The organism is Peribacillus sp. FSL P2-0133, assembly GCF_037975445.1.
Taxonomy (GTDB): domain Bacteria; phylum Bacillota; class Bacilli; order Bacillales; family DSM-1321; genus Peribacillus; species Peribacillus simplex_E.
In genome coordinates this window covers 4608200-4723542 of sequence record NZ_CP150254.1, presented here as the reverse complement: position 1 = coordinate 4723542, position 115343 = coordinate 4608200, and the positions used below count along the sequence as shown (strand labels likewise).

At 37.5% G+C, this 115343-nt stretch carries 113 protein-coding genes, 1 pseudogene and 2 riboswitches; of the genes and pseudogenes, 83 read left to right on the top strand and 31 right to left on the bottom strand.

From position 1 onward, the window contains the following. Positions 1–433: 433 nt before the first annotated feature. Positions 434–1042 (bottom strand): TetR/AcrR family transcriptional regulator, encoded by a 609-nt coding sequence (locus MKY17_RS22700; protein WP_339200795.1) that lies wholly within the window; start codon positions 1040–1042, stop codon positions 434–436. A 200-nt stretch (positions 1043–1242) separates the two neighbouring features. On the opposite strand from MKY17_RS22700, the gene MKY17_RS22695 reads away from it, so the two are divergent. Beyond that, positions 1243–1818, top strand: coding sequence for an isochorismatase family cysteine hydrolase (locus MKY17_RS22695; RefSeq protein ID WP_339200794.1), 576 nt, complete (start codon positions 1243–1245; stop codon positions 1816–1818). A gap of 688 nt (positions 1819–2506) precedes the next feature. Here the strand turns inward: MKY17_RS22695 and MKY17_RS22690 are convergent. After that, the gene (locus tag MKY17_RS22690) at positions 2507–2722 is read right to left on the bottom strand and encodes a hypothetical protein (RefSeq protein WP_098370174.1); all 216 of its coding nucleotides are present in this window, start codon (positions 2720–2722) and stop codon (positions 2507–2509) included. Between the two features lie 374 nt (positions 2723–3096). On the opposite strand from MKY17_RS22690, the gene MKY17_RS22685 reads away from it, so the two are divergent. Genes MKY17_RS22685 through MKY17_RS22675 form a run of 3 tightly spaced genes read left to right on the top strand, consistent with a single transcriptional unit; the run spans position 3097 to position 5306 of the window. Continuing rightward, positions 3097–3540 carry a MarR family transcriptional regulator gene (locus MKY17_RS22685; protein WP_098370173.1) on the top strand — a complete coding sequence of 148 codons (444 nt, stop codon included), beginning with the start codon at positions 3097–3099 and terminating at the stop codon, positions 3538–3540. A gap of 1 nt (position 3541) precedes the next feature. Further along, on the top strand, positions 3542–4618 hold the full coding sequence (locus MKY17_RS22680; RefSeq protein WP_339200793.1) for an aminotransferase class V-fold PLP-dependent enzyme: 1077 nt from the start codon (positions 3542–3544) through the stop codon (positions 4616–4618). Beyond that, the gene (locus MKY17_RS22675) at positions 4587–5306 is read left to right on the top strand and encodes an alanyl-tRNA editing protein (RefSeq protein WP_339200792.1); all 720 of its coding nucleotides are present in this window, start codon (positions 4587–4589) and stop codon (positions 5304–5306) included. Before MKY17_RS22680 ends, MKY17_RS22675 begins: the two co-directional genes overlap by 32 nt. Here MKY17_RS22675 and MKY17_RS22670 read toward each other — a convergent pair. Continuing rightward, positions 5284–5478, bottom strand: a complete 195-nt coding sequence (locus MKY17_RS22670) for a hypothetical protein (protein WP_098370170.1) — start codon at positions 5476–5478, stop codon at positions 5284–5286. The genes MKY17_RS22675 and MKY17_RS22670 overlap by 23 nt on opposite strands. Before the next feature lie 85 nt (positions 5479–5563). Between MKY17_RS22670 and MKY17_RS22665 the strand changes: the two genes are divergently transcribed. Next, on the top strand, positions 5564–5851 hold the full coding sequence (locus MKY17_RS22665) for a hypothetical protein (protein WP_098370169.1): 288 nt from the start codon (positions 5564–5566) through the stop codon (positions 5849–5851). A gap of 177 nt (positions 5852–6028) precedes the next feature. Here MKY17_RS22665 and MKY17_RS22660 read toward each other — a convergent pair whose 3' ends face one another. Next, the gene (locus MKY17_RS22660; protein ID WP_339200791.1) at positions 6029–6433 is read right to left on the bottom strand and encodes a VOC family protein; all 405 of its coding nucleotides are present in this window, start codon (positions 6431–6433) and stop codon (positions 6029–6031) included. A 216-nt stretch (positions 6434–6649) separates the two neighbouring features. On the opposite strand from MKY17_RS22660, the gene MKY17_RS22655 reads away from it, so the two are divergent. The 8 genes from MKY17_RS22655 (at position 6650) to sulP (ending at position 16295) form a co-directional block, all read left to right on the top strand. Beyond that, on the top strand, positions 6650–6814 hold the full coding sequence (locus tag MKY17_RS22655; protein ID WP_339200790.1) for a hypothetical protein: 165 nt from the start codon (positions 6650–6652) through the stop codon (positions 6812–6814). A gap of 13 nt (positions 6815–6827) precedes the next feature. Further along, positions 6828–7325 (top strand): SRPBCC domain-containing protein, encoded by a 498-nt coding sequence (locus MKY17_RS22650; RefSeq protein ID WP_098370167.1) that lies wholly within the window; start codon positions 6828–6830, stop codon positions 7323–7325. Between the two features lie 468 nt (positions 7326–7793). Then, positions 7794–10409 carry a phosphoenolpyruvate synthase gene (gene ppsA, locus MKY17_RS22645; protein WP_339200789.1) on the top strand — a complete coding sequence of 872 codons (2616 nt, stop codon included), beginning with the start codon at positions 7794–7796 and terminating at the stop codon, positions 10407–10409. A gap of 356 nt (positions 10410–10765) precedes the next feature. Further along, a complete protein-coding gene (locus tag MKY17_RS22640) occupies positions 10766–11467 on the top strand; it encodes a response regulator transcription factor (protein ID WP_098370164.1) in 702 nt (233 codons plus the stop codon). Beyond that, positions 11464–12807, top strand: a complete 1344-nt coding sequence (locus MKY17_RS22635; RefSeq protein WP_098370163.1) for an ATP-binding protein — start codon at positions 11464–11466, stop codon at positions 12805–12807. The genes MKY17_RS22640 and MKY17_RS22635 overlap by 4 nt, the downstream gene beginning before the upstream one ends. Before the next feature lie 80 nt (positions 12808–12887). Further along, positions 12888–13625, top strand: a complete 738-nt coding sequence (locus tag MKY17_RS22630) for a PepSY domain-containing protein (protein WP_179890994.1) — start codon at positions 12888–12890, stop codon at positions 13623–13625. 302 nt (positions 13626–13927) lie between these two features. Then, on the top strand, positions 13928–14521 hold the full coding sequence (locus tag MKY17_RS22625) for a carbonic anhydrase (protein WP_098370161.1): 594 nt from the start codon (positions 13928–13930) through the stop codon (positions 14519–14521). A gap of 16 nt (positions 14522–14537) precedes the next feature. Beyond that, a complete protein-coding gene (sulP, locus tag MKY17_RS22620; protein ID WP_339200787.1) occupies positions 14538–16295 on the top strand; it encodes a sulfate permease in 1758 nt (585 codons plus the stop codon). A 142-nt stretch (positions 16296–16437) separates the two neighbouring features. Here the strand turns inward: sulP and blaOXA are convergent, their stop codons facing one another. Beyond that, positions 16438–17229 (bottom strand): class D beta-lactamase, encoded by a 792-nt coding sequence (gene blaOXA / locus MKY17_RS22615; protein ID WP_339200786.1) that lies wholly within the window; start codon positions 17227–17229, stop codon positions 16438–16440. A gap of 143 nt (positions 17230–17372) precedes the next feature. On the opposite strand from blaOXA, the gene MKY17_RS22610 reads away from it, so the two are divergent. The 3 genes from MKY17_RS22610 to MKY17_RS22600 all read left to right on the top strand — a co-directional run bounded on the left by MKY17_RS22610 (position 17373) and on the right by MKY17_RS22600 (position 19116). After that, positions 17373–18074: an alpha/beta hydrolase gene (locus tag MKY17_RS22610; RefSeq protein WP_339200785.1), complete on the top strand. Its 702-nt coding sequence runs from the start codon at positions 17373–17375 to the stop codon at positions 18072–18074. 81 nt (positions 18075–18155) lie between these two features. After that, positions 18156–18545: a DUF1801 domain-containing protein gene (locus MKY17_RS22605; protein WP_339200783.1), complete on the top strand. Its 390-nt coding sequence runs from the start codon at positions 18156–18158 to the stop codon at positions 18543–18545. A gap of 79 nt (positions 18546–18624) precedes the next feature. Then, entirely contained in the window at positions 18625–19116 is a 492-nt protein-coding gene (locus tag MKY17_RS22600; RefSeq protein WP_098370158.1) for a PTS glucose transporter subunit IIA, read from the top strand. Between the two features lie 119 nt (positions 19117–19235). Here the strand turns inward: MKY17_RS22600 and MKY17_RS22595 are convergent, their stop codons facing one another. Next, positions 19236–19814: a hypothetical protein gene (locus MKY17_RS22595; RefSeq protein WP_339200781.1), complete on the bottom strand. Its 579-nt coding sequence runs from the start codon at positions 19812–19814 to the stop codon at positions 19236–19238. A 589-nt stretch (positions 19815–20403) separates the two neighbouring features. On the opposite strand from MKY17_RS22595, the gene MKY17_RS22590 reads away from it, so the two are divergent. Continuing rightward, positions 20404–20820 carry a VOC family protein gene (locus MKY17_RS22590; RefSeq protein WP_339200780.1) on the top strand — a complete coding sequence of 139 codons (417 nt, stop codon included), beginning with the start codon at positions 20404–20406 and terminating at the stop codon, positions 20818–20820. A gap of 66 nt (positions 20821–20886) precedes the next feature. Here the strand turns inward: MKY17_RS22590 and MKY17_RS22585 are convergent, their stop codons facing one another. Beyond that, a complete protein-coding gene (locus MKY17_RS22585; protein WP_339200779.1) occupies positions 20887–21417 on the bottom strand; it encodes a GNAT family N-acetyltransferase in 531 nt (176 codons plus the stop codon). Between the two features lie 128 nt (positions 21418–21545). Here MKY17_RS22585 and MKY17_RS22580 point away from each other — a divergent pair, with 128 nt between their 5' ends. After that, complete coding sequence (locus MKY17_RS22580) at positions 21546–21989, top strand: ATP-dependent metallopeptidase FtsH/Yme1/Tma family protein (RefSeq protein WP_098370154.1); 444 nt, start codon at positions 21546–21548, stop codon at positions 21987–21989. 582 nt (positions 21990–22571) lie between these two features. After that, positions 22572–22650, top strand: a riboswitch (ZMP/ZTP riboswitch). Between the two features lie 137 nt (positions 22651–22787). Next, the gene (locus tag MKY17_RS22575; RefSeq protein ID WP_339200778.1) at positions 22788–23987 is read left to right on the top strand and encodes a phosphoglycerate dehydrogenase; all 1200 of its coding nucleotides are present in this window, start codon (positions 22788–22790) and stop codon (positions 23985–23987) included. Between the two features lie 199 nt (positions 23988–24186). On the opposite strand, the gene MKY17_RS22570 is transcribed toward MKY17_RS22575, so the two are convergent. From MKY17_RS22570 to MKY17_RS22550, 5 genes are all read right to left on the bottom strand, one after another. Further along, the gene (locus tag MKY17_RS22570) at positions 24187–24354 is read right to left on the bottom strand and encodes a hypothetical protein (RefSeq protein WP_339200777.1); all 168 of its coding nucleotides are present in this window, start codon (positions 24352–24354) and stop codon (positions 24187–24189) included. After that, on the bottom strand, positions 24351–24512 hold the full coding sequence (locus MKY17_RS22565; RefSeq protein WP_339200776.1) for a hypothetical protein: 162 nt from the start codon (positions 24510–24512) through the stop codon (positions 24351–24353). Before MKY17_RS22565 ends, MKY17_RS22570 begins: the two co-directional genes overlap by 4 nt. Before the next feature lie 599 nt (positions 24513–25111). Beyond that, positions 25112–25594 carry a hypothetical protein gene (locus tag MKY17_RS22560; RefSeq protein WP_098370152.1) on the bottom strand — a complete coding sequence of 161 codons (483 nt, stop codon included), beginning with the start codon at positions 25592–25594 and terminating at the stop codon, positions 25112–25114. 195 nt (positions 25595–25789) lie between these two features. Then, on the bottom strand, positions 25790–26260 hold the full coding sequence (locus MKY17_RS22555) for a FixH family protein (protein WP_339200775.1): 471 nt from the start codon (positions 26258–26260) through the stop codon (positions 25790–25792). A 27-nt stretch (positions 26261–26287) separates the two neighbouring features. Next, complete coding sequence (locus tag MKY17_RS22550; RefSeq protein WP_098370150.1) at positions 26288–27631, bottom strand: PepSY domain-containing protein; 1344 nt, start codon at positions 27629–27631, stop codon at positions 26288–26290. A gap of 306 nt (positions 27632–27937) precedes the next feature. Between MKY17_RS22550 and MKY17_RS22545 the strand changes: the two genes are divergently transcribed. From MKY17_RS22545 to MKY17_RS22530, 4 genes are all read left to right on the top strand, one after another. Further along, on the top strand, positions 27938–28996 hold the full coding sequence (locus MKY17_RS22545; protein ID WP_098370149.1) for a M4 family metallopeptidase: 1059 nt from the start codon (positions 27938–27940) through the stop codon (positions 28994–28996). 32 nt (positions 28997–29028) lie between these two features. Further along, a complete protein-coding gene (locus MKY17_RS22540) occupies positions 29029–29340 on the top strand; it encodes a protealysin inhibitor emfourin (RefSeq protein ID WP_098370148.1) in 312 nt (103 codons plus the stop codon). 463 nt (positions 29341–29803) lie between these two features. Next, positions 29804–30358: a competence protein ComK gene (locus MKY17_RS22535; protein WP_339200772.1), complete on the top strand. Its 555-nt coding sequence runs from the start codon at positions 29804–29806 to the stop codon at positions 30356–30358. 173 nt (positions 30359–30531) lie between these two features. Continuing rightward, entirely contained in the window at positions 30532–30801 is a 270-nt protein-coding gene (locus tag MKY17_RS22530; protein ID WP_098370146.1) for an excalibur calcium-binding domain-containing protein, read from the top strand. A 303-nt stretch (positions 30802–31104) separates the two neighbouring features. Here the strand turns inward: MKY17_RS22530 and MKY17_RS22525 are convergent, their stop codons facing one another. After that, complete coding sequence (locus MKY17_RS22525) at positions 31105–31416, bottom strand: hypothetical protein (protein WP_339200769.1); 312 nt, start codon at positions 31414–31416, stop codon at positions 31105–31107. A gap of 460 nt (positions 31417–31876) precedes the next feature. Between MKY17_RS22525 and MKY17_RS22520 the strand changes: the two genes are divergently transcribed. Both MKY17_RS22520 and MKY17_RS22515 read left to right on the top strand, forming a co-directional pair. Beyond that, the gene (locus MKY17_RS22520; RefSeq protein WP_339200768.1) at positions 31877–33190 is read left to right on the top strand and encodes an Nramp family divalent metal transporter; all 1314 of its coding nucleotides are present in this window, start codon (positions 31877–31879) and stop codon (positions 33188–33190) included. A gap of 95 nt (positions 33191–33285) precedes the next feature. Then, positions 33286–34263, top strand: coding sequence for a D-glycerate dehydrogenase (locus MKY17_RS22515; RefSeq protein WP_339202440.1), 978 nt, complete (start codon positions 33286–33288; stop codon positions 34261–34263). Positions 34264–34738: 475 nt separating this feature from the next. Here the strand turns inward: MKY17_RS22515 and MKY17_RS22510 are convergent, their stop codons facing one another. Beyond that, positions 34739–36010: a cation:dicarboxylase symporter family transporter gene (locus MKY17_RS22510; RefSeq protein WP_339200766.1), complete on the bottom strand. Its 1272-nt coding sequence runs from the start codon at positions 36008–36010 to the stop codon at positions 34739–34741. 196 nt (positions 36011–36206) lie between these two features. Between MKY17_RS22510 and MKY17_RS22505 the strand changes: the two genes are divergently transcribed. Both MKY17_RS22505 and MKY17_RS22500 read left to right on the top strand, forming a co-directional pair. Then, complete coding sequence (locus tag MKY17_RS22505; protein ID WP_144528304.1) at positions 36207–37478, top strand: sensor histidine kinase; 1272 nt, start codon at positions 36207–36209, stop codon at positions 37476–37478. After that, a complete protein-coding gene (locus tag MKY17_RS22500; protein WP_339200764.1) occupies positions 37475–38395 on the top strand; it encodes a response regulator in 921 nt (306 codons plus the stop codon). The genes MKY17_RS22505 and MKY17_RS22500 overlap by 4 nt, the downstream gene beginning before the upstream one ends. A 131-nt stretch (positions 38396–38526) precedes the next feature. Here MKY17_RS22500 and MKY17_RS22495 read toward each other — a convergent pair whose 3' ends face one another. Further along, on the bottom strand, positions 38527–38784 hold the full coding sequence (locus MKY17_RS22495) for a zinc ribbon domain-containing protein (protein WP_098370139.1): 258 nt from the start codon (positions 38782–38784) through the stop codon (positions 38527–38529). Between the two features lie 404 nt (positions 38785–39188). Here MKY17_RS22495 and helD point away from each other — a divergent pair, with 404 nt between their 5' ends. The 4 genes from helD to MKY17_RS22475 all read left to right on the top strand — a co-directional run bounded on the left by helD (position 39189) and on the right by MKY17_RS22475 (position 45543). Next, positions 39189–41525, top strand: a complete 2337-nt coding sequence (gene helD / locus MKY17_RS22490; protein WP_339200763.1) for an RNA polymerase recycling motor HelD — start codon at positions 39189–39191, stop codon at positions 41523–41525. A 78-nt stretch (positions 41526–41603) separates the two neighbouring features. Further along, on the top strand, positions 41604–41840 hold the full coding sequence (locus MKY17_RS22485; protein WP_144528300.1) for a hypothetical protein: 237 nt from the start codon (positions 41604–41606) through the stop codon (positions 41838–41840). Positions 41841–41965: 125 nt separating this feature from the next. Then, positions 41966–42100: a small, acid-soluble spore protein L gene (sspL, locus tag MKY17_RS22480; protein WP_098370136.1), complete on the top strand. Its 135-nt coding sequence runs from the start codon at positions 41966–41968 to the stop codon at positions 42098–42100. A gap of 272 nt (positions 42101–42372) precedes the next feature. Next, on the top strand, positions 42373–45543 hold the full coding sequence (locus tag MKY17_RS22475) for an ATP-binding cassette domain-containing protein (RefSeq protein WP_339200761.1): 3171 nt from the start codon (positions 42373–42375) through the stop codon (positions 45541–45543). A gap of 53 nt (positions 45544–45596) precedes the next feature. Here the strand turns inward: MKY17_RS22475 and MKY17_RS22470 are convergent, their stop codons facing one another. Then, positions 45597–46865 (bottom strand): ATP-binding protein, encoded by a 1269-nt coding sequence (locus MKY17_RS22470; protein WP_339200760.1) that lies wholly within the window; start codon positions 46863–46865, stop codon positions 45597–45599. A gap of 210 nt (positions 46866–47075) precedes the next feature. Between MKY17_RS22470 and MKY17_RS22465 the strand changes: the two genes are divergently transcribed. The 4 genes from MKY17_RS22465 to MKY17_RS22450 all read left to right on the top strand — a co-directional run bounded on the left by MKY17_RS22465 (position 47076) and on the right by MKY17_RS22450 (position 49669). Next, the gene (locus MKY17_RS22465) at positions 47076–47534 is read left to right on the top strand and encodes an SRPBCC family protein (protein ID WP_144528297.1); all 459 of its coding nucleotides are present in this window, start codon (positions 47076–47078) and stop codon (positions 47532–47534) included. A gap of 524 nt (positions 47535–48058) precedes the next feature. Beyond that, positions 48059–48754 carry a cell surface protein gene (locus MKY17_RS22460; RefSeq protein ID WP_339200758.1) on the top strand — a complete coding sequence of 232 codons (696 nt, stop codon included), beginning with the start codon at positions 48059–48061 and terminating at the stop codon, positions 48752–48754. Then, a complete protein-coding gene (locus MKY17_RS22455) occupies positions 48738–49100 on the top strand; it encodes a hypothetical protein (protein WP_260399741.1) in 363 nt (120 codons plus the stop codon). The genes MKY17_RS22460 and MKY17_RS22455 overlap by 17 nt, the downstream gene beginning before the upstream one ends. A 32-nt stretch (positions 49101–49132) precedes the next feature. After that, entirely contained in the window at positions 49133–49669 is a 537-nt protein-coding gene (locus MKY17_RS22450; RefSeq protein ID WP_339200757.1) for a hypothetical protein, read from the top strand. Between the two features lie 529 nt (positions 49670–50198). Here the strand turns inward: MKY17_RS22450 and MKY17_RS22445 are convergent. Together MKY17_RS22445 and MKY17_RS22440 are read right to left on the bottom strand one after the other, a co-directional pair. Next, positions 50199–51182: an ornithine cyclodeaminase family protein gene (locus tag MKY17_RS22445; RefSeq protein WP_339200756.1), complete on the bottom strand. Its 984-nt coding sequence runs from the start codon at positions 51180–51182 to the stop codon at positions 50199–50201. A 35-nt stretch (positions 51183–51217) separates the two neighbouring features. Further along, on the bottom strand, positions 51218–52516 hold the full coding sequence (locus MKY17_RS22440; RefSeq protein ID WP_339200755.1) for an MFS transporter: 1299 nt from the start codon (positions 52514–52516) through the stop codon (positions 51218–51220). Positions 52517–52680: 164 nt separating this feature from the next. On the opposite strand from MKY17_RS22440, the gene MKY17_RS22435 reads away from it, so the two are divergent. From MKY17_RS22435 to MKY17_RS22420, 4 genes are all read left to right on the top strand, one after another. Then, entirely contained in the window at positions 52681–53193 is a 513-nt protein-coding gene (locus MKY17_RS22435; RefSeq protein ID WP_133350274.1) for an XRE family transcriptional regulator, read from the top strand. A 227-nt stretch (positions 53194–53420) separates the two neighbouring features. After that, on the top strand, positions 53421–53585 hold the full coding sequence (locus MKY17_RS22430; protein WP_164855093.1) for a hypothetical protein: 165 nt from the start codon (positions 53421–53423) through the stop codon (positions 53583–53585). A gap of 412 nt (positions 53586–53997) precedes the next feature. Then, entirely contained in the window at positions 53998–54240 is a 243-nt protein-coding gene (locus MKY17_RS22425) for a hypothetical protein (protein WP_098370122.1), read from the top strand. A gap of 543 nt (positions 54241–54783) precedes the next feature. Beyond that, complete coding sequence (locus MKY17_RS22420; protein ID WP_098370121.1) at positions 54784–55110, top strand: hypothetical protein; 327 nt, start codon at positions 54784–54786, stop codon at positions 55108–55110. 159 nt (positions 55111–55269) lie between these two features. On the opposite strand, the gene MKY17_RS22415 is transcribed toward MKY17_RS22420, so the two are convergent. Continuing rightward, positions 55270–56061, bottom strand: coding sequence for an alpha/beta hydrolase-fold protein (locus tag MKY17_RS22415; protein WP_339200753.1), 792 nt, complete (start codon positions 56059–56061; stop codon positions 55270–55272). Positions 56062–56410: 349 nt separating this feature from the next. Between MKY17_RS22415 and MKY17_RS22410 the strand changes: the two genes are divergently transcribed. From MKY17_RS22410 to MKY17_RS22330, 17 genes and pseudogenes are all read left to right on the top strand, one after another. Beyond that, on the top strand, positions 56411–57160 hold the full coding sequence (locus MKY17_RS22410) for an ATP-binding cassette domain-containing protein (RefSeq protein WP_339200751.1): 750 nt from the start codon (positions 56411–56413) through the stop codon (positions 57158–57160). Next, on the top strand, positions 57153–57815 hold the full coding sequence (locus MKY17_RS22405; RefSeq protein ID WP_133350266.1) for a methionine ABC transporter permease: 663 nt from the start codon (positions 57153–57155) through the stop codon (positions 57813–57815). Before MKY17_RS22410 ends, MKY17_RS22405 begins: the two co-directional genes overlap by 8 nt. An 18-nt stretch (positions 57816–57833) precedes the next feature. After that, positions 57834–58661: a MetQ/NlpA family ABC transporter substrate-binding protein gene (locus tag MKY17_RS22400; protein WP_339200749.1), complete on the top strand. Its 828-nt coding sequence runs from the start codon at positions 57834–57836 to the stop codon at positions 58659–58661. Between the two features lie 330 nt (positions 58662–58991). Then, positions 58992–60845, top strand: a complete 1854-nt coding sequence (locus MKY17_RS22395; RefSeq protein WP_339200747.1) for a T7SS effector LXG polymorphic toxin — start codon at positions 58992–58994, stop codon at positions 60843–60845. Between the two features lie 18 nt (positions 60846–60863). Next, positions 60864–61409, top strand: a complete 546-nt coding sequence (locus MKY17_RS22390) for a SecY-interacting protein Syd (RefSeq protein WP_230160392.1) — start codon at positions 60864–60866, stop codon at positions 61407–61409. A 570-nt stretch (positions 61410–61979) separates the two neighbouring features. After that, positions 61980–62249, top strand: coding sequence for a contact-dependent growth inhibition system immunity protein (locus MKY17_RS22385; RefSeq protein ID WP_339200746.1), 270 nt, complete (start codon positions 61980–61982; stop codon positions 62247–62249). A gap of 69 nt (positions 62250–62318) precedes the next feature. Next, entirely contained in the window at positions 62319–62663 is a 345-nt protein-coding gene (locus tag MKY17_RS22380; RefSeq protein ID WP_339200744.1) for a tRNA-Val4, read from the top strand. Between the two features lie 186 nt (positions 62664–62849). Continuing rightward, positions 62850–63296 (top strand): SMI1/KNR4 family protein, encoded by a 447-nt coding sequence (locus MKY17_RS22375; protein ID WP_339200743.1) that lies wholly within the window; start codon positions 62850–62852, stop codon positions 63294–63296. Next, complete coding sequence (locus tag MKY17_RS22370; protein ID WP_339200742.1) at positions 63283–63489, top strand: hypothetical protein; 207 nt, start codon at positions 63283–63285, stop codon at positions 63487–63489. The genes MKY17_RS22375 and MKY17_RS22370 overlap by 14 nt, the downstream gene beginning before the upstream one ends. Before the next feature lie 26 nt (positions 63490–63515). Beyond that, positions 63516–63872, top strand: a complete 357-nt coding sequence (locus tag MKY17_RS22365) for a hypothetical protein (protein ID WP_339200739.1) — start codon at positions 63516–63518, stop codon at positions 63870–63872. Between the two features lie 200 nt (positions 63873–64072). After that, positions 64073–64408, top strand: a complete 336-nt coding sequence (locus MKY17_RS22360; RefSeq protein WP_339200737.1) for a tRNA-Val4 — start codon at positions 64073–64075, stop codon at positions 64406–64408. Between the two features lie 177 nt (positions 64409–64585). Then, a pseudogene (locus MKY17_RS22355) lies at positions 64586–65040 on the top strand (SMI1/KNR4 family protein). A gap of 409 nt (positions 65041–65449) precedes the next feature. Continuing rightward, complete coding sequence (locus MKY17_RS22350) at positions 65450–66955, top strand: hypothetical protein (RefSeq protein WP_339200735.1); 1506 nt, start codon at positions 65450–65452, stop codon at positions 66953–66955. After that, positions 66952–68901 (top strand): hypothetical protein, encoded by a 1950-nt coding sequence (locus MKY17_RS22345; RefSeq protein ID WP_339200734.1) that lies wholly within the window; start codon positions 66952–66954, stop codon positions 68899–68901. The genes MKY17_RS22350 and MKY17_RS22345 overlap by 4 nt, the downstream gene beginning before the upstream one ends. Continuing rightward, complete coding sequence (locus MKY17_RS22340) at positions 68901–69836, top strand: hypothetical protein (RefSeq protein WP_339200732.1); 936 nt, start codon at positions 68901–68903, stop codon at positions 69834–69836. The genes MKY17_RS22345 and MKY17_RS22340 overlap by 1 nt, the downstream gene beginning before the upstream one ends. Then, the gene (locus MKY17_RS22335) at positions 69820–75108 is read left to right on the top strand and encodes a DEAD/DEAH box helicase (RefSeq protein ID WP_339200730.1); all 5289 of its coding nucleotides are present in this window, start codon (positions 69820–69822) and stop codon (positions 75106–75108) included. Before MKY17_RS22340 ends, MKY17_RS22335 begins: the two co-directional genes overlap by 17 nt. A 950-nt stretch (positions 75109–76058) precedes the next feature. Then, complete coding sequence (locus MKY17_RS22330) at positions 76059–77477, top strand: DNA cytosine methyltransferase (RefSeq protein ID WP_339200729.1); 1419 nt, start codon at positions 76059–76061, stop codon at positions 77475–77477. 12 nt (positions 77478–77489) lie between these two features. Here the strand turns inward: MKY17_RS22330 and MKY17_RS22325 are convergent, their stop codons facing one another. Next, positions 77490–78692 carry an MvaI/BcnI family restriction endonuclease gene (locus tag MKY17_RS22325; protein ID WP_339200728.1) on the bottom strand — a complete coding sequence of 401 codons (1203 nt, stop codon included), beginning with the start codon at positions 78690–78692 and terminating at the stop codon, positions 77490–77492. Positions 78693–78710: 18 nt separating this feature from the next. Next, positions 78711–78923 (bottom strand): helix-turn-helix transcriptional regulator, encoded by a 213-nt coding sequence (locus tag MKY17_RS22320; RefSeq protein ID WP_339200727.1) that lies wholly within the window; start codon positions 78921–78923, stop codon positions 78711–78713. Between the two features lie 209 nt (positions 78924–79132). On the opposite strand from MKY17_RS22320, the gene MKY17_RS22315 reads away from it, so the two are divergent. The 7 genes from MKY17_RS22315 to MKY17_RS22285 all read left to right on the top strand — a co-directional run bounded on the left by MKY17_RS22315 (position 79133) and on the right by MKY17_RS22285 (position 89209). After that, the gene (locus MKY17_RS22315) at positions 79133–81529 is read left to right on the top strand and encodes an ATP-binding protein (RefSeq protein WP_339200726.1); all 2397 of its coding nucleotides are present in this window, start codon (positions 79133–79135) and stop codon (positions 81527–81529) included. Next, positions 81522–83180, top strand: a complete 1659-nt coding sequence (locus tag MKY17_RS22310) for a DEAD/DEAH box helicase family protein (RefSeq protein WP_339200725.1) — start codon at positions 81522–81524, stop codon at positions 83178–83180. Before MKY17_RS22315 ends, MKY17_RS22310 begins: the two co-directional genes overlap by 8 nt. A gap of 11 nt (positions 83181–83191) precedes the next feature. Continuing rightward, positions 83192–84124 (top strand): hypothetical protein, encoded by a 933-nt coding sequence (locus MKY17_RS22305; protein ID WP_339200724.1) that lies wholly within the window; start codon positions 83192–83194, stop codon positions 84122–84124. Between the two features lie 335 nt (positions 84125–84459). Then, positions 84460–85212 (top strand): hypothetical protein, encoded by a 753-nt coding sequence (locus tag MKY17_RS22300; protein ID WP_339200723.1) that lies wholly within the window; start codon positions 84460–84462, stop codon positions 85210–85212. A gap of 11 nt (positions 85213–85223) precedes the next feature. Beyond that, positions 85224–86390 carry a DGQHR domain-containing protein gene (locus MKY17_RS22295; RefSeq protein WP_339200722.1) on the top strand — a complete coding sequence of 389 codons (1167 nt, stop codon included), beginning with the start codon at positions 85224–85226 and terminating at the stop codon, positions 86388–86390. A 497-nt stretch (positions 86391–86887) separates the two neighbouring features. After that, on the top strand, positions 86888–87862 hold the full coding sequence (locus MKY17_RS22290) for a hypothetical protein (RefSeq protein WP_339200720.1): 975 nt from the start codon (positions 86888–86890) through the stop codon (positions 87860–87862). Between the two features lie 18 nt (positions 87863–87880). Then, positions 87881–89209, top strand: a complete 1329-nt coding sequence (locus tag MKY17_RS22285; protein WP_339200718.1) for a hypothetical protein — start codon at positions 87881–87883, stop codon at positions 89207–89209. Between the two features lie 117 nt (positions 89210–89326). On the opposite strand, the gene MKY17_RS22280 is transcribed toward MKY17_RS22285, so the two are convergent. Beyond that, a complete protein-coding gene (locus MKY17_RS22280; RefSeq protein WP_339200717.1) occupies positions 89327–89638 on the bottom strand; it encodes a hypothetical protein in 312 nt (103 codons plus the stop codon). Between the two features lie 300 nt (positions 89639–89938). Then, a complete protein-coding gene (locus MKY17_RS22275; RefSeq protein ID WP_339200716.1) occupies positions 89939–90172 on the bottom strand; it encodes a helix-turn-helix transcriptional regulator in 234 nt (77 codons plus the stop codon). A 161-nt stretch (positions 90173–90333) separates the two neighbouring features. On the opposite strand from MKY17_RS22275, the gene MKY17_RS22270 reads away from it, so the two are divergent. Further along, positions 90334–91533 carry an AIPR family protein gene (locus MKY17_RS22270; RefSeq protein WP_339200715.1) on the top strand — a complete coding sequence of 400 codons (1200 nt, stop codon included), beginning with the start codon at positions 90334–90336 and terminating at the stop codon, positions 91531–91533. A 416-nt stretch (positions 91534–91949) separates the two neighbouring features. Here the strand turns inward: MKY17_RS22270 and MKY17_RS22265 are convergent, their stop codons facing one another. Then, the gene (locus tag MKY17_RS22265) at positions 91950–93908 is read right to left on the bottom strand and encodes an FAD-dependent oxidoreductase (RefSeq protein WP_339200714.1); all 1959 of its coding nucleotides are present in this window, start codon (positions 93906–93908) and stop codon (positions 91950–91952) included. A gap of 338 nt (positions 93909–94246) precedes the next feature. Here MKY17_RS22265 and MKY17_RS22260 point away from each other — a divergent pair, with 338 nt between their 5' ends. The 5 genes from MKY17_RS22260 to abc-f all read left to right on the top strand — a co-directional run bounded on the left by MKY17_RS22260 (position 94247) and on the right by abc-f (position 100138). Further along, positions 94247–96004, top strand: a complete 1758-nt coding sequence (locus tag MKY17_RS22260; RefSeq protein ID WP_339200712.1) for a sigma 54-interacting transcriptional regulator — start codon at positions 94247–94249, stop codon at positions 96002–96004. Between the two features lie 100 nt (positions 96005–96104). Beyond that, entirely contained in the window at positions 96105–96245 is a 141-nt protein-coding gene (locus tag MKY17_RS22255) for a hypothetical protein (RefSeq protein WP_181762236.1), read from the top strand. Then, positions 96246–97847, top strand: a complete 1602-nt coding sequence (locus MKY17_RS22250) for a sodium:solute symporter family protein (protein ID WP_339200709.1) — start codon at positions 96246–96248, stop codon at positions 97845–97847. A gap of 484 nt (positions 97848–98331) precedes the next feature. Continuing rightward, a complete protein-coding gene (locus MKY17_RS22245; RefSeq protein ID WP_339200708.1) occupies positions 98332–98754 on the top strand; it encodes an ATP-binding cassette domain-containing protein in 423 nt (140 codons plus the stop codon). Further along, complete coding sequence (gene abc-f, locus MKY17_RS22240) at positions 98699–100138, top strand: ABC-F type ribosomal protection protein (RefSeq protein WP_339200706.1); 1440 nt, start codon at positions 98699–98701, stop codon at positions 100136–100138. The genes MKY17_RS22245 and abc-f overlap by 56 nt, the downstream gene beginning before the upstream one ends. A 63-nt stretch (positions 100139–100201) precedes the next feature. On the opposite strand, the gene MKY17_RS22235 is transcribed toward abc-f, so the two are convergent. Next, positions 100202–100696, bottom strand: a complete 495-nt coding sequence (locus MKY17_RS22235) for a L,D-transpeptidase family protein (RefSeq protein WP_098370182.1) — start codon at positions 100694–100696, stop codon at positions 100202–100204. A 198-nt stretch (positions 100697–100894) separates the two neighbouring features. Between MKY17_RS22235 and MKY17_RS22230 the strand changes: the two genes are divergently transcribed. From MKY17_RS22230 to MKY17_RS22220, 3 genes are all read left to right on the top strand, one after another. Next, a complete protein-coding gene (locus MKY17_RS22230; RefSeq protein WP_057276953.1) occupies positions 100895–101233 on the top strand; it encodes a hypothetical protein in 339 nt (112 codons plus the stop codon). Positions 101234–101400: 167 nt separating this feature from the next. Then, the gene (locus MKY17_RS22225; protein ID WP_144528268.1) at positions 101401–102126 is read left to right on the top strand and encodes a ZIP family metal transporter; all 726 of its coding nucleotides are present in this window, start codon (positions 101401–101403) and stop codon (positions 102124–102126) included. A 188-nt stretch (positions 102127–102314) separates the two neighbouring features. Beyond that, positions 102315–102695: a hypothetical protein gene (locus MKY17_RS22220; protein WP_339200705.1), complete on the top strand. Its 381-nt coding sequence runs from the start codon at positions 102315–102317 to the stop codon at positions 102693–102695. Positions 102696–102773: 78 nt separating this feature from the next. Here the strand turns inward: MKY17_RS22220 and MKY17_RS22215 are convergent, their stop codons facing one another. The 3 genes from MKY17_RS22215 to MKY17_RS22205 all read right to left on the bottom strand — a co-directional run bounded on the left by MKY17_RS22215 (position 102774) and on the right by MKY17_RS22205 (position 106228). Beyond that, positions 102774–103655, bottom strand: coding sequence for a 5'-methylthioadenosine/S-adenosylhomocysteine nucleosidase (locus tag MKY17_RS22215; protein ID WP_339200703.1), 882 nt, complete (start codon positions 103653–103655; stop codon positions 102774–102776). Positions 103656–103831: 176 nt separating this feature from the next. Continuing rightward, positions 103832–103935: riboswitch (purine riboswitch) on the bottom strand. An 850-nt stretch (positions 103936–104785) separates the two neighbouring features. Continuing rightward, positions 104786–105139 carry a hypothetical protein gene (locus MKY17_RS22210; RefSeq protein ID WP_339200701.1) on the bottom strand — a complete coding sequence of 118 codons (354 nt, stop codon included), beginning with the start codon at positions 105137–105139 and terminating at the stop codon, positions 104786–104788. Between the two features lie 162 nt (positions 105140–105301). Beyond that, positions 105302–106228: an NAD(P)-dependent alcohol dehydrogenase gene (locus tag MKY17_RS22205; protein WP_339200700.1), complete on the bottom strand. Its 927-nt coding sequence runs from the start codon at positions 106226–106228 to the stop codon at positions 105302–105304. A 215-nt stretch (positions 106229–106443) separates the two neighbouring features. Here MKY17_RS22205 and MKY17_RS22200 point away from each other — a divergent pair, with 215 nt between their 5' ends. From MKY17_RS22200 to MKY17_RS22185, 4 genes are all read left to right on the top strand, one after another. Next, the gene (locus MKY17_RS22200) at positions 106444–107013 is read left to right on the top strand and encodes a dihydrofolate reductase family protein (RefSeq protein WP_098372502.1); all 570 of its coding nucleotides are present in this window, start codon (positions 106444–106446) and stop codon (positions 107011–107013) included. A 371-nt stretch (positions 107014–107384) separates the two neighbouring features. Then, a complete protein-coding gene (locus MKY17_RS22195; RefSeq protein WP_339200699.1) occupies positions 107385–107897 on the top strand; it encodes a DUF6773 family protein in 513 nt (170 codons plus the stop codon). A gap of 10 nt (positions 107898–107907) precedes the next feature. Further along, the gene (locus MKY17_RS22190; RefSeq protein ID WP_098372500.1) at positions 107908–108105 is read left to right on the top strand and encodes a helix-turn-helix transcriptional regulator; all 198 of its coding nucleotides are present in this window, start codon (positions 107908–107910) and stop codon (positions 108103–108105) included. Positions 108106–108214: 109 nt separating this feature from the next. Beyond that, positions 108215–108469 carry a sigma-G-dependent sporulation-specific acid-soluble spore protein CsgA gene (locus tag MKY17_RS22185; protein ID WP_098372499.1) on the top strand — a complete coding sequence of 85 codons (255 nt, stop codon included), beginning with the start codon at positions 108215–108217 and terminating at the stop codon, positions 108467–108469. 46 nt (positions 108470–108515) lie between these two features. Here the strand turns inward: MKY17_RS22185 and MKY17_RS22180 are convergent, their stop codons facing one another. Beyond that, complete coding sequence (locus tag MKY17_RS22180) at positions 108516–109163, bottom strand: hypothetical protein (RefSeq protein WP_339200698.1); 648 nt, start codon at positions 109161–109163, stop codon at positions 108516–108518. 217 nt (positions 109164–109380) lie between these two features. Next, a complete protein-coding gene (locus tag MKY17_RS22175; RefSeq protein WP_339200697.1) occupies positions 109381–110244 on the bottom strand; it encodes a LysR family transcriptional regulator in 864 nt (287 codons plus the stop codon). A 121-nt stretch (positions 110245–110365) separates the two neighbouring features. Between MKY17_RS22175 and MKY17_RS22170 the strand changes: the two genes are divergently transcribed. The 6 genes from MKY17_RS22170 to MKY17_RS22145 all read left to right on the top strand — a co-directional run bounded on the left by MKY17_RS22170 (position 110366) and on the right by MKY17_RS22145 (position 113425). After that, positions 110366–110647 (top strand): DUF2798 domain-containing protein, encoded by a 282-nt coding sequence (locus MKY17_RS22170; protein ID WP_141993240.1) that lies wholly within the window; start codon positions 110366–110368, stop codon positions 110645–110647. Positions 110648–110831: 184 nt separating this feature from the next. Further along, on the top strand, positions 110832–111050 hold the full coding sequence (locus MKY17_RS22165; protein ID WP_339200696.1) for a DUF1659 domain-containing protein: 219 nt from the start codon (positions 110832–110834) through the stop codon (positions 111048–111050). Positions 111051–111087: 37 nt separating this feature from the next. Then, positions 111088–111306, top strand: coding sequence for a DUF2922 domain-containing protein (locus MKY17_RS22160; RefSeq protein ID WP_053536155.1), 219 nt, complete (start codon positions 111088–111090; stop codon positions 111304–111306). A 50-nt stretch (positions 111307–111356) separates the two neighbouring features. Further along, positions 111357–111506 (top strand): YvrJ family protein, encoded by a 150-nt coding sequence (locus MKY17_RS22155; protein ID WP_144528260.1) that lies wholly within the window; start codon positions 111357–111359, stop codon positions 111504–111506. A 150-nt stretch (positions 111507–111656) separates the two neighbouring features. Beyond that, a complete protein-coding gene (locus MKY17_RS22150; protein ID WP_339200694.1) occupies positions 111657–111923 on the top strand; it encodes a general stress protein in 267 nt (88 codons plus the stop codon). A 155-nt stretch (positions 111924–112078) separates the two neighbouring features. Continuing rightward, positions 112079–113425 (top strand): DUF3238 domain-containing protein, encoded by a 1347-nt coding sequence (locus tag MKY17_RS22145; RefSeq protein ID WP_339200692.1) that lies wholly within the window; start codon positions 112079–112081, stop codon positions 113423–113425. Positions 113426–113536: 111 nt separating this feature from the next. Here the strand turns inward: MKY17_RS22145 and MKY17_RS22140 are convergent, their stop codons facing one another. Then, positions 113537–113929 carry a thiol-disulfide oxidoreductase DCC family protein gene (locus tag MKY17_RS22140; protein ID WP_339200690.1) on the bottom strand — a complete coding sequence of 131 codons (393 nt, stop codon included), beginning with the start codon at positions 113927–113929 and terminating at the stop codon, positions 113537–113539. A 376-nt stretch (positions 113930–114305) separates the two neighbouring features. Between MKY17_RS22140 and MKY17_RS22135 the strand changes: the two genes are divergently transcribed. Continuing rightward, the gene (locus MKY17_RS22135) at positions 114306–115277 is read left to right on the top strand and encodes an acyltransferase family protein (RefSeq protein WP_339200689.1); all 972 of its coding nucleotides are present in this window, start codon (positions 114306–114308) and stop codon (positions 115275–115277) included. Positions 115278–115343 lie beyond the last annotated feature (66 nt).

The following is a 115343-nucleotide window of genomic DNA, read 5'->3' as shown; positions in this document are numbered from 1 at the left end:
AATCAGCAGGAGCCCAGTTGAGGGAGTTTAAAGAGCTGAGAGGGTGCCATTCAAGTTATACTAATAAGCAGTTTACAACGAAGGTTGATTATGAAACTGTTGAATGACGAATAGAATTGTTCCGTTAAAGGGCGCTTTAATGGAGTAACGAAAAAAGCCCAATTTCTCAATTTTAATGCTGAGAAATTGGGCTTTTTAATATCGAAATTTCTTTAACGTTATAAATACGCATTTTCCTGACGCTACCTCTTATAGAACTAACGGGTGCGTTAGCTGAAGATCGGATCGGAGCTGTCTTTAAGGCAGCTTTTTCTTTATGCAACTAACGGGGCAGGTGAGTTCAAAATCAATTGTGGGGAACCGTATCACAAGTAGGGCGAAATTTGGGCCTTAAACGCTTGCGGTCTCGGGAGTCGCAAGCGTTTATTTTTGATTACCCGCGAAGACCGTCGCATAGGATCGAAACGATGCGGTCCGGAAAAGTCCCGTCGTCCCCGGTTGCCTGCAAGATGCCGATAAGAAGGACTTTGATATCCTCAATGCGAGCATCAGCCCGAACAGAGCCGCTTTGTTGGGCACGGGCGAGAAGATTGTCAATCCCTCGCCAAAAATCCCTCGCAACCTCCGAACGTCCAGCGTCTATATTCAGACTGCTAACAAGGGCATCGGTGATCGCCTTGTTTGCAATCCCCTCGCGTATGATTCTTGCAAAATAATGAAAGAATGCTTCGCCCGGGTCGTCGTGGTAAAGCAATTGATTTGCTTCTTCGATAAGACGCGTCTTGTGGCTGACAATAACGGCCCCAAACAAATCTTCCTTGGTCGGGAAATGCCGATAGACGGTACCCACGCCCACACCGGCACGTCGGGCGATTTCATCCATCGAGACGGAGATGCCTTCGGTCATAAAAACCCTATGGGCGACATTGAGCAGCTTATCCCGATTTCTTTTGGCATCTGCACGCAATGCCTTCTCGGGAGTCGTGGCGACGACGGAATCGGTGGTGTCACCGTCTCCAGCTGAAATTTTATTTTTAGACATCTTGGGATAACACCTCTTTATAAATATTACATCACTTGCGATTTATTGACAAACGGAGAGCGTTCTCCGTATAATCATAAACGGAGAGTGTTCTCCGTTTATGACGGTGAGGTGATTCGCGATCGATTCAAGTGTGTCCCCCGAAATGTTTCAACTCGAACGCCGTAAATACAACTCGTTGAAAAGGAGTATAAAAACACATGCAAAATTCATCAAGCAAAAGCGCGCTGTTGGTCATGGATATGCAAAACAGCGTCGTGTCGCGGTTCGTAGACAGCGAAAAGACACTGCTTCCGTTCCAAAAGGCAATTGAAGCCGCACGCAGTCACGCTATTCCCGTTATTTTCGTACGTGTCGCATTTCGCGCAGGTTATCCCGAGATTAGTTCTAGAAACAAAATGTTCGCGGGTATTGCCGGTAGGGCCGGAACAGCGGCGGCTCCGGAAGTGACGATGCAAATTCATGAATCCGTGCAGCCTCGGCCGGACGAGCCGATCGTGACCAAGCTTCGAGTGAGCGCGTTCGCCGGAAGTGACCTTGAGGTGATCCTTCGGTCCCGCCAGATCGACACGCTGATTCTCAGCGGTATCGCCACAAGCGGGGTCGTTCTATCGACTTTACGGGAAGCAGCAGATAAAGACTTTGCCCTTACGGTTCTTTCCGACGCCTGTATCGATGCCGATCCCGAGGTTCATCGTGTTCTAACCGAGAAGGTGTTCCCCCATCAGGCCGAGGTGATACCTGTCGATGCGTGGGTGGCTTCTTTATCCAACTAACTCACAATCGTGTTGCGCCCCAACTCACCAACGGCTCCTAGCATCTGAAGGGCGAATTTACCTATGGACTGAAATTTGGGACCAGTATTCAGAAGTGTGAGAACGAGTTATTATTTAGGACGCACTTCTTGCAATAGAACTTGTGGATTGCGTTCTCAGAACCCAGCCGAACTGCAAAAGGCACCCAAATATAGTAAGTTTGTTTAATTAAGCTATATAGGAAGCGGAATCGTCCTGCATTCGTCTTATCAAGAAGCTTGACGGCGAGAAGAAGTGATGGGTCCGAGAGATTGAACTAACGGAGTACGATAGTTAACGAATATGGTATATGAAAGCTGGCTTTCCTTAGTGTACAGGAATCCGGCTTTTTAGCTTTCGACATTATGCTTAACGTACAATTTTACCGAAATGGTACGGTGAGCCCTTATGGGCTATAATAAGCAGTTTTGCATTTCTATCTAATAAGCCATGTTTTCATTAGTCGATTCTTATATTTTCGATCTTCAACAATCGGGAGCTATTCTTTAAGACTCACTAAAAATAATCAAAATATTTTATAAAAACTGTATACTCAATCACAAGAAAATCCATTTTGATCAATCATTTTTCAAAATGGATTTTTTTATTTACGCTAATATGTGGGTTAAAGAGGACATATTGATTAATCTTTATTTCAAAGCTACAGCAGTTAAAACATTTCATTAACTTCCCATGATTCAACTATTTGATGCGCCATCCTTGGATCATATCCTTTACCCATCAGATAGGCAATAGCTGCAATTTCCATCATCGCATGAGGGATGGATGTTTTTTGAGCTTCGTTTAAACCATACTGTACCCATGGTCCAACCTGTGACAGTGTTTCTTGTTTGAGATGGTGTGGGTTAGTGTAAGAAGGATACACAATATTACTTCCTTTCAAAATATAGTTAAATATCACTATCCTATATTATGCACCTTAACTCATCCCGTGTTCGATAATCTCTAATTTTATAGATTAAAGTTATGAATCAAAGGATTCCCTTTTTCAACAATAGAGGGAGGTTAGTTTAAGTGAGGAATTTTACAATTATTCCTAATTGAAGTATTGTAACTTCCTTGAGGAGAAAAAATCACCCTAAAAAAACTAAATCAGTTTCAAGCTAAAAGTGAATTTTTTGAAATTGGTTAAACTAGTGTATCGATTGATTCTTCAAAGATTTACGAAAAAAGTTGACAAAGTCCACTAATTACAATATTGTATTAGTGGATTAAGTCCACTAAAAAAGGAAGTAAAGAATGAATATAAGTAAAAATACCATGGCTGATATACGGCAATTCAATAGATTTTATACGAATATACTTGGTGTATTGGATAAGCATATTTTGGATACCGGGTATTCTTTCACTGAGGCACGGGTAATTTTAGAAATCGGTTTGATGGAGCAGTGTATAGCAAACAATTTAGTTGATAAGCTGGAAATCGACCGCAGCTATATGAGCAGAATAATTAACAAGCTGAGTAAAGATGGACTGGTCATGAAGGAAAACTCGACCTTGGATAACAGAACTAGTCTGATTCGGTTGACCCCTGAAGGGATGACTCTTTTTAACCAGCTTAATGAAAGATCTGATGAACAAATAGTGAGGTTATTCCAAGGATTATCACAAAATGAAATAAAAGAAATCCATGCTTCTATGATGTTCATTCAGAAAAAATTAGATAGTTTGGGGAGAATATAGGATGATACGTTTTGAAAATGATTATACAGAAGGTGCTCATGAGCGAATTCTGAAACGATTAATAGAAACCAATGAAGAACAAACACCCGGATATGGAGTGGATGAACACTGTGAAAAGGCGAGAGCTTACATTCGAAAAGAGTGTGATGCGGCGAATGCAGATATACACTTTTTAGTAGGGGGAACACAAACGAATACAACTATCATCGCTTCAATTTTACGGCCACACCAAGGTGCAGTTGCTGCAATTACCGGGCATATCGCGGTACATGAAACAGGAGCAATTGAAGCCACTGGTCATAAAATACTTACTTTGCCGAGTGATGATGGAAAAATTCAAGCTGAACAGGTGAAAGAATTATATGATGCTCACTGGAATGATGTTACTTATGAGCATATGGTACAGCCAGGCTTGGTTTACATTTCTAACCCTACGGAAAATGGAACGACTTATAGTAAAGCCGAATTGGAAGCATTAAGTAAAGTTTGCCGGGAATGTGGTTTGCCATTGGTATTGGATGGAGCTAGATTAGGGTATGGTTTGGCTTCAAAAGACAGCGATTTAACCTTGGCAGATGTTGCAAGGCTATGTGATGTGTTCTATATAGGGGGAACGAAAGTTGGTGCAATGTTTGGTGAAGCGGCAGTCATCATGAATGATGCCCTGAAAAAGGATTTCCGGTATTTTATCAAGCAAAAGGGAGGATTACTGGCTAAAGGGAGACTATTGGGGATCCAGTTTGAAACCTTATTTGAAGATGGCTTATACTATGAAATTTCTAATCATGCCGTGGAAATGTCAATGATGATTCGAGAAGCATTTGTTGAAAATGGATTTTCATTACGATATGATTCCACATCAAATCAGCAGTTTCCCATTTTGCCTGAAGATGTAATTTTGGAATTAGGCAAAAAGTATTCATTCTCCTTCTGGGAAAAGGTCGATGCTACACACAGTGCTGTGAGATTTTGTACCAGTTGGGCTACGAAAAAAGAACATGTTGAAATGCTGGTAGAGGATATCAAGGCAACAAAAGGAGAAAAAAATGGCCACGATAGAGTTATATTCAGACAATAGTTATCTAAAAGAATGTTCGGCAAATATTGTTTCGATACAAGACCGGTTTGTCGTGTTCGAGCAAACCATTTTTTATCCAGGTGGCGGTGGGCAGCCTTGTGACCGAGGGGTTATTAAACAAGGTGATGAAACTTATAATATATTAACAGTAAAAAAAATAGATGGTGAAATCATTCATGAACTAGAACGCCCATTACAGGATATTAATCAAACGGTAGAAATGGAGATTGACTGGTCTTGGCGGTTTCAGAATATGCAGTATCACACATTATTGCATGTCATTTCAGGTTATTTATATCAACATTACAATGCTTTAGCTACAAGCAGTCAAATTGAAAAAGAACATGCGAGATTAGAGCTGTCTTTTTCTCCTGAAATAATGGGAGAAATACCATTTGAACAATTAGAACAATCGATAAAGAAGGTACTGGCACACCCCCATAATGTTTACACGAAAACAATTAGCAGGACTGAGGCAGAGCAAAAGGAAGGGGTTATTAAAACGGTCATTAATTTACTTCCAGCTTCTCTTAACGAAATTCGAATCGTTCAAATAAATGATATTGATGAGCAAGCATGTGGCGGAACTCACGTCAACAACACAAATGAAATTAAAGACTTTTCCATTATGAAAATTCAACAAAAAGGTCCCACGAAAAAAAGGATTAAAATTCAACTATTGGATTAAGTTCTGCTATCCCTTCTTTTATCAATGAGGAATATACGGGAATAGTTCCATAAACGGCAGCATCAAATAGATCAATATTTTTATCCCAAGCTGCAGCTGCCAATTGTAATCCAATTAACGGGTGCTTTACTTCATTACCAGGAGCTGATCTGCAGCTCTTTTTCTTATGCACCAAAAGGTCAGCTATGTTGAAGAAGACCAGTTTGCTTATGGTATAGTTTATTAAATTTTGATTGTAGTTTTATGGGGGAAATTTAATGTCAAATAAGTTGAAAGATGTAATGGGATTGTTTTTTGAAAAAAGTGAGAGTACAAGACCATTTACTCTGATTAGATATTTAATGATAATATTAATGGGCTTGAATTTAATATTAGGGTTAATAAATGAGTTTAATTTTAATTTCATAAAATATTTATTAATCTTATTAGGAATTGGTTCAATAATAGACGCATTCGAAAGACTCTTAAAAAAGGAAAATAAGAGTTGGCTGTTATTAGATTTTGGTGTTGCGTTTGTATGGTTCACACTATTTTTTTTGTATTGAGAGAATTAACAGGCCTTACTTCAATAAAGGAGTTGCATCGGCAGCTCTTTTTTTATGGGGCTAAAGACAGATTGTTCAACAATTGGGCCAGATTGTTGAGGAACTTTTTAAATCGAATAATAAAAAACAACCAGTCAAATAACCGGTCGTCTTTTGGCCTTGGATTCAAGTATCGTTTTAATTGACAGTAAACATCCATGAAATACCGAATTTATCCTTCAACGAACCGTGAAGTTTCGCAAAGAATGTTTCATGAAGATCCATATGTATAGATCCATCTTCTTTTAAAATGTTCCATGCCTTTCTGGCTTTTTCCTCCGAGTTAAGCTCCACACTTACAACCACTTTGTCACTATCATTCAATTCGCGTTTTGAATCAGAACCCATAATAAATCCATCTTCTGTTATTCTTATTTGTGAGTGTAGAACAAGTTCTTTATCACTCTCTTCAACAGGAAAGTCTGGACTTGAAGGGAGCTCACTATATTTTTGCATCGCAATAAGTTCCCCGCCAAAAGCCTCAATATAAAGTTTGAAAGCCTCTTCGCATTCTCTATTAAACATTAAATAAGGTTTAATCATTTTCATTCTCCTTTGAATTAAGATTGGATTCCTTAGTGATAACTGCTACCAAGATTGTCTTATCAGTATATACGAACATAAGTTCTGTTTTCGAGTAAAAACTTCTAAATCATTCTTTTTTTATTAAAAACTTAAACATGTATCATTATGTACAAAAATATCATTTTTTTATTCTCCACGTGAAGGAATATAATTCTAATAAAACGTGGTGTAAAGATGAATACTACATTATTAAGTGCTCTTGGTCGTCGAATTTATAAGCTTCGTTTAGAACCCTTTAAGGCATTAAACATTTGGTTGGAACAGTATCGTGAAATATGGGAAGAAAAACTCGACAGCTTGGAACTTTATCTGAAGGAGCTACAAAATAAAACACAATAATCGGAGGAATAAAATGTTTACAAAAACTGAAATTACCCGAAGTTTCAACGCTACTCGTGAGCTTGTATTTAAGGCATTTACCGAATCAGAACATCTGCAGAACTGGTGGGGCCCAAAAGGATGGGCTTTTAATATTTCCAAGTTTGAGCTTCGTGAGGATGGTGTCTTACATTACAGCCAGACATCTCCTGACGGTAATGTAATGTGGGTCAAATTCGTTTATCAAGAAGTAAATGCTCCAGAGAAACTTGTTTACACCTCTTTCTTTTCTGATGAAAAGGGTAACATCGTACGTGCTCCTTTTAACGACAGCTGGCCATTGGAAATTCTCAATACTTTTACATTCACCGAGCATGAAGGTAAAGCAGTACTTACGATGATTGGGACACCTGTATCACCGACTGAGGAGGAAATGAAAACTTACGAGGAGTCGCAGGAAATGGTACAGGCGGGCTTTTCAGGAACCTTCGTTCAACTCGCTGATTACCTCTCGAATATTTCTGAAAACTGATATAGATCGATGAAGAACAAAAAAACAATGAGAACACTGTTAATAGCAGTGTTCTCATTGTTCTTATTAAAGGGCACTTTAATGGGGTAACGAAAAAAGCCCGATTTCTTAATATAGAAATTGGGCTTTTTAATATTGGAATTCATTATCATTTTAAATTGCATTTTTTGCAGTCAATTGTCTTGTGGAATTTTTCTTCCTTTAATCATTGATAAAAAAGAAAAACTGTGGTAAATTTATATAGTTATACATTGTAAAAGGATTTTTATATAAATCATCCCTATTTTAATTATACTTCATAAAATCCTTTTCAGTCAACCCCTAATTTTATTTTTTTAAAGGAGTGTTTGATGAACATGGAACTTCGCCAGGAGCAAGAACGAGCGAACCGCGCAATTGGTTGATCAGATGAACAATTTTTGTCATAGAATTCGTCTTGGTATTGAGCGATAAATGGGAGGGAAAGAAATGAAACCATATGTACTAGAGTTTCGGGAGATCGATAAAACGCAACTTTTGCTCGCCGGAGGAAAAGGGTCGAATTTAGGGGAACTATCGAAGATTCATGGAATACAAGTGCCAGAAGGATTTTGTGTTACGACAGAAGGTTATCAAAAAGCCCTCGAACAAAACGAAGCCTTCTACGCATTGGTGGATCAACTATCTCTGCTAAAAGTAGAGGATCGAGATCAAATTGGTGAAATCAGCAGGAAGATTCGACAAATCATTATGGAAGTAGAAATTCCTTCCGATGTTGTGAAAGCAGTTGCTCACTATCTCTCCCGGTTTGGCGATGAACATGCTTATGCAGTGCGTTCCAGTGCGACAGCTGAGGATTTACCACATGCCTCTTTTGCCGGTCAACAAGACACCTATTTAAATATCATCGGCAAAGAAGCGATCATGCAGCACATCAGCAAATGCTGGGCTTCCCTATTTACGGATCGCGCGGTAATCTACCGTATGCAAAATGGATTTGACCACAGACAAGTTTATTTATCCGTTATCGTTCAAAGGATGGTTTTCCCACAGGCTTCAGGGATTTTATTTACAGCTGATCCGATTACTTCTAACCGAAAGCTGCTATCGATCGATGCCAGTTTTGGACTTGGAGAAGCACTGGTCTCTGGCTTGGTATCTCCCGATTGTTATAAAGTAAAGGAAGAGGAAATCGTTGATAAGATGATAGCAACCAAAAAATTGGCTATCTATGGACTAAAAGAAGGCGGAACAGAGACCCAGCGGATCGATCCCGATCAGCAAAAGACTCAAACACTTACTGAACAACAAATTTTACAACTAGCACGTACAGGAAGACAGATCGAAGCTTATTTTGGTTGCCCACAAGATATCGAATGGTGTTTGGCTGATGATACATTTTATATTGTCCAGAGTCGGCCGATCACTACTTTATACCCCATCCCAGAAGCAAATGATAAAGAAAATCACGTTTATGTATCTGTTGGTCATCAACAAATGATGACTGACCCCATAAAACCATTGGGAATGTCGATATTCCAGTTAACATCATTTGGACCTAGATTTAAAGCTGGTGGAAGGTTGTTTGTTGATGTTACACATAGGCTGGCTTCACCTGACAGCAGAAAAATGTTATTAGATGCCATGGGACAACACGATCCGCTCATGAAAGACGCACTCATTACCATAATAGAGCGAGGAGATTTCATAAAATCTTTACCAAATGATAAGCAAGAACAGAGTTCCGGTAAAAGCAATAAAAGTGTGTCTTCTGCGGATTCTAGGGCACAAATCGAAAACGACCCGACCATCGTTTCTGATTTGATTAAGAGTAGTCAAACATCGATAGAAGAGTTAAAACAAAACATCCAAACGAAATTAGGATCGGATTTATTTGATTTTATTCTGGAAGATATCCAGATATTAAAGAAGATTTTATTTGACCCACAAAGTTCAGCTGTGTTTATGGCTGCTATAGATGCCTCATCATGGATCAATGAAAATATGAACGAGTGGTTAGGTGAAAAAAACGCAGCCGACACCCTTTCTCAATCTGTACCAAACAATATTACTTCGGAAATGGGTCTGGCGCTATTGGAGCTCGCAGATGTGATTCGGCCTTATCCAGAAGTAATTGATTATTTACAACATGTAAATGATGATAACTTTTTGGATGAACTGGTTAAGTTTGATGGTGGACAGGAAACCCAAGACGCTATCTATGATTATCTCCGCAAATACGGAATGCGATGTACCGGAGAAATCGATATTACTAAAACTCGTTGGAGCGAAAAACCAACTACCCTCATCCCTATGATTCTCAGTAATATCAAAAACTTTGAGCCTAATGCCAGCGATCGGAAATTTGAGCAAGGGCGACAGGAAGCTTTGAAAAAAGAACAAGAGTTATTAGATCGATTGAAGCAATTACCGGATGGTGAACAAAAAGCCAAAGAAACAAAACGAATGATCAGCCTAATCCGGAATTTCATCGGTTATCGGGAATATCCAAAATACGGCATGGTTAATCGTTACTTCGTTTATAAGCAGGCTTTGATGAAAGAAGCCGAACAGCTCGTGCAAGCCAAAGTCATTCGTGAAAAAGAAGATATATACTATCTCACTTTTGAAGAACTTCACGAAGTCGTCCGCACAAATAAATTGGATTATCAGATCATCAGCAAACGAAAAGACGAGTACAAATTATATGAAAAACTAACTCCTCCACGTGTTATCACGTCTGATGGTGAAATCATTGTAGGTGAGTATAAACGAGAAAATCTCCCAGCCGAAGCTATTGTAGGTCTACCTGTTTCTTCCGGAGTTATTGAGGGACGTGCGCGTGTCATCTTAAACATGGAAGATGCTGATCTAGAAGAGGGAGATATATTGGTCACCCCCTTTACCGACCCTAGCTGGACACCATTGTTTGTTTCCATAAAAGGTTTAGTTGCCGAGGTTGGTGGACTGATGACCCATGGAGCAGTTATCGCACGTGAATATGGCTTACCGGCGGTTGTCGGGGTGGAAAATGCCACCAAGATAATAAGAGACGGGCAACGAATTCGCGTGCATGGAACAGAAGGGTATATCGAAATAATATAATTCATTACATTTAAATCATAAATAAAGACCATTCGCTTTCACGTAGTAACCAAAGCCCAATTTCCCGCCTGTAACACCGGGAAATTGGGCTTTTTTATATTTGGATTTTAATAACGTCGTAAATTCGCAGTTTTCTATTCAAGTGATGCTATTTCAGCATGTTCGTATCTATTGGATGGGAACCATTCCGAAAAAAAATCGTTTCCATGTACTCACGATAGCCTCTAGTATTAGGCCCTATTAACCCGTTATAATACCCTATTTTATTAGTATTCTAACTGTAGTATCTTTGTTTGACAGAATACATAAATAGGGACAGTCCCACACAAACAACCCCCGCAGAGGAGGCCTTACAAATGAGTGAAGAATCAATACTAATCGTGGAAGACGAAGAAAAAATCTTAAGACTGCTTGAATTGGAGCTTGAAATCGAAGGCTACCAAATCGGAAAGGCAATGGACGGAAATGAAGCCCTTAAAGCGTATCGATCAGGAAAATGGGATTTGATCTTATTGGATGTGATGCTTCCAGGCATAAGCGGGATCGAGCTGCTTCGGAAAATTCGTATGAAAAACAATTCCACTCCAGTCATCCTGTTAACTGCAAAAGGCTCGGTTGAAGATAAAGTTTCCGGTCTTGATCTCGGTGCGAATGACTACATTACTAAACCTTTCCAAATTGAGGAATTGCTAGCCCGAATTCGTGCGGTTTTAAGAATGCGGACTGCTGTACCTTCAATAGAAGATGAGGACGATGGATGGCTCAATACCGCTGATTTAAAGGTGAATGTCAAAACACGCGAAGTCATTAGAGGTGAAAGTCAAATTGCCCTAACGCCGAAAGAGTATGATTTACTTCTTTATTTACTGAAGAATAAGCGTCAAGTGCTAAACCGGGATCAAATTCTGGAAGCGGTTTGGGGGTATGATTTCTATGGAGAAACAAACGTTGTGGATGTGTATATCCGATATGTTCGCAAAAAGCTCGAATTTGGCTTTGATACGCCGCTTATCCATACTGTAAGAGGCGTTGGTTACGTCATGAAGGATGCAAAATGAGACTTCGGAAGAAAATAAATTTATATACAGCGGTGTTATTCATTTTCCTGCTCCTTTTAATGAATGTTTCCATTTATTTTGTATTCAGTAATCTGATGATGGTGAATGAACTTAATCGTGCGAAAGCGGAGACAAAGAAAATTTCCTTTGATGTTAGTAAAAATGTTAATGATATTTCACCAAATGATTTACTTCGGGCCTATCTGCCTATAGATGGCATGATCGGTATTGTAAACGAAGGTCAACGAAAAGGAACAGTCGTTACATCCAATTCTGAAAAACAATTAAGCAATCGGGATAGTAGCTTTTATCCGGGTGAGAAGAGCGCGATCATCACTTATCATCAGAAAAAGTATGTATTCGTTTCAAACCCGATCGTTTGGGGCGATGGAAGTGTAGTTAATCTACAAATCACCAAAAGCATTACAGCTACTGAGGAAATGCTCGCTGTTCTGCGCATCGTATTAATCGCTGTAACGGTCATTGCCATGATACCTGTTCTGATATCAAGCACCATTCTTAGTAACTTCATCGCCCGTCCGATTCGATCGATGATTGATACGATGAAGGAGATTCAAACAAGCGGCCAATTTAAGCGACTTAGCCTAGAGGAAAAATCAAAAGATGAACTTGTGGAAATGGGGAAAACCTTTAATCACATGATCGATTTGCTGCAAGCTAACTTCGAAAAACAGGAGCAATTCGTATCGAATGCTTCACATGAATTAAAAACACCGCTAACAGTCATCGAAAGCTATGCAAGTCTTTTGAAGAGAAAAGGGTTGGAGCGTCCTGATTTGTTTGCTGAATCAATAGAGGCCATCCATTCTGAAGCCATAAGAATGAGAGAGATGACAGAGGAAATGCTCCTGCTAGCAAAGCATCAGGAAAAATGGAATATAGAGAAGGAAACCATCATTCTGAACGACATCATTGCAGAGTTAGCGAAAGTGTATAAAAATGCGTACAATCGAACAGTGGAGATTTATAGTGGCGATGCAATTGAAGCAGTAACGGACATTCAAAAGTTAAAACAGCTTTTGTTCATTTTTTTAGACAATGCAAGAAAGTATAGTGACGAGCATATCGCAGTCTACATAGGACAAACAAGTGATGAAGCATATATCCGCATCGAAGACAGAGGGGATGGAATTCCAAAGGCTGAATTGCCAAAAGTGTTCGATCGCTTTTATCGTGTAGATAAAGCGAGAAGCCGAAAGCAAGGCGGATCAGGATTGGGGCTTTCCATGGCAAAGGAAATTGCTGATGCAATTGATGTACGGATTGAAATGGATAGTCTCGAAGGCAGGGGAACGATCGTCACTCTTTTATTTAATTAAGTCTCTTAAATAGTGAATTCTTATATAGTCTCATTTTATCAAGATTAATAAAGTTAGAATGACGTTGGATGGGGGTTACGATGAAGAGTAGAAAAATGCTGATAACAGCTGGTTCAACTCTCGTTTTCGGTCTGCTATTATTCGTCGGATTTCAATGGTGGGCTCCATCATTATCCGCGGAAAGCTTGACGAAAGAAGAAGTGAACCAGACGGCAAAGGATAAATATCCTGGAACCATTATAAAGACAACGAAAAGTGAAGGTGAAGAATATCAGATTGAAATGCAGCTTGAAACCGGAGTGTATCAAATTAGGATGGATGCGAAAAGCGGTGAAGTTCGTTCACTAAAAAAAGAAACCATAGTTCATTCAGCTGAAGAAACGACGGAAAGCATACCCCAAAAGCAACTTACCCAAAAAGAAATAAAGGCCCGTATTTCCTCGCAAGGTGATCTGGAACAAATTGATTTTGTGCAGGAGAAAGACAATTCCTTTTATAAAGCAGTGGTAAATAAGAATGACGAAAAAATCACATTAATACTCGACCCATATACTGGAGCTATTATTGACTCGACAATGGTGGCAGATAGTATCATTACAGAAAAGGAAGCAATTGCAATTGCGGAAAAACATGTAAAAGGAACAGGTGACGATACAGAATTTTATCAGCCCCCAGATCAGACACCTTATTATTTGATCGAAGTTGAATTAGAGGATGATCGAGACGCGGTCGTCCAAGTGGACGGCTACACAAAAGAAGTAAAAACAATCACATGGGAAGATGATGAAGAGAATGATAATGATGGCCCTGAAAACTAATTAAAGGGTTTATTAATCAAGACGCAATGGAACAAATCATAAAGAAAGGGTGATGCCTATTAATGGGCATCACCCTTTTTGGCTAAGGTGAGTAAGAAAAATGCAAAAGAAAAGAGAAGAAAATGTAATAATTCTCACTAATTTCTAATCCTTCTATCATTTAACTCTAATTTAATATCTCTAACATGAAATAAAGCACCAAATGATAAAACAGAACCAAATAAATTGGTTGGATGAAAGGCATCTGGATTATTGTACATAGAACATTTCCAACATATTTCAACGAGAAAGGAGAATAAGTAATGTCAGTTATTTCTAGCATTCTGGATTACAACAAAACGTTTGTCGACCAAAACAAATATAAAGAGTTTCAAACGACAAAGTATCCAGATAAAAAGATCGTCATCATAACATGCATGGATACCCGTCTGTTGGAATTGCTTCCAAAGGCGATGGGTTTAAGGAATGGAGATGCGAAAATCATTAAGAACGCTGGAGCAATTGTTTCCCATCCTTTTGGCAGCATTATGCGCAGTATCCTTGTCGCTATTTATGAGCTGAAAGTGGAGGAAGTATGTGTGATCGGACATCACGGATGCGGTATGGTGGGGCTTCGATCTTCTTCACTTCTTGATGCCGCAAAGCAGAAGAAAGTCAGTCAGGAGCATATTGATGTCCTTACAAACTCTGGTATTGATTTATCAAAGTGGCTGTCAGGTTTTCAATGCGTAGAGGAGAGTGTAACGAATAGTGTCCGCTTGATCGAAAATCATCCATTATTACCGGAATCCATTGCCGTTCACGGTATGGTCATCCATCCCGAAACGGGTAAATTGGATCGAATCATAGATGGATATAGCAACGTTATCAGCAAGGACAAAATACATATTCAATAAAAGAAGGAGCGATAAAATGATGGGATCTAGCAGGCTTGAAGGATACAACTTAGGCCATTTTCAGAAAGACCTGGTTGCCGGGGTGGTAGTTGGGATTGTGGCGATTCCTTTAGCGATGGCTTTTGCCATTGCTTCTGGAGTAAGACCGGAATATGGACTGTACACATCCATTATTGCCGGAATCATGGTCTCCCTTTTTGGAGGATCCAAATATCAAATTGCAGGCCCGACTGGAGCCTTTGTCCCGGTCTTGTTCGGTGTGGTCATGCAGTACGGATATGAAAAACTGTTAATCGCCGGTTTCTTGGCAGGCATCATGATTTTTCTTATGGGTATATTCAAACTGGGAAGATTCATCAAGTTTATACCACGTCCAGTTACCATCGGCTTTACTGCTGGAATTGCCGTGATTATCTTCTCTGGGCAGATTGCCAATTTCTTTGGGCTCAGTAACTTAAAAAAAGAAGAAGCCTTTCTTTTAAATATGAAAGAAATCTTATTGAACTTCAATACAGTGAATTTCTATAGTGTACTGGTCGCTATCATAAGTTTAACTCTCGTCATACTGACTCCAAAATATGTACCGAAAATACCTGGAGCATTGCTGGGATTGCTTGTATCAACTCTAGCAGCCAGCTTATTCTTTCCAGGTCAGGTAGCGACAATTGGCTCGGCCTATGGCGCCATTCCTAATGCATTGCCCCAATTTCAGTTTCCCCAGATCACTGGCGGCCTAGTGATTGAACTTCTTCCGGCTGCTTTGGTCATTGCCATGCTTGGAGGAATTGAATCACTATTATCAGCTGTAGTGGCAGACGGCATGACCAACAGTAAGCATAACAGCAATAAAGAGCTGATAGGGCAAGGATTGACCAATATGATTACGCCTTTATTTGGAGGCATTCCAGCTACAGGTGCCATCGCGCGTACAGCAACGAATATTAAAAACGGTGCAGTTTCCCCTATATCAGGTGTGATTCATGGGCTGGTGGTATTGCTCGTGTTGGTCAGCCTGGCTCCATATGCTTCGGCGATTCCATTGGCCAGCATGGCCCCCATTCTTATGTTTGTCGCATGGAACATGAGCGAACGAAAGGAATTTTCGCATATCTTAAAAGCAAAAACCATGGACTCGATCGTATTGATCGTTACCTTCGTGTTAACCGTATTGATTGATCTGACAACAGGCGTCGGGATCGGATTACTATTAGCGATTCTATCTTTCGTTAAACTGATGAGCGGTACATTGAAATTATCCAAGGTATTACCAGATCCAGCTGATAAACTAGTTAAACCAGAAATGGTGCAACAAGGTTCAAGCTGTCCGCAGATAAACATATATACGATAGAAGGACCATTATTCTTTGGTTCGATCGAAAGGCTGCAAGAAGAAATCGAAGAAATAATGCTTTCAAGACCTAAAGTCCTCCTATTAAGAATGAGCAATGTGCCATTTATCGATACATCGGGAGAAGCGCTTCTCACCGAAATCGTGAAGCAATTCAAGTTTCATAATCTACAAGTGTTGATTTCCGGGATTCAACAGGAACCAAAAGAAATGCTGAAAAAAACTGGATTCATTAAACTGGTAGGTGAGGAACAATTCTTTTCCAGTACGGGTGATGCCATTAATAAAGCTTTATCCAAACTGGATGAGAACCGTTGTAAAGGATGTAAACAGTTCTCTTTTGCTGAATGTACCGCACTCTCTCAGCAAGTCCAAAAGCCTGCGTTATTAAAACAAAAAAGAAAACGGGAGATAGGTTTAACATGACTCCTGTCAGGAAGATAAGGCATCTGCTAGTGGCAGATGCTCATTTTCTTTGATTATAAAGTATACCTATACCCACGGTTTATCAGATATCTTCAAGACAAAGCAAAACGCATGCCCAAGAATTTTGAGCATGCGTGAACTATTATTCTTTTATGATATTCAACTCTTTCAGCGCATCAAGCGTAATCGTTTTGGCTTTGCTTCCGCTGCCGTCCATGTTCGTTGCGAAGGCCCATTTGCCTTTGTCCGTTTCGATGTAACCCACATACCAGCCCAATCCCATATCAGAAAGGCGTGTACCGGTTTTTCCATGGAGGACATATGAGTCTGCTTCTTCATTGATCATGATTCTCTTTACGGTTCTCATATGCTGCTTATCGATAGGCAGTTTTTCCTCTACAAGGTTTTCGATGAATTGGACTTGTTCCCGGGCAGAAATCTTTATGCTGCTGTCGAGCCAGAACTGATCGATCCCACCGGAGATATCACGATTGCCGTAATTGATCAGGTTCACATATTTCTGCATGTTTTCCGCTCCGATATCGCGGGCCATTGCTTGATAATACCAGATCACGGAATGCCTCATGGCTGAAGCCAGAGTATGATCTCTGTTCCAATCTTCAAATTCCCTGATTACGCCATCCCAGCGCTTCACTTCATATTCATCGCTCACCGCTTTTGTCTGTAAGCCGATTAATGCATTCGCGACTTTGAATGTCGATTCTGGAGTGTAGCGTACTTTACTTCTCTGTTTGTTATAAATAAATACTTTATCATTTTTTAAGTTTTGGAGAACCATCGTGCCTTCCGCACCATCGAAAGACTCCCCGATATCCAGTTCTTTCACCTTTTGATCGTTTGCGCTTGCATGAATTGTGCCCATGGAACCAGTGACTAGCAGGACAAGGATGAAACATAAAGGTTTAATTTTCATTACACACTCTCCTTTAAGGCTGGATTGATCGATCATCAGAAGTAATTTCCATAAAATAGGTTGACAGCTAAAGTATACCTATTCCCGATAAAAAACGAAACCTAATTCTTGGATTCTATCTAGATAGTATCAATCAAGGAGGAATGCAGCAGGTAGCTAATGAATATATAGAGCAAACGATAGAATGGGAGGAATCTATCTTGAAGGTTAACCAAAGAAAAATTAACTGTAATGAAAAAGAAATTACATACACACATATTGAAAACGGAAGTCCAGCCGTTTGTTTTATGTTTTCAGGTGCGGGGTACACGTATGAGAAGCCGTTATTCTATTATTCAACAATGATGATGCTTCAAAATCAGTATGATGTCGTGCATATTCATTACGCTTACGACCAGGATATTTTCAAGCATCCATTGGTAGATATCACAAAAGTGATCGTTAATGATATTAGTCCCGTCATTACGGAAGTACTTCAAAATCAAGAATATCAAGGAACAGTGTTTTTAGGCAAATCACTTGGTACAATACCTATCATCAACGGAATGATGAAAAATGAGCGGTTTATGAATGCCAAAATGATTTTGCTCACGCCACTATTGAAGTTCGATTCGATTTTTGAAGGGTTATTGAGCAGCAACCATTCAGCACATATAGTTATAGGAGAAAAAGATCATCATTATATTCCAGGTAAAATTGAAAGGATTGAAAATAAATCGAACATAAGCATGGATAAAATCCCACATGCTAATCATTCTTTGGATATTGAACCATTGAATACTTCAAGGTCGATTACCATGCTAGAAGGTGTAATGAATAGAATGGAAGAGTTCTTAAAAAAATGACTCCTTACATGAGCACGGGTTGGTGGAGAGGAAAAATGTTATAATAAAGGTATTGTAGCTGGTTTTATGAAAGGAGAAATCATGGAAGGAACCAATACTTTTCATTCAATTGATGAATACATTATACAATTTCCCGAAGAAGTTCAGGAGATATTAAAAACTTTAAGAAAAGTCATAAAGGATGCAACGCCGGAGGCAGAAGAAAAGATAAGCTATCAAATGCCTACCTTTGTTTTATATGGAAATCTGGTACATTTCGCTGCCTATAAAAAACATATAGGTTTCTATCCAACTCCAAGCGCGATCACTGCTTTTGAAGCTTCATTATCTGAATATAAATGTTCAAAAGGGGCCGTTCAGTTTCCGCTAAACAAGTCAATTCCTTATGAATTAATAACCGAGATGGTTATATTTAGAGTGGAAGAGAACAAAAAGAAGAAAGCAGAAGGGAAATTGAAAAAGAAAAAATAACAGAAACAATTATCGGAATTCACTAAATATTTAACATTTGATTGTGAGATTCAAGACGATAGAGAAGGGTGGAAATGGTATGTTCAAAAAATTATTTAGTAAAAAAGAAAGTGTGGAACAGCTGCTTGCTCCTATTAATGGACAAGTAATAAATATTGAAGATGTTCCGGATCCGGTGTTTTCCGGTAAAATGATGGGGGATGGAATAGCGATACTTCCTGAGGAGGGGTTGGTCGTATCTCCAATCGATGCAGAAGTAATCCAGGTTTTTCATACTAAACATGCACTAGGCCTCCGTACAAAGCATGGCATTGAATTGTTGATTCATATTGGACTGGAAACAGTTAACCTTAAAGGTGAGGGATTTGAAGTCCATGTCGCAGAAGGGCAAAATGTAAAAGCAGGAGACAAGCTTGTAACATTTGATATCGATTTTCTAAAATCCAAAGCTCCAAGCATCGTAACTCCGATTGTTATCACGAATGGCGAGCTAGTTGAAAAACTGGAAAAAACAAATAGTACCCAAGCGAATATTAATGAAACCGAGATAATGAGTGTTTATTTAAAGTAAAACAAAAGGTGGTCAGGTGCCTTTTAGTGAAATAGAGTCTTCTAAACATGAAAAACAGTCCTTGCTGGCGAATGCTGGCAAGGACTGTTTTTACTTCAGCTTCACTTAGCACAGGTGAACTATTCCAAGTGCACATGCCCTAAATCACTACTAAAAGATTTAAGATCGTTAATTAACTGGTTAATATTTTGGCTTGGACCGTTATCATAAAGAGCATTTCTAAATTTTAAGTACTTAGTTCCCTTTTCTATTAAACTATTCAATAATAAATTTTCAGGGAATCTTAGTGTGGATTTCTTAGGAATATCATTCCATTCCTTGCTAGCGAAACCATGGTACCATGTAAATGATATGGCAGGATTTTGTTCCATTAGCCTTTTCATTTGCCAATCCATAGAGCGTTCAGAAAAGCCAAAGTTGCCAATACCGGTATTTAAACAATCATACATTGCCTGTAAAATGGAAAGCCAAATACCATCAACATCATCCCAATCATAAAAGCTCGAGAGAAATTGACCTTGATAAGATATAATGACCGTGCCGTATAAGGAAGTTCCTTTTGAAGTAAATAACTGCTGATTTCCCAGTTGTTTAGCACTTGAGTGATGGATTGGGATAAAATCTCCGTTAGCTAATAAATGTTTATTAACAAGGGCATCATAACTGCTTTTTGATATATATGTTTGAATAGTAACCATCAATGAACCACCTATCCCATACGGTAATTGTCGTTTCCCATCTGTTTTTGAACTGTGCTGCATTTGCAAAACGAGGATTGCTCTTACTTTCATAATAGGCGATGCTTCGAGCGGTTGGTTAGCTATCGGAGGACGAAATGATTGGGCTGAATCCCGGTAAAATAACTGAAATCAAAACCAAAACCAGTAAAGAGAAATGTTCCGGACACTTTATGTTTTGATACTATTTTTCATATGCTTACCTCCTTGAAATTATTTAATTTTAGTAAAACATGGATCTAGATAGTTTTTATTTCAAAAAAGACAAGGTGTGTTTTAGTTTTGAAACCAGCTGGTATTGCAAAAGGGCGGCAGTCTGTTGAAGAAACAAGGGAAGTGGCAAATACTCCTTGAAAATTGTTAAGGTAAACTCCCAGGACGTTTTATAATTGAATCATCCTGTTTAATATTTGAGATAAACTTTTAGGCAGGTGAATTATGGAGGTTGTATCTGCTTAAAGTGAGTGTAATGAATGCTGCAAGCAGGATAATCGAAAAATGCAGCGAATAGTAGGTGTGTGAACAAATAAATCAAGCGAGGGTGAATTGGATGGGAGTTCAAGCAGAAAAGATTTTTGTAAACTTGCCAGTTAAAGATTTGGATGCCTCAGTAGAATTTTTCACAAAGGTCGGTTTTGAGTTTAACGAGCAAATGACCAATGAAAATGCAACATGCATGGTTATCAGCGAGTCCATATATGTCATGTTATTGGTGGAAGAATACTTTAAAACGTTTACCAAGAAAGAAATCCCTGATTCTGCAGCAAGTACGGAAGCCATCGTCGCCCTGTCCGTTAAAAGTAAGGCAGAAGTCGATGAAATCGTGAATAGGGCACTGGATGTTGGCGGAAAGCCTTTCAATGAAGCCATTGATCATGGTTTCATGTACGGTTGGAGTTTTCTGGATATCGACGGACATTCTTGGGAAGTATTTTACATGGACGAAAGCGGATTTAATCAAAATTAAATCAAATGCAAGACACAATCCTTCACGAAGGACTGTGTCTTTTTTTGAAGAGTTAAGTACGTGATCTTATCTGGAGCTCATTCGTAACAATACAGGGCTAATGTCTTTCCACTCATAAACCAATAGATTCAAATCTGCGCCAGCCATTTTGATTTTTTCGGTTTTAAGCAATTCAGCACCAAACGCCTCATAGAAGTATCGAGATTTATTATCTTCAAGCACCTCAACGAAAATTGTCTTAAATCCCAGTTCGTCGAAATTAAAAAATAATTCTTTGATGAGTTTCTTACCTAGCCCCATTGTTTGAAAATGTTCGAGAATATATATCGCAGTTAAATCACCCGAAGCCTCATCTTTATTTTTTTCCCTTTTCCCGCCACTTATGAATCCAACTATTTTCCCCTCGTTATTTTCAGCAACATAAACATAATTTTCATCATTGGATATATTCTTTTTCCATAATTCCTTCCTTTGCCCATAAGACAGATTATCTAAAAAATCACTCGGCAGTATATCTTTATAAGTGGTTCTCCAGCAATCCACATGGACTATTGCTATCCCTTCCGCATCAGCCACCGTTGCCTCTCTTATTAGCAAATTGATTCCTCCTTTTTAGGTTTGCTATACTTCCTACTTTTTACTAATATCATAATAGCTTAATTGTTAATAATTAACTATATATGATACTATTGCCTATAGTTTGTTTATGTGGGAGAAGGTATGAGATGAAGCGGATTTTCCGTAGTAAAGTATTTTATTTATTAATCTTCTTGGTTACCTTGGGGATTGTGCTGGTTTTTAACAATGACAAAGAACCGCCTGAGAAATTGAGTGAAGATGAATTTTTTACAACTTTAGAAGATGGGAAAGTGACATTTTTAAAGGTGGAGCCACAAAATAGTGTTTATGAAATAAGAGGTCAGCTGGTAGGGTATGAAAAGGATCAATACTTTATCACGTCTGTACCAGATAGTGAAATTTCGCTAGACAAAATGAATAACGCCGTAAGGGAACATGATATAGAAAAAATTGAGTTTATACCAGACACAGAGACAAGCGGATGGGTCACCCTTCTTACAACAACGATTCCGTTCGTGATTATTTTCATCCTATTTTTTGTCATTTTACTATTTACAGTTGTAATAAAAAGATTGAACCGTCCTAGATAATAATGAAACTCTCCATTTTTTCGGAGATAAACCTATAGAATTCGTCGATATAATCCAATTTTCGGAGATAAACCTGTAGAATTCGTCGATATTTCTCATTTCGGAGATAAACCTGTAGAATTCGTCGATATATTTCAATTTTCGGAGATAAACCTGTAGAATTCGTCGATATATTTCTCATTTCGGGGATAAACCTGTAGAATTCGTCGATATATTTCTCATTTCGGAGATAAACCTGTAGAATTCGTCGATATATTTCTCATTTCGGAGATAAACCTGTAGAATTCGTCGATATATTTCTCATTTCGGAGATAAACCTATAGAATTCGTCGATATATTCCAATTTTCGGAGATAAACCTGTAGAATTCGTCGATATTTCTCATTTCGGAGATAAACCTGTAGAATTCGTCGATATATTCCAATTTTCGGAGATAAACCTGTAGAATTCGTCGATATATTCCAATTTTCGGAGATAAAACAATAGAATTCGTCGATATTTCTGGTTAGTTGTGGCTTCTGCAAAAAAAAAGAAAATGATATTGAAGATTGCTGAATAGTTTGATAGAATAAAATAAATGAAAAAGACTATGTGCAACTGGCGAAACACGGATAACCGTGAGGGAACACATAGTGTCGTAGCCGTTCGCCTGGGCAGAGGTAAGGGATTTTATCCCTTGCCTCTTTCTGTATATTAATAGATAGTGAAGGTTTAAAGTATGCAGATTTTCATGGGCTTAAAAATCTTGTCAGTATTTTGAAATTTCAAAACTATCATAGTCAAAAGAGGAGCAAACAAAATGAGCACATTACTTTTAGAAAAAGTCAAAACGATCAAAGCGTTAAATAATATTGCCGAAAGCGGGCTGAATGTATTCAATAAAGGCGATTTTAAGGTCGATAATGACAGTGAAAACCCTGATGCGATCGTTCTTCGCAGCTTTAACATGCATACTATGGAATTCGGCGATCAGTTAAAAGCAATCGCAAGGGCAGGAGCTGGAGTCAATAATATTCCGGTCGACAAATGCACCGAGCAAGGAATTGTCGTTTTCAATACACCTGGTGCTAACGCAAACGCTGTAAAAGAAATGGTGCTGACGTCATTAATGGCTTCATCTCGTAACCTTTTTGCAGGTGTGGCCTGGACAAAGACGCTTGAAGGCGAAGGAGAACAAATTCCAAAGCTTGTTGAAACAGGAAAGAAACAATTCGTTGGTAAAGAAATCAAGGGGAAAACTCTTGGCGTAATCGGTTTAGGTGCGATCGGTGCACTTGTAGCGAATGATGCCCTGGATTTGGACATGGATGTCATTGGGTTTGACCCGTTCATCTCTGTTGATACAGCTTGGAACTTGTCCCGCAATGTACAGCGCGCCATGACGATTGAAGAATTGTTTGCAGAATCTGATTATATTACAGTACACGTTCCATTAACTGACGACACAAGAGGAATGTTTAACCAAGAAACATTCAGCATCATGAAGCCAGGCGTCCATATCTTGAATTTCTCACGCGGCGAGCTAGTGAATGAAGATGATATGCAAGCTGCACTTGAAAGCGGAAAAGTAGGCAAGTTCATTACTGACTTCCCGAATGAAAACGTGTTGAAAATGAATAATGTCATTCCGATTCCGCATCTTGGTGCCTCTACACTAGAATCAGAGGAAAACTGTGCCATCATGGCAGCTCGTCAGTTGAAGACCTTTTTAGAAACAGGGAACATCAAGAACTCTGTGAATTTCCCAAACACTTCCCTTCCTTATACAGGAAACCGTCGTGTGGCAACTTTCCACGAAAACGTTCCGAACATGGTTGGGCAAATCACACTGGCTATATCTGGCTTTAATCTGAACATCGCTGACATGGTTAACAGAAGCCGTGGGGGATATGCATATACGATCATCGACATTGACGGTGAAGTAAACGGCGATATCATTCCTGGCTTGGAAGAAAAAATCAAACAAATCGAAGGCATCGTTACAACTCGTATTATCTAATTGAGATGATAAATGGTGAAAGCCTCAATTCCTTTAAGGAGTTGGGGCTTTTTTTAGGATTTATTAATGATTTTTGAACAAAAAAAGCCACTTATTGTGGTGATCATATTACACTGACTCACGTGTTGAGAACCTAGGGTCTACAACGAACTCAGCCTGGCAAGGGTTATATCGAATTTCTCCAAGATATAAAAATCTGTCATGGTTTCACATCCGTTTTATCTTCAAAATGTACAAACAACATCAAGTAGATTGCGAATAGAAGATGCAAATAAAGTGGAATGTTTTTATCGTTTTGAATGACAACAAATATGTAAATTCCATATAGCAAAATTGGAATGGTTAAAAGGATTCTGAGCTTAGTCATAGGTCATCCTCCCAGTTATCCTCGAATAATAAGACATCAAGCATTTGAGCCACTTGAAAATCCTTTTCTGCGATTGCGTTTATTAAACTTGTACAATTATTTTCCCTAAGTACATCTGCTAATAATTGTAAATCCATTGTCATTACTGCTGGTTTCATAGTTTCATCCTCCTAATTTACTAAATATTCTGTCACTTCCGTTACTACAATAGTATGAAGTACAGGGAAAACGCTGTCAATCTATATTCCATCTGTACTCATTTTGAATTAATGGATTCAAAATTTATCTACCAAAATCACTACCTCATATATATATATACTTAGTGAGATAGGTAAAATGGTACATTTCCTTATTCAGAAGGCACCCCCCAACAAGGGAAGCATTGCGTTCAGCTGAACACTAGCGAAGATGCCAGGGAGCAACTTATTGCGAACCTGAATCATTGGAGTCACTGGTGTGCCTCCTTGCTTCCGTTCACTTCATTGCATGGCCTTTTTCCTTTGGGAAAGGGTTTTTTTTTTTTGCCCTCCTAACTTTTAAAATATTATTAATAAAATGATAGTATATGCCTTATTTTTTATGTAGCAGTGTAAATAAGTTATGTAGGCATCTGGATTACATCAAAATGTATTAATGTGATGGGAAATTTATTTATAACATTTGAAAAGATGACGTATCAAAAGTAAAAGAATCGCCCCTATGAAATACAGAGACGATTCCTTATGTTAAACACCCTTTCCACACAGAACGGATTACCCTAAATGGTCCTTCCCAAAAAATTCTGATGCTGATGAAGGATATTCGATGTTAAAAAAGCTCCAACAGGAGGTAATTGCTCGGTATAGGCGCTACCGCTAGCAGGAAATTGATTCAAAGCTATATCAGTGGTGGCAATCCAAGACCCAGATTCACCTGCTTGCAGAGAGGGAGGCTTCATAAGAAAACGTCCTTGTAGAATAAAATGCCGAATCCTAATCTGGTTATCATCAATCATGGTTAAATTGCCAGAGAATGTGGCATAAGGTGAATCAAATGAGATTTGTTTAGTGCTTTCATTCAAAAATCCATTAATCGGAATAGGTGTTCCCTGAAAATTAATCGTACCAATTACCCTATTATCCGTAATAGAGTTAATGGCAAGTGTACCCCAAATGATCGTTCTGCCAGCTATTGAAGAGTGGATACCCCATACTGATGGGAATGGAAAGCTAACCGAAGCAGTACCCTGTGAAGTTACCAATGCTATGCCCTCCCTTAAAGGTGGTTTATGTTCTGAGGAAGCTCCCTTGTTTAAAGGAACAATCCAGTATATGCTGCACGAACAGAATAATCCAATAAACAAAGGTGAAGTATTACATCCCTGCCTGTAAATGCATTCTCTCCGATCCATAAAAAATCCGGTCTTCAATTGAAAACCGGATTTCAAATAAATTTATTAATGATGATGTTTGTGACTTTCTTCTTGTTTTTGGCTCCCTTTTTGCAAGAATTTCAATTCACTTTCAGACAGTTTTCCTACGATAAACTGTTTTTTAGGCATAATGATTGAACCATCGTTACTCGCATGTGCTTTTATATAGTATAGGCCATCACTATCAAAGTTTTTACTTAAAGTATAGGTACCGTTTCCCTCTTCCTCAGCTTGTTCCATACTATATTTGAGCGAGCCATCTTGTTTCCATATCTCAAAATGAACAAAATCTGCGTTTTCAACCTTTTTACCACCTTGAGTAAGAACAACCTTCATGGTCTCCTGGGTATTAGCTGAAAAGGATGCTGGTATAATTATTTCAGCTGCAAGTGGTGTCTCTTCTTTGTATAGATTAGTGACATCCTTTTCAAGTGAACAAGCACTTAACAATAGGCTGAAAATGAAGATCAAAGAAATACATATATTTTTTTTCACGGCAAAAGCCACCCTTTACATTTCGAATTATGCATTCAAAAACTTCTTTACTGCAGATATTCTTTTGATAATTAACCAGTCAATTAGCCAAACAACAATAAGAGACAAACCAACCAAAGGAAACAAAATTCCTAGACCTATTAACAGAAAAAGAAAGAATTTCATGTTCTTTATAGGAGGAGCTTTTGGTGCACCTAATCCTTTTTTCGGCTTTCGCTTCCACCATAAATAAAAACCACTAAATGCAACAAGCATAATTCCTATACAAATAAGAAGGCTGATTATTTGGTTAATCAAACCAAATTGAGTCCCTTTATGCAAGGTAATCCCCCAAGCAACTATTTTTCCTATTAAACCGTAATGCTCATAACGATAATCAGCTAGAACTGCACCGGAATATTGGTCAATATGTATAGTTGCTTCATCTTGTGCTTTTGGTGGAAAAGCTGACAATGTATAAACGCCATCCGTTTCTTGTGGAATATTTATGCTATAACTTGGATGCATGCCCTCACGATTCGCTATCGTGACAACATCATCAATGGAAAGTGGGATAAAGCCTTGAATATCTGAGATTGGTACATCTAAATTTTCTGCTGCCCAAGGAACATCTGCAATGTCTTTTGTTTTAATTAAGGATGTTGGAGCACTTCCAGTCCATATGGAAGGAGGATACCCAGATCCGGAATTGGTAGCCGCCGATTGAAAATTACTTCCCCAAAAACCAGACCAAGGCAAACCTGTCATAATTAAAAATAACATTCCTGCTGATATCCAAAAGGCAGGTACTGCATGTAAATCTCTTCTGAAAGTATTTTTACCTTTATTTATTCTTGGAAAAAGAACACCAGAAAGATTTAGTTTATTTTTGGGATACCATAAATAAAGACCAGAGACAATTAACACAACTGCCCAACATGCAGCTAACTCTACAATTCTATCTCCCAAGGTGCCAGCCATCAGTTCACCATGAATTTCCTCGATTTTATCCATAATTTTGTCTTCATCATTTAACTCTCCAATAGATTTACCTGTATACGGATCTATAAAAATGGTAAGGGACTCATTATTAGAAGTGATGCTTACTTCGCTTGAACGAGATGCATTTTCTCCAGGATGATACTTTGTCACTACTGCATCAGGGTAAAGTTTCTTCACTGTCTCAATCTGCTGGGATGCTGGTATCTTTTCTCCTTGCGGAATAATCTCTTGGTAGTTTTGATAAAGCACTTGTTCAATCTGTGGCTTAAATAGATAGATTGAGCCAGTAACTGCCAGAATAATAAGTAAGGGTGCAAAAATAATTCCAGCGTAAAAATGCCATCTCCATACTGTTCTATACAGAGAGGTGTTTGGTTGTTTAGTTTCCATTTATACAGGACCTCCAAGTAGTACTATTAAATTCACCTATATAGATGATAAAAGGAAATTGTGAGAAAAATATGAAATTTATATAAAAAAAGGAAGTTTGTATTTGTTAAAGATGAAATGGTCATCGACTAAGAAGAACAACTGTAACTAAGGAGTGAACTTGCAGCAAGTAGTAGAGTAGGAATGGAATGAAGGGAAATGAGGTAATTACGGCGAAAGTAATCTATAGAATGTGTTGAAGATAAGCAGCACTATTGAAAAAAGAAATTGTATAGATCGTAAAAAAACTTTAAAGGAGTGACGAATATGCATAATAAGGATTGTTCCAAAAAGTGTCAGTGTTTCATCGTACCTAACTACATTCTTGAGAATATGGCACAAAATGAAGTGGAAGAAGCACGGATCAGTTTAGCGAAAAGCCGTCAAATGCGCAGGCGCAGAATCTTTAAAGAATATGATATTGACGGTGTTGTCGCTTTAACGGATGCAGGATCTGAACGTCAAGGTGAATCTGCCCGCCATGTTTACGATTGCAGGGGAGGAACGAAACTCCGGCAGAATGAGGCTAGGAAAGAAGGAGATCGATCTAGTGGAGATCCTGTCGTTAACGCTGCATACGATTATAGCGGAGTTGTGCGTGACTACTTCAAGAATGTCTTGCACCGCAATTCTATTGATAACCAAGGCCTTGATCTCATTCTGAACGTTCATTATGGGAATAAATTCACGAATGCCTATTGGGACGGGGATGAAATGGTATTTGGTGACGGCGATGGGGTCATCTTTAGCAATTTTGCCAATTCACTCGATGTAATTGGACACGAACTGACACATGGAGTTACGCAGTTCACAAGTGGATTGGAGTATGAAGGTCAGTCCGGGGCTTTGAACGAACATCTTTCAGATGTGTTTGGAGTTGCCATTAAACAATTTCACTTAAAGCAAACGGCAGGAAATGCCGATTGGCTAATCGGTGCTGATATAATGGGACCAACACTGAAAGGGCAGGCACTCCGTTCGATGAAGGCGCCAGGTACTGCATTTGACAATAAGTTAATGGGTAAAGATATTCAGCCTGATCATATGAAGAACTTCTATAAAGGAGAACGCGATAATCATGGTGTCCATATCAATAGCGGCATACCAAACAAGGCCTTTTATCTAGTATCCATGGAGATCGGAACGGACAAGGCGGCATTGATCTGGTTCAATGCGATGCAGAATTTATTTGCAACGGCAAATTTCAATCAATTCGTGCAAATTGTCATCAAAGCAGCGCAAAAACTTGTTGATAGCGGAGAAGTGCCTGAAACAGCTATAGGAACAATTGAAAATGCTTTTAAAGCGGTTGGATTGCCTGAGTAGTCATATTCCATGAATAGGAGGACTCATCTAACATGTATATCAAATTTAGCTGCATAGGGGGATTTGCCAACCTCGACTTGAATTGCCAGATAGATACGGATGAATTGCCGAAAGAGCAAAATGAGGAATTGCAGAACTTAATGAAGACAGCTGACCTTCCTAATGCTGCCGAAAGTAAAAAAGTAAAAGCGCAAGGGTTCGACTCGTTTTCATACCAACTGGATATAGCAGATGAAAAGAAGAAGCAGTCTTTCTCGTTTACTGACATAACAGCTCCAGAGGACGTGCGGCCCTTATTGGATTATTTACGGAATTTAGCGATTGAAAAAAAGATGGCAGAATAACCATATCAAAAAAAGTCTATCATCAAGATAGACTTTTTTTGACGTGTCTTAAAACTTCACAAAAATGTCATTTCATTTCACTTTTATATGAATTTTGGCTGTTTGTTCTCTAAATGGACACAAATTAACAAGGAAATAGCAATCTGAGCAGCAGATTTTAAAAGAAAATTCGAGATTTTTTATAGAGTTAGCCAATCAAACAGGTAATGCAGTCACAAAAGGGAACGAATTTGGAAAGAGGAAAAAATAGAGCAGTTTTACAAAAAAAGCATAAAATAGGATAATAGTCGCATGGAGGTGAATGACATATCAAGAATGAAAGTGACGATAGACGAAAATAAAAACCCCTAGGTGAGTACGTCCTGGAAGACATCACCTAAGGGCTTGCGAGCAGGAGTATACCTGCCTCTATGTCCAGTATACTCCATAAAAAGGAATAGGGAAATGGGGAGTGAATGGTAGGATGATACGAAAAAACTATTTATTGAATATGGAAACGGTAGGAATGATGGAGCATTACGATTCTAATGGTGTGGAGATGACCACGGTAGTGGAAGGAGAGAACACATACCATGTTGCCCAACCGCGCCAGGAAATCCTGAATAACACGTTAAACTACTATGGATTGGATCTGGATGGCGGACTTGCAGCAGCCAAATCCGTGCTGGGCGGTAAATACAGACTGCCAGTCTGCATAAACGCCCAGCTGGGAATGGTCTGGTTCTCCTCCCGCTCTTTCCGGAAAAGGGGAGGGATCTGGTTTTCCTACATCCATATTCGTGACTTAGAGGAAATGAACGAAAAAGAAACATTGGTCCATACAAACTACGGACATTGCCTTCCTGTAAACTTAAGCAAAAATCAGCTCGCCTTCAAAAGGGATCAAGCATCCTATCTGCAAACGACCTTCCATGAACGCTCATTAGGAAAAAAGACTCTTTATTACGAACCGGGAAGCGGAATCACCTTTTGCAAAGAACCTGGAGAGGTCCAATACAGGGTGAAAGGGAAGGAATAATTAAATCAATGAGAGGAAGACCGCCGAATTGGGGGTCTTTTCTTAGGAGTAGATCAAGTGAGAGCGGTTTTTATTAAAAAAAACTCTAAATATGGAAATATAGTTATTGTAAAAAATGGAATGATACATTATGATTAGTAAAAAGTTAATTTTTAGGAAAGGAAGTACATATTTTGAAACGACTATTTGCTATTTTACTATCTTTTGGACTAGTTTTAGGTCTCTCGTTTGGCGCGAATGATGTTGCCGGTGCCAAAACAAAGGTGAAGACGTATAAAAACTGTACAGCATTGAATAAAGACTACAAAGGAGGCGTAGCTCGTACATCTTCCGTTAAAAATAAAGGAGGAAAAACGAAATACAAACCTCACGTTTCAAAGGCGCTATATGATGCCAATAAAAAAAGCGATCGTGACAAAGATTTGATCGCTTGTGAAAAATAAGGATTATTCTAAGAGACCTTTTAAAAGAGGTCTCTTTTTATTAAGATTGCTGCTTTACATAAATGGTTGTAGAAAAATAATCCAATTCTCCATAAAAATGCCCCACCTCGATCCTGGTAGCAAATGGTGGAGTAGTCTCCGAATTACCGGGGAACCTTCTATAGCATGACCGTTTGGTGTATTGGTACCAGCGGTCTTTTTTATGCTTTTATTCGAAAAATTAATAAAAAGCTAAAGCCTATTCAGGTCTTTAGCTTTTTTCTCGCGGTTAATCTTCCACTAACCCAATTTAAGACATCTTTTTTATCTTTCAAACCGTCCAGTATGTGTATTTTCTCGATTTATAAGTGCATCACCAAGATTGATTCTGCTCATAAGTCTCTCATGTTCCGAAGGAAAACGCTCTTTAATGTTTGCAACTCCCTCTATTGTTGGGATATTACCATTAGGCCTAGGACGTTCTTCTCTTTGAAATCCGGGGTTCAAACTATCATCAATCATTACAGGTCTGTCAATTGTATCGTTGTCGTCATTATTATTAGTAGGATTATTAGTTGGGTCTCTATCAAGGTTCCCGGCATTATTAAATGGATCATTGTTATTATCTTGTGGCATACATTTCACTCCTTCGCTTATATTATCCGCTGATGGCATTAATCTATTCGCGCGCTGTACTAATCCCTTATCCATATAGTAACGAATCCTGTCTTTTCTAATCCGCAACAACGCCAATTCTCTTGAATTGTCATCAAGTACGAAGGGCCAAAAGGGTTTTTTTATGAAAGGATATTAAAAAAACTTATAAATATTATTATTGACTTACATTTTAAATTGTCTTACAATTTCAATGTAAATAGTCAAAACATTCAATTAAATGGAAGGGGAGCTTTTTTTACGAGCTGATTCACTTCAACATGAAGCACGACAACATACTGCAGCGTACACTTTATGACATTCGAAAATGTCATAAAGTCTTGTCATAATTTCAATATCTGTATGTCTAGAGATATCAAAGTATCAATGCTTTAGAAAAAATGAAAGCGAATACATTACTCGTTGGAATGGAGTGAATAACTTGAAAAATCAATCAAACCTTGCTGAATCTACTGTGATTGTTCCGGAGGTCGTTAGTAAAAAGACAAATTTCATCACGAAGTTTAAAACATCTTATGGTCCGGGGATTCTTGCCGTGTTAACGTGGCTTGGAGCCGGAGATCTGGTGACTTCATCGGTTGCCGGGGCAGATTATGGATATAGCTTAATGTGGATTTTAGCTCTGTCATTAATCCTTCGTTTTCTTATCGTTAATGTTATTGCCAGGTTCCAGCTCTGTAACACAGAGGGGTTAACCATACTTGAAGGATATGGACGTATTCACCCATTCTTCGGTTACTTCATGTTTGGTTATGCATTAATAATGGGTCATCTTTTTAATGCATATATGATTAAGGGAGCGGGAGAGGTTTTATCGACCCTATTCCATGTTAATCAGCCATTCTTAGCTTCAATGGTAGTTGTAGGATTAGTTTTTATGCTTATTGGCAGAAATATTTATAATAGAATTGAAAGTGTAATGAAAGTGCTTTTGGCATTATTGACCATTGCCTTCTTGTTCCTGGCCATTCAAGCAACACCGGATGTGGGGCAAATCATTAAGGGAACTGTTGGTTTTAGCATTCCAAGTGATACTGGCGTTCATGGAGCATTATTGGTAGCGATTTCAATTATCGGTGCAGTGGCAGGATCGATTTCGAACTTTGTTCATCCATATTTCATGAAGGAAAAGGGCTGGACGAAACCGAGTCATGTAAAGGTTCAAAGAAATGATTTGCTGTTTGCCATCGCGGTTTGCATCGTGATTAATTTGGCCATTTGGGTTGTCGGGGCAGAAATTTTAAAACCGAATGGAATTCATGTGGAAACGATTGATGACTTGGCAATGGCATTACAAATGTCGTTAGGCCAATTTGGCTGGTACATTTTCTATCTTGGTGTATTTGGCGTATTGTTCGCGAGTGTAGTAGGCAAGTCAACTGGTTTTCCTAGATTGATAGTAGATGCCTTTTACGTAATAAATAAGGATCGTCGCGAAAAGTACAATGGCAAATATGAAAAAGATCCAATGTATAAATGGGTTATGATTTTTGTATTGGTTACCCCAATCATTTGGTCCATTCCCGGCATGCCTGGTTTCATCGCATTGACAATTGGCGTAAATGCAATAAACATCATCGGTTTTCCTATTATCGCTATTGGGATGCTGGTGCTATCAAATAAAAAAAGTTTGATGGGAAAATATAAAAACAATTGGTTCGAAAATATCATTCTATCTTTAGCTTCCATTTTAGCAGTTTGGTCCGCCATTCAATTAGCTACAACCTTTTTTTAAATAATGGTAGATTATAGATAGAGGTATTTCAAAATACATGTGTCTGCATTTGATCCCGGTGGGGTCCTACTTTATTGGAAGTGAGGGTATCAATGATGAAACCGAAAGTAATCATCTATAAGAAAGTGGATCAAGAAGTGTTGGATTATGTTCGAGAGACTTGTGATGTCGTTTATTTTGAAGGTCTTGACTCACAAAATTACCCTGAATTTCTTCAAGGGCTGAAGAACGCACAAGGTATATTAGGTTCAGGATTAAAAGTGGATAAAACTTTACTGGACCAAGCACCGCAATTAAAAATCGTCTGTAACTCATCAGTTGGTTACGACAATTTGGATATAACCGAGTTATCCAATCGAGGAATCCTTGCCACGAACACTCCCGAGGTATTAAATGAAACAGTCGCAGATACGATTATGGGCTTGATGCTGTCCACAGCGAGAAGAATGCCGGAGATGGATCAAATGGTAAAGTCAGGGCAATGGACATCGAATATCGGAGAAAAATCATTTGGGTTGGACGTCCATCATAAAGTATTAGGGATTATCGGGATGGGCGGAATAGGCTCTGCCGTTTCAAAAAGGGCCCGTTTTGGGTTCGATATGAACATCCTATATCACAACAGATCTAGAAACGAAGAAGCAGAACAAAAGTATGGAGCTACATACTGTTCTCTGGAAGATCTCTTAAAGCAATCTGATTTTGTCTGCTTGATGACACCGCTGACTCCCCAAACTGAAAAGATGATGGGGGAAAAAGAATTCAAGCTCATGAAAGAGACTGCCATCTTCATCAATTGTTCAAGAGGGAAAACAGTGGATGAAGAAGCCTTGATCACTGCGCTTAAAAACGGTGAAATTCACGCGGCAGGACTGGATGTCTTTGTACAAGAGCCCGTCCAGGAAGACAATCCATTGCTTTCCATGAAGAATGTCGTCACTTTGCCTCATATCGGTTCAGCAACATATGAAACCCGCCTGAAAATGGCGATGCTGGCAGCAACCAACCTTGTAGCCGGATTACAGGGAGAAACTCCGCCTACCTTGATTAAAGCTGGCGTAAAGGTGAAGTGATTTCTTAAACAGCTTTTATAAATTAAGATGGATAGCCTTATTTGGGGCTATCCATTTTTTAGTTCCGGATTATTCAATACTTTTACATCTTCTGCAAAACAAACAAGCTCTCACTATAAAGGAGGGCTTCAAGCTGTAGACGAACTTGTTACTATAGATTTCCACTCCAGGAACTCGCTTTCCGCGGGGTCTCCTTTGGACGCACTATTCCCGCAGGAGTCTCGAACACCTGTTCCAATCAGATTTGTTTTAAAATTAGAAGCCCTCACTATAAAGGAGGGCTTCAGGCTGTAGACAAACTTGTTACTATAGATTTCCGCTCCAGGCACTCGCTTTCCGCGGGGTCTCCCTTGGACGCACTATTCCCACAGGAGTCTCGAACGCCCGTTCCAACCACCTTTGTTTTAAAATTAGAAACCTCTCTATAAAGGAGGGTATGATCCTATGAAATCTTTCTGATTTATATGGATATAGTTTATGCTACGTCTGATTGTTTATTGGAATCAACGTAATGGTTTGCTTTATCCTGGTCAAATTCGCCTTCCCACTTCGACATGACAATCGCCGCCAATGAGTTCCCCACGACATTAACCGCTGATCTTCCCATATCCAAAATTCGGTCGATACCGGCAATGAACGCAACACCTTCCAACGGCAGTCCCATTGAACCAAGTGTTGTTAAAACAACAACGAATGACGCCCCCGGAACGCCAGCCATTCCTTTTGACGTTAACATCAATACTAGTAATAAAGTAATCTGTTGTGTAATGGATAGATCAATACCATACATTTGTGCCACGAAAAGTGAAGCAAGTGCTTGGTAAATCGATGAGCCGTCTAGATTAAACGTATAGCCTGTTGGAATTACAAAAGAAGTAATGGATTTCGGGCAGCCAAACCTCTCCATTTTGTCCATAAGCCTTGGTAATACCGACTCTGAACTTGCTGTTGTAAAGGCCAAAATCAGTTCATCCTTTAACACTTTCAGGATAACAAAAATGCTTGTCCCAGACATTTTCGCTATAATTCCAAGAATGACGAACACGAAGAATATCATCGTCACATAAACAGCAACTACCAGGTTCCCTAAAGGAATTAATGTTTCGATACCAAATTTGGCAACAGTTACACCAATGAGTGCAAACACACCAAAAGGGGCAAATTTCATGACTAGATTCGTCACCCAAAACATAACTTCCAACACACCTTCAAAGAATCCAAGAATAGGCTTTCCTTTTTCGCCTATCGCAGCCACACCTAAGCCGAATAAAACAGAAAAGAAGATAATCGGTAATAAATCCGCTTGAGCCATTGATTCAAATACATTTTGAGGAACAATATGTGAAATTGTTTCACCAAAGCCACTGCTTCCAGCCGTCTTTGTTGTTTCTTCATATTTTGAAATATCACTTTTTTCAAGACTGCTTGTATCTAAACCAGTCCCCGGATGGAACAAGTTTGCCGCCAGTAATCCAATAACAATGGCAATCGTGGTGACAATCTCGAAATACAGAAGGGTCTTCCCGCCTAATTTTCCTAGTTTTTTAATATCGCCGACTCCCGCTATTGAGACCACTAATGCAGCCATGACGATCGGGATGACAATCATTTTAATTAAATGAATGAAAATATCGCCGATAGGTACCATAATGGCCATGGCTGTTTCATTACCATGGAATAAAGCACCGACAACGATACCTAGGACAAGTGCAATAAAAATTTGAGTAGCTAAGCCAAACTTTTTCATTTTAATTCCTCCTATCATTTTGTTAACGCTTTCATTTTTTAGATTATTTTAAGTTTAAGATCATCCTACCGGAACCTACTGAAACCTACTGATATTTACAAGTGATAGAAAAAATAAAAATTTCAGTTAAAACCCCTCTCTCTTTTTTACCATTTCATGTGTTATGTTTTTATAAAGTGACTGGGGAGGGACCGTGTTGAAAAAGAGTATAAGGATATTATTATTGATTATGATTGCGGTGCCTCTTGCGGGTGAATTCAAGTTTTATCCATTCGATGGTACATTCAGAGTCAGTTTGGGAACTCCCGTCTTTTTCTTGTTTTTGCTATGGGGGAGGGGGATCCACCCGATTATTGCAGGCATTTTAACGGGGATGAGTGTGTTTGTTTTTCGTTTTTCACTGGCTGTCGGAATACGGGACATATCTGTTGAGGAAGCGATGTATCTTCATTTTCCCGCCTTTTTCTATTATTTCATCTACGCGTTCGCATTTCATAAGACTAAATTGAACGAACGCCACGATCAGCCTTTAATGATCGGGCTTTTAGGGGTATTGATCGAGCTTTTTGCAAGTGTATCCGAAATGGCAATCCGTTCCTTCTTGGCGAATCAGGACACACCCTTGCTAGCCATTGACCAACTCGTTTTAATCGCCTTTATTCGAAGCTTTTTCGTTCTCGGCTTTTTTAATATATTAAAGCTGAGAGAAGCAAAATTCGCAGAAGCGGAGCAGCGCATGCAAAAGGAACAAATGTTGCTTTTCATTTCAAGTTTGTATGAAGAATCGGTTCAACTGAAGAAAACGATGCAAAATGCGGAAGAAATCACCCGCACTTGTTATGACTTTTACCGTCGATTAAAATCAGAGGGGACTAATGGAAGTGATGCGCAAACGGCGTTGCAGATTGCTGGTCTCGTGCATGAAATCAAAAAAGATAACCAGCGGATTTATGCGGGGCTGTCGGAACTCATGTCTTCCGAAAACCTGCAGGAATACATGAATATCGAAGAGCTTGGTAACATCATGATCGTGTCCAATAGACGATATGCTGAGTCCCTTCGCAAAGATATTTCATTTTCCTTGCATATAGATGGTGACCATCCGCCCTACCATGTATATATGGTATTATCATTAATAAATAATTTATTGGCCAATGCAGTGGAAGCTATCAAAGAAGAGGGATACGTATCACTGCATGTGAAAAGAAAAGATCAATTCGCGGAGTTTTGCATCAGTGACAATGGCCCCGGCATTGCACCGAAGCAGAAGGAAGTCATTTTTACAGCAGGATACACAAAGAAATTCGATGAGGCTGGAAACCCTTCGACAGGAATCGGGTTATCGTATGTGAAACAAACTGTTGAAAGATTTGGAGGACAAATCAGGTTAATGGATAACTATAAAGAAACCGTATTCATCGTAGAACTTCCGATTGATGCGATTATGGAGAAAGGGTTAACGAGATGAATTATTTCATTATAGATGACGATCCTGCCATTCGAGGAATGCTGACAGAGATGATTGAAGATGAGGATTTAGGCAAAGTTGTGGGAGAAGCAGAAGACGGATCGTTAGTGAATAATGGCGTACTGTCTTTTAAAAAGGCAGACATTGTCCTAATCGATTTGCTCATGCCAATTAGGGACGGAATTGAAACGATCAGGGCTCTTGCTGATGGATTTCAAGGAAGGTTTGTGATGATTTCGCAAGTGGAATCGAAAGAACTGATTGGAGAGGCGTATAGATTAGGGGCGGAATACTACATTATAAAACCGCTGAACCAAGTTGAAATTTCATGCATATTAAACAAAGTGAACGAGCGAATACTGGTGGATCAATCGATCCAGGGCATTCAAAAATCGTTGAACGTGTTTACGGGCCGCCCGAAGTCTTCGAAAGTGTCCTCCTCCCATACAAAAAATATTATGGAAGCCGGACGTTCCTTAATTTCCGATTTAGGTATGATTGGCGAAGGGGGAAGCGAGGATTTACTAAACATTTTAGGATTCCTTCAAAGTGAAAAGAAAAGACTCGGCTCCGCCTACACGTTTCCATATTTAAAGGAAATTTTTGCTGGGATTGCTGCTGAAAAGCTGGGAGATCAAGCGAAAGAGACCGAAATCCAGAAAGAAATGAAAGCCTCTGAGCAGCGTGTCCGCCGCGCTCTTAACCAGGCCCTCATCCATATCGCTTCATTAGGATTGACGGATTATATGAATCCAAAATTCGAAGCCTATTCATCCACATTTTTTGATTTCTCGGAAGTCCGCAAAAAAATGCTGGAGCTAGAAGACAAAAGCAAAAAAGTAAGCAGCCAGAGCCGTAATAACATGAAAAAGTTTATCCAAGTGCTGTTTATGGAAGCAAGACAGATGATGAAATAATAAACCAGAAACACAAGTGTAATAGATTGAAAATTCACAAAAACATTTTCATATTTTTCAATGGAAGAAACAAAAAGACAAATCCGTTTATATGGATTTGTCTTTTTGTTTCTTCGTTTTCTAATAGTTGATTATTTCCATCGCTCTAACTTCGGGATGCCTCTACTAAAAAACTTAGCAATAAACTTGGGCATTTTCATATTTTCCATCATATGATTTTGAACAAATTTTTGCATTTCTATCGCAGTAATATTTTGAGTGAATTCACCATTTATATAACAATGGCTGCAATATTTAGTACTTTTACTACCATCTTTTTCAGTTCCTCCACCTAATTCATCCTTAGATAGTGGCATTCCACAACTCTGACATGCTTTATATTTTTTCATTATAAATTCTCCTGCAAAAAGTTTTATTCTAAACATTATCTAACAAACAAAATTAAGTCAAGACAATATGAATCACATATCATCGAAACGACGAATCAACTGTTGATGTGGTGTTGCGGCTATTATGAAAGGCAGGACTAGCGAAGCTTTAGGCCTAAATAAAAATAACCAGTCAAGCTACTTGCTCAACTGGTTATGGCTTTATATGCTAAATTAGAGTTTAAAATGACGATTTATTATGGCAACTGTTGTGCAATATACATTGATATAGTTCTGAAAATGTGATAAATTAGTATAGAAACACATTTATCAATATACTATAACAGTTTATCCCTTACTATAAGTATAAGGTAAAGCTCACCTCTAGTCAACCCCTATTTTTATTTTTTGAAGGAGTGTCTGATATGAACGATGAAATTCGGCAGGAGCAAGAACGTTTGGACGGGGTGATAGAAACAATTACGAAACAAATCAGCAAAATTGAAGGAGAAACTTCCCAGCGCAGAAAAGAAGTTGTTAATATCCGTAAACACTTTTGGGATGACCTCAAGGTTAATATGGATACTTTCGATGATTACCTCGAGACCATCATTGGCTTAAGGCAACAGGCTCAAGCCTTGTCAGAACGCGAAGGCGCACATAGATATTCCTTCAAGAGGTTGTCTACACTGCGCCGCATGCAGGAAGTACCTTATTTCGGTCGTATCGATATCACTGAAGAAGGGTCCGAACATACGGAACATATTTATATCGGGACCTCCACTCTTACTGATACAACAGGAGAAAACTTCATTGTCTACGATTGGAGGGCTCCGATTTCGAGTGTTTATTATGACTATCCTCCCGGCCCCGTACAATACTCTACTCCAGGAGGCATGATTTCTGGGATGTTGGAGAAAAAGTGGCAATATATCATCAAGGGAGGCGTTATCGAATCAATGTTCGATACGAGTCTCACCATTGGAGATGAGATACTGCAGCAGGTGCTTGGCAAAGGAACAGATAAGCATATGCACAGTATTGTGTCCACCATTCAACGGGAGCAAAATAGGATCATCCGGAACGATCGCGGACGTCTGCTCATTGTTCAAGGTGCCGCTGGCAGCGGCAAGACATCAGCTGCCCTCCAACGGATCGCTTACTTGCTTTACAAGAATCGGGAATGGCTAAAAGCCGACCAAATCATTTTATTCTCTCCTAACTCAATGTTTAATAACTACGTATCCAATGTGTTGCCCGAACTTGGTGAAGAGAATATGCAGCAGGTAACATTCCAGGAATACTTGGATCATCGTCTGACTGACTCGTTTCAAGTTGAGGATCCTTATGAGCAATTAGAATTTTTGTTGACTGCAGCGGATGATCCTTCCTATAGCACCAGGACAGCGAGTATCAAATTTAAGGCATCGATTCGCTTCTTTGAGATAATCAAAACATACAGACAATCACTAGAACTATCTGGAGTGATCTTTAGAGGGTTAAAGTTCCGGGGGAAAACGCTCGTCTCCGCCAAACAAATCTCAGAAAGATTTTATAACACAGACACCACCTTACGTTTTCACAATAGGGTTGAAAAGTTGAAAGAGTGGTTATGTGAGATGCTTGATGAAACGGAAAAGTCTGAGTTGAAAAAACCTTGGGTCCAGGAGGAAATCGAGTACCTTAGCAAAGAAGACTATCAAAAGGTATACACCTACCTAGAGAAAAAACGCGGCCTTACTGAAGATTCATTTGACGATTATGAGAAAGAGCATAAAATGCTCACGCGCATGATTGTTCGCAAGAAATTGAAGACTTTACGCAAACGGGTAAAAGCACTTCATTTTATCAATATTAAGCAAATATACAAGCAACTTTTTGACGAACAAATACGGAGTGAACTGTGGAATGAGGGTGAAACACCTGTCGAAAGGGAAATATGTTTATCAACGCAAAAAATGCTGGACGAAGGTAAACTGCATTACGAAGACGCGACTCCATTTTTGCTGCTGAAGGAGCTAATTGTAGGATTTCAGACGAATACTTCTATAAAATACGTGCTTGTAGACGAAGCACAGGATTATTCTCCATTTCAATTCGAGTTTTTGAAACGGTTGTTTCCATCTGCAAGGATGACCGTGCTCGGTGACTTTAACCAGGCAATCTTTGCTCATGCCAGCGAACGGGTGGATTTCCAGACTCTTACCAGTTTATACGGAATAGGTGAAACCGAGAGTATAACCTTGGATCAAAGTTACAGATCCACAAAGCAGATTATAGAATTTACACGTGAACTAGTTCCTGAAGGCCATCGAATTAAGGCATTCGATCGTGAAGGCGAGAAGCCTGTACTGACTCAAGTGTCCAGCCGTGATGAATTGCACCACAATATCGTTTCTAAAGTCAAAGACTTACAAAGTCGTAAATATAATACCATCGCAATAATATGTAAATCCGCTGCCGAAAGTGCCGCTGCATACGATGCCCTTAGTATCATTGGTGAAATTAAACTCGTACAGAAAGGCACAAATGAATATGAACAGGGTGTTGTTGTCATTCCGGCTTATTTGGCCAAGGGCATCGAATTCGATGCTGTCATCATTTATGATGCATCTGTGCAAACATACGGTGATGAGAGCCTGCGAAGATTGTTCTACACCGCATGTACCAGGGCTATGCATGACTTACACATATATACGGTTGGCGAAACCAGTCCTTTCTTGCAAAACGATGCAACGAAGCGTTTACTTCTGACATATTAGCGCTTCCTTTTTTCTCCTTTAATTTTATTGTTCTTTTATCAAATACTATAAAGAATCTTTAGAAAAGGAGGAGATGAATTGACTAACGAGAAAGAAAACAGATCCATAAGACTTGATCAGGCGGAAACGGGAGAAAGTCATGTGACTGGTGCATCAACAATTGAACCAGTTAATGATGGTCATTATCATTATCCAGGGCCCGTGGAAGAAGGCTATAGTGGAAATACAGGAAGAGCAGTACAGCCTGCCGGGAAAAAAAATCGCAATATTCCTCAGAACAAAGACACATTTAATTACACTCGTCTTTTAAAGTAGGACCTTCCAACAAACAGCTTTTTTGAAACCTGTGTAGACTTTGGTTCTATGCAGGTTTTTTATTGGTTACCACCTCGTTTTTAATTTACAACAGTTCGGACATAATATACTTGGAGGTGAAGGAAATGAGTAAAAAGACAGCAGGAAGAGGCCGAATCGCACCAAGTGCTAACCCGCAGGGACATGGAAAAGATGTCGAATTCTCCACTGAGCCAAAAAGTGATCTTGAAAACAAGGCAAAAAAGTCCAATACAAAATAAGCGCATTGGGCAAAAATATGGTCATACTTCATAAAGAATGCCCTTCTCTTAGACGAGAGGGGCTTTTATAATCTATAAGAAGGCTCAAACTGCATGGAATTGTAAAAATATCCAACACTAAGCCCACGGTTTTTGTCGATGATTAATAGGTTTTTGGAACAGTGAAATGTGAAAGAATGGCAGGATGAAGCTGCCTTTTAAAAAAACACCAAATTCATTTGTCGCTGTGCTAATATGAAAGACTGAGCTAATAAAATGGAGAGGAGTTACAAATGAAAATAAATCGATTAATAGCGAACAATATAAACCATTTAGATGCAGCACTGCCAGATGATCAATCATTAGGAATTGCTGGTTTATCCGGTTCCGGGAAAACGACTTTTTGTCAAACCATTGGGGAAGAATCCAAGAAGCGTCTCGTTTCCTTATTGCCGAAGTCTGAATATCAATATTTATTTCCTAATATTATGGAAACCAACTTCAGTGCCATCAAGATGGAAGAAATGCCGCTGGTCCTTTTTCTCGGCAAATCATCCATTTCAGCCAATCCCCGTTCAACCATTGGCACACATACTGGTGTGTTTAAAGAGATTCGTGTTTATCTTGCTGAAAAATTCAATCTTTCTCCAGAAGTTTTTTCCTTTAATAATGCCTTAGGCTGGTGTCCCAGCTGTAAAGGACGCGGTACGACGAAAAATGTCGAGTGTCCTAAGTGTGAGGGGAAACGCTACAATCAAGACGTCGAGCAATATACCATTGAATTATTAGATCGCCCGCATACTATTTCCGATATCAACAACTTAAGCATTGAAACAATCCTTTCACTTGCAGAGACATTACATATTAGTGAAGCTAAACAGCATATTCTCCAAAATATAATCAATATGAATATTGGCTATTTAGGCTTGAACCGTATAATGGGGACAGTGTCAGGGGGAGAATTAACCCGGCTATATTTGGCCGAATTCATGGCAACAAGTGAAAATACCGTAATCATCATTGATGAAATCTCCGTCGGTCTTGATCATCAAACCCTATTAAAAATTTTAGAACAGATTGAACAATTAGGTTATAAAAATCAAATTTGGCTCATTGATCATTCAGACACGGTGTTAGATAGCACAGATGAACAATTGTTCTTTGGACCTGGCAGCGGGAAATATGGCGGGAAAATCGTTGAGGAATCACCGCGTCCCAAACCAATCAGCTGGGAACGAAATGAAGCGACGCCAACGGAATACTACCAATTTCAGGATCTTTACTGCCGTAATATTCAAATGGAGGAAATCCGGATTCCCAAGAATAGGCTCGTTACCTTTACGGGTGAGTCAGGATGCGGTAAATCCACACTTGTCAATGAATGTATCTCCAAGGATTTTCAGAAGCGGTATCCAAAGGATAAACTGGTCATGGTCGGGCAGGACCGAAACAAATCGATTACAAGTCGATCAACCGTTGCGACGTTTCTTGATATTAAAAAGAAACTCACCAAATACAGTGATGAAATTGATGATATTTTTCTGCGTTCGATTGAAGATATCATCGAAGAATTGCCAAAGGAAGACATCGCCCATAAACGCTTGAGTTTATTGATCAAACTTGGACTTGGTTATTTGACGTTAGAAAGAAAAACACAAACACTATCGACGGGTGAATTTCAATGTGTCCACTTAGTTTCCGAGCTGTTCGCGAAGACAAGAAACCCACACACGCTGTTCATTTTCGACGAGCCTTCAAAAGGGTTATCGCAAAACATTTTAAACCAATTCATCGATAGTGTCAGGGTCATCCTGGAGGATGAATCCGTCTCCATCATCATGATTGAGCATAATGGTTATATGCTGGAAAGCTCGGATTATATCGTTGATTTTGGTAAAAGACAGCTTGCACCTGTCCAACATCTCGACGTTGTCAGTCATGATGAGCATTATCGTCACAAAGATAGTGGAGATCGAGTGGAGCCATTGCAAATCTCTTCCACACTGCGGTCGAAAAATGGCATCAATTATTTACAGAAAAACCACCTGGACTATTTCAAAAAGGCAGAGAACGTCTATAAGGGCGGCATTTTAAAAAGCTTATCACCAATTGCTCGTGTGATTTATGGTGAATACGATTCCGACACGATTGCACCTGTGATCGCCATCGATCTTGAACGGCACTTGTACAGTCAATATACCTTTCTTTATGAAGTGGGTGGAATGATCAACCATCTAGTCGCTGCACATCCGACAAATAAAGATACAAGAAGCTTTGATTTCTATTCTGCAGAAAATCATTGTCCAAGCTGTTCGGGCCGCCGGGTCATTGAAAAATTTGACATTGATGTCGTCATTCAAGATAAAAACGTGCCATTCTGGGATGGCTTATTACATCCAGACGTGATGGAAGTATTAAAATATTATCAACATTCAAAGCTGCAATTCCTGTTTGATGAGATCAAGAATGAACTCGGTCACGACATTAGTAAAAGCTATAATGAGATGACAGATGCCGAAAAGCAGACCTTCTTATATGGGTATTGGGAAAAGTCCTTTTACGATAAAGCAGGCAAGGCATCAAGAACATGGGAAGGATTCAATTTCATCATTGGACGTTATATGTTCATATCGAAATCGATCATTAAAGAGCAGATGAAAGCATCAAAAGTGATGATCGCCTGTCCAGTCTGTCAAGGAACGGTCCTGAACCATCATAAAAAACTGACATTTGGTGATACGGACATTCGCGAGATCATCCAACAGCCGATTGATCAAGTCATCAAAATTGTCGGGAAGCTGCCAGAACTGGAAAAACTAAAAGCAATTGTGGGCGGCGATATCGCACTTACTGATGATGTCTCATTCCTTCCTAGGGAAACAAAAGCAGCGTTGAAAATGCTCGAACTAGAACTAGCAAGCTTTGTCGGCTATGAAGTGGTTTTACAAAATACCCAACCATTCTGGGACAGCATTAAAGGCAATATCGAAGCAATCAGCAGCAAAAATCAGATCACCATCTGTGACTTTGCCAATATTAACGAAACAAGAGAAACCATTATTGATAAATATTTCACCAATGGCAAATACAAAAAACTAACCTATGTTTATGAAGCATTTGGCTACAAAAAAATCGTTACCCAAATCAATAAAATTAAAGCAAGTCATAAATGCCCGTTCTGTAATGGCAAGAAAGTCATTTCAGAAGATAACATCCATGACGGTGTATATAAATTAACGATCCCTTGTGTGAGTTGTCATGCCAGTGGCATCGATGATGAAGGTCGTAAAGCAATCGTCGAAGACATCGACGTACAGACCTGGCTGACAGGGAAAGTAAGCGATGTTGTGGCTGAAAGTGAACGTACCGAGGCCGTTGCCGATATCCCGATTTTCGCCCGGATTCGTGAGCTGAACAAACGAGATATGATGGCGGTTTATCAATGCCTTGAACAGAAAAAATAAATAATACAGCATTCTATTGCAAAAAGTCCGCCGATAATGGCGGACTTTTTTTATTATTTTGCAGAATAACCTTCTTGATAAACGGGAAGTGTTACTGAAATCGTTGTTCCCTTATTCAAAAGGCTAGTTATATGAAGTGTGCCATTCATCGTTTGGATGGTCTTAACAGCTACCATTGATCCCAACCCTGTCCCTTTTTCCTTGGAACTGTAATAAGGTTCGCCAAAACGATTTATTTGTTCTTTGTTCATGCCTATTCCATTGTCACTTATTTCAATAATGATGTCGAAATTATTTATATAGGAAACAATACTAAGTTCCCCGCCGTCTGGCATTGCCTCAATACCATTTTTAATCAGGTTCAGGAAGCATTGCTTGAAATGTTGAACATTCCCCCGGGTAATACCTGGAGTCAACTGTTCAGATATAGTAACTAAATTCATGCTGGCCAATGGTTTTATCATTTCAAGCACATATCCTATTTCACGGTTAATTGAAATAGGATCCACTTTTTCGATTGCAGGTTTTGCAAACGCTAAATATTCACTAATAATGGATTCTGCACTATTAAGCTCTCTAACGACATGCTCTATATATTGTTCTTTTACTTTTTGAGTAAGATCAGGAGCCTTTAGCAGTTGAACAAACCCTTTCACAACTGTTAAAGGATTTCTAACTTCATGTGAAATACTAGCTGCAAGCTGACTGACTACCTCCATTTTTTCAAGCCTTATCATTTGTGTCCGAATTAAAATGGCATCTTTTAAAATTTCCATTATATATACAGCTATAGCGATAATGAAAGGAGGGAGGATAATAAAGTAAAATACGTACGCCTCCGTTATTCGAAAATAATCAGACATACCGAGTGAAATAGAGCTGGTTAGTATTCCTAGAAACAAAATTAATAGTATGGAGCTATTCAGCTTATTTTTTCTATTGAAATTTTTGAATTTGGAAGAAAAAAGAGCCGTTATAATAAAGATAACGATATAAACAATTAACGTAAGTAAATTGAAACCATAAAAAGCAAACCTAAAAGTTAATATGATGACTAACAGAGCAGCCCCTACAGGCCAACCACCATAAAGTGTCCCTATTATAAAAGGAATTTGCCTGAGATCATGGACACAATATTCATCTATATAAATAGGAAACTTCATACATAATATAATAGGAATGCTCATGCATGCAGTTATAAGGGTCTTGCCATACTGACTTAACCTTCTGCCATGATCTAATAAAATGTAATAAATCAAAATACTTACTAAGATATAAAATAGGTTATCTAATATGTTTTGATTAATATAAATAAAATTCATAGGATTCTCCTGAAAAAGTAACCGTTTCGTTTATTATACAAGAATAACACTAAAAAAGAGAATCTTAATAAAGTAATTTATTTACAAAAAGACAAAAAAAGAGTTATTTATTGTATCTAGGTGAAAAATGAAACTTATTTAACGAATTATCAGTTGGAAAGTTGGTTTTACATAATAAAGGAAATATAATGAAGACAGAGGTGATTATCATTGAAAAAATGGACAAGAGAAATAGAAATAAACGCACCAATTGAACACGTTTGGAAGTTTCTTGATGGTTCTGTAGAAAATATGCAAAAAATCATGCCTCAAGTAGTTGAACAGAAGCCCGTTAAAATAACCGAAGAAGTGGTTGGGAGTGTATATCGCCAAAAATATCGAGAAGGAAAACGAACAGAAGAGTATGATATAGAAACATTGGAATATTTGAATGAAACTAATGAGAAAAAGCTAAAAGTGGGCTTTATACTTGCTAAAATGTTTGAAATTACAGCTTTTTATGAACTAAATAAAATCAATGACAATAAGACTTCCTTTACATATACAGTCACCAGTCGCCCGTTAAAGTGGTTTTTGAAATTACTTTTAATATTTGCTACCGATAAAGTGGTAGTTGAATTTTTAGAACGTGTCAAAAGGGTAGCTGAAGCAGAAACAAGTGGATCATGAATGATTTAAGTCAATCTTCCGTATTAGGGGGCATACAACTTGCCCAAGTTGGAGGGTGGGCTTTGATCGTTTCATTCTACTGCAGGCACTCGCTTTCCGCGGGCGGTCCGGGAGCCTCCTCGGCGTTTTTGCGCCTGTGGGGTCTCCCTAGGACGCGTATTTCCCGCAGGAGTCTCGCACACCCGCTCCAATCAACTCTGCGTGAAAACTAAGTCGACACAGCAACACAGATAGAAAATGATCCATCTTTTTTCAAGATGGATTTTTTTATTTGTGGGAAAAAGGCATCACATGAGAGGCGTAACGGGTTCACCACTTTTTATCCCTCTTACTAAAGTAATCCTAAAAATTCCTAATTGTTATACCCTTTTTCGGTGAATCACAGAAACGAAGGGAAATATTCCATATATGAAAATCCTGAATTCAATTTTGGGATATTTCAATCTGAATTTTTGGTTATTATTCGATTATGATAAAGCTTCATATACAGCTGCTTATAAGAAATACTAAAAGGAAGAAGAGGAATGAAAACAATGGGTAAGAAAAAAGTTCAGTTAATTGCTTCACTATTATTTATATTTAGTCTTTCTTTGATAGTTTCAGCTTGTTCTAATTCCAAGAAAGATGTAAGCACTGTAAGTTCGGAGGATAAAAAAAATCTAAAGGTAATTCAAATGGATGGTACTTTTGCTGTAAATGTGGATGATCCAAAAGAAACTGTAGGTGATGCAGATTACGTTTTTATAGGCCGAGTTTATGAAGATGTTGACACTGTATACAAAGATCCTATAACAATTGAAACTAGTGACGGTACGAAAGAGGTTTCAACACCGTATACAAATTACAAAGTTACTGTCCTACAAAATATAAAGGGTGATTTAGTTACAGATACTTCCATACCTATTCAAAAGGCTGGAGGGATAAATGAAGATGGTTCTTCTGTTGTTTTGTATGAAGATGATACATTACCGGAAGAAGGAAAATCATATGTGTTTTTAGCTTATGCACAAGAGGATGGATCTTTATTAGTATCAGGTCCAAATTCGAATGAATACGTTGAAGGTATTAAGCAAGATGTGACTAGCGAAAAAATGGAAAAAGGCGAAGCTTCTTTGAACGAGGAAGCCACAGATGTAGTTTCTGAGTATGAAAATGCATATGAAAATGAAATATCTACAGATAGAGACCGTTCAGAATCTGAATTTGATAAAGAGCAATAAAAATTTAAAAGCAGGTGCATTATGGGTAGCAGGTAAGGTAGCTAATGATAACACAAAAAATAAGAGGTATGTGCATTATGAAGCAATGAGAACTTCAAACTCTAAGGGGCTATGGGTTGGTCCAGGTAGATCTAAATCGAAAGCAATTTCAAGATTAAAAAGTGGATTAGATACTTGGAGTATTGGCTCATCAAATGCACTCAGTATAGCAAAAGGTGCTTCACCAACTGGACGATATAGATTTGATTCAGCACATACTGCTGGTAAAGGAAAACGTACATTTGCACATTATCATCCTCATGAATATGGTACTCACTCATTCTACGGAGGAGGTAAGCTCTGGTAATTTATCAAATTAATTTACAAAGGGAGTATTCTATGGAAAAAAAATACGGCTTCGCGAATTTATTCCCTCCTAAAAGAATTGAGGAAGTAGCTTATATATTAGAGCATGATTTAGACGGAATAGATATTCCTAAAGAAGATGAACGTATAAAATATATACTGGCTGATCCTTATGCTCCAGAAATGAAGCTAATTAAAGGAGTATATTTAATCTATAATAAAACGATACTAGAATTACTCACAGGAAAAATTCATTCTATTAATAGCTATGAATTTAGATGCCCTAAGAAAAAGAATAGAAAGATCTCAGATACAGACATAGAATATGCACTGGACATGGCAACAATTGTAGTACTTGCAAGCACAAATAATAAAATACTCACGACCTATTTTATTAGTGGTTCTGCTGAAAAACTAAACAGTATATTAAACTTATGTATTGGCTACTCCAAAGATTTAGAATACGATGAATATAAAGCTAGTTTACAAAATTTTAAAAATGATATTGAAATAGTTAGTCAGATGGGATTATTAGATAAAATACTTGGAAATGATTCTGGCGGAAGTTAAGTAATTAAAGATTTCTATATATTAAATAGTTAAACACACCCAGGTACTTTTATGGGTGTGTTTTTGTTCGGTCTCCACTAGTAACTACATCCAATGTCATTTTTATTCAGAAATTTCTTTAGCACCCTCTTCATGCCAAGAAAGTACTATTCCAATCATAACTAGTTAAGGTAAGTGTCTTCATTCATATAAACATACAATAACCTGATGAAATGTTCCAGTAAATGTAAAGATGCTATAGGCTAAGCTGAATATTAATCATTGAAGTAGTTAGCAGTGGAGCTGTATGTAGCAATGGATGAGAATCATGCGTCTGTAGTGAGCAGTGCGGTTAAAAACTAGCCTCCGAGACTTAGTGAACATCACCATTCTTTGCGGCTATTTTTATGATTAACGATCCATCGTTTCTATTTTCAATGTCAAATAACCGCCGTAGCGACTTAATGAAGTAGTTGGAAAAGAATAGGTCACCATGAGTTCCTTCTGGATTTAACTCAAATAATAGACCGCAACATGTACGAGCTTCTTTTTATACCTCAATCTCCATCCCGATGTTCCGTTCGTTCGATTGGCGGTAAACACCTTTTGCGACAGCGAGGTCAAAGTAAGCAGCACCGACTGATTTAAAGAAGGTAATTTCCTCTTCATTTTCCCTGCCTGTTTTGGTCAGCATTACAAGTTCAAAAAGCTCGCCGTGAATATCATTAAACGACCAATTTCCCTGATTGGCTGCAGAAATGAGTTCTCCTGCTTCATCCTTCACGCCCGCCAAATCGTCGACGATAATTTTAGCAGCGCGTGAAACCGTGGTATTATCCACTTCTTTCATATCCGGCAAATAAGATCCGACCCCGTTAATGTGTGTGCCCGGCTTTACATCCTGCCCATTAAATACAGGTTCGTTCGAGCGGGTTGCACAGCAAATAATATCTGCTTGACGAACTGCTGCTGAAACATCTTCGTAAACCTCAAAAGGAACAGTTACTCCGAATGCGCGCAGCTTTTCACCGAATTTCTCCGCTTTCTCTCGTGTGCGATTTACTAATAAAATACGCTCAATGTCCCTTACGGCTAACACACCAATTGCTTGTTCAAATCCCATAGCTCCCGTTCCGATGATCGTGAGAACCCGGGCGTCTTTACGAGCGAGAAAGTCTGTGGCGATGCCGCTCAATGCCCCCGTTCTGAGACGTGTTAAATAGGAGGCATTCAACAATGCTAAGTGTTCGCCATTTTCTGCATCTGACAGCAGGATGACCCCTTGTGTTGTTGCCATCCCCCTTGAAGGATTCTTCGGGAAAATGGTAACGACTTTGACCGCCGAAACCTCTTCAGATAAATCAGCGCTTGGCATGTAAAGTGCCGATGCCTCGTGTTGAGGGAAAGCAAGAACGGTGCGATGAGGGTTGTCTATTTTTCTAGCACCATGTGCATGCAATACGGCCTTTACATCCGCTATTGCGTCTTCCATTCCATATGATTGTTGAATTTCCTTCTCACTTATAACTAACATTTCAATTGTCCTCCTTGAAGTAAGAGAACCATGGATTACATGGCTCTAGTATTATGCGTTTCGTCTAATTTCTGATTACTACGATCCTTAACTGCCCAAATCGCTGCCAGTGACAGGAGAGATGCAAAAATAATATAAATGGCGACAGGAACATAGGAGTTATTAAATCTATTAAGTAAAGCCGTTGCAACTAGCGGAGCAGTTCCTCCTGCCAGAGCTGCCCCGATTTGATATCCAAGCGTGATGCCGGTATAACGGATCTTTGCATCGAAAATTTCCGAGAACATCGTTCCAAGAACAGCTGTGATGGGAGCCCAAATAACCCCTAAACCTATCACTGTCGCAACGATTAATAGCAGTACCGATTTTTGCTGCAGCAACCAGAAGTATGGGAATGCAAACAGTGCCATCCCAATCGTTCCGCCTATAAACAGCTTTTTGCGGCCAATTGTATCGGATAACTTCCCCATGAATGGTATTAAAATCGTCGTTATAATTGTTGCAATCATGACTGCAGTTAATGTAGCAGTCCGTGAGAAACCGAGATTTGAAGTAGCGTATGATACGACAAATGTGCTGAAAATATAAAATGGCGCTGTTTCTACCACTTTGGCTCCTACGGCGATAAGCACTTCACGCCAATAATTCTTAAGAGTTTCTACAATCGGCAGCTTTGGAACTTCTCCGGATTCCTTTACTTTTTTGAAAGACGGTGTTTCATCAATTCCTTTACGAATCCATAGGCCAAAAAATACAAGCAAAGCACTAAAAATGAATGGTAAACGCCATCCCCAAGTCATGAATGCGTTTTCAGGAAGCAGTGTCATAATAGATAAGGCAATGGTTCCAAGCAGCATTCCTATAGTAACACCCATCTGAGGAATAGCTCCGAACAAGCCCCGTTTTTCAGCGGGAGCATATTCAACGGCCAATAAAAGCGCGCCTCCCCATTCACCGCCAATTCCCAGACCTTGAACTAGGCGCAACGTGATTAATAAAATCGGCGCCCAAATCCCAACGGCTTGATACGTAGGAAGAAGACCCATCCCAAAAGTTGCGACACCCATTAAACTAAGAGTTAAAACAAGTGTTTTCTTTCTCCCGATACGATCGCCAATATGGCTAAAGATCACTCCGCCAAAAGGCCGGATGAAGAATGCTAACGCAAAGGATGCATAGGAAAGCAACAGCCCTATTGTCGGATCCTCATTCACAAAGAAAAGCTGATTAAACACGAGAGCTGCAACGGTCCCATATAAAAAATAGTCAAACCACTCAATTGAACTTCCGACTAAACTCGCAATTAAAATTCGCCGCATTTGTTTCTTCTCCATCTTGAGTCACCCCGTTAAAATTGAAGTGTCACTTCAATTTATTATTTCCTTTATTGTAAATAATTTAAAATTTTCTGTCAATTATTTTATTAATGACGGAACATCCATCAAAATTTGTACTGTATAATGTAGCTAGATACTATGTAAAAAAAGGGGGCATCTCTATGCCTTTTGATTCAATCGGGGAAAAAATGAAATCATTGAGGAAAGAGCGAAAACTAACATTAAAGAGCCTTGCTGAACAAACAGGCGTTTCGATCAGCTTTTTATCACAAGTAGAACGGGGTAAATCAAGCGTCACATTAGAGTCATTAAAAAAAATCGCTGATACATTGGATGTCAGCCCAAGTTTCTTTTTTTCTGAGGACCGTTCCCAAGAAAATTCAGATAATAATCATGAACAATTTCACTATCAGAATTTATCCAGCGGCATTCGTGATGCTGTTTTTTCGCCTATTCTTGTCACCTTAAAGCCAGGAGAAAATAAAGGAAGCGCCTTTTCTCATAGCGGACATGAATTCTTATTCATTATCGAAGGGAAGTTAACAGTGGAAATAGAGGGAGAAAGAATGGAACTCCATGAACAGCAGTCGTTCATGTTCGATGCTAGAAAAGCCCATTACTGGTTTAACTTCTCGGATCAAAATGTCCGGTTTTTGGTGGTGTCGTCGAAATAACGTCACGGTGTTGTGGAATAAAAGTAAATCCAGTTACGAAACATGTCGTACAAAAGGATAGATGTTAAACAGCATGGAAATGAGAACACAATGTCGAATAAGAAAAATATGTTGTCGCCTCTTGTCTGTTTACTGTAAATGAAACAAACAGTAAGCTTCGACGAACGGCTTCGGTAAAATCATGAAATTTTATATAGGATATATTGAGTTCTGGAGGGAGCTGTATTATGCAAAAGGCAATCGTAGTTTATTATCTTACCGAAAAGAAGAATAACTTAAGTGATTTAAATCAACTTTTGCAAGAGGGATGGAAGGTTGTCTCTCAGAGTGCTATGTCAGGAGCAGGTGGCGGTGGAGCAGTTTATTCACTTGTTACAATAGAGAAAGATTAGGAAACAAAGCTTCGGGATTCATTGCCACTAACGGGAAACGATAGTTTAATTAACCGCCTATTCAAAGGGCGGTTTTCTTTTGGGGTAAAACAACATTAAGATTTAACATAGCCTATCGGAAAGAAAGGGGAGTTTTCCATATGTGAAAATCCTGAATTCAATTTTGGAACCTATCAATCTGGATTTATGGTTATTATGCCATTATAAAAGATTAAAAATGAGAGAAGAGAATTCTAAGGAGTTACTCGAGGAAAATGAAGGTATTTATATCTTTTAAGAGAACCTTGTATGAAGTAGAGTTTGAACAATTTTAGAGAAGCGCTTGTCATTCAGGGATGAAGGTAGAGACTTTAGATTATCTGAATTAAGTTTTTTCTCACTCATTTTTACTAAGCGTTAGGGGGACACCATATTGACAAAGTTTTTATTATCAATATTAGGTGGAGTTTTAATTGGAGGAATTATATGTTACCTTTTTATGGATTATGAGACTTCGAACTATGTAATTCAAAATTATTATGGACTTGATGAGAAAGAAATTAAAGAATGGGATTTTTCTTATATCACACAAGCTGGCTTCATAATTTTGATAACCACTCTACTGATTTACTTTTCTTGGGTCGTAGTAGAAAAGCGTGTAGATAAAAACAAATAGATGTGAAAAATCATTAACATTATTAATATATTGATGTTTATTGAAATGTGTTATCGTTACTATGCTAGATGGCAGTTACATGATGGAGTAACGGGTTTAAGTAGAAATAAAAGTGGGAAAACTTTTAACCCTGCTGCTGGTTGGGCCCACTAAAGAGAGGTAATAAGTTTACATGAATACAACTTTTAAAATAATTCTTTTAATATTACTGAGTATTTTAATAGTGGTTCAAATATTTATGACGAAAGCAGTATTTGATGTTGTCGACCAACTGACAAATATTTCTCAGACATTACCTGGTATATTGGACCGATAAAGATGTTAAAAAGACGACATTGCTATTTTAATTGTCCGTGTTTTTGGATAGTCATAATTATGAATAAAAATAATTTTAATAGGGTTACAGGTCAATACTGGGGCGGCCAACATCGGAATACAAACCTTCCACTTTATACATGTTCTTAGAATTTAGAACCGTGGCAGCCATTACTTATATTAAGGTCTGACATCCAGAATAAGTTATTTTTATAAGGGGAGCATAAGATGCTAATTGAAAGTATGAGTGATTTTTTTTATGAGCCATTATACATACCTATTTTATTGATACTGCTTGGATTATTATATTTAGGTATTTTAGTATATAGTTTTACAAAAATTAAGTTTAATATCATAGGATATTTTTTAATAGGAATATCTATAACAACATATCTCCTTGTTGGATTGTATATGACCGGAAAAGGATATTATTTAGACGGACACGCTCCGGAAATGTTGCTATTTGGAAGCTTTGGTTTTTTAGAGCTTGCTTTGTTAACTTATCCTTATATATTCCTTACTTTGGGGGTAGCTCTTGGGAAAAAAGGCGAATAATTCAGGTAGTTTATTTCTTATTTTGAGAATTGAAAACCTTAATTTAGTAAAATAGGACTCTCTAAATGAATTTCGTGCCGGGTCTGTCAATGCCTTGAAGCCCCCAAGATTGGATGAAAATCACCATTCTTGGGGCTGTTGTGAAGCAATCGATTAAGGCTAATTAACCGTTTCGTTTTTATTTTCCCTGCCAAATAACCAACGAAGTGATTGAAAGAAGTAGTTAGAAAAGAACAGGTCATCATGAGTTCCTTCTGGATCTAACGCAAATAATAGTCTAGATTCCAAATAGCCTTCCTTGATAAATTCAAGGTGGGCCTTCTTCGTGTAGTCAACCATATGCTTTTGTATCGTTTCTTTATAAATTCCCTCTAATTCCCCGACATATAAATAGAGTTGATGATCTTCACGATTCACTGTTGGTTTGAGATGGATATTTCCTTGCCGTTCAATCTTTTCCCCTTGAAGATAGCGAAGAACATCCTCGTACCAAAAGGAAGCGGATAATGAGATATATTGATGAAATACCTCCGGATAATAATAGGAGGCGAAAATCGAAACAAGTCCTCCTAATGAGCAGCCGGAAATCGCTGTATGTGAAGGTTCAGGATTCGTAGCATAATGGGCATCTATATAGGGTTTTATTTCGGTTACGACCGTATGTAAATAAACCTGTGCTTGTCCTTCAAAGGTGGAAGCATGCGGTGCAAGTGATGGTGCTTCCCACGGCGTATAGTCATTTTTGCGATCAAAGGGTTCAATTCCAATAACGATTAGCGGTTCAATTTGCCCTGAAAGAATTAAATGATCGATATAGTTTGCAGCTTGCTTGGCAGTTTCACCACCATCATGCAAATAGATCGTTCGGTATTTCTTGGTTTGATCGTAACCAGAGGGTAAGATGACACATACCTCATAGTTGGCAATTTTCTCATCAAGGTATCGAATCATGTATTTTCCTCCACGTCCTTTAGAACATTCGTATTTTTGAAGTTCAGAAAAAATAAATGATAATGATAACCATTATCATTTATAATTATAATGCACTCTCAGTTATTTTGAAAGGAATAATCCGACTAATAGAAATAAAGGATGATGATAATGAAATAACACTCATATCTAAGAATGGCAGCCAATAGAAAGAGGGAGCTTAATAGGGTTGGAAGTCTTTAACTGTTAATTTGTGTCTTTGCATTAGGTCCTCATTAGTTGATAAAATGATTTATCAGCTGTGTTTCTTTGATGAAACGATAATGAGGAGCGGTATGCTTACCTTTCAACAAATAGAAAGTGGGATTTTATGATTAACCTGGTTCAAGTGAGTAAAAAATTTTCACAATTTCAGGCTATTAAGTCTGTTACTTTAACAATACCTAAAGGTGAAATTCATGGAATAATCGGAGCAAGCGGAGCAGGGAAATCAACGTTGCTGCGGCTAATGAATTTGTTGGAGACCCCAGATGCAGGTGACGTGGAGGTAAACGGCCAAAGGTTGACAACATTGAACAATAAAGCACTTCGAGGGGCACGGAAGTCGATTGGCATGATCTTTCAGCATTTTAATCTTGTGGCAAATAAAACGGTTTATGACAATGTGGCAGCCTCATTAGAGCTGGCAAATTATCCAAAGAAGGAACGTCGGAACCGTGTTGTAGAGTGTCTTCAATTTGTCGGATTGGAGAAGGAGATGGAGAGATATCCTGCACAATTAAGCGGGGGACAAAAGCAGCGTGTTGCCATTGCAAGGGCATTGGCAAATAACCCGCAAGTGTTATTATGTGATGAACCGACCTCTTCCCTTGATCCAAATACAACGGCTGAAATACTAGATGTGCTAGAGAACATCAACAAACGCTTCGGTGTGACGATTGTCATTGTTAGTCATGAGCTGGATGTCATTAAAAGTATATGCAATCGTGTATCGATCATGGCAGAGGGAGAGATTTATGACACGGTCTTAATCGAACCAAGCGGGATTCAAAAAAAGGATAATCGTCCAGAATACTTTATCGAACAATTAGCAGAGAATGGTGGGCTGGGTCATGCCTGAGATATTAATTCAATATGAGGCAGAAATTTGGCAGTCGATTGGAGAAACCATTACGATGGTAGGTGTGTCCATTTTAGCTGCGATTTTGATTGGATTGCCTGTTGGGACCTTGCTATTTCTTTCTAGGAAGGGTCATTTGCTTGAAAATCCGTGGGCTTTCTCGATTTTAAATTTACTTGTCAATATTATCCGTTCATTCCCGTTTTTATTATTGGTTGTTTTTTTAATCCCGTTTACAAGGCTCATAATCGGCACAGCCATTGGTACAGCAGCTGCTTGTGTTCCATTAGCAATCATTGCCATTGCCCATTATTCGCGATTGGTCGAGCAATCTTTATTGGATGTGCCAAAGGGTGTGATCGAGGCAGCCATTTCCATGGGGGCTTCCGTAAAGGGTGTCATATTTAAATTTCTTTACGTGGAGGCTCGTTCAGGGCTTGTCCTCGGACTAACAACATCGATTATCAGCTTTATTTCCTATTCAACGATCATGGGAGTGGTCGGAGGCGGCGGTATCGGGGATTTTGCCATCAGGTATGGCTATCAGCAGTTTAAAACAGAGTTAATGATTTATATGATTATCATTATGATTATTCTAGTACAGCTTATCCAATTTATTGGAACAGCTGTAGCCAGAATGATTGATAAAAGATAAATAATGGAGGGAAACATCATGAAAAAAATACTCTTTCTCATGACAGCAATCATGTTGCTTTTAGTAGGATGTGGAAAGGCGAATGAAGTAAAAGAGAAAGAAAATGCGCAGAATCAGGAGAAGGAAGAGGTAACATTGAAAGTGGCCTCACTCATTCCCCCAATGACGGAAATTCTTGAGCTTGTTAAACCAAAGCTGGCAAAGGAGGGCATTAACCTGGAAATGGTTGTATTAGGTGATAATGTGCAGCCTAACACCGCACTAGCGGCAGGAGAAGTGGATGTGAACTTCTTCCAACACGTTCCATATATGGAGGAATTCAATCGAAACAAAAATGCCGAGCTTGTACCAGTGAAACCCATTTATTTTGCCAATTATGGGGTGTATTCCAAAGAATACGATTCAATGGATCAATTGCCAGAGGGTGCCGTTATTGCCATTGCAAATGATGTGTCGAATATTGATCGTTCATTGGCATTGCTAGCACAGCATAAAGTTATTACTTTAAAGGAAAAAAAGGGTCCATACTATACAATGTCTGATATTACTGAGAACCCTAAAAACTATAAGTTTAAAGAAGTGGATTTATTAATGCTAGCGAGAACGTATGATGAAGCAGATGCGATAGTGATAACACCTGCTTACGCTGCACCGCTTGGATTGACACCAAAAAATGACGCTCTTCTCACAGAAGGTGTTGAAAATGACTTTGCGATTACATTAGTGGCACGCAAGGATAACGTGGATTCTGAGCCAGTCCAAAAGTTGGCCAAGGCTATGACAAGCCCAGAGGTACGCAAATTTTTAGAAGAGAAATATAGTGAAACGGCCATACCGGCATTTTGATTTTGATACAAAGAAAGGGCTATTCCTTCAACAGGAATAGCCCTTATTTACGTATTAGTTTAAAATACTGTCCAGCTTGCCAATTTTTTGGCTCCTGGAAAGCCCACTTTTGTTCAATATTATAAAGCTTAAAGAAATATTCTATTAGCCTATCCTCTTTGAAAACTATTTCCTTCATTATTAATCTGTTTAGTAAAAAGTCCCTTCATTTCTTGAATAAATATAGAAACTCTTCTAAAATATATTTAGTCCATAATTTTACAGTGAATAAAAATATTACATACAAATGAAATCTAGTTATAAGAAAAGAAGTTGAAAGGACTTTCAATAATGTCTATGATTTACGAATCTCAAACACTAGTTTCTGCCATGCAAACGCGTGTCGGACAATATAAGGACCTGAAAGAACAGCTAACGGAATTAAAAAAAGGATTTGAGAGTATCGTTCATTTGGATGATGAGCTGCAGGGTCAAGGGGCAGAGGCCATTAAAGGATTTTACAAAGCACAGATCGATGTTGTGGATGCTTGGCTGCGTCTGATCAATCGGCATGTTGCCTTTTTAAGTGGAATTCAAGGAGATACAATCGAAGCTAACCTTAGTGAAACCGTGGTTACGGTCCCTTTTTTAGAGGAAGAGCTGGAAAGCGCCAGTCGAAATTCCAAGGAAATGGTCACAGCCCAAAAAAATGATCTGAAAAAAATATTGGCTGGAATTGATGATATCATTCAGTTAGAACCCTTTTCCGATGATGTGTTCTTTGAGAATATGGAGAAAGCTGAAAGGAAACGGAACCAAACGATAGACAAAGTAAACGAGATCGATCATAAGTGGACGGCTGAATATGCTAAATCCGAAGCGGACCAAGCGGCAGTGACGGCACTCATGGAGCAATTGAAAGTATCCAGTACAAGGGGAGGAGTAGTATCCCCGCTCTATTTTAATGCAACAGCTTATAAAAATAGTGAAGCCTATAAAAACCTAGAAGTTAGGAAAAAAGAGACCGCGCAATATCTGAAGGTTAAGAAAGAGGAAGCAGAGAATCGCCGGATCAAAGAATTGAAGGCACAACTCGATCATGTCACAGATCCGAATGAGTTCCTCAAAATCGCCAAAAAGATCGGATATGAAAACTTAGGACCCACCCAGCAGCAATATGTCATGCAGCTAGAAGCATCCAAGCAAACGACAGACATTGCAAAAGGAATCGGCGTAGGCCTGTATGATGTAGGTAAAGACTTTGTGACAGGAATTTGGGATCTGGTCACAGATCCTGAGGAAGCGGTTGAAGGTGTAGCAAATTCAATCATGCACCCGATAAAAACCTATAAATATATTTCCAAATCCATCTCGGACTCATATGAACGGGATATGGTAAATGGCGATGCCTATTCGCGGGCTCATTGGGTATCCTATGCTCTTGGAACAGTCGTAACGTCAGTTGTAGGAACAAAAGGCGCAGGAGCCGTAACGAAGACTGGGGTAGCAACTACAAAAGCGGCTGCAGTTAAAGGAGTTGCGAAAGCAAAAGAATTAGCCTCTATCCCTAACTTATTGCCATACAATCCTAAAAACCAACTGTCGTTGGCAGGGGGAGTACCTTATAATGTGGTTAATGGTGTGGGGTTGAGAGATCAGTTAATTTCGATGGCGAGAGTGGAGTCTGAAATTAATAAGGGTACTGGTAATACAAACCATCCAGTGAGAGTATACCGTGATATCGACGACGCCGTTTTAAATAAAGAGTATGAAATAATTACTAGAAAAGGAACATTTGTTACTAAAATAGTAGCAGATGAAAAACTTGTTGTGGATATGCCTTATATAGGTAAAGGGAAGCAAAGTACAAATTCAGAAGGATGGCTTAGAGATAACAAGTATTATTTTAATGAACTATATAAATTACATCCTGATTATTTTAGCGATGCTAACATCAAAAATCTTAATAATGGATGGGCTATTGTAAATGATGCAGTCTTTAGGAGACATTTCCCTCAGTATGATATTTTAGGATTAAAAGGAAAGCCTTTAGTACATCATCATATTGGTGGTGGCGGACAAGCAATGGCTATTCCACAACCGTTGCATCCAGGGAGTGGAGGAATCCATAATATAGAGAAACAAATAGATATATGGGGGAAAGATCAAGAAAACGCTGAACGTCTTCAAGTATTTATTAAGTAATTTTGTTGGAGGTATAACATGGACATAAAAAAAGCATTAGAACATTATTTTAAAGAACTCATAAATGTATGGGATACAAAATATGGTACATATCCTAAAGTACCGTGGGATGAAGAGATTGATCCTCGATTGTATTTAAGTAATCCAGATGAAGAAGAATATGTATATTGGAAACCTATTGAAAAAATTGATTTAGATAATTTTACAGAAATTGAAGAAAAACTGGGTATGAATATTCACCATGCAATGAAAGAATACTTTAATTCGTATTGGTTCTTAAGCTTACAAGGCTTTTACGGTTCAAGATTAGTTAATCTTGAACCTATAGAACCAGGTAAATCTATATTAGAATTTTTTGAAGTAATGAAACAATATGAAGAGAACAATGGGAGAGAACTTAGATATATACAAATAGGATTTGTCTCTCCAGAAGATATGGCTATTATCTTTGACAATAAAACAGGACAGATATTGATAGAGAATTTTGAAACAGAAGAAAACGAATTTCTTGCTAATTCACTTGCTGAATTGATAAATAATTTAAAAGTAGAATTGGAAGTTTAAGAGGTATTACCAGAAACCAAACTTATTAGCTATTGAACCTTGATTGAGTGATCGTCACTCAATCAAGGTTTTCTTTTTGATCGATATAACGACTCCTTACGCATTAGAACATCTAAGAATTTACTTCTCATGTATTCACAGGCTAACTGGTTATCCTATGCCCTGTGGACAGTCATAACGTCAGTAGTAGGAACAAAAGGCGCAGGAGCCGTAACGTAGATTGGGGTGGCCACAACAAAAGCCGCTGCAGTAAAAGGCGTATCGAAAGCAAAAGAATTAGCCTCAATTCCTAATCTATTACCATACAATTCTAAAAACCAACTGTTGTTGGCAGGGATATTATTTATAATACGGTTAATAACTTGGAAAAAAATTGAATAGTGGTTAAATGATCCAGATAGTGATAATAAATTAGCATTGAAGTTTAGAGGCAATAAAAATATCGGGAAAGGAATAAAGAGAAATAATGGGGACTTAGAGGATTATAAAAATGCAAGAATCGTCTTAAAAAAAGATGGCCAAGGTAGTTATATTTTAACAGGTTTTCCTACCAAATAAAGGAGAATACATATGAAAAATAAAAGTTTCGATGAATTAGAAAATTTTTTGACTGCTCACTTTCATCAAGATATAGTATCACCAGATGAAGAATTAAAAGAATTTGTATTAATTGCCAATGAAATAAAATATTTTTTGGCTGAAAATATTTCAAATGAGGAAAAAGAAAATTTCATAGAAGAGTGCTGTGAACTTTATTTCCCTTCATTAGGAGTAACCCCGATACAATGGCTAGAAAATGTAGCTCAAAAAATGGAAAAAGCAATTCAAAGGGAGAATTAACAGGTTCACAAAAACATGTTTGGCAGTTGGCCTATCAACTTGCTATCTAATTTATAAAAGAGGTTTAGTATGAAATATGCATACGAGTTTTATAGAGATCATTTAGAAATGCTGAGAATAAAATTACCAGGTGAGATAGAATTATTCGCTGATTTTATTGAAGACATTTCTACTGAGCAAAAAGCAGGTGAGTATATTAAAGTAGTTGAAAATGTTTTAAATGGTTTATATCAGGATTTTGAGATTCAACTCAACGCCACAAGTGTGCTGATAAAAAAGGATATGACAGTCCTTGAACATCTTTTTACATATGAAGAGTCTTACGAAAATGAAATGAAGACAGAACAATTTAAAGAACTCATGTTAATATGGAAAAATAAAATTCCAGAAAGATTCAAGAAAAATGAGAATTGAATTTATGCTTCTAATTTGATTTAAATAATTAACAACTAACTGACCACATAAAAAGTTTTATATTAATTTTATAAGGTTATGTGAAACCTTATTAACAAGTGAAAATCGAAGATATCTTCAGTTCACCGATGGGAACAATAAAAAATTTCCGTGCAATACGAAATTCAAGATTGGTAGGTGACTTTGGTGAAATATTCAGCTTTAAAGGAATTTATTAAGAACTATGGCAAAGATGATGATTTTACGGGAGGAGTAAGTGAAGACAAAGTTGAAGAAACTGAAAATAAATTACAAGTCTCATTACCGGAAAGTTACAAATGGTTCTTAAAAAACTATGGTTCAGGAGGAAGTTTTGGTATTGATATAATTGGTTATGACTTAGTAGGTGCATTAGTAGCAGCTGCTACCAAAGATCATCAAAAGTATTATGGTTTAATCGATGGACTTGTGGTTATAGAAGATATTGATGAATTTGCTTATTGTCTCGATACTAATAAAATGAAAAATGGAGAATGCCCAGTTATTACGTGGGATAATCAAGAAGGCTATGGTCGAAAGCTTGCTGATAATTTTTTAGACTATTTTATTGAACGCCTTGAATTAGCAAAAGAAGATAGGGATGAAGATTGGTGAGTTATATAAGAAGAAGTGGATAGAGCCTTTCGAAAATCAAAGGAACTATCCATTTTTTGTTTATTTAGATTTCTATAATTCTATATCCTACCAAAAAAAGAACAAAACTGCTCATATAGGTAAAGACTTTGTGACGGGAGTTTGGGATTTTGTCACAGATTCTGGAGAAACGATTGAAGGTATGGCAAATTAGAATTTTAATGGAAAGGAGAATAACAGATGAGTAAAATGGCAATTAAAATAAGCACTAATGGTCCATTTAATAAATGTTTAGTACCCTTAAGAAAGTATACTGGTTTAGGAATTACAGACATAAAAAATAAAATTGCAAACAAAGATTTTTTTGCCGAAACGGACGCGAATGATATTGATGATATGGAGAATTTAAAAGGATTGGTTGATAATTTGTTGAAGTTAGGTACAGAAGTAAAAATATTTGAAAGTGATGAATATGAAGAAGGGATTTTCGAATATCAAGAAATTTCTTATGATGAATTTATTAATAATATTGACCGATTCAAAGAAATTATGGAAGATTTACAGGATTACAATGATGCTTTGTCTGACGAAGTTTAATAACTATCATTGTAAAAGCATCTGTTAAGAGCTTGTGTTAGTAATGCAACATAAGCTAGTGAAAAAGCTCATGGTTAAACGCACATCATGGAATAATGATTTTATGCTTTGTATTAAAGTAGAATTGTACTTGAATATAGATGAATCAATAGCACCGGCATATCCATTATATAAAAAAAATCTAAAGGGGATCAAAGCGTATGAAATATTCATATGAGTTTAAGAAAGATCCATTTGGCGATTTAGGAATAATTTTGCCGGAAGAAATTTGTCTTTTCTCAGATTTCATTGAAAATATTGCAACAGTAGAACAAGTCGATGAATATATAGATTATATCGAAAAGGTTTTAAACGGGACATATGAGGACTTTCAAATTGAATTAAATGCTACAAGTGTACTCATAAAAAAAGATGTAACAATTGTTGAGAACTTTTTTAGAATTGAAGAACCTCATGAAAATACGATAGAAACAAAGCAATTTATAGAATTACTATTAGTATGGCGAGATAAAATTCCAGAAATATTCAAAGGATAAATTATGCGGACCTCGATTGATAAAGTCAGTCGAGGATTTTTTATAACTTATATAGAGTTGTAACGTTGCCCGAAAGGAATGAAAGAAACAGTATAAATATCATCATCTCAAGGATTTCAAAGTATTAGAGGTGGAGAGCCTTGCAATACGATATCTAAGATTAGAAGGGTGATTTGGTTGAATTATTCTAAGTTACAAGAATTTATAAAGGAATATGGTCAAGGTGATGATTTTACTGGTGGAGTAAGTGAAGACAAAGTTAAAGAAACTGAAAAAAATTACAGGTTTCACTTCCGGAAAGTTACAAATGGTTTTTAAGAAATTATGGTTACGGTGGAATTTTTGGTGTGGAGATAATTGGATATGGTTTTACGGGTCCAGCAGTAGTAGATGCTACCAAAGGTCATCGAAAGTATTATGATTTAATAGATGGACTTGTGGTTATAGAAGATATTGATGAATTTGCCTATTGCCTCGATACTAATAAAATGAAGAATGGTGAATGCCCAGTTATTATGTGGGATAATCAAGAAGGCTATGGTCGAAAGGTAGCTGATAATTTCCTAGATTATTTGATCGAAAGCCTTGAAGAGGCAAAAGAAAACTGGGATGAAGATGAAGAAGATTGGTAAAACCTAGTGTAATAGTTAATTATCATGCTTGGAAAGTAAGAAATGTTTTTATATAAGAAGAAGTGGATAGAGCCTTACGAAAATCAAAGGGACTATCCATTTTTTTGTTCAATAAATTCCGAAAGAAGAAAAAGCTTAGCTTATAAATATTTTTGGTTGATCCAACTAGTTCAATCTTCTTCTTTCCTAGTACATGCCCTCGCGTCCTTAATGCATCTTGTTATCTCATGAGAAATGGATTATTTAGTAAGATGTATATTTCTTATGTTTATTAGAATATTACCTAAAGCTGCTGATTCTATAGTGTTAATACTTGAAAGATAAGTTTTTTAATTAAATTCTTTAAAAGTAGGAAATATAGTATGATTATAAATAACTACTTAATATGAATATATGCTGAGGTGATTAGATGGACAGAGCCTATACAGCTGATTATCAGCTAATTACAGCGTTACAGGCAATTAAAGGACGATTATATTTTTGCCCTAGATGTAATGGGGCTCTTCATTTTTATCCGGGAACGAAGAATACCCCTCATTTTCGCCATGGCAAAGGGGTTCCCAATGAAGTAAAGGCAGCCTGCGAATTGTATTCCCAGAGTCTTGGTGAATACACTATGTATGATCAAGAGCTTGCAGCACGTCAAAGAGTTCGCCTTGTATTAAAAAAGCAAGATCAGGAATACATATTTCAATTAAAGTTCCCATTGATTAATCAATTAAATGTAAATATGCAACGTCATAATATGTACTATACATATCATTGTGAACAGATTTCAGAATTCCAGTTAAATACTGTTCGTTTATTACCAGCTCGCCCAGCTTGTGAGCAAGACGTTCCTTTGCTTGGTAGATATACATTTAAATGTACAAATGAGCGATATGAAAAAATGTTGGGACTTCATATTAGTGGCATGTTTGAGCCATTTAGTGATGGTCCTCTTATTTTTAAAGAAATACAAGGTCAATTTAATAGCATACCTTATCGTAAAATTACATTATCTGGTCGTTTTTTTGTAGTATCAGCAACTCCGTTAATATATATTCATTCAGATCTAGAGGTGGTAAGCCAAATACGATATGAGCAATTTTATATCTATGAATTGATTATGCCAATAGAGTTCTCTGATGATTTACAGAAATGGTTTACGAGAATTCTATACTATACACTTTTGGCCGCTACATGTCATTTAGATATTCTTCCTCCAGTTTCTTTCAAAAAAATAGGTACAATTGTAGAAATAAATAGTCATAAAAGTTTCTGGCTGGTAACCAATATTGGCATGAGGCATATGGAACAGAGAGTAATTTTGGTACATCCGAATAATCGGCGTCAAGTATTAAGAGTACCAAATAACCAGATCATGGAACTGAATATATCAGATTCAGGCGATTATTTGCTATATGTTGATCAAGAAGTTACAGAGATTCTAACATTACGTTACACCCCAATATTAGAGCATACTCGTAACTTCAAAGGGCAAGCAATAATCGATAATAAAGATGCGTTATTTACAATTCGTGAATTACAAGTAGAAAAAATAGAATTCGAGACAGATTTATCTGTATTGGTACACACTGAAACGGATATCAATTATAAAATGAAACATGGTGGGAAAAATACCTTTAAAGCGCCTATTCGTATAGATTTTCCTACTTTATGGAGTGTCAATGTTCAACAACCGTTAGCATTATCAAATAGGATAGCATTTGAAAGAATTCTCAGCTTATATGAAAAGCACTATCTGTATCCAAAAGTTATTTGTTTAGTAGAAGAGATTCGGTTACTACAATCAATTGTAATGAATAGCGCCTTTGTGTATAAAGATAAGATTCTTTACTATATTCGCCGCTTTGGTATACGTGTTCCTAAACCAATTGTAGAAATAATAAAGGAGATGAAACATATCCAATGATTGCTTTACTAAAAATTTATAAACGAAACATTCAAAAAGATGGAAATACAAGTGAAGCTGTAGGTGCGCAACCTTATGCTATTTACAATGATGGGAAGTTACAAGAGTTAGATGAAAGTGATTTAATCTCTATTTTCCCTAATACAGGTAAGATTTTTATTGCAGAATCTTACCAACCACCGCAGAAAGAAGTTTTCCGCTTTCATGAGCTTATTGAATTTAAAACATATGATGTCTCTAGACCTAGCTCTTGTAAATATTTCTTAGGAAAAGAAGTATTTAATCTTAAATTTTTTGAAGTCATTGATCTTGATGAAACTATTGCAAAAGATAGACATCAAATAGTGGAACTATTAAGCAAAGGAATATCGATCCCATTTGTTGTTTCTAACCACGTTATTTTTAGAACTGCAGATGACTATTTAGTAGGTCCTCTTCAAATGGAATTCATCAATGGTTTATATCGTTGTAAAGAACAAGATTTTATTCAGTACTACCAACAAGAAATTGATATTACTGCGATTCTTGATAAGAACCAAGAACGTCTTTTTTGCATGAACCAACTAGACTCAGAAAATTTAATAGGTTCGATTGATGTGGCAAATGAACAGCGTGTAATTAGTGACGCCCTAAAACAGCTAAAGGATAATACCGATCTAGCCGAATTATCTCGAAAAATGATTGCTCGATTAAAAGAATGGTACGATTCAGATAAAGCACAGGGTCCACACTTACAAGAACGTTTACAAAGAGCTATTCACATTATGCAAGGTCATACGTTAAAAGAAGAAGAAATCACTTTATTTACTGAATTAGTTTTAGAGTTAGATGTAACAAAAACAATTATAGAACAACGTGTCCAGCAATCATTTGAAGATAAATATGATAACTTTTTAAAAGTAAATGCAAAGCTTGTAAAAGAGAATAATGCAAGGATGCTAGAATTAGATAAGATAAAAAGTGCTTATATAAATGAATCCAAAGCTTTAGAAACAATAAAAAACCAGTATTCTGAAATTCAAAAAACTATGCACAATAAAATAGAACACTTACAAAGTAATTTTGCAAGTGTATATGCGGAACAAATGGCTCTATCGAATCTTCCAATTCAACCAATGGCAGCCATTCCGGTTCCTAATAGTGCACAACTTGGTTTTGCACAATTTCAATCTATTTTAGGAAAATCATTATCGAGCGTTAGCGATTTTAGTAATCTACTTAATGGTAACCTTTCTATTTTTAAAGGTAATGATGAAAAAGGGACATTAGCTGCAACTATATTAACTGCAGTTATACTCCGCGAGCCTATTATTATATTTGGTGACAGTAGCTTTGAATTAGCTAAATGTATTGTTAAAACAATTGCCTGTGAGCAAATGGTAACTGTAATTCCTGAAATCGAAACATTCACTTTAAATCAATTAAATCAGCAGTACACCCAATTTACGAGGAACGAAGCGGTAAAAGCACTTGTTATTCATAATCCACATACAACTGCAGCATTATATAGCTTACCAGCATACTTTAAACAGAATAAATGGGTGGATGAGGTGATGCCAGACTTAACATTTATCACAATTGATTCCTTAGATGAAGCCCTAGCGTTTATAGAGAAAATGCCTTATGCACCTCTAATTAACTCTATGGATTATATGTCTCGTTTTATGAATCGACGTAACTTTAGAGCGCTTCAACCTGGACAATTAATGCTTGAACAAATTGAAGGATCTGTTGTGGAAGAAGATTCAATATCTATTCGTAGAGAATTTAGAGAATGGATTGAAGATTATAAAGGCCTTGGTGTAGAAATTCCTTATCAATTGGTTGAATGGTTAAATCAATTAAGTTCATTCATTTCTGACGATGAAATATTCGAATGGTGTTATACAGTATTTAAGAATGCTATCAATATCCATCAAAATGACGTAGTAGGAGTAGATGTTTAATGATTAATGAATATATTACTGTGCAACGAACCATTAATCATTACAGTTACTATGTGAAGCAATTGATTATTGGTCTCTGTGAGGAGTTTCAAACAAATAAAGTCCATTCTCACAGATTAATGCCTGTTCTCCAAAGATTATTTAATAAAGAAACTAATATATTTCTCTCTTTTTTTAATGATGAGAAAAGATCTGTTCCCATGCAGTTTCTTCAATTCCTTTCTCAACAAGGAGAAATCATTCATGTGGGTAATAGCTACTATACATTGTTCCCTGAGAGGACTGTTCAACTACATGACGGTCAGTATATAGCGATAAGTTCTTTAAAGGCTCCTATACAAAAGAGCCTAGGTATCGGGCAGCTGACTTCTAAATCATTAGCTATTTCTCTTACGCATGATGATTATATGTATCGTCCAACATTTGAAAAGTTAATAAACGTATACACTAACAAGCTATCAAATCATCACGACATTGACCCTAACGAGATGGTGTACTTTACTGAAAAAGGTTCATATAAAAAATCTTCTATCAAAAATATGCAGGAAGGCGAATTTTATATTCTTTACTTTGATCGAGTAATTGGAAGCAAAATCAAACCTGAGAAATATTTCGCACAATGGAAAAAAGGAGAATGGTATGTTACTCAGATACCTGGTGGTATGTTCGTTCGATTCCAATACGCGCTACGTTTTCTCAAAAATTCAACCTCGACATACCAAATGATTAAACATAATAACGGCTACATTGAGATTAAACTACCTTTTTCACTTCCTAGAGAAGAAAATATACTATTACGCCTAATCGCAACGCCAAATGAAAATAAATGGCCTAAAAGCTACCTTACCACAGAAGATCAAATCAATAATGTGCGTACTATTTTAGCATATTGCAAATTTACAGAAGGAGTGTTAAAGGATGGAGTACACAATTAATTATGTAACTGAGCGTTTACATCGAAAATTAGTGGAATATATTGAAACACAATATCCAATCAGTGAACCATCTCTTCAAAGAAAGCGTACAGAATTACTGTATAAGCCAGGTATTCTTTCTACAGAACCTTATATTGAATCCACACCTGTCTATGAGCCTGGAAACCTTTTTGGAAATATGGATATCCCAGAATCTGCTCAAAAGTTAATGACAAAATTAGCAACTTTACAACCATCTGTCGGTGTGTTTCCTCGACCGTATCTGCATCAACAACAAGCTATGGAAGCTTTTTTAAAGCATAATAAAGATTTAATTGTTTCAACAGGTACAGGTTCCGGGAAAACCGAATCCTTTTTGCATCCAATATTAAATACATTATATGAGGAAGCTAGCGAAAGACCTCAGCATTTCAAAAAACGAGCTGTACGAGCGTTAATTCTTTATCCTATGAACGCATTAGTTAGTGACCAAATGACTCGTTTGCGCCGTTTATTTGGTGATGAACGAGTGAAAGAAATTTTTAATGATGCTGCAAGCAGAAATGTTCAATTTGGGATGTACACATCTAGAACACCTTATGCTGGAGCACATTCTGCGACTAAAGATCGTTATCAGTTAAATGACATTTTAAATTACTATACGAAACTAGAAGAAACTATGCCTGCTAAAGTAGAACAAATGAAAGAAAGAGGTAAATGGCCTGCTAAGGATTTACAATCGTTTAAGAACTCTAAAAAAAATAATCGGGATCGTTATCGTGGACTTCCTTCAGATGCAGAGCTATTTTCACGTCACGAAATGCAAGATACACCACCAGATATACTTGTCACAAACTATTCGATGCTAGAATATATGCTCATGCGACCTATTGAACGTTCTATTTGGGAACAAACAAAGGAATGGTTAGCTGAAAGTGAAGACAACCACTTTATACTAATTCTAGACGAAGCGCATATGTATCGTGGTACTGGAGGTGCTGAAGTAGCGTTACTGATTCGTCGTCTCCAGTCTCGTTTAGGAATTGAACGTGATCGTATGAAATGCATACTAACATCCGCTAGTTTAGGAAAAGAAGACGATGTAGATGGTCCTATTAAATTTGCAGAACAACTAACTGGAAAACCTTCAAAACGTCGTTTCAAACTTATCAAAGGAACGAAAGAGAAACGTCCTCCAGCTCGAACTGTAACGATAGCAGAAGCACAAACTTTAGCTAATATGAATAGCGAATCTTTTATTAAATATAAAACAAATTATGATGACAACCTACAAGAAACGAAAGTGTTTTTTGAATCTATGGAATGGCCACAACCACCTTCTGAACAAAAGGATTTTCCTCGATATTTATATGAGCAATTAGATGGGTTTGGCCCCTTAGAAAAAGTGATTGCTCAAATTAGTGGACAAGCAACTTCATTAAAGGAAATTGTAGCGATTGTTTGTCCAGATATTGAGCAAGAACTAGCTGAAAAAGCAATTAGTAATCTTTTATTATTGGCAAATGCTGCGAATAAGAATGGACGTGTATTACTTCCTGCTCGTGTACATATCTTTTTCCGTGGGTTATCTGGTATCTATACGTGTTTAAATCCAAAATGTAAAAGCTGTAATGAAAATGGGCTACTAGGAAAAATTTATGATGATTATCGCTTAACTTGCGATTGTGGTGCCCGTGTTTATGAAGTAGTGACACATCGCTACTGTGGATCTACTTTTATTAAAGGGTATGTTCTAGAAAATTCAAATTATCCAACTTATCTTTGGAATGAAAGTGGACATGGTATTGTTGGAGAAAAACTAATAGAGATTCATTTATTAGTTGAGCAACCACATCCTCAAGCTTTAGAAAAGAAAAGAATCGCTCCATTATGGTTGCATATAGAAACAGGCTATATTAGTGGTGAGCCACCAACTTCTATGGAAGGGTTTATTCAAGTGTATGAGTCTGTTGAAAAAGTTTCTAAGCGAAAACATAACAAATACCATTCAAATGCGCGTTCGTTTGAAAAATGTCCTTGCTGTTTAAAAAGTGCAAAGTTTAATATACGAGATTTACGCATTAAAGGGGAACAGCCTTTTGCTAACCTAATTCGAGAACAATTTAATATACAACCACCAATGGAAGGAAAAGCAACAAACATAAACGAAGGGCGTAAAGTTCTTATCTTTTCGGATGGTCGTCAAAAGGCCGCGCGTCTTGCACGGGATATTCCCAACGAAGTAGAAAAGGATTCTGTTCGTCAATTAATTTTAAAAGCTGCGTATGAGCTTGAAAAACAAGGTATACGTGCAACAATCGGTCGCGAATTATACCCTACTGTTCTTCATTTCATCCATGAAAATCGTTTACTTCTGTTTTCACAGTTACAACGAAAAGACTTAATGAAGGATGTAAAAAGCTATGTCAAAGATTTTTATGAGAGAAAATTATCAGATGTAGAATTTGATGAAATTTCCATGTCCATTCGAGATGAATTTAAGTTACGCATGTTAGAAATCATTTCTTCTCCAGGTTATTCAATTTATGATACAACTACCGGAATTGTCGTACCGGCGAATATGAGACGATTATATCGTGATGAGCAAGTGCAAGAATGGATTAGCAAAGAGGATCTAGAGAAGGTCGCTATACTGTTTATTAAGGAATTGCTAGATAATATAGCCGTTGATATTAGCCTTGATGTTTATGATAGACGTGAATTACTAGGAGTGTATCGTGATGATTCAGAATGGGGCAGAACAAGCCATACTATTTCAAAGCAACTTAAAGCAATTATAGCAGTTTATGTTGGTGAAGAGCATTCCGAGGTACTTATTCAACATTTATTTGATCAGCTTTGTAGAAGTCAGTTAGATAAATATTACTTAGATTTAGATAAATTAAAAATTATAGACGGTATTGATTTCACTTGGTATAAGTGTACTTCGTGTAAACAAATTCATGCAGTTATACCACATAATAATTGTCCTAGTTGTAATGCTAATACAATTGAAGAACTGCCATCAGATAGTGATATATTAAAAGCAGAAAAAGGGTATTGGCGTACAACGATTGCAGACATTTTAAAGGGCGAAAAAATCACAAATGTTTCAGTTGAAGAACACACAGCACAGTTATCTCAAAAGGATCCAAGTATAGCGTTAGCTACAACAGAGCAATATGAGATGGCCTTTCAAGATATTGTGCTTGATGAAAGCTTAGGAATTGTCGATATTTTAAGTTGTACAACAACGATGGAAGTGGGTATTGACATTGGCTCTTTAACAGCTGTTGGAATGCGAAATATCCCGCCACAGCGTGAAAATTACCAGCAAAGAGCCGGGCGTGCAGGGCGTCGTGGTTCATCATTATCGACAGTTATAACGTATGCACAAGATGGTCCACACGATCACTATTACTTCAATAATCCGAAGTTAATTATTAGTGGAGATACGCGAGAGGCGCTAATTTATATTAACAATAAAAAGATTATTAAGCGCCATTTAAACGCTCTACTTATTCAGACTTTTTTCCATAACAATGCACAAGATGGGGAACTAGCAACTAGTAATATTTCTGAATCACTAGGTACTACTAAGGACTTCTTTAAAGGAACTTCTCAATTTAATTTAGATAGTTTTGAGGATTGGTTAGTAAAACAGGTAAAAATACAATTCAAAAAGTACCCTGAGATTTTTGCTATTATTCCTGAAGAAGCAATAAAAAATGAGGGGGACAAATGGTCACTTATTAAAGAAGCTTCTGACAATATAGGGCAAGATTTAGATGATGCTTTCTGTGAAATTGAAAAAGAATTAATGGAGTATGAAGGATTAATCGAGGAAGATGATCAATTTACAGAGCAGCATCCAGATGAATTGCTATTAAACTTTTTATTTAATCATGGTTTCTTACCGACCTATGCATTCCCTAAAGATTTAACAAGTCTTTATATTCAAGGTCGTGATAAGAAAAACAAAGTAATTATGGAACAAAGACCACAACTAGCATTAAACCGTGCTTTAGGTGAATATGCACCAGGGCGACAAATTGTAATAAACAAGAAGACTTATCGTATAGGTGGTATTTATAATCCATTTTCTAAAAATCCTGAAGCACCAGCTCAAGATCTGAATTTACATGGGGAACATGTGGCCCTATGTGTGAAATGCAATTATACAGAAATAGCAAGTAAAGCAGCTGAGAAATGTCCAAACTGTAAAGAGGAACTCAAATCAATGCCTTACATTTGTCCTACCGGCTTTTCACCTGAAAAGGGTAAAGAGGTACCTAAAGGTGATTTTACACAAGAATACAGCTTTGCTAGTACTCCACAGTTACCTGTACCGAATGAAAAAGTTAAGTTTGATTTTAAAACTTTAAATAGTCTTGGTTTTATTAAATACGAACACAGAGAAGATGAAGAACTTATTGTAATGAATAGAGGCATTGATGGAGAAAGTGGCTTCTTTATGTGTGAGGATTGCGGATTTATCAAGCCTGTCATTAAAAATGACGATTTATTTAAAGGGCACTATAAACCATTCCAACGTCAAGGGATGATTGAGAATAAATGTTCTGGTAACTTACATCAAATTTATCTGGGTAATAAATTTACATCAGATTTATTTTTAATCCGTTTAAATATGGACGATCACATAGACTTCAATGCTAACAAACAATGGTTACATGATGCTTTATTAACGTTAGGAGAAGGTCTTGTATTAGCGGCTAGCAGGGTATTAGATATTGATGCTCAGGAATTGACAGTAGGTTATAGGATTGTTCATAATGAACAAGGCGAAAGTTATGCTGATTTATACTTATTTGACACTTTATCTGGTGGTGCAGGATATTCCTATGTAGCAGGAATGCGTATTAAAGAAATTATTAATGAGACATTTAATGTACTAAGCCATTGTATAAATGCTTGTGAATCATCTTGTTACAAGTGCTTACGCAATTACCAGAATCAAATGAAACATGAACATTTGAATCGTCCACTTGGTCTGGAACTTTTAACATATTTAGTTAAAGGAGAACTTACAAAATATACGCGAGAAGAACAAATTCAATATTTAAAACCTGTTAAAGCTGCATACGATTTGCATCATGGTGAGAATTACTCACATATAATAGAAGAAAATGGGAATGTTTTCATTCAGCTTATCGATGGAAATTTGATTGGTTTAAAAAATAATATTGAGAAAAAGTTAGCTATTAATAGCATTCGTTATTATTCACCATACGAGATTAAATTTGATTTACCAAATGTATACGAACTTCTTTAAAGTTAATTTGTTTGAGAAGTTTCAAATACAATAATATATCCCAGCAAATTTATTTGTTATTGAGATACGTTTGCTGGGGTATTTATTAATATTAATCCAGATGAGATTCTAATATATAAAACATTGAATGAAATATAATTCTGGTAGAATGGCTGCATAAAAGGTGAACAGGAGTTATACACTGGTTATCGAAAAGAAAAGAGTTTTAAGAGCAGGATCGGAGAACCCGCATGGATGGGGCAGACCGTGAGTAGTGACTCGAATAGCGAGTTGACCTAAGGTTTACCGTTATTTTACCCAAATACTAAGCTTTCCTTACGAGGAAAGCTTTTTTTACGTCTTTTGGAAGGCAATCGAAATTTATGGAAAAGTTTATAAAAAGTTGAACGGGAGTATAAAGTAAAAGCTAAAAAAGGATAAGCTAACTGGCTACGCCTCAATATATTTTTTATACTCGTTACATTGAAAAAATGGACAAAAGAAATAGAACTAAACGCTTCAATTGGAGAGGTTTGGAAGTTTCTTGATGGTTCTGTAGAAAATATGCAACAAATCATGCCTCAAGTAGTTGAACACAAGCCCATTAAAATAACGGAGGAAGTGGTTGGAAGTGTATATCGCCAAAAATACAGAGAAGGAAAACGAACAGAATAGTATGATATAGAAACATTAGAATATTCGAATGCATATAATGAAAAAAATCTAATAGAAAAAAACAATGAATCCTATTCACTATAAAAGCGTAATGTGTATCCTAATAGCAATAATAATAATAATAAAATTATTATTATTATTATTGCTATATAAACATGTGATAGATTGTTGTTCGATAATTAGATATAATATAACTAGGGTTTCACATTTTGTAGTAAATTTTTATAGGTCCTCACTAATATCTATTACGGATTTGAAATTAATAGTTATCTAATAAATCAAAAGGGGGGATTTATTTGCCAAACGCTATAGATTTGTTTTGTGGTGCTGGAGGAATGAGTGAAGGTTTGATACAAGCTGGTTTCCACATATTGTTTTCTAGTGATATTAGCGAAGATGTTGAAAGAACTTACACGCAACGACATGAACAATTAGGTTTAATCCAAGGCGAAAATACCTTCTTCCATCGAGGAGATATTTCGGATTTAAACCGAGATTTTATATATCAGGCAATCCAAAACTTAACTATTTTTCAGGGGCACGAAATCCCTAATATTGATGCCATTTTTGGCGGACCTCCTTGCCAAGGTTTTAGCCTTGCAGGAAGACGGAGAAGGAACGACCCAAGAAATATGTTGTTTGGACAATATTTAAGGATAATAAATGAAATTCAACCTAAATACGTTGTAATGGAGAATGTTGAAGGGTTCCTTTATACGAAACTAGACCAATTTATTGGTGTTACTGAAAAAGTTTACCCCGATGATAGCTTAGTTACAGACATATTGGAAAACGAATTAAGTGAAATTGGATATTCAGTATTGCCTACAACAGTTTTAGATGCCTCGAATTATGGGGTACCGCAAAAGAGAAGACGAGTAATCTTTATTGCTTACCGTAATGGATTAACACCTCCAGAGTATCCGGAAATAAATGATGTTCGAGATCTTACTGTACAGGATGCAATAGGAGATTTAATAATTGATAATCAACGAAGGCAAGAAATAAACCCGATTGGTACGGATTACCAAATTTCATCGATCCAAGGACGAACGCCAACAATAATATATGCTGACCGAAACACAATTGAATTTGGAAACCCTATCGCCCACGAGGGGGAACAATATAATCACCAGACCTCAAAGCATAGTACTTTGGTTGTTGAGAGGTTTAAGTTATATAATGATGGTGAGAATACTCCAGCGCTTATTAGTAGAATTAAAAGGGAAGGGGAACCACTTATACGATTAAGTAGCCCTAACTTACTTGAGTACTGTTTCAATAACCAAAATGAATATGATAACTTCGAGTCTTTTGTTCAAGAAATTCAGAGCGGGACAATAACAGAAGATATCTTAAAGTTACTATTATCTAAAAAAGGAAATAGATTAAAATATGACCCAAACACGGCAGCACCAACAGTAGTTACATTACCAGATGATTTTATAAATCCATTTGAAAATCGTATCCCTACTGTACGTGAGTTAGCTCGCTTGCAATCGTTCGATGATAGCTTCTTTTTCGAGGGTAAAAGGACAACTGGCGGACCAAGGAGAAGGGTTGAAGTTCCTCAATATACACAAGTTGGAAATGCAGTACCACCATTATTAGCTAAAGCGGTGGCACTTAAAGTTAAAGAAGCAATAAATAACAACAATTTACAAATGGAAATTAAAGATAACAATACAAAAGAAGCACGCCTTGTCAATCAATAAGGCGCGCTTTTTTTATAAAACCTCTTGTACACTGTTAAATAATCTTAATAGATATTTTCGATTTTCCAGTCTCCAAAGAAATCCATGATCCCGCACTTTTCCGTTCTTTAAATGTATAGCAAAATCTAATCCTGCGAGGTTTTCTTTGATTAACCTTAAAAATTCGTCAAATGAAACTAGGTTACAGTGAACGGCGGAGTCATAATGAAATTCTTCGTTACCAGCTACATTCTTTCTTGCGTGCGCAGTTACAAAAAAGCTTTCTTTATGCTTACTTTCTAATGCAGAACGCAAATCTTCCATTTCGTAAAATATAACTCTTGTTCCATTCTGACAAATATAAATCCTTTGATTAGGTTCAGAAATTTCAAGGTGCCACAAATATGAATTAGGAACGATTTTAATTGTACAGTATAGCCCAATTCGTTCTCTCTCCTCATCAATATGACCATACTGCTCTATTAACCCCCGCCTACTACCAACAATACTCCATTTGGGTACGAGTGAGAATAATGTCTGCTTTCCTGACGATGCCTTTCTCTTGTCCTTAGGTTGTTTGGATCTTGAACACTTTACTTCAATGCCTTTATAATCAGGATCTTTTCCAGAGTTTGCTCTTATACCAATTAATGCTTCAAATGTAAAGCCTACTCCAGTATCGCCATTTTTCATTGTTTCAATAAACCCTCGAGCGTTGATTCCTTTTAACATGCAGATAAGCTCTTCTAATGCCTCATTGTTTCTTGTTCCATTCAGAATTTCTTCCATTGGTAAAATCGCTGAACCGGTAAATTGATCATCCTTTTTACTTAATTTGAAGATATCCCCAACTACACTGTAGATTGAATTATTTGGAGCAATTACGAAACACTCGTATTCAAAACTATCCTTATATTTACCAACAATAAGTAAAGAACCCTCTATCTTATTATTCATAAATTTTGGAGAAAGACTTGTCATTCTTCTCTCAGGATACCTATGGTAGTGTTTCCATTTACTTTGTTTTGCAATGAAGCCAGTGTCTTCTTGCCAATATGTCACAATGGTTTCTTCATAATTCATTTTTGAGTTAGGCTGGAAACCATTGAAATTTGGGAACATGCGGTATGCAAAAACGGGGATTAAAACACCATGTCTTCCGCTATCATCATTTGGTGCTAACACTTTACAAAAAACATCTTCAATTTGGGTTGAATTTCTAAAAAGGTTTGTCATGCTATATTCTCCTTATAATTAATCAGTTTTTAATAAGTCGGATGGGTGCACGTCTAATACGTCAGCAAGGGTTGAAATCGTATTTAAAGTTGAATTAGATTGTCCCTTTTCTATCAAAACAATGGTACCTCTATCAAAATCACATTCTTCAGCTAGTTTTTGTTGACTCATACCTAACTCCAATCTCCTGTTTTTAACATTTATTCCGAATTCCACACTAATTGACTTCATTTGGATAAACACCTCTTGTCAATATATTATCAATATAAAAACCATTAGTATGTTGGATATAAACAACATACTAATGGTTTGCATTTTTCTTAAGGAAATTGGCTTTCCCCTAAAGTTGCATGCTCTTTCATCCAGGTTTAGGAGCATAACGTAATATATGGTAAAATTAGAAATAATAATTCAATTTAAATTTTTACTGGAGGTAAGATATGAATATTAATTTAACTCCCAATCCTAGAATTCTTCAGATGCTTGGACAGATTGATTTTGAGAACTGGCAATGTATTGCTGAGCTTATAGATAATTCGGTAGATGCACTATTAAAAGACTTTAGAGTAAATAGCGAATATAAAGGTGAGATTATGGTAGATATCCCAAAACATTCTCAGTTTGTTGAAGGTGTTCCAATAACAGTTTGGGATAATGGACCTGGTATGGATATTGAACAATTAGAAAACGCTTTGAAAGCTGGTTTTAGTAGTAATGATCCTGTTTCAAATTTAGGTTTATTTGGTATGGGATTTAACATTGCTACTGCACGACTTGGTCAAAAAACGACAGTATACAGTTCTAACAAAGGTGCAACAGAAGAAGTGGGGATAGAGATTGATTTTGCGGAGATGGCCCAAAGTGACAGTTTTGTTAGGCCTGTATTAACACGCAAAAAGGATAATTCTTATACAAGTGGAACCACAATAAAGATATATAGATTAAAAGAAAGGGTTAGTCATTTAGGGCAACAAGGATTAGCATCTTTAAGGAAGAAGCTAAGTACGGTTTACTCAAAATTATTACGTGATCATGATATAGACATATTAATAAATGGTGAAAAGCTTATCCCCAACAAAAAATGTATTTGGTCTCCTGAGAGATATGTTATAAGAAAAAGTGAAAGGATTTACTCATATATTGAAATAAATGAAGATCTTGGGGATAGATATTTTTGCTCTAATTGCTGGATATGGTTAGATGCACCACATATTGAAGGTGAGTCACATATCTGTCGTATTTGCGATTCAAGTAACGATGTAAAGAAAAGAGAAAGAAAGATAACTGGTTGGTTGGGTATCCAGAGATATTTTGATATGGAAAAGTACGGAGTGGATTTTTATCGAAATGGAAGGCTAATTGTTGCTAATGATAAATCATTTTTTAGCTGGAAGAACCCTGAAACTGGGGAGCTTGAACTTGAATACCCAGTGGATACAACATTCTTGGGAGGTAGAATAGTTGGAGAGCTTGAAGCAAACTTTTTAACTGTTACTTATACAAAAGATAGCATTGAAAAAAATGATCAACATTGGGATATGGTAGTTAAAAGTTTAAGGGGCGAAGCTCCAATTAGACCCAATATTGCAGCTACAAAAGGGTATTCTGAAAATACTACTCCAATTGCACGTTTATTTAATGGATACAGAAAAGGGAAAAAAGCGGGTTATGAAGACCTCCTCCCAGGAAAGTTTAGTAAAAAGGGAAATAAGTGGGAAGGTAGTAATGCAGAGCCAAAAGCGTGGGCAGAATTATTTTATAAAGGTGAAACAGAATATCTGAACGATAATAAATGGTGGCAACTGGTCGAACAAGTAGAGGCTAATAGAAGGACTAGCTTGGGGGACGGGAATCAAGATGATAATTTTGATCCGACTGATCCTTTTAATAATGGTAATAATGGTAATAATGGTAATGATGGGACAGATACTGATGAAGGTGATGATGTAGAGAAACCATTTGTAAAAGTTGATGATGAAAATGATGGTCAGGATCAGGAACATCATGGTTTTGATAACGAAGGTGGCCAAAGTGATAATGTTGAAAATGAAGAAACTAGTTTTATAAAAAATGAGAGCTTAAGTGGTCAGTATTCATTAGATGAATTAGAAGAAGAGCCAATACTTCTTGATGTATTTGAAGATCCATCTTTACATGATGAGAGACCCCTTGTAATGGAGAAACTTAGCCGCTCCAATTACCGAGCTTTTTATAACGAAAATTCACCTTTGTTTTTAAAACATGGTAACAGTATTAAGGACTGTATTCTTATGGAGCTATCTAACAGTTTATTCTTGAGGAAGAATGACCCTGAAGAATGGCCATTTTCTAGAATTTTCTATAATTTTAAAAATGTTTATTGCAAAGAAGATACTTTAGATCTTGATACAGTAAAAGAAAGAATAAATATGCTGTTGTCAGAAATAAAAAAGACCCTAAGTAAAACTAAGCGGGAAATCCAAACCAATGTTACGTTGGATAAAGAAGATCTGAAATCATTACAGAGGGCAGTTTTAAACAAATTAGGAGAAGGAGATAGTAGGGTACAACAGTTGTTGGAGACGACTGAATTTTTAGCTTATATGCCCAACAATTACGTAATAAAGTTCTTTAAAAATAATCCTGAAATGTTTTTTGATGGTGGCGTTTGGAAGAGACCGTACAATGAAATTAGTGATAATGAAATTAAAGAAGAAATAGCAGAAGAATTCTATTCCTACCTATCGGATATTCTTTGGATATTAGATAATGACGAAGAGAAGAGTAACAACATATCAAGGTTTAAAAGAAATGTAGGAAGTCTTATTGTATTGGAGGAGAATACTTTTAATGGATAAATGGGGTTTTTTGGGTACTGAAAGACTTTATAATGGTCCATGGTCAGCATTTGAAAGGGCGCTAGGTAGGTTATTAATACACAAAGGATGGGAACATGTAGCTGTTATCGGGGGTTCTGGTGACAATGGAGCAGATGTAATTGCTTCTAATGGTAAAAATGAGATGGTGTATCAAGTTAAATTTAGGAGTAACGGTGGGGCTGTAGGGAAAGAAATTGTGGAAGATATAAAGCGCGCTATGGAGTTTTATAGTATTAGTAATGGCTGTGTGGTTACTAATGGTTACTTAAGTAAGGGATCTCTTGATTTTTTATATAATTTACGAAAGAGCGGTTATAATATTTCTTTCATAGAGGGGAGAAAGTTATTAAATTTATATGAAAACCTCCCTTTAAAACCAGTGATTGATTATGACATGAGAGAATATCAGGCACTTGCACTTGATAGCATTCTGCAAGCATTTAATAAAGGAGACCGCTCAGCTCTCTTGGTTTTGGCTACTGGATTAGGAAAAACATTTGTTGCTGGAAAATTCTTATCTCAAATATACCGAAAGTACAGTGATATGAAAGTGCTAGTCTTGGCAAATAAAGATGATTTAATCAAACAGTTCGATCTGGCCTTATGGCCACATTTACCTAAGAGTGTTGCAACTCATTTATGGGATGAAAAAGAAAAACCTATGTTTAATGAAGGGACAACACTCGCTACTTTTCAAAGTGTGTTTAATCATATAAAAGCTAATAAACCATTACAAGATTATAATATTATTATAATTGATGAATGTCATCATGCAGGAGCAGATACGTATAAAACAGTCATTGATCATATAAATCCTGATTTCCTATTAGGTATGACTGCAACCCCATTTAGAACGGATGAAAGGGATATTACTGAAATATTTGGAAAGCCGTTGTTTTCAATGGACATTATTAAAGGGATGAAGCACGGTTTCCTTTCAAGGGTAGATTACCGTATATTTGCAGACAATATTGACTGGGATTTTGTAGAGAGTAGCAGTCAAAAATCTTTAACTGTTAAAGACCTAAACAAGAAATTATTTATACCTAAACGTGATGATGAAATAATATATACAATAAAGAATGTTTGGAAAAAGGAAAAGGTTAATAGAGCTATAATTTTTTGTGCGAGCATTGACCATTGTAAACAAATGGAAAAAAATTTGGTGAGCTATGGATTTAAAGCTAGAGCGTTATTTTCTGGCTTAGATCCATGGGCCAGAGAAAAATATCTAAGGGAATTTAGACAAGGTAAAATTGATATTCTTCTGGCTGTGGATATACTAAATGAAGGTATAGATATCCCTGAAGTTGATCTAGTTGTATTTCTAAGAGTTACACATAGTAGAATTATTTTTTTACAACAGTTAGGTAGAGGGCTTAGACTTAGTTCCGGAAAAACAAAAGTAACCGTACTTGATTTTGTTACTGATATTAAAAGGGTTGCTTCTATATTAAACTTGTCGAAACAGGGGAAAAACCAAAAAAAAGTTGGAGTAGAAGTACTAGAATTAAATAATTTTGATATTCACTTCAGCGATACAACATCAGAATCGTTCTTTGAATCAATTATTAAAGATAAATTTGAAATTGAAGATTATGATGATACTACTGAGTTATTCATACCGTAGGAGAATTAGAAATGAAAATTATCTCGATATTAAACATTATTAGTGCACAGGAATGCTTTTCAAACCAATCTTTCAATGATAACTGGCCTAAATATAAGGATTATATCACCAATTACTTAGGCAGTTACCCTAGCCCCCAAAAAATTCTAAGTATTGGGACGGAATTATCTTCAATTTTTTCTAAGGATGATTCAGAAAGAGGGCAAAGTGAGGTTTCTGTTTCTGGAAATGTTTGGTCTAAGCTTATTAATTGGTATTTAAATATTTGTTTATTAGGTACTAATTGTTGGGCTGTTAGTTCAATGCAGTTGATACCTCCTCAATTAAAGAGGGCACTTGAAATTAAAGTAAGTGGTGAGAAGATAAGTAAGTCTAAAGAAATAATAATTGTTCAATATACTGGTACTGAAAATATTGACGTTGTTCTTCCCAATGATTTATCAGGAGTTAGCTTAAAGGAAACTTACAGAAGAGCTTGTAATGACTTTTTTAGTAAAATTGATCTAAATAAAATTAAGGTTATACTACTTTCTCCAAAGACAATAGCTTCAGATATGTTGGCAATTCCTTTATTTTGGAATTTTTGTTATAAAGGAAACCAAATTAATTCCGTTTTCGATATAGAAATCGGTAATAGTAAAGAAAATCCTGAAAGATTTATTGATAATAAAGTATATTATTCAGTTGTAACAGTTCCTACCGGTAGAGAAGATAGAATAAAAGCTGGAAGTATACCTGGTATGGCACAAATCAAAAAGTTACAAATGCTGGATGGTGGATTTTATTGGGGGAGAAACTCATCTGATAAGGTTAAATCTTTTGATAACTTTTTCTCTGATAACCTCCAGTTATCTTCTTTCGTTGGTAAAGAAATAAGTGAGAATTATGAATTTACGAACTACCCAAGATCTATTTATTTTATCCTTTTTAACAAGACAGGATGAGGGGACTCAAACGTAATAGATAAATTGGATCACTTGTCCTAAAATCAGTTGTAATATAATTTAAGGATCATACATTTCATTTTACACTTATTATTTTTAAGGGTTTATATGCAGAGTTCACTATAAGAGGATAGTCTTCTCATTTGAGAAGACTATTTTTTTGTTAGTTAATTAACTAACTAATGTTCGACTGCTAGGATTTTTGCGAGAGGCCATTTCCTCTTTGTTAACATCTTCTTTCATATGATAACTACTTAAAAAGTAAAAAAAATGTCGGATTGTGGTAAAAACTAATGTAATATACTTATAGATAACTTTTTAGGGGATGCTAAAATATGTTTAAAAAAATAATAAAAATTCTACTCTTTTTTTTATTCATTTATTTCACAACAAGCGATCTTGTATTCGGTGAAGTTGCTTCTAAAGAAAAACAAGAACAAGACATCACTGAATATCGAATTGATCAACTTGAAAAGGATGTAGAAGACAAGTTAGATAAGGACCTTTATAAGGATCTTTACGAGAACACAGTTAAAAGACTTGAAACTGAATTAACCCATACTGCGAATGACAGGGATTTATATAAGGATCTGTTTTCAATTATATTGACTATCGTGGGTTTAGTAATAGCTTTTGATATTTTTAATATCTTCCGAACAAATAGAGTATTAAAAACAGCAAATACCGCAAAAGATCAAGTGTTAATTGTAAAAGAAGACATTGAAAAAACAAAAAATAATGTTGAGGGTATAGAAGAAAAACTGAATAAAAAAATTGGTGAGGTTGGCCAAAGTGCAGATGATGCGAAAGAATATATTGTTAGTATTGGGCAAATGGGAGAAGAAATAAAAGCGAAATTACTTGGATTCTCTCATACTATCCAAAGCTTTGAACAATCAATAAAAAAACTCGATAAAGAAAAAGATTACGATGAGTTTATCAAAGAAATTGGAATGTTGGCAGCAAGTGCATTGGAAGATATTAAAGACGCGGAAGATGTTAATACTAAATATATAAAACAGGGTAAAGAGAAAGAAAAAGAAGTTCTTGATATACAATTTGATGAACAAGAAATTCAAAAATTATAGGGGTAATCTAAATGACTAGTAATAAAATAAATTTAAAGCTTTTTCAAGTTTCACAAAATCAGAATGTATTCTATATAGGGAAAATGAAGGCAAAAGATTTATTAAAAATATCCACTTTACATTGGAGAGATAGTGGGGAAAGTAAGGAAAACAAGTATATTCATGAGGTGAAAGAAAAATTAAATGTCCTCACATCGGATACTGGAATTCAAAGGGTGTTACAATACAACAGATTAAAGGAAATTGCAGATTACATCTCTGGCCAAGATGGGATACTTCCTAATAGTATTATTGTCTCGATAAATAATAAATGGGTTGATGATGAAATAAATGATAATTTTGAAATGGATGGATACGAGATTTCAGAAAACAATGATATTATTTCACTAACCTTATCTCCTGACAAAATTGATGCATTTATTGTAGACGGGCAGCATAGATTAGCATCGTTCGGTTTTACTGAAAATGACAAAATAAGTGATGATTTTGAAATAGTTGTAACGATATTTATAAATTTAGAAATTCCTCTTCAGGCAGAAATTTTTAGCATAATAAACGGAAAACAAAAGCCGGTCAATAAATCATTATTGTATGATTTAAGCTCATTTAATCAGGATAAATATAATGAAATTAAAAGGTCCCATTCTATTGTAAAATGGTTAAATAGTAATCCTATTTCACCGTTTTTTAACGAAATAAGGATGTTAGGTAGTGGGCCAGGGTCCATTTCTCAATCAGCCTTTATTGATGAGCTATTAAGGTATATAAAGGATAGAAGAGCCCATACCTATAAATCTTTTTTGAAAGATAAAGATGAAAAGGAAATAATAAAGTTGTTATTAAGTTATTATCTAGCTATTAAACAAACATTTAAAGATGAATGGGATGACAGAAAAAACTATGTGTTTTTAAAGACTACGGGGTTTGGTGCTTTAATGAAGCTTTTATACTACGTTTATATTAAATTCTGTGTAGAAAATAGACAATTTAATAGAGAAGAACTTAAGGAATTTTTCCGAAATATTAAGAGCGATGAATTTTCAGTTGATAAACTTGGAAAAGCGGGTAGTCAAGGTCTACAGTCTGAATTATATAGAAAGTTACGAACAACTCTAATAGGAGATGAAAATTTCATTAAGACTTTAGAGGGAGAATATAGAGAATTAAGTAATAATTAGAGAGTTCTCGAAATTGCTTTTTTAAGAATTTTTAAGTTGTATAGTTCTAAAAAAAATTAAAAAACTAATTGCACAATTAATGCTACCAGATAATAATAGTTAAATTTTAAAATATTATCACCTTTATAAGTTTAAGTTTTATAAAATTTACAAGTAGGTGCTTCGTAAATCTGTGGTCACTGCCTTCTTAACAACTATGAAATGAGTTACGCAAGCGGGTTAAATAATTCTTAACATAATTATCAGGTAAAAAAAGAAAAAAGTTTTCAAAGAGAAATGGGATGTTAATCTAGTTTCTCTTTTTTGGATTGGAGAGAATAATTTAGGAAGAATAATCTACTAATTGGAATGTGTTACAATGTAAATTATGGGAATATAAGGACTTATTATATAGAGAGGGTATGTCAGGATTCAAATATAAGTTAGCGTTGAATAGTGACATATATTTTAATAATTTCAATATTTACTTCAAATCTCAAAAATTCAAGGTGATAAGAATGTCTATTTATAAAAATATTTTTCATTATTATCGTGGACAAACGAGTAAAGGCTCAGAAGACACTAAACAATTACAAATAGAGAATAATACCACCAAGGCTTTTATTAATGTTTTACAAAACTCTTCACAAATTCTTACAATGAAATTGACAATATGGTTAGGGTTAAACGGAAATGAAAAGGATACGTTTGAATACATGTATCAAGTCTCTAATGAGCTTCATCGCAAGACTCCACAAGCCGTTGTAATAGGAATTGCAGAAACTAAAAACATGATAAATAACTTACAAATGAAGAAATATTATATTCCCGATGGAGCGATTTTATCGGAAAATGTTTCTATTTTAATAGAAACGAAGATAGGATTAAATTCTTACTTAGAAATTAACCAGCTTGAAGGTCATAAAAAGAGATTTGCTATCAATCAAAAGGTTGAAAAAAATATCATTTTGACCTGGAGTGATATCAGGAACTTTTTACAGGAACAATATCAATTTTTTAAACAATCAAATGATGTATTAACATGTTTCTTATTGGAACAGTTTGAAGAATTCTGTGTCATTAATTGTATAGGTGGAGCAAAGACAAATGAATATTTCTTTCTTCAGTTTGAGAAGGTTAAGGCTCAAAAGTTAGCAAGGAAAATTCATGATTATATCTGGAATGAATCAGGATACCAAGATATACAAGATGCAGGAACGAAAGATGGAATCGGATATAAAAGAGTTAGAAAACCCAAATTTGCTACGTTATCTATCCAAAGGCAAAGGCATTTTATTCTTCATATCGGTAAGAAAGAGGAGAGATTAGGTCTTAGTATTCAAGAGGAAATAGATAAAGTGCTGAGTAGGAACTTTCATAGACCAGACTATGAGATTGAAAAATATCCTCATGAAGCTTATATAAGATTAGAATGGGTAGATAGCTTTGAACAAATTAAACCATACATCGATTTAGCGTATAATTTACGATAGTAAAAAAGGAGATTAAGCATGATGGAGCTAAAGGCTTATGGATCATTTGTTAAAAGGGGAGAAAATATTTATCGAACTTCTGCTTACATTCAGTGGGGTAGTGCGGAGGAATCTATTGGAGCATGTCTTTTACAAAATCCAGGATCAGCCACACTAGATAAAGAATTAACTCATTTACTTAATACAGTGGGGTCTGCCAGTGGTTGGATAAAGGCAGAAGACCCTACTATGAAACAGTTAGTCTCTGTTATCGAAGGAATTTATGGTAAAGATCAGCCTATTTCAGGACGATTACATATATATAATATTTTTAATCTTCAAAATGCTAAGTCAAAAGATGCAATTGAACATTTTGAAAATCTTGTCCATACTGGTGAGTATGATATTACAGAACCGCTAGTTAATATAAATGAATTTAAATCGCACCCTTGGATTCTTCTTGGCTGGGGTGTTAAACATGAAAAGAGGTGGAAGAACTTTCAATTAATTAAGGAGAAATGGCTTAAATTAATAAAAGAAACAAAGGTTCCTTCTTTCGGAAAAAAACATGACAAAAGGGATGACTATTATCATCCATGTCCGCTCATTCCAACTCAAAGACCAATGGTGGCAAAAGAGCTTATTATGCTATATAAGCAGCAGTTTTGTAAACAACGATTTCCAAGCTATGCAACAAAACCTAATTTAATTGTAGAAACGAAACAAGTAGAAAAATATGATGATCACGACTATGGATGGTTTAGAACGCCTGCAAATCCTGAATCCATTGTAAAGGGATTTTCACACCTACACATCCAAAGAGGTTATAAACTAAGGGCGTATCAATTTAGTGATGGCGGTGGAAACGGAAATGGAATCGTATGGGCAATTCCTGAAGAAAAGGAGTTACAGGATTTAGAAGATTGTAAGCGATTAGAAGGTTTCTTATCAGCTCCAAAACCAGCTCATGCATTGTCAGATTTTATGGAAGTCATTGAAGGAGATAAAACTCCTTTATCTTATTTACAGGCAGCAATCGTTTATCATGAATTAAATGAGTTTGGAGCTAATTGGCATGGGACATCTTGGGGAAGAGATGTTATCTTGCCAGTGCAAGAGGAATCAGGAGATGAATCATATGATTATAACGTTAATGATGAATGGGAAATGATTGAGAAAGAGCCTGATATAATAGAACCTCATTTTTATTACAGTAGGGAAGGCTATCCCGTCATTGTATTTCATACCATAAATGATATCGGAACAGTCACATGGAATCGATATGTACATGTATTCAGTAAAGATGACTATACATTAAAAGTTGAACAAACATGTATTGCGACAGGTGGTGCTGGAATTATCTTTTAGAATCGATTGAACGGTACTTGGTTCAGTTCGACTCTTCAAAATAAGTAGTCCCTATTATTTCAGGGGTGCTTGAAAAGAACAAAAAAGAGACATCCCCCCAAGGAATGTCTCTCCCCTCTATAAACTTATAGCACTCATCATCCCCTCATGCGTTGCTTCCTCTATCGTCCGCGGACCAAGACAATCTCCAATCTGTTTCACAATAGGCGCATGGCCTTTCATTTCTTCGAATAGCTCTGTGTTGGGAATGCGGCCAAGGGAGAGGATGATGGAGTCCCAGTTTGTTAGTTCTTGTTTTTGTTGGGTGAATAGATTCCGGATGATGACGTGATCTTCTTTGATTGCCCCGATGTCGTAGTGGGGAAGGAGTTTGACGTTTAGGTTGTATAGTTTTTTTAGGTATTCATTCCTGAGATATTGGCAAATCAACCAATATGCAGTCGTGATGATATGAGTGTTATTCTATTGCCTTTTTCGGCTAAATAGATGGCTTCTTTCAGGCCAGTCACAGCCAAAGTCGAGCACCAGTACGTTGTCCCCAACTTAATTAGTTGAGGAGTTTCTATAAATACCCTTTATATTTTCTCTTTATCGTCCCTTTCGAATTAGCAATCGGTTCCATGTAGGGGGTTAGTTTCGTAAATTAATTCTTAATTTACGAAAAATAGAAGTTGATTTTAATTTCATATTAAATGGTTTTAGTGGCGTTTGAAGGTTTTAGGAATACAATTACAGCTTTATTTGTTGAAGTAAATCACTCATACCTAAACCAAGTGCCAAACAAATTTTATGTAAAGAAGTTACTGTTAATGATTTTTCTCCTCTTTCGACGAGCCCAATAAAATTATGATGTAATCCTGCCCCCTCAGCTAATATTGCTTGAGTAAAGCCATTTCGCTCCCTCTCAATTCGAATTGCTTCCCCGATTATTTTTTTAAACTTTTTTTCTTGTTCCTTATCCATAAAATTTCACCTCTAATCTAATTATAATAAAATATTTATAAACACACTATAGTATGTTTATTTTTCTTTGAGAACATTTTATACTGTATTTAGTTACCAATTACCAAGGCTACTGCCCCTCAGCAGTCAGCTAATGAAAAAATTTGAGAGGAGAATGTAAAATGCAAAAAATTAAATTTAAAGTTGAAAGTTTAAGAAAAATCCCGAATCCATATGGAATTTTCATGGATGACACTAAGAGAAAAGCACCAGAAATGATCTTTGCAATAGTAGATATAAGAGAGCTTCCTGATAACATTCCTACCAAGACCAATCCACGTGAGCAAAATATGAGAACGAAAGTTGCTGGACGTATAAAGGATGGTTTATTATCGGAGCACTCTCCATTCTTTATATTAAATAGAGGTATTTTATTATCAGCCCAAGATGTTAAGTTTGATAATGCAAACTCAGAGTTAACTATTTTCATAGAAGATGAGACTGTTCACGGAAATGTTGACGGTGGACACACCTATAAAACAATCCTTGACTACCGTGATAGTCTTGGTGCAGATACAAAACAATATGCTAGAATTGAAATTCTTACAGGTATTGAAGACATTTTTGAAGACGTTGCTGCAGCAAGAAATACCTCAGTTCAAGTTCAAGATAAAGCTATTGCTGAACTGAAACAGAAGTTTAATATGATTAAAGAAGCGATTGAGAGCGAGTCGTTTAAGGACAATATAGCATATAGAGAAAATGAAGATAAGGACATTGATGTTGCAGATATCCTAACACTGCTTTATATGTTCAATTTAGAGAAACACGACAATCGTGAAAAAATGGCTGTTAGTGCTTATAGTTCTAAACAAACTTGTGTTAAGGATTATACAACCGCTTATGATAAGTATGAAAAAGAAAATAATGTGGAAAATAATCCTTACTACAAAATGAAAAATGTAATGACTGACATTTTTAAATTGTATGATCTTATTGAAACTAGCATGGCAAGAAAGTACCGTGAAGTAAATAATGGAGGCATGTACGGACGTGTCAAAGGAGTAGAGGTCCCAAAATCGGAGACTAAATTTAAATCTAAGTTCTACAAGAAGAACATGGAACACCGTACACCTAAAGGCTTCTTATATCCTATTGTAGGAGCTTTCCGTGCACTACTTGCTGAAAAAGACGGAGTTTACTATTGGAAAGCTGACCCAATGGAATATTTTGAAGAGATTGGTAAGAACCTTGTAGGTGATACTGTAGAAAGAAGCCGAACATTAGGTAATAACCCAAATGCAGTGGGTAAAGATACAGGCACTTGGAAACAATTATATAATAATGTCCTTACACAATACCTTCTTAACCAAGCAGAGTAATTATTTAATAGTAAAAAAGAATGCCATTTGAAATATAGTGGCGTTCTTTTTTTAGAGGGTTATTTATAACACATTCATTTAAATATTTTTCCCTTTAAATCCTCCACGCTCATCAGATTTTTTGTTATCTAATTGCTTCAGTTTCTTCAATGGATGTACCCTTTTTCTACAAGTCCAAAACTAATTTGGCACAGGTAAATCCTGAGAAATTGTTTCCATATCTTTATTGGAGCTTCTTCACCACTATTACTATTTGGTGATGAAGCTTCGAAATTTTATACTTGCGTAAAAGAATTTCGAAGCACTTATTAACAAGTTGTCTATTAATTCGGCAGGAAACTACTAATCCATGGAAGTCCTGAGGCAGTAGGAAGCTATAAGAAAAAGAGACATTCCAAAGGAATGTCTCTTTCCCTCTATAAACTTATAGCACTCATCATCCCTTCATGCGTAGCTTCCTCAATCGTACGCGGTCCAAGGCAATCCCCAATTTGTTTCACAACGGGAGCATGGCCTTTCATTTCTTCGAATAGTTCTGTGTTGGGTATGCGGCCAAGGGAGAGGACGATGGAGTCCCAGTTGGTTAGTTCTTCTTTTTGTTGGGTGAATAGATTCCGGATAATGACGTGATTTTCTTTGATTGCCCCGATGTCGTAGTGGGGAAGGAGTTTGATGTTTAGGTTGTATAGTTTTTTTAGGTATTCATTCCTTAGATATTGGTGGACGGTTTCACCGATGTGCAGTCGTGATGAAATGAGTGTGACTTCATGTCCTTTTTCGGCTAGATAGATGGCTGCTTCCATGCCGGGCCAGTCTCCGCCGAAGTCGAATACTAACACGTTTTCCCCAACTTTTTTTGTTGAACTGAATAGGTCATCACTCATGATGATCCGCGGGTCATTCATTCCTTCGATGGCTGGTGTATAGGGCCGTGAGCCTGTTGCACAGATGATGGCGTCCGGTTTCGATTCGGATATTTCTTGGGCGGTTGCTTTTTTGCCTAATTGCACATTTATATTGCTTCTCATTAATTTCCGGGAGTAGTTATCGAGCATCGATTCTGCCAGTTCATGCCGCATTGGCGCTTTGCGCATGGTGCGGAGCAGGCCGCCGATTGATTTGCTTTGATCGATCAGTGTAACGGAATGTCCTAGGTAGTCAGCAGTTATCGCTGCTTGTAATCCGCCAGGTCCGGCGCCGATCACCAGGACATTTTGTTTGTTTCTTGTTTTCTTTAATTCTGGTAATATCCATGCTTCTTTACCTGTTGTCGGATTTTGGACACAGCCAATTGGCAGTCCTTTATGATAGTGACCGATACAGGCTTGTAAACAGCCTATGCATGCATCGATTGTTTGCAGGTCGCCGTTTTTTGCTTTGTTCGGCATGTCAGGGTCAACAATTAAGGCCCTGGTCATTCCGACGACATCGGCTTTTCCGGTTGATACGATCTGTTCTGCCTCAACGGGGTCGACAATTCTATTGCCGATAAAGACCGGTACGGCTCCTGCCATCCTGATTTTGAATCCATGTGGAGATAGGTATGCGTGCTTTATCGGTGATGGCGGCACGATATGTGTTGATCCCTCGAAGGTGCTTGAATCTCCGGCTGTGACATTGATGAAATCCAATCGGACTTTTTCCGCGAGATATTCGACGATTTGCACTGAATCCTTCATCGTTGTCCCGTCCATCGTCAGTTCATCTGAGCTCATGCGAATGCCGACGGTAAAGTCTTCTCCGACTCTTTCCCATACTTTCTCCAAAATTTCCACGATGAATCGCATCCGATTTTCGAATGATCCGCCATAGAGATCGGTGCGTTTATTTGTATGTACCGACCAAAACTGGGCAGGAAGATATCCGTGTGAACAGCAAATTTCCACTCCATCAAGTCCGCCCTCCTTTGCCAGCTGTGCTGAATGGGCGAACCCTTCAATCACTCCTTCAATATCTTCTAAGCTCATTGGCTTTGGCATCACGCCGAAACGCAGACTGGGAACGGCGGATGGCGCCCATGCGGCATTTCGATAGTCGCTCGATACAACTTCCCTTCCGCCATGAAATAGCTGGGAGAAAACCTTCGTTCCATACTTATGGAGCGTTTCGGAAAGTTCTTTGTAGGCATCGACAATTCTCTGGTCATATCCTGCAATCGTTTTGGACGTAAGCATGCCGGATGGATGTACGGATGCCGCTTCAAGGATGATCAATCCGACGCCACCTTTAGCACGGGCTTCATGATAGGCGACCATATCCGAAGTGGGGATTCCGTCCGTGACATGATTTGTTTGATGTGCTGTACTTAAGATCCGGTTTTTTAATTCAGTAGAACCGATCGTTAAATGGGTAAACAGATTCTTGAATTGAGCCATGATCATGACCACTCCCTAATGTTAGATAGAATGGGAGTATAGAGGGCACCAATCGCCCTCTACCTATCCCTATACAGGTTCAATATGCAATAATCATGCCGTTTGGGGAATGGTGATGATTAATCGTTTTTTTACTTTTATAAAGAGGGTATGGCCTATGAATCGAGTATTTTATATATAGATAACTGAACCTTTTTTGAAAAGTGGTGATTCATTATAGGTTCAGATCAAATTTGGTTGGTATAGAGACATTCGTTGCTTATAAAAATGACACTTATTTTTTTTCATTTCAAAAAGTGTAACAAAAACGGTTCGCAATCAAATTATGGGGTGATGTGATGGAAGTAAAAAAGGAATCACTAATTGTATTTTCCGATATTTCTATTTTGGATGTTAAATCCTTGCTGAAAATTAATTCTTCGCCTTTTATTGTCATGAAAAATCACTTGGACATCCTCGGCATATTAGAGGAAGGTTTCTTTTTGAAGAGATTGGATAGGGAGGGTCAAAATCAGGAAATCACGGCTTATCTTAATTCATCGTTTGTCGTTGTGGAGAATCTAGATAAGCTAAGTGAAGAGGATATGAGCACCTATGATTTTGTGATTCAACATAATGATAACCAATATAGATGCTATCCCATTCATGAAGTTAGGGAAATGCTGCTTAAAAAGAAAATTAAGAGCTTAATAAGTCTAAATGAATCACTGCAGAAAGAGTTGGAGGTGACAAGAAAGAAGGTAAAGGAGCTGACACAAATCCTTGATTCCAGCTATGATGAAATTTTCGTGACGGATGCCGACGGGAACACGTTATTCGTGAGTGAAGCGTGCAAGAAGCTTACAGGGCTGCCGCCGGAGGCTTTTATTAATAAGAACATTAATGAGTTAGTTGAAAAAGGGCTGATCGTCAATTCGGTTACATTAGAAACCATGAAAACGAAAGCGATCCATTCAGCGGAACAAACCTACCCGCATGGGTTGACTGTATTTTGCACAGCGAAGCCAATTTTTGATGAGGAGGGGAACTTATATAGAATTGTTTCGAATTCCAGGGATATTACAGAATTGGTTGAGATGAAGAGTAAATTGAACAGGGTGAACCTTAGGAACCAGCGAGCCCAGCATGAAAATTCGAGAACCGTTTCGTTCAATAACTTCATTACAAATTCGGATAAGATGATAAAGGTTTTGGAATTAGCTGAAAAAGTCGCCCCGATGGATTCATCGATCTTCATCCATGGAGAAACAGGAGTCGGAAAAGGGGTTTTAGCAAGGGTCATTCATGATCTCAGCAGCAGAAAGGATAAGAAGTTCATTCAAGTGAATTGCGGCGCGATTCCATCCGCATTAATAGAGTCCGAGCTGTTTGGCTATGAAAGCGGGGCATTCACGGGAGCCAATAAGCACGGGAAACAAGGGCTTGTTGAAAGTGCTGATGGTGGCACGTTGTTTCTTGATGAAATCGGGGAAATGCCGCTCGACATTCAGGTGAAAATCCTGCATCTGGTCCAGGAGAGAACATTCATGAAGGTGGGAGGAACGAAGGAGAAAAAGGTGAATATTCGCATTATCTCCGCTACGAATAAAGACTTGAAGCAAATGATCAAGAATAATCAGTTTCGCGAAGATCTATATTATCGGTTGCATGTCGTTCCAATGGAAATACCGCAGCTGCGGGAGCGAAAGGAAGATATTCTATTATTAACCGATTTTTTTCTGAAGAAATTCAATAAAAAATACGGTCAATCAATTACGATCGATGATCATTCCAAGTTAATTCTTCAGCTGCAGGATTACCCGGGTAATGTTCGGGAATTGGAAAATGTAATTGAACAAATTGTCGTGACGGCTAGAAAACCTATCGTAACGATAGAGGATTTGCCTTCCGATTTAACCTACAAAGATACGGCGCTAGTCAATTTAACAGGAATCATTCCCTTAAAAAAAGCGTTAGAGGAAACGGAAAAGCAATTATTGTCCCAGGCCCTTTCCACCTATAAATCAACCAGAAAAATGGCCAAGGCCCTGGAGGTCAGCCAAACGACGATCATGCGCAAACTGGGTAAATACCAATTTAGCTATCATGACGATTAATAATAAATTAACCTCCATAAAATCTGAATATTCAAAAACTTGGTATGGATATTGCATATTGAACTATTGGTTATTTCTATTTTGATAAGGGGGTCAAGAAATGGGTGAGTTGATTTTCTCTTTAAGTTATGGGGGTTCCTTAATTGTCATGGGGTGGATCACGAAGGTTTTCCTAGTAAAAATGAAAAGAAGTCAAGAAGAAATAAAAGCAAAAGATCCGATTGAAAAGGTGGGGATGTAAGTGGCCTTTCTGCTTGGTATTATCATATCTTTTTGTGTGTATGTCTCGATCGGCATCTTTTTATTCAGGAAAGTCAAAAGCTCAGAGGAGTATTATGTTTCTGGACGAAGCGGAAATACATTGATGATAACGGGGACGCTTGTTGCCTCTTTCTTAAGCACCGTATCGTTCATGGGGGAAGCGGGATTTTCTTATGAAGGGTATCCGATCCTGCTGCTTATCCTCGTTATTTTTAATGCAAGCGGCTATATATTCGGAGTCTTCCTGTTTGGCAGGTATTTAAGAAGAAGCAAATCATTGACGGTTCCTGAATTTTTTGGTAATCGCTTTCATTCCAAGAAGGTAAGACTGGCAGCTGCGATTACGACGATTCTCGGAATCTCTGCATACTTGGTTGCCGTTACTCAAGGGGCAGCCGTTTTATTGGCCGAGGTTTCCGGTGTTTCCTATCCAATGGCCTTGATGATCATGTGGGTCGTGTATTCATCCTTTACCATTCTCTCAGGTGCGAAGGGGGTCATGGTGAATGATACCGTGATGTTCTTTTTATTCTCGATTGCAACGTATCTTAGCTTTCCTTATATTATCAAATCTGCAGGCGGATTCCCTGATGCCGTTTATAAAGCGGCCAACCTGGCAGAACGGCCTGATTTATTAAGCTGGCATGGCATTACTGGACCTGCCGCAACGATGGGCACACCTTGGGAAGCATTGGCCTGGGCAGTCATCATGGGCTTGGTCTGGGGCATTGTCATTGCAGTGAGTCCATGGCAAAGCAGCCGGTATTTAATGGCTAGGAATGAACACGTAGCCATCCGGGCCGGCGTATGGGCAACCATATCCATTTTGACCGTCTATTTGTTTCTCCATATCAGCATCTCGACAATACCGACCATTAAAGCGGATATCGCCCCGACGGAAAAGGTATTCATTTGGGCAGCGATGAATATAGTCCCGAAATGGCTTGGTGTCATCATCGTTAGCGGCATCATGGCTGCGGCATTATCCTCCTGTTCGAGCTTCCTGCAAATAATAGGAAGCAGCATAACACGGGATATCATGGAACAATCACGGAAAAAGGAATACACAGATCACCATCTATTACGGGCCAGCCGCATTTCCATGGTTGTGATCAGCTTGATCATTCTATTGATTGGATTGTTCCAGCCGCCTGCTGTCATGTGGATCGGCTACTTTGCAGCTACATTATTTGCGGCATCATGGGGACCGATTGCCATATCAAGCGTATTTTCAAAGAAGGTAACGAAGGAAGGAGCTTTTTGGAGCATCGTATTCGGCTTCTTTGGAGTGATTCTCGGAGAAAGCCTCGGCATGTTCGGAATAAGCCTTCCCGTTTACTTCAATCCTGTAATCATTGGTTTAATCTTAAGCATAGGCGCACTTATCATTGGCTCCAAGTATGGAACGATCACCAACGAAGAAAGGGAGTTTCAAGCCAATATCCTTCAAACTCCAATTGAAATAGACGAGCAAAAAGAAATGAACATAACCCGCAGATATCCAGCCTATTTGATGATCAGCGGCGTCATGATCATCATGGTAACACTAGTGTTTTATTATTGGCCGATAAATATGAATTAAAAATGGCAGGGGGAGACCCCTGTCATTTTTTTATAATAATCATTGACTATTGGAAATATCCTGGTTAAAATGGGGGCAAGATTTGAAAGGAGCGATAAACGTGGCATTTTTACAACTATACTGATATACACACATATTATGGAAAAAACCACTTTGCATAAGGGGTTATTTGCTGTGTGTATAGGATGGATATGTTGTAGGAGTTTTGTCGTTCTACCGGATATCTATGCCGATTTTTTCAGTACACAGAGCAGGTCTGTGTACTTTTTGTTTTGGCTGGATTTTTACATGATGATGTTATTTTTCTATTGATACGAGTTTGGAAGATAAGCTTATATCGATTACTTGGTCATTTAGCGGTGACTTTGAAGATGGGAGGAATGTACATTGCAATTCTTATTATTCTTTTGATGCGGGCTTGAAATAGAAGCTCGTATCGATCCAAGCTATCGATACGAAATCACAAATTTCGGAGGTAGCGAATATGGAACACATATGTTTTGAATTAGAAAATGTCGAAGTGACCTATTTAGATAAAGAGATATTGAAGATTGAACGATTGGCTGTACATCAATTTGACCGCATCGGCATTGTCGGGAAAAATGGTGCAGGGAAAAGTACGTTATTAAAGTTACTTGCTGGAAAAATTCAACCGGCAAGCGGAAAAGTAAAGTGTTACGTTGATCGTGGCTATTTTGAGCAAGTTGAAGCTCCTGCTGTTGCAGAGGCTGATCCAGCGTTACTGGGAAAATTAACAGTTCCGCGAAATTCAGAGTCACTAAGCGGCGGTGAGCAAACGAGGCTGAAGCTTGCCCATTTGTTTACCCACTATTTTGAAGCGTTACTTATCGATGAACCGACAACTAACTTGGACCAAGACGGCATTTCGTTTCTACTTGAAGATTGAACGATTGGCTGTACATCAATTTGACCGCATCGGCATTGTCGGGAAAAATGGTGCAGGGAAAAGTACGTTATTAAAGTTACTTGCTGGAAAAATTCAACCGGCAAGCGGAAAAGTAAAGTGTTACGTTGATCGTGGCTATTTTGAGCAAGTTGAAGCGCCTGCTGTTGCAGAGGCTGATCCAGCGTTACTGGGAAAATTAACAGTTCCGCGAAATTCAGAGTCACTAAGCGGCGGTGAGCAAACGAGGCTGAAGCTTGCCCAATTGTTTACCCACTATTTTGAAGCGTTACTTATCGATGAACCGACAACTAACTTGGACCAAGACGGCATTTCGTTTTTACTTGATGAATTACGCTATTACTATGGTGCGCTTGTATTAATTAGTCATGATCGGGCTGTATTGGACGAACTTGTGACAACGATTTGGGAAGTGCATGAAGGCAAGGTACACGTATATTCAGGAAATTACAGCGAGTACATGGCACAGAAACAGTTACAACGTGAACAACAGAGGCAAGCTCATGAAAAATTCATAAAAGAAAGAAGCCGGCTTGAAAAAGCAGCGCAGGAAAAAATGAAAAAAGCTGAAAAAATCGCTCAAGCTGGAAGATTATCGAAAAAAGAGGCGAATGCAAAACCGAATAAGACTTTTATGACGAAATCAAAAGGCACAAGCCAAAAAGCCGCCCAACGTGCAGCGAAGGCAATTGAGCAGCGAGCGGAAAAACTTCAGGAAGTCGAAGCTGTACAAGAGGAAAGGCAAATCGTGTTTCGCCAGTCAAAGCAATTGGAATTGCATAATAAGTTCCCGATAATGGCAGACCGATTGACTCTACAAGTGAAGGGGAAAGTATTATTGGATGAAGTGAGTTTCCAGCTGCCGCTCGGGAAAAAAATAGCCATTACAGGCAGCAACGGGAGTGGTAAAAGTACTTTGCTTCACCATATCGCGAATAATGGTGCAGGATTAGCGCTTTCTCCAAAAGCGAAAATAGGTTTCTTCAGTCAAATGAGTTATAGATTTGCAAGAGATGAAACGGTTCTGCAATTCTTAGGAAACCGTTCAGAATATGATGAAGGGTTTTTAAGAAGCGTCCTGCATTCGATGCAGTTTGTCGGGACAGATATCCTGAAAAGTGTTCAGTCATTAAGTGGCGGCGAAGCGATTCGTCTCCAACTTTGTCAGTTGTTCTTAGGGGAATACAACATTCTGCTCTTAGATGAACCGACCAATTTTCTGGATATTACTGCCATTGAAGCATTAGAACGATTTATAGCGGCATATGAAGGGACGATCATATTTGTATCCCATGATCAAGCGTTCATAAACCATGTAGCAGATCTTCAGTATAAAATTCAGGCGAAAAAATTGGTTCAAGTGTAATTTTTAAGTTCATGCAAAAATAAGCCGATGATACAATCTCGTCGGCTTATTTATAATAATTCATTAAGGATGAATCGTAACCAATGTCCCGATAGGAACGATTCTTGATAATTCCTCCACGTCCCGATTATGCATGCGAATACAGCCTTTTGAGACGGCTTTACCAATCGAGCTGGGATCATTCGTTCCATGAATGCCGTAGTGCTCCTTGGAAAGACTCATCCACATTGTACCGAATGGGCCTCCGGGGTTTGGGGATTTATTAATGATGATGAATTGTCCTACTGGTGTACCGAAAAGCATTCTTCCAACAGCAATCGGATATTGTTTTTGCAGTACTCCATTTTTTAGCAGCTTCAGATTACGATTGTTAACGGACACATCGATCTGAAATGGAATGGTATCAGGAGGGGGAAAACCAGGGATCATGATGGGTTGACCAGGATAAATGACATTTGGATTGATGGTCGGGTTAGCATTGATGATTGCCGATAGCGGTTTCCGGTAGTCCCTGGATATCTGTGTCAGTGTTTCACCTGGTTTAACTGTATGAATCAGTCTGAACACCTCCATAGGTTATAGTTGTCATGTATCATTCTATGTGATTTTTCAAAAGTGTTTCGTAACTCGCTGTTATCTGTTTTTAATGAAACTAATATGTTAAGTAACTTAGCCGAAAAGAAACCGAAATGAACTTTTGATAAAATAAGTTTTTATCGAGATGGATTTTTTGTTAGTTAAAGAGGGGGAATAAAGGTGGAGGAACATGTGAAAAAGGCTTTAGTAGAATGGAATGAAGAAATCAGTGATGTGTTAAATGGGATAGAAAAAGAGTATGAAGAAGTTAAGCGTGATCTTCAGGTTTATTCCTATAAATTCAATATTACCAAACAAGTTGTACAATCCACTATAAATGATGAAATTATTCGAAACATCCGTGAGCTCTATCATAAACCTTTTGAACAAAAATTGAATGAATTGAAAGAATCAATAAAAGAGCTGGAAGAAAAGAGAAAGGTTTTTCAAATGTTTGTCGATAAAATTGAAAAGGTTAGTGAAAGAGAAGAAGGAAAACCGCAAATATCAGTCATATAAGGCAGCGAAGGCTAGGATAATCATGACGACTCTACTATTCTATACACAAAAACTATGGCAGCGAATATAACTGCTTTTTTTTGCTGGAATTTGCAAAATGCGGCCCCTTGTTTACCCCAACATCTACCAGGGTACACTATCCTATAAAAAGGAATTGGGGGAATTCTATGTGGAATGCGGTCTTTTGGGGAGGGGTTTCGGGTTCTGCTGTCCTGCTTGGCGCATTAGCTGCCATCTTCATTCCGATAAAGAAAAACATCATTGGCTATATTATGGCTTTTGGTACGGGTGTATTGATTGGTGCAGCGGCATATGAGCTGCTTGCTGATTCGGTGAGTGATGGAGGAATCTGGGCGACGGCGATCGGATTCATAACAGGGGCAGCCGTATTTACCGCGTTGGATTTTCTTATTTCCAAAAAAGGTGCGGATAAAAGGAAACGGTCCAATAATAGCTCTTCGAAGGAAGCGGGCCTAGCCATTTTCATCGGGACGGTGATGGATGCCATACCGGAGTCGATCATGATTGGCGCAAGTTTAATAAGCGGTGGCTCGGTAAGCTGGTTATTGGTCATTGCCATCTTCATCAGTAATATTCCGGAGGGGCTCTCAAGTACAACTGGTATGCTCAAAAGTGATTATTCGAAGAAGAAAATCATGCTGCTATGGTTTTCCGTCCTGATCATTTCGGCACTATCCTCGATGTCGGGCTATCTATTCCTCGATCATGCCCCGGACTATATCCTGGCAGCGATGGCAGCATTTGCAGGCGGCGGAATCATCGCCATGATTGCCTCGACGATGATGCCTGAAGCATATGAAGACGGAGGACCGATGACGGGGATATTCACCGCAGCCGGCCTGCTTATCTCTTTGGTTCTGGATTCGATGTGATAACGAAAAAGTGAGATTGTCCCCTTGGAAAGAAAGGGGGCAATTTTTTTTGTGTAAATCTATCATAGAAGGAAATGCGCATGCGAAATAAGGAAATCTATCTCTAAAAAAGAATTGCTGGTGTTAAAATATCATTTCAAAACATACACTCTTCATATAGATTTTTAGACATTGAGGAGATGTTAGAAATGAACTTCGAGATGCAAATAGCGAATATGTTGGCTGATAATATAAATGGTTTCATTACATTCGTCCGGGAAAATCATGAAAATGAAAACAATTGCTTTTGTTTAAATAGAGATAAATTGTATCAATTGAAGCTTCTTGTTGAGGAGTTTAAGTTTCAAGTATTGGCAGATGAACTTAAACGAATCAACAGGTTTACCTGGGATGAAAACTACACGCATTTATTAGTTGATAGATTCAGGAAAGGGATGGGCATCATTGAAGAGTACGTTGAAAATAACTACAGTGATTTATTCATTTTTACCGCTAGACTTTACACGTTGAATAACCTCAGCTTATTATTTTGTAAGGAGGAAGAATCGGGCACACTCTTCCGCGAATAAAAGAAGAGCACATATTATCGTATATAATATGTGCTCTTCTTTATTTCATTATAGGGATAGTATCCTTCCGGGCCGGCCTTATTTGCTTGGCATCGTAGAGATATATTTTTTGACTACTTCATAAACATATTCTTGATTGGCTGCTGCTGTATTAGGGTTATATTTACCGCCGTTCGTTTTATTATTGGATAGTACTCGTATACCTAAGAAGGGAACATCGTAAGTTTTGGCGATTTGTGCTGCCGCAGCTCCTTCCATTTCTTCAACAGATGTACCATATTTCGTATGGAACCACTTAATCCGATCCACTTCATTATTCCAAACGTCTGCAGAACCGATAGTACCATCGACAACCTTACCTTTTGTGTAAGTATCTTTAACTGCATGAGCAGCTGCGAGTAAATCCTTATCTCCCTCGTAGAAGCGTGGTTTTTCAGCGTTAGGATCTTCTCCTGCACTTCCTTCAGAAGCCATTAGGTCCATCGGTTTCCAAATGGTTGGATCAATTCCTTGGTTTTCAGTTTTATCTGCTGTTTTTAATGAACCTAGGTTTACCGTTCTTTTTCCTAAAACAATATCAAAAACGTTTAGGCTTGGATCATGTCCGCCTGATGTTCCTTGATTGATGATGGCAATAGGGTTATATTTTTCAATGGCCAATGCTGTAGCGGCAGCTGTATTTTCCATCCCTTTACCTGTTTTTGCAACGATTACAGGATAATTGTCTAACGTTCCAATGTAAAACACAAAATCCCCTGATTTTTCTTCTTTAACATTTTTTAACCTTTTCGCGAAATTTTCAGCTTCGATTGGCATTGGACCTTGAATCATGATAGGCCTTTGAGTCTTTTTTTCGGCCGTTTCATTTTTGGAAGCAGAACTGCATGCTGCAATCACCGACACGAAAAGTAATGCAATGATTCCTAATATAGTGTACTTTTTGAACATGTTTTTTCTCATATAATTTCTCCTTAAAACATATTTATTCGATTGTTTGATACACTCGCAGTTGCGGTCAAAGAAAAAGGTCCAGAACGGCAGAATGATTACTGCCTTCTAGACCTACGATAGTCAAAGTAAAGGTGATTAAGCAAAATGATTATAATGCTTAATCATTAGCTGCTCAAGAAAGCGGGCAGCCGAATACTTTAACTCGTAGTCTAGTTCTTTCACTGGGAACCAGGTAGAAACGCTCAGACCATATTTCCGAGCATATACGAGTAAATTACGATTATTACTTTTCTAATATAACAAACAAATGATAGATAATCAACAAAAAAGTGAACAATAAAGTATAAATATAATTTAATGTTCGGATTTAAGGGGGGCGGTTCGTTAAAAACGTTGATTGGAACGTAGGGCACTCGCTTTCCGCGGGCGGTCCGCCCTCGGCGCTCGCCTGTGGGGTCTCCCTTGGACACGCTTTTCCCGCAGGAGTCTCGAACACCCGCTCCAATCAACTGGAGCGTTTTTCAAATAAAAAAACTATAGGCAAACTACTTTTATTCTAATTTGGCTATAGTCTGGAGGGGGTCGAAATGGCTCATCCGGATTCATGATTACAAGACTATGGTTTTCTTAATAGTTTTTTTATAACCCCCTCATTGGATTGAAGAAATTTGCGACACTCCTGCCGAATAACTGGTTAGCCGAGACCCCACAGACGCTTGCTTTGATGAGGCTTGTCAGACAGTCGGCGGAAAGGGAGCGGGTTTCTGAAATCAAACTGGAACATTTTTTTTTGAGGGTTTGTAAATCTGATCGTTGATTTCCACTCCAGGTACTCGCTTTCCGCGGGCGGTCGTGGAGCCTCCTCGGCTTGCGCCTGCGGGGTCTCCCCTAGACGCGCTTTTCCCGCAGGAGTCTCGTACCTTCCGTTCCAATCAACTGGAGCGTTTTACAAATAAAAAAACTATAGGTAAACTGACTTTTCTTCCAATTTGGCTATAGTCTGGAGAGGGTCGGAATGGCTCATCCCGATCCATGAATACAAGACTATGATTTTCTTAATAGTTATTTAGGTTTCTGAAATCAAACTGGGAGAAAAATGATAACAGGATAGAAGAATAGGTGCAGAGGGCTGCACCTATTTAATAATTCGCCCATAACATGATAGACAGGGCGATTAATAAAGTGATAATTTTTAGCACTGCCTTCCTTTTTGAGGGGGCATCTACCCATGTCAAAACAATGCTCACCATTATTCCGATAGATAGAAATACAGCGCCAATCATCTTCATCCAAGTCATTTCAAAAATTGGTTCAAGCAAAAAGAATAGTAGACTGAGTGCGACTAAACCAATTGTAGAGATAAAATGCTTACTCGTAAAATCGGTTTTCACATCATTTTGTTCTTCTTCTGACATCTTTTTATAACCCCGCCACATCATGAAGGCCGGAATCCCTAACATTAAAACTAATCGTACGATTGCATCTATATTCATTGAGTCCTCCAGAAATGGCTATATATCTTCCATATACGTTTATTACTGGAAAAAGTTTCAACACTTCCTGCATAATGACATCATAATTACGTGACGAAATACCCCTTCAGATCCAATTGTCCAAGGGGTATTTTCATGTCCAAGCATTTGAAGTAGGTTATGTCAGGATCTACCATGATCAACCAAAGTTATGACTACATTTCCCTTTTTATGTCCTTGTTCTACATATCTATGAGCCTCGGGAATCTGTTCCAGCGGGTAGCGTTTATCAATGACCGATTTTATTTTTTCAGTTTCGATAAGCTCCTTGAGAAGTAATAAATCTTCCGTAAGTACCTTTGCTATTCCTTGTCCTTCGACGGACACGTATCGCCCGTTCGGGGTCAGTGCCTTCTTGCAAGTGGCTTTCGAGCTTTTCCCGACTGCATCAAAGATGATGTCATATCGCTCTTGTCTTTCCGTGAAATCCTCCTCGGTATAATCAATTACCTCATCTGCTCCCAATGATTTCACCAATTCAAAATTAGCGGCACTGCATACTCCGGTAACTTCTGTTCCAAAGTATTTGGCTAGCTGTACGGCTGAAGTTCCTACTGAACCGGATGCTCCGTAGATGAGGACTTTTTGCCCGTCCTGGATATTGGCTTTTCTGAAAAAATGCAGGGCTGTCGTTCCCCCAAAAGAAATGGCGGCGGCTTCCTCATAGGTCACATTGGCAGGCTTTATAGCTATTTGGCCGTCTTCAGGTAAGCATGTGTATTCGGCATGAGCTCCAAAATTCATTCCAGTCATGGCAAAAATCTGGTCGCCTTTTTTGAATTTTTTCACATCCCTGCCCGTTTCCTCTATTTCCCCGGCCAGCTCCACTCCGAGTATTGATTTTCGCGGTTTTCTAAGCCCCAGGAAGATTCGCATCGGCAGCCATAATAAGAGGGGGCTATTGAAACTCCGGACTCTTATGTCTCCTGAAGCCACTGTTGCCGCGTGGACCTTTACCAGGATTTCGTTGTCCTTGGGCGTTGGTTTTGCCACCTCTTGGAGTTCCAGTACATCGGGTGAACCGTATTTTGTGCATACCATTGCTTTCATCGCGAGTCTCCTTAGTTTTTAATACAATCTTTTAATACTATGATAGAAGCTGTAATATAAAACTACATGTAAGCGAAACGGAAGAAACTTTTGTATGAAGCTTAAAAGCAGCAGGTATTTGTCCGGCATCGGTCAGGGGCAAGTGTCTCGCTGAGCGGTCGAAACCTTATGATGTTATAACAAGGGAAATTCTATAATACAAAGGAGCTAAAAGTATGGCCATTAACGAAAGACCGAGAAGAATAGTTTTAGATTTAGCAGTTACTTTAGATGGATTTATTGAAGGGCCGAAAGGGGAAGTGGACTGGTGCATTATGGACTCTGAAATGGGGTTCATTGATTTCTTAAATCAAATTGATACTATTTTTTATGGGAGAAAAAGCTATGATTTATGGGGACAATATACTCCAGAAAATGAGGTATCTGATACTGAAAAAGAAATGTGGAATTTAGTTCATGGCAAAGAAAAATTCATGTTTTCCAAAACAAAAAAAAGCACTGATGATAAAGTAACAATCATAAATGATAATATTGTTGAAGAAGTAAATAAATTAAAGAAAAAGCCTGGTAAAGACATCTGGCTTTATGGCGGGGCAAGTCTTATTACAACTTTTATAAGATTTGGGCTGGTTGATGAATTTAGGTTATCTGTTCACCCTGTTGTTTTAGGGGAAGGAAAACCTTTGTTTATTGACATGAAGGAGAGATTGAATCTAAAACTGGTTGATACAAAAAGATTTTCCTCTGGCGTTGTTCAACTTTGCTATCATCTTAATGAAGGGTAATTGAAAAGCATGATGATAGGCTTAAAACTCATATGTAGATAAAAAGAGAGTAACTCCATTTTTAAAAAATGGAGTTTTTGTATTTGCTGTTAAATAAGTATTGAAGGGATATTTATAATGATGAATTCACGAGTAAAACCTTGAAATTCACGAGTAAAACCCCAAAACTCACGAGTAAATGCTTGAAATTCACGAGTAAATCCCCAAAACTTACGAGTAAAATCTTAAAAAGGTATCCATACTTGACGTGTGGATACCTTTTTTTTATGCGTATTGCCATTTATAAATTATAAAATGTAATATATATGTTGCAAAAAGTAAAATAAATCATATAATAAGAGTAAGTAATGGAATTAAATGGAGGTCGATCGATGATGGATTTATTTAGACGAACGAAAAAGATCACGGATGAGCGGGTTGAGCATGTAAGAAATAAAATTTATAAAGAAATGTATCACGTCATCTTGGCCATTTGCCTGGTGAGTGTACTTTTCAAACTATATAAATATGGTGCAGGCAGCGGGGAGCTATATCTGGAATTCGTGATCATTGTTGCAGGAGGACTGTATTACTTAGCTCGTTCCATTTTCTTAGGTGTATTCTGGGATGAAGTGGAAATACATGACCGTACAAGCAAAACACCGATGAGCAGGAAGACGATTTTTGGTTCGGTTGCTTTAGCTCTCATCATCGCCATATTCATGGGGGTGAATAGTGCTGTAAACTATGCGGATGGCAGTTCCCAGGGCGTATGGTATTTTGTATTGGTATCGTTTGTATCCATTATGATCTATTTGCCGATTTTACTTTTGTTTTTTGGTGGTATATACTTGCTGGCGAAGAAAATCGGAATGAAAAATAGCGAAGATAATAAGAAATTGTAGGTGCCTTCCCTTGAAAAATATAAAACTGAAGCTTGCGAGAGTAGAAAAGGACCTGTCACAAGATGAACTGGCCAAAATTGTTGGCGTTTCCAGGCAAACGATAGGATTGATTGAAGCCGGAAAGTATAATCCCTCATTAAGTTTGTGTGTCGGTATTTGTAAAGCATTATCACGTACATTGGATGATTTGTTTTGGGAGGAAGACTGATTAGAGGTATCCATTGACTTGGATATCTTTTTTTTAGGAATTTATCATCAAAAAATGGGGGAAGGTATAGCATGTAAGCAAAAATCTAACATTCGAAAGGGATGGTTTGATGGATCGTACGATTGGTTACTTACGTGAGATATTATCTAACTATACGGACCAATATCCTGCAGCGCAGGAAATATATAATAAAATTAAAAGCGGACATTTTCATTCTGAAGAAGAACTCGTCAATAAGCTATCCGGTAAAGAAGCCAGCCTCCTTAACCATATTCTTCCTCAGGAAATCAAGCATGCGAAGGAAGCGAGTGATACGGAACGGGTCACGCAATTATCAGAGGTATATGAACTGATTATTATATGATAAAACCTTGTCCATGATGATCATGGACAAGGTTTTGTTGGTTTTTTTATTCCATTTCACTAAGTGAATCCATATGACTGGCGATCATGGCGATGATCGTGCTTGCTTCTTCCTTGCTGAAAATGAAATTCGTTTCATCCTTTATCAGGTCATCATCCGCTGTCCGAATCCGGTTGATCCGTTTCAGCACACCATCACCTGTTTCCTGAACGATACCAAATTGGTAGGTGACCTCCACTTCATTATCCTGAATATAGGCGGTCACTTCAGGCGTTTCCCAATCTACATCGATTTCGTATATATCGGATTCTTCGCCGTCTGGATCATACAAATCATTATTTTCATCATCCATATCCATAGCATATTCGTAATCGGCATCATCCTCTTCCAAATAGTTATGGAAGCTCTCGTGGACAGCATCGACGATATCTTCAATGTCTGCAAGGATGACCTTACTGATCTGACCTAAATCCGGCTCAAACGATTCCATATAAAATTCTTCATTATACGGATCAAAAAACAGCGTGGAAAAATAATCCCTCTCATTGTCATCAAGCTCTGTATAAAACTCGATCCGTGGATGCTTCGACCCGCGCTCCACGATCATACTGCCATTACGGTCGTATTTCTCACAAATTGATTGAAGATGATCCTGCAATTCCCCGCTAACTCTGTCAAACCATTCTAATGACATCAACATCCACATCCTTTCGTGATTATTATTTCCCAGAAAAGGCGAACATGACGTGCCATTTAAAGCCAAATGCAATTTATCTTCCCATCAAAAATGTCAGTTATAAAAACATGATTCAAAGGGAAAATAAGCTGAATGGCAAAAACGGTATTTGGATTTATTTTATGAAACAAGTAACGGGTCTCAAGAATTGCTGCAACAATGAATAGGTATTATTTTAAGCTTCCCTATACCTTTCAATAATAAAGTCAATAAAATACCTGCTAGCTATTGGCAATACCCTTTTATCCTTATACGCCAAAGTAATTGTTCGAATAATAGAAGGAGAGATAGCTTTCGTAACAATATTATAGGGACATTTATTTAAGAGAAGTTTCGGTAAAATCGAAATGCCAAGCCCTTGTTCAATCATGGACATAATCGCATAGGGATCAAATACTCGGTATTGTGTATCAGGTTCAAAATTGTACTGTTTAAAACCTATTAATGGTTCATTTATAACTCCCTCATCCAACAGAATATAAGGATCTTTTAGCAACTGTTTCAATGATACTTTTGTGGATGATGCTAAAGGATGGTTTACTGGCATTACAGCCAGCATTTCATCTTCCTGCAAGGGTATCGTAGTTAGGTCCGAAACATTTGAATTCACAAAGCCAAAGTCTACGCTTCCTTCTTTAATCCAATTTGAGATTTCCGTATAATTTCCTTGATGTAATTCGAAATGGACAGTTGGGTAAAGTTCCTTAAAATCTTTGATCATTCCCGGTATCCAATGACATGTAACACTGGAAAAGGTTCCAATTCGAATAAGGCCGCTTTGCAGTCCCTCCATCTCTTTGTGCTTTTCAGTCAGTTCCCTATGTGAATTACAAACCTTCCTGATAAATGGCAAAAATTCCTCGCCATCTGGTGTCAGTGTAATGCCCTTTCGAGAACGTAAAATAAGAGTGGTGGAAAGTTCTTCCTCTAATGAATGCACCATTTGGCTAATGGCGGACTGAGTATAGCCAAGTTCTTCAGCAGCTTTTGTGAAGCTGCCTGTTTCTATGGTTTTGATAAAAGCATAATACGAATTCAACCACACTAACCTCCTTGCATTAGTAATTCTAATAAAACTATTATAAAAATTGGTTTTACTAATGTAAATGGAAGAAATAAAATATAGTTATTATTAGGTCAGGAGTTGAAGTAGAAAAATAATGAGTATTAACGTTAAATACAGAAATATTATTTATGCATTTATTATGGCTTTTAGTATGTCCATTTTTATTTCATTTATATTAGTCTCAATAAATAGTGGTTATGATCATATATTCTTATCTACATGGTTAAAAACTTGGTCACAGGCTTTTATCTGTGCTTTCTTTGGAGCTTACTTTTTTCCGAGAGTAATACAACAAATAATGAGAAGAATTAATTTTGTAGAAAAACCGCCAATAATTGAGAAAGATTTTTTAGTGAGAGAAGAAGACAATAGATAATGGCCAGAAGGAATTAAAATTTCGGTAAGAATGTGGATATTGATTTAAAGGATTTTCCTGAAAAATAGTTTATAGAGCTGCCCAAATGATGGGGAGCTTTTTATTCGTTTTCCTGAAAAATTTCAAGGCCATGCTACTTTAACCCTGAAAAAGTTTATATAGAGTGTGAAAGGGGGTGAGTGATATGGCAAGTCAGATTCCAGTATCAAGTACGTTGCGGATCGATTTTGAGACGGGGTTAAATGAAAAAGGGGCTCTCGTTTTTAAGCGGAGAGCATTTTCGAACATCAAGGTCGAGGCAACGGCGGATCAGTTGTTTTCGTCAGCTGTGGCAATCTCAAGTGTGCAGAATTATCCAATGGGTGAAGTGACCCGGGTGGATACGTATTCATTGATTGGCTAAACGGTTTTGATGTCGTACGAGGGGGAGGTGATTTGAAATGGCTAAAGTACTGGAATTGATTTTCGTTACGGAGGAAGGAAAGTCAGCGACGATTTCCGTTGATAATCCGAAGGAGCCGGTCGAGGTAAACACGGTTAAACTGGCGATGGAAAAAATCATTGCGGGTAACGTGTTCGTTACATCTTCCGGGGATTTCGTCGATTTGAAAGCGGCACGCCTTGTCGAGCGGAATGTCGAGGAAGTGGAACTTATCTGACGGACGGGAGAGTCATCTTGTTGGACAAACTTGAATTGAGGTGAATAAAAGTGGATCAAATCCTGCCATTTGTCAGTGATATTGGGTTCCCGATCATTGTTACCCTTTATTTGCTTCATAGGATTGAAACGAAATTGGATACTTTGAATGAAACCCTTGTAGAGCTGCCAGATCGCTTGCGAGAAGGGATTCCCAAGTAGGTTAGGAAGCATCATGAGTGATATCATTCATGATGCTTTCCTTTTGAAATGGAAAAGTATTAATAGATGCTAGTTTCATATCAAAACTATCGGGTATACATAAAACTGTAGCTAGTTCATCAAAAATCCAAACAATAAGGAGGAGTTTTAATGACTAACAACAATGAAAAAATGAGCAGGGAAGAAGCTGGCCGCAAAGGCGGGGAAGCGACAGCAAAAAAACATGATAAGGAATTTTTCCAAGAGATTGGGCAAAAAGGCGGAGAGGCCACTTCCGAAAATCATGATAAGGAATTCTATCAGGAAATCGGCGAAAAAGGCGGAGGGGCACGGGCCAATCAACGAGATGGTTCCGATGATGGAAAAATGAGCCGTGAAGAAGCAGGACGCAAAGGCGGGGAAAAAAGCCGCCGTTAAAATATAATCCAGGAAACTCATAAATGACCGAGGGAAGTAAACATTCCCTCGGTTTTTTTATGCCATCCCAATGGAAATAACCTTCACAGCACATTACAAGGTGTGCTTGGAAATTAAAGTGGGTAAAGAAATAACACCTAGAAAAGAAAGAGGTGATGAAGAAGTTGATCGTCCATTATTCATTTCCCCGTTTAAAAGTAGGCGGAGTTACATTCACTGCACGGCATTCATTGCTTGCTCTTGGTCTTGCGGGCATCGCTTATCTCATTTCGAATAAGAGGAAGCATCAAGCGGTATTCAAAACGGCTTCATTGATGTGTAAGATCGAACGGAAAGAAGATTCCATTAAGCTTATTTGGCCTGATGAAGGTGGTTTCTTTCGGGTATTTAGGGGGAAAGAGCTGATTTACAGCGGCCCGGAGCCAAGGATGGCAGATCAGGGACTGACTCCAGGAACCATCTATACGTACTCGATAGATAGCTTGAATGAAAAGGAACAGTCAGTGAACAGGATGAAAATACAGACATCAACGACCGCCGAGAATAAAAAAGAGGATAATATCCTTTTGGATTTGGTATTCACCACGATTGTCGCAAAAGGCCAAGCCAGCCTGGAATGGGAGCCCATCAAGGGAATAAAAGAGTATCGGGTTTACCGAAATGGAGTGGCTATTGGGAAAGTGGGTGGATGTTCCTTCAGTGATCGGAGTATTAGTGAGGATCAGGAATACACATATACCATTAAAGCAAAGCGGCCCCTTCCGCGTTCAGAGCAGGAGTCCTATGCCGTGAAATCCCTTGTAGCGAGTATTGTCGGAGCCGTAAAAAAAGGATCATCCCAAGCACAGGCAGCGATCGAGGAAATAACGAATACGAAAAAGATAGGACCTGTAAAACAGCTTTTGCGGTCAGTTGAAAACGATGTGGAAGGTAAAAAGAAAAAAAATTGGCAGCTGCGCTATTCCACCTTTCTACCGGAAGAGTGGCTGAAAAACCCCAATATTGCCTCAAAGGTTCCCTATTTTAAAGGAGACAACCGCGGGTATGATCCTGAATCACCCCGATACAGGACTAGGGTCGATGTGTACATTCACGAAAAGGAAAGTGAAGCTGAGATTGAATTTACCAAAGCAGTCGGGAAAAGCGAGGCCTACAATCATGATGGGGATTTCCTCGAAGAAGGAGTGGCCTCGGATGAAGACATTGTAGTGAAGCATGTATTATCAAATCATGAGAAAACAACGATTCAGCTGACACACTCTGTAGGCAACCCAATCATCATTTCTCCTGCCGTTGATTATAAAGTGATCGGGACCTTTTACCGAAATGGCGAAATCAATATAGCCGGCTATCATGATCAGGCACCGCATCACGAAGTCTACCTAAAGGAGGCAGATGAACAAAACTGGGAACCCTTGCACCTAGCGGAAAACAAAGGGCTCGAAATGATGGCGCATCCAATGGCCAACCATTTATGGAGATACTCTACATTTACACAATGAAAGGACGAAAAGCCAAGATAGCTTATCGTCCTATTTTTGAACATTTCTAATACAACAAACAAAAAGGACCTCGAATACTTGAAGTCCTTTTTGCTTGTTGATGAGATCTTTTTATAGAAATCGCTTTCGAACACTTGGCGACGGCAGCATACAGCTTTCTTCTTTCTTTCCGAACCATTTGTAACGATTCCTGGCAATGAAATCATAAACGAAGTTCCGGATGAAGCTTGGAACGATGATGAAACCGTAAAGCAATTTCCAGGCCCCTTGTAAGCGGCGGCAAATCCTCAAGGCTGCAGACGATTTATAGTAGGCCTTATCCCTTTCGATCAGCACCATGCTATCTATATCTGCAGGAACATCATACTTCTTCAGCAACTCTTGTCCCGCCTCACTTTGAAGTGAAGCGTAATGAAAAAGCTCCTGCGGGTCCCGCTTTATGATGAACTGGACACTCGAATCGCAAAAGTTGCATTCACCATCAAATAAAATGACCGGATTCATGAACATTCCTCCTATAGAGAGACGTTTATCATACTCATGCTTCTATAATACACTACCCGTTTTGGTAAGGCGAAAACGTATGGAACTGCTTGGAGTTACGAAATTTTGGAAGTGATTGTTCGTTTCGGCAAGTCACTAAACGGGTGCGTGTGCCATAAGAAGGCAGCGATTGGCTGGTTTAAGTCTCTGTTATCAAACTGTTATTTTCCATTAACTATACTGTAAACAAGCTATGATATGGTAGTTACTCCAATGAATTTCCTTTAGTAAAAAAGCCGGCAATCCTTTTTTAGAGGAAAGCCGGTTTTTTAAATTCAAAGCATAATTAAGGATTAGGAGATATAACGAGCAGTTTCTTTAGAGGAGGTAGGATTTAATGAAACGTGATCCTTATTTTGATAATGCGAAAGCTGTTTTAATCGTACTAGTGGTTTTGGGACACACATTAGCTCGAATGGTAGAAGAAAACGAATGGATTTTAACTATTTATTTGTTTGTTTTTTCATTCCATATGCCAGCTTTTATTTTAGTATCCGGCTATTTTTCAAGAAAGATAAAAAGTAAAAAGGACCTCTGGGTGCTAATAAAGAAAATATTAATTCCCTATGTACTATTCCAGGTGATTTATACCTTCTATTATCAGAAGTTATTTGATGAACCAATTGAATTCACCATTTTGACTCCAAGGTGGGCCTTATGGTTCTTAATAAGCTTATTCTTTTGGAATATATTATTGTTTATATTTTCCTCCAGGAAATATGGAATCATTTTTTCGATAATTGTATCTCTAATAATTGGTTACATGGGTGAAGTTAATGAATGGTTAAGTTTGTCGAGAACGTTCTTTTTCTTTCCTTTCTTTTTAATTGGACATTTTTTAGAAAAAGATCATTTTGAATGGGTTAAAAAGAAAAGTAATGCCCTAATCGGCTGGGTTGTACTAGGGTTAATCTTTACCGGTATTTATTTCTATGGTGAAATGACTTGGAGGGAATGGTTTTATGGTCGTTTAAGTTATAAGGAATTAATGGAAGGTTCCATTGCCCTCGGTTTTATATATAAGTTGATCGTTTATTTAATCATGGGAGCAGCAACTTATTGTTTTCTTTGTATTGTTCCTAAAAAGCATACATTTTTTACTGAATTAGGATCCATTACATTGGTTATTTATCTTTTTCATATGTTTATTCTGGAATATGTTTATAACTCATTTATTTATGATTGGATCAAAGAAAGTGGCCAATATTATGTTTTATTAGTCATATCTGTAACTATTATATTTATATTATCAAGAAAGCCGATTGTAAAAGTGGAATGTATGTTATTAGGAATGAAAATGAAAACATAACAGAATCTTAACACCTATAAAGTAAATAACCCTCAGTTTGAAGGGTTGAGTTAGTAGACAAAAGGG

Excerpts from the sequence above, each read along its gene's own strand:
- MKY17_RS22640 (WP_098370164.1), top strand. The coding sequence starts at position 10,766 with ATGAGTGAAGAATCAATACTAATCGTGGAAGACGAAGAAAAAATCTTA.
- MKY17_RS22325 (WP_339200728.1), bottom strand. The coding sequence starts at position 78,692 with ATGACAAACCTTTTTAGAAATTCAACCCAAATTGAAGATGTTTTTTGT.
- MKY17_RS22665 (WP_098370169.1), top strand. The coding sequence starts at position 5,564 with ATGTCAAATAAGTTGAAAGATGTAATGGGATTGTTTTTTGAAAAAAGT.
- MKY17_RS22430 (WP_164855093.1), top strand. The coding sequence starts at position 53,421 with ATGCAAAAGGCAATCGTAGTTTATTATCTTACCGAAAAGAAGAATAAC.
- MKY17_RS22545 (WP_098370149.1), top strand. The coding sequence starts at position 27,938 with ATGCATAATAAGGATTGTTCCAAAAAGTGTCAGTGTTTCATCGTACCT.
- MKY17_RS22550 (WP_098370150.1), bottom strand. The coding sequence starts at position 27,631 with ATGGAAACTAAACAACCAAACACCTCTCTGTATAGAACAGTATGGAGA.
- MKY17_RS22565 (WP_339200776.1), bottom strand. The coding sequence starts at position 24,512 with ATGAAACCAGCAGTAATGACAATGGATTTACAATTATTAGCAGATGTA.
- MKY17_RS22210 (WP_339200701.1), bottom strand. The coding sequence starts at position 105,139 with ATGAATATAGATGCAATCGTACGATTAGTTTTAATGTTAGGGATTCCG.
- MKY17_RS22385 (WP_339200746.1), top strand. The coding sequence starts at position 61,980 with ATGAAAAATAAAAGTTTCGATGAATTAGAAAATTTTTTGACTGCTCAC.
- MKY17_RS22435 (WP_133350274.1), top strand. The coding sequence starts at position 52,681 with ATGCCTTTTGATTCAATCGGGGAAAAAATGAAATCATTGAGGAAAGAG.
- MKY17_RS22165 (WP_339200696.1), top strand. The coding sequence starts at position 110,832 with ATGGCAAGTCAGATTCCAGTATCAAGTACGTTGCGGATCGATTTTGAG.
- MKY17_RS22700 (WP_339200795.1), bottom strand. The coding sequence starts at position 1,042 with ATGTCTAAAAATAAAATTTCAGCTGGAGACGGTGACACCACCGATTCC.
- MKY17_RS22245 (WP_339200708.1), top strand. The coding sequence starts at position 98,332 with ATGGAACACATATGTTTTGAATTAGAAAATGTCGAAGTGACCTATTTA.
- MKY17_RS22185 (WP_098372499.1), top strand. The coding sequence starts at position 108,215 with ATGGATCGTACGATTGGTTACTTACGTGAGATATTATCTAACTATACG.
- MKY17_RS22255 (WP_181762236.1), top strand. The coding sequence starts at position 96,105 with ATGGGTGAGTTGATTTTCTCTTTAAGTTATGGGGGTTCCTTAATTGTC.
- MKY17_RS22420 (WP_098370121.1), top strand. The coding sequence starts at position 54,784 with ATGCTAATTGAAAGTATGAGTGATTTTTTTTATGAGCCATTATACATA.
- MKY17_RS22310 (WP_339200725.1), top strand. The coding sequence starts at position 81,522 with ATGGATAAATGGGGTTTTTTGGGTACTGAAAGACTTTATAATGGTCCA.
- MKY17_RS22265 (WP_339200714.1), bottom strand. The coding sequence starts at position 93,908 with ATGGCTCAATTCAAGAATCTGTTTACCCATTTAACGATCGGTTCTACT.
- MKY17_RS22675 (WP_339200792.1), top strand. The coding sequence starts at position 4,587 with ATGGCCACGATAGAGTTATATTCAGACAATAGTTATCTAAAAGAATGT.
- MKY17_RS22440 (WP_339200755.1), bottom strand. The coding sequence starts at position 52,516 with ATGGAGAAGAAACAAATGCGGCGAATTTTAATTGCGAGTTTAGTCGGA.
- sspL (WP_098370136.1), top strand. The coding sequence starts at position 41,966 with ATGAGTAAAAAGACAGCAGGAAGAGGCCGAATCGCACCAAGTGCTAAC.
- MKY17_RS22315 (WP_339200726.1), top strand. The coding sequence starts at position 79,133 with ATGAATATTAATTTAACTCCCAATCCTAGAATTCTTCAGATGCTTGGA.
- MKY17_RS22525 (WP_339200769.1), bottom strand. The coding sequence starts at position 31,416 with ATGCCACAAGATAATAACAATGATCCATTTAATAATGCCGGGAACCTT.
- MKY17_RS22300 (WP_339200723.1), top strand. The coding sequence starts at position 84,460 with ATGTTTAAAAAAATAATAAAAATTCTACTCTTTTTTTTATTCATTTAT.
- MKY17_RS22590 (WP_339200780.1), top strand. The coding sequence starts at position 20,404 with ATGGGAGTTCAAGCAGAAAAGATTTTTGTAAACTTGCCAGTTAAAGAT.
- MKY17_RS22360 (WP_339200737.1), top strand. The coding sequence starts at position 64,073 with ATGAAATATTCATATGAGTTTAAGAAAGATCCATTTGGCGATTTAGGA.
- MKY17_RS22350 (WP_339200735.1), top strand. The coding sequence starts at position 65,450 with ATGGACAGAGCCTATACAGCTGATTATCAGCTAATTACAGCGTTACAG.
- MKY17_RS22200 (WP_098372502.1), top strand. The coding sequence starts at position 106,444 with ATGGCCATTAACGAAAGACCGAGAAGAATAGTTTTAGATTTAGCAGTT.
- MKY17_RS22605 (WP_339200783.1), top strand. The coding sequence starts at position 18,156 with ATGGAAGGAACCAATACTTTTCATTCAATTGATGAATACATTATACAA.
- MKY17_RS22395 (WP_339200747.1), top strand. The coding sequence starts at position 58,992 with ATGTCTATGATTTACGAATCTCAAACACTAGTTTCTGCCATGCAAACG.
- MKY17_RS22635 (WP_098370163.1), top strand. The coding sequence starts at position 11,464 with ATGAGACTTCGGAAGAAAATAAATTTATATACAGCGGTGTTATTCATT.
- MKY17_RS22445 (WP_339200756.1), bottom strand. The coding sequence starts at position 51,182 with ATGTTAGTTATAAGTGAGAAGGAAATTCAACAATCATATGGAATGGAA.
- MKY17_RS22335 (WP_339200730.1), top strand. The coding sequence starts at position 69,820 with ATGGAGTACACAATTAATTATGTAACTGAGCGTTTACATCGAAAATTA.
- MKY17_RS22170 (WP_141993240.1), top strand. The coding sequence starts at position 110,366 with ATGAGTATTAACGTTAAATACAGAAATATTATTTATGCATTTATTATG.
- MKY17_RS22290 (WP_339200720.1), top strand. The coding sequence starts at position 86,888 with ATGTCTATTTATAAAAATATTTTTCATTATTATCGTGGACAAACGAGT.
- MKY17_RS22470 (WP_339200760.1), bottom strand. The coding sequence starts at position 46,865 with ATGAATTTTATTTATATTAATCAAAACATATTAGATAACCTATTTTAT.
- MKY17_RS22600 (WP_098370158.1), top strand. The coding sequence starts at position 18,625 with ATGTTCAAAAAATTATTTAGTAAAAAAGAAAGTGTGGAACAGCTGCTT.
- MKY17_RS22695 (WP_339200794.1), top strand. The coding sequence starts at position 1,243 with ATGCAAAATTCATCAAGCAAAAGCGCGCTGTTGGTCATGGATATGCAA.
- MKY17_RS22450 (WP_339200757.1), top strand. The coding sequence starts at position 49,133 with ATGGAAAAAAAATACGGCTTCGCGAATTTATTCCCTCCTAAAAGAATT.
- MKY17_RS22380 (WP_339200744.1), top strand. The coding sequence starts at position 62,319 with ATGAAATATGCATACGAGTTTTATAGAGATCATTTAGAAATGCTGAGA.
- MKY17_RS22305 (WP_339200724.1), top strand. The coding sequence starts at position 83,192 with ATGAAAATTATCTCGATATTAAACATTATTAGTGCACAGGAATGCTTT.
- MKY17_RS22145 (WP_339200692.1), top strand. The coding sequence starts at position 112,079 with ATGAAGAAGTTGATCGTCCATTATTCATTTCCCCGTTTAAAAGTAGGC.
- MKY17_RS22405 (WP_133350266.1), top strand. The coding sequence starts at position 57,153 with ATGCCTGAGATATTAATTCAATATGAGGCAGAAATTTGGCAGTCGATT.
- MKY17_RS22595 (WP_339200781.1), bottom strand. The coding sequence starts at position 19,814 with ATGGTTACTATTCAAACATATATATCAAAAAGCAGTTATGATGCCCTT.
- MKY17_RS22540 (WP_098370148.1), top strand. The coding sequence starts at position 29,029 with ATGTATATCAAATTTAGCTGCATAGGGGGATTTGCCAACCTCGACTTG.
- MKY17_RS22495 (WP_098370139.1), bottom strand. The coding sequence starts at position 38,784 with ATGAAAAAATATAAAGCATGTCAGAGTTGTGGAATGCCACTATCTAAG.
- MKY17_RS22500 (WP_339200764.1), top strand. The coding sequence starts at position 37,475 with ATGAATTATTTCATTATAGATGACGATCCTGCCATTCGAGGAATGCTG.
- sulP (WP_339200787.1), top strand. The coding sequence starts at position 14,538 with ATGATGGGATCTAGCAGGCTTGAAGGATACAACTTAGGCCATTTTCAG.
- MKY17_RS22365 (WP_339200739.1), top strand. The coding sequence starts at position 63,516 with ATGAGTAAAATGGCAATTAAAATAAGCACTAATGGTCCATTTAATAAA.
- MKY17_RS22260 (WP_339200712.1), top strand. The coding sequence starts at position 94,247 with ATGGAAGTAAAAAAGGAATCACTAATTGTATTTTCCGATATTTCTATT.
- MKY17_RS22345 (WP_339200734.1), top strand. The coding sequence starts at position 66,952 with ATGATTGCTTTACTAAAAATTTATAAACGAAACATTCAAAAAGATGGA.
- MKY17_RS22630 (WP_179890994.1), top strand. The coding sequence starts at position 12,888 with ATGAAGAGTAGAAAAATGCTGATAACAGCTGGTTCAACTCTCGTTTTC.
- MKY17_RS22685 (WP_098370173.1), top strand. The coding sequence starts at position 3,097 with ATGAATATAAGTAAAAATACCATGGCTGATATACGGCAATTCAATAGA.
- MKY17_RS22515 (WP_339202440.1), top strand. The coding sequence starts at position 33,286 with ATGAAACCGAAAGTAATCATCTATAAGAAAGTGGATCAAGAAGTGTTG.
- MKY17_RS22410 (WP_339200751.1), top strand. The coding sequence starts at position 56,411 with ATGATTAACCTGGTTCAAGTGAGTAAAAAATTTTCACAATTTCAGGCT.
- MKY17_RS22475 (WP_339200761.1), top strand. The coding sequence starts at position 42,373 with ATGAAAATAAATCGATTAATAGCGAACAATATAAACCATTTAGATGCA.
- MKY17_RS22140 (WP_339200690.1), bottom strand. The coding sequence starts at position 113,929 with ATGAATCCGGTCATTTTATTTGATGGTGAATGCAACTTTTGCGATTCG.
- MKY17_RS22660 (WP_339200791.1), bottom strand. The coding sequence starts at position 6,433 with ATGATTAAACCTTATTTAATGTTTAATAGAGAATGCGAAGAGGCTTTC.
- MKY17_RS22295 (WP_339200722.1), top strand. The coding sequence starts at position 85,224 with ATGACTAGTAATAAAATAAATTTAAAGCTTTTTCAAGTTTCACAAAAT.
- abc-f (WP_339200706.1), top strand. The coding sequence starts at position 98,699 with ATGAACCGACAACTAACTTGGACCAAGACGGCATTTCGTTTCTACTTG.
- MKY17_RS22320 (WP_339200727.1), bottom strand. The coding sequence starts at position 78,923 with ATGAAGTCAATTAGTGTGGAATTCGGAATAAATGTTAAAAACAGGAGA.
- MKY17_RS22220 (WP_339200705.1), top strand. The coding sequence starts at position 102,315 with ATGAACTTCGAGATGCAAATAGCGAATATGTTGGCTGATAATATAAAT.
- MKY17_RS22575 (WP_339200778.1), top strand. The coding sequence starts at position 22,788 with ATGAGCACATTACTTTTAGAAAAAGTCAAAACGATCAAAGCGTTAAAT.
- MKY17_RS22180 (WP_339200698.1), bottom strand. The coding sequence starts at position 109,163 with ATGTCATTAGAATGGTTTGACAGAGTTAGCGGGGAATTGCAGGATCAT.
- MKY17_RS22650 (WP_098370167.1), top strand. The coding sequence starts at position 6,828 with ATGTTTACAAAAACTGAAATTACCCGAAGTTTCAACGCTACTCGTGAG.
- MKY17_RS22460 (WP_339200758.1), top strand. The coding sequence starts at position 48,059 with ATGAAAACAATGGGTAAGAAAAAAGTTCAGTTAATTGCTTCACTATTA.
- MKY17_RS22655 (WP_339200790.1), top strand. The coding sequence starts at position 6,650 with ATGAATACTACATTATTAAGTGCTCTTGGTCGTCGAATTTATAAGCTT.
- MKY17_RS22535 (WP_339200772.1), top strand. The coding sequence starts at position 29,804 with ATGATACGAAAAAACTATTTATTGAATATGGAAACGGTAGGAATGATG.
- MKY17_RS22215 (WP_339200703.1), bottom strand. The coding sequence starts at position 103,655 with ATGAGAAAAAACATGTTCAAAAAGTACACTATATTAGGAATCATTGCA.
- MKY17_RS22680 (WP_339200793.1), top strand. The coding sequence starts at position 3,542 with ATGATACGTTTTGAAAATGATTATACAGAAGGTGCTCATGAGCGAATT.
- MKY17_RS22580 (WP_098370154.1), top strand. The coding sequence starts at position 21,546 with ATGAAGCGGATTTTCCGTAGTAAAGTATTTTATTTATTAATCTTCTTG.
- MKY17_RS22400 (WP_339200749.1), top strand. The coding sequence starts at position 57,834 with ATGAAAAAAATACTCTTTCTCATGACAGCAATCATGTTGCTTTTAGTA.
- MKY17_RS22415 (WP_339200753.1), bottom strand. The coding sequence starts at position 56,061 with ATGATTCGATACCTTGATGAGAAAATTGCCAACTATGAGGTATGTGTC.
- MKY17_RS22370 (WP_339200742.1), top strand. The coding sequence starts at position 63,283 with ATGAAGATTGGTGAGTTATATAAGAAGAAGTGGATAGAGCCTTTCGAA.
- MKY17_RS22610 (WP_339200785.1), top strand. The coding sequence starts at position 17,373 with ATGCAGCAGGTAGCTAATGAATATATAGAGCAAACGATAGAATGGGAG.
- MKY17_RS22205 (WP_339200700.1), bottom strand. The coding sequence starts at position 106,228 with ATGAAAGCAATGGTATGCACAAAATACGGTTCACCCGATGTACTGGAA.
- MKY17_RS22225 (WP_144528268.1), top strand. The coding sequence starts at position 101,401 with ATGTGGAATGCGGTCTTTTGGGGAGGGGTTTCGGGTTCTGCTGTCCTG.
- blaOXA (WP_339200786.1), bottom strand. The coding sequence starts at position 17,229 with ATGAAAATTAAACCTTTATGTTTCATCCTTGTCCTGCTAGTCACTGGT.
- MKY17_RS22340 (WP_339200732.1), top strand. The coding sequence starts at position 68,901 with ATGATTAATGAATATATTACTGTGCAACGAACCATTAATCATTACAGT.
- MKY17_RS22270 (WP_339200715.1), top strand. The coding sequence starts at position 90,334 with ATGCAAAAAATTAAATTTAAAGTTGAAAGTTTAAGAAAAATCCCGAAT.
- MKY17_RS22135 (WP_339200689.1), top strand. The coding sequence starts at position 114,306 with ATGAAACGTGATCCTTATTTTGATAATGCGAAAGCTGTTTTAATCGTA.
- MKY17_RS22390 (WP_230160392.1), top strand. The coding sequence starts at position 60,864 with ATGGACATAAAAAAAGCATTAGAACATTATTTTAAAGAACTCATAAAT.
- MKY17_RS22285 (WP_339200718.1), top strand. The coding sequence starts at position 87,881 with ATGATGGAGCTAAAGGCTTATGGATCATTTGTTAAAAGGGGAGAAAAT.
- MKY17_RS22570 (WP_339200777.1), bottom strand. The coding sequence starts at position 24,354 with ATGACTAAGCTCAGAATCCTTTTAACCATTCCAATTTTGCTATATGGA.
- MKY17_RS22510 (WP_339200766.1), bottom strand. The coding sequence starts at position 36,010 with ATGAAAAAGTTTGGCTTAGCTACTCAAATTTTTATTGCACTTGTCCTA.
- MKY17_RS22160 (WP_053536155.1), top strand. The coding sequence starts at position 111,088 with ATGGCTAAAGTACTGGAATTGATTTTCGTTACGGAGGAAGGAAAGTCA.
- MKY17_RS22195 (WP_339200699.1), top strand. The coding sequence starts at position 107,385 with ATGATGGATTTATTTAGACGAACGAAAAAGATCACGGATGAGCGGGTT.
- MKY17_RS22275 (WP_339200716.1), bottom strand. The coding sequence starts at position 90,172 with ATGGATAAGGAACAAGAAAAAAAGTTTAAAAAAATAATCGGGGAAGCA.
- helD (WP_339200763.1), top strand. The coding sequence starts at position 39,189 with ATGAACGATGAAATTCGGCAGGAGCAAGAACGTTTGGACGGGGTGATA.
- MKY17_RS22625 (WP_098370161.1), top strand. The coding sequence starts at position 13,928 with ATGTCAGTTATTTCTAGCATTCTGGATTACAACAAAACGTTTGTCGAC.
- ppsA (WP_339200789.1), top strand. The coding sequence starts at position 7,794 with ATGAAACCATATGTACTAGAGTTTCGGGAGATCGATAAAACGCAACTT.
- MKY17_RS22150 (WP_339200694.1), top strand. The coding sequence starts at position 111,657 with ATGACTAACAACAATGAAAAAATGAGCAGGGAAGAAGCTGGCCGCAAA.